Source organism: Brucella grignonensis (assembly GCF_002252505.1).
Lineage (GTDB): Bacteria > Pseudomonadota > Alphaproteobacteria > Rhizobiales > Rhizobiaceae > Brucella > Brucella grignonensis.
This window is the reverse complement of the sequence record NZ_NNRL01000158.1, coordinates 1-111,321: the sequence shown is the minus strand read 5'-3', so window position 1 is coordinate 111,321 and position 111,321 is coordinate 1. Positions and strand designations below refer to the sequence as shown.

The following is a 111,321-nucleotide window of genomic DNA, read 5'->3' as shown; positions in this document are numbered from 1 at the left end:
CCAGCAGTGCGTTTGCCAATGGTGGCGCGCAACGTGCCACCAGCTGCATCCTCTTCTCCCCAGTCGATGATCCGCAATGCGATGTCTGCACCTTATCTGGAGCGGGAGGAAGAACGCGCGCTGGCTATTCGCTGGAAAGAGAACAAGGATCAGGAGGCTCTTCATCGCATTACTGCATCACATATGCGATTGGTGATCTCCATGGCTGGGCGCTTCCGCAAATTCAAGCTGCCGATGAGCGATCTCATTCAGGAAGGCTATGTCGGCCTGCTTGAAGCGGCTGCGCGCTTTGATCCTGAACGCGATGTGCGCTTTTCGACCTATGCGTCGTGGTGGATACGCGCTTCAATGCAGGATTACATTCTGCGCAACTGGTCAATTGTCCGTGGCGGTACAAGTTCTGCGCAAAAATCGCTGTTCTTCAACCTTCGTCGTCTGCGTTCCAAGCTTGCTCAGGAAGATGAGACGATGAGCAAGGCGGAAATCTACAACCAGATCTCCACTCAGTTGGGTGTTTCTGCTAGTGATGTCGAGTTCATGGATAGCAGGCTCTCAGGCTCCGACAGTTCGCTCTCGGCTTCAATGAATAATGACGAATCCAGCGCATCGAGCCGTATGGATTTTCTCGTTGATGATCATCCATTGCAGGATGAAGTCGTGGAAAGCACCATCGACATGGAACGTCGGGTTAGCTGGCTTCATACAGCCCTTCATGCGCTTAACGAGCGTGAGTTGCACATTATTCGCGAGCGTCGGCTCGATGATGACGGAGTGACATTGGAAGCGCTGGGCGAAAAACTCGGCATTTCAAAAGAGCGCGTCAGGCAAATCGAGAGCCGTGCGATGGAAAAGCTCAAGCTCGCCTTGCTGGATCAACATGAAATGGCTGCCTATCAGGCCTGAACCTTATTCTTTATGCCCTGTAAGCCGGGGCGACCAGTCTTCAACCTTGCGATTTTCGAGACGGCGGATAGCATAACGCTTCCAGCCGTCCGCAAGGTGCGGGATCTGAGCCATCTCGGCAAGCTGATCATAGTTGAGCATATCGACATAGAGCAGATGCCAGACCCGGTGCAGAGTCCATTCCGGTGAAAGTCGCTCGACAAGTTGCATCGTATCGTTCTCAGCAACGACACCTTCTTCCAGAACACGATAATACCAGCCGGTGCGTCCGGTTTTTTGCACCCGCACCGCCATATCCGGTACATCAAAGCGTGCATTCAACTTCCAGCAAGGCTGTCGCCCTTGCGACACTTCCACCAGCGCTGTGCCAATGCGGAAGCGATCACCGACTGCAACATTATGCTCGGTCAGTCCGGTTGTTGAAATATTCTCGCCAAAAGCGCCAGATGCATCAAGACGAGGATTGTCACCTACGTCCTCACGCCAATCAGCGTAATGATCATGCGGATAGTGATGGATGGCCTTTTCCGGGCCGCCATGTACTTTTCGGTCACCTTGCTCATCGCATTCGAGACCGTCACGAAGAAGCCTTACAGGACCTGAAACGGGCTTCTTATCAATGCCGCTCGGTGCCTGCCGTTCTCCTAATGGAGCAATCTTTCCGGCAAGCAGTGCACTGATACGGATTTCCATTTCCACTTCCGGGGCAATCCTTATTCGCTAATGAGTTTTACCCGATCACCAACCGACACCGTCGCGCCAGCGGGCATCGCATTGAGCAGACGGAACAAGTCAAGCTTGCGCGTCGTGCCTTGCATGCGTGCGGAAAGGCTTGCCATCGTATCGCCAGGCTTCACAGTAACGACGCGAATGCGCAATGGCTTGATCGCATTCTGCTCGGCAGGAGACAGCAAACGGAACGACTGGGTTACGGTCTGCGAAGCAGGTAACAAGGCATTGCTACCCTTAGGCGCTGCAGTCAGGAAGCGATAAACCTTATTGTTTGCACCGATTACCACAATGTCGAACTGCCAGCGGTCAGCACCTGCGCGCGCGGTGGCGGCAGGCAGGCCATTGATTGTGATCGGACGGATCGTGCTTTCATCAAGACCCGTTACCCAACCTGATTTGATGTAATCGGTGAGGCTTGAACCTGAAGGCAAGGATGCACCGTCAAAACGGATCGCCACTTCACCCGGACCGCTCGCCATGACGGCATTGGCCGAATTGTCGATGGTGAAGCCTTCTGGGGCTGTGAAGGTTACACCCAGTTTTGGATGAATGAAGGTTTGCTCGCGAACATAGCCTTCGTTGGGCGAGTCGCCATAAAGAAGCCCATCGATCCCGTTGAGGAAGGAATCGCGATCTGTGGTGCCAACCCCCGGTGCGCCAATGCGGCGTGCATGACCAAGTGCCAGCTGAATGCGCTGCGGGGTGGCAGGGTGGCTTGCAAGGAAGTCGAGGCTTGCATCGGTTGCACCAGAAACCGATCGGAAATCCGTATAGGTTTCCATCGATTGCAGGAAGCGTGCGGAAGCAAACGGATCGTAGCCCGCTTCACCGATCATCTTGATTCCAATGGCGTCGGCCTGCAGTTCCTGATTGCGAGAGAACTGCGCGAGGCGTAGTTTGCCGCGAATGGTCGCTTCCCGGCTTGCGCTCTCGTTATGCAGGACTTCGGTCGCGACACGTCCGGCAATCGCCGTCTCGGCTTCCTTCTCCTGCCGAAGGATACCGTGGTTGGCGACGACATGGCCCATTTCGTGAGCGATGACGGCTGCAACCTCCGAGGAATCGTTGGCAAGTGCCAGCAAGCCGCGCGTCACATAAAGAAAACCACCGGGCAGCGCGAAGGCATTGATATTGGGACTGTCGAGAATTGTGATGCGATAGGTCTGATCCGGCTTGTCGGAAACGGTCGTCAGATTGCCAACGATCTTGGCAACCATGCGCTCGAGCTTCTGATCCTTGTACTCGCCGCCATAGGTGGCAAGGATACGTGGGTGCTGTTGCGCGCCGATCTGTGCCAAACGGTCGTTGCGGGTGACATTTTCGACCGTTACCGGATTTGAGGATGGCTGAAGGCCAAGATCCTTGCTCGAATTGATCGACTGGCAACCTGAAATCAAGGCAACAGCAAGCAAGCCAAGACCGATGGCTGGTTTCCGCCAATTGCGCTGCATCCGTTCTGGCAGAGAGACTGGAAGACACAGGGAGGCCCGGACACGGGTCTGTTGACGGATCAGTATTTTACCCTCGCAATTGAATCAGCGTCGATATTCTGGCGCAAATCTAGCTACAGACTGAATGGCCCACAAGAAGTAGATCAGTGTTCTAAGCCGTTCTTCAAGCTGATTGCGAACAAAATATGTCCACAACCGTAACATTCAGAGCTCGTTCTGATCTGATTGAACCAGATCGGCGCTCTATTTTCTCGTTTCGACGAGTATCTTATCCGAAAACCGTTTCACTCTTTTCGAGATACTCTCGAAGAGCGCTTCCAATTGTGAACGGAATCACACGAAAATCTATCTAAGGTTTATTGTGGCCCCAGTTAAAGCCGAATCGTTGGAGCCACTGTAATTATTTGTTTTTAAGCATTATCCGGCGCAAAACTGCTTCGTCCTTTTCTGGAAATGCTATAGCGCCTGCTCACCGATATAGTGCTTCAATGCTTCCGGTCCAGATGATGACAGCAACTCACGCGCGGGCCCCTGAGTAGCAATCCTACCATTGTCGAGAAACAGCAACAATGCGTCGAGATAGAGGGCATCTTCGGGTGTATGGGTGACCATCAGCACGGTCATGGTGTTTTCCTGCTGCAGCGCACGCACCAGATCGAGCATCTGGTGACGCAGCGCTGGTCCCAGTGAGGCGAATGCCTCATCAAGCAAAAGGACGGGGCGCTCACGCACCAGCGCACGCGCTATTGCTACACGCTGACGTTCGCCGCCAGAAAGTGCCTCGGGCTTACGCTGTTCTTTCCCCTGAAGCCCGACGCGACCAAGGGCGCTGGCTATGGCCTTGCGGTCTGCTTCACTGAGCTTCAGATTGGGTGAACGACCAAGCCCGACATTCTGCTCAACTGTCAGATGCGCAAACAGATTGTTTTCCTGAAAGACCATCGAGACAGGCCGGGATGCCGGCGGCAGGCGGGTGACATCGGTCGTACCGATTAAAATTTGCCCGGCTTGTGGCGTCTCGAACCCGGCAATGAGGTTGAGAAATGTGGATTTTCCCGAACCGCTTGGGCCGACAATCGCCGCGATAACGCCGCCAGGCACAGTGACATCGAAGTGCATCCTAGTTTCGCCATAGCTGAAACGAACATCTTCAAGGCGGATGTCTGCCAGATTGGTCTTGGGCGGCTGAGCATTCATGAACGGGATGTTTCCTTTCGGGCAGCGGCGCGGTCTGCAATCATCATCAGGCCAAGACACAGCAGACCGAGGATAAGCGCAAGGCCTGCTGCGTCGAATGTGCGATAGCTGCCCATGCGTTGAAACAGAAGATAAGGCAAAGTCAGCAAGGCGTCGCTGCCGAAGAGGGCTATTGTGCCCAGATCGCCGAGAGACAGCGCCATTGCAAAGGCAAAGGCCATTCCGAATGGCCTGCGAACCGACGGCCAATCGATAAGTCGCAGCCGATTAAAACCTTTGATGCCAAGCTGAGCGCAAAGCCTGTTATGGCGCGCGGCTGACGTATCCCATGCGGGCCGTAGCAACCGCACGGCAAATGGCATGGCCATAGCGGCATTCACGGTCACCACCATCAAGGGAGCCATTGCGAATGGGTCAGTGAAATGGCGCAGCAGAATGAACCATCCCGCTCCAAGTACGATAGGTGGCATCACCAGTATGAGACTGGCTCCTGTGTCGAAGAGGTTGGCGAGCCGTATGTTCCGTGTCGCCTCGCGTGCGATAACAAGTGAGAGCGAGAGGATGACGGAAAGCAGGGCAGCGGAAAAGCCAAGCGCGATGCTGGTAGAGATCGCGCGCCACACGGTTCGTTCACTCAACAACCGCACCAGATCTGCGGCAAGGCCCGAAATGACGACACCTGAAACGGGCAGCGCCACATAAAGAAAGCCGATCACAATCGCTGCAACATTAAAAACCCGTTCCCACGTAGATGGTTTGCCATAGTGTCTGGCTGTCGTTGCAAGCGTGAAACCCTCTTCTGACGGACGCCCGGTCAGGCGCAGTGACAGCAGGATCACCAATGTCAGCGCGAGCTGTGCGAGCGTGAGGGCTACAGCACGCGCCGGATCAAAATCGAAATGAAGGCTTTGGTAGATTGCGACTTCAAGCGTTGTTGCGCGAGGGCCTCCGCCAAGTGTCAGCACGGTAGTGAAGCTGGTAACGCAGAGCATGAATATGAGGCCGATCATGCCGGGCAGGTTACGCCGGATGACAGGCCATTCGATGAGGCGGAAGCGTGATGTGCTGCGCATACCAAGCTGCGCTGAAAGTTTCCAGTAGTCGGCGGGGATTGTTTCATAAGCGGCAATAATGAGTCGGACCGCCAGTGGCATATTGAAAAACACATGTGCAATCAGAATGCCGGTGATGCCGTAAATATCGGGTGAAACCGGGTAACTTGTCGATTGTGAAAGCTGAGCAATAAAACCATTGCGCCCATAAATACTGGTGATGCCAAGCACAGTCACAAGGGCGGGCAGCGCCAGTGGCAGAGCAAAAAGACGCAGAATGAGACTGCGTCCCGGAAAACTTGTTTCCGAGTAAAGTGCGCGCGCCACAGGAATTGCGAACAGCACCGATAGAAGGCTCGATGCTGCCGCTTGCAGGATCGTGAAACGGGTTACCCGCAGTAGGTAGCTGTCGAAATAGACGTCACTGTTGAAGCCACTGGCTTCCATTGCCAGAGCCAGCAGAGAGCCGCCGACCAGAGCCGCCAGAAAGCCAAGCGCCAGTATGCCTGCGAGCGGCTTTATCGCAGGCGTTTGTCTTGGGCGGCACATGGTCAGCGGTTTACTCATTTGCTGGAGGCTGCAAGCCATTCATCAACCCAAGCCTTGCGGTTTTTCGCAACTTCATCGGCTGGAATCAGAAGTGTTTTTTCAGGCTTTGGCAGCTTGTCGAAAGCCGGAGCGAGTGGCTGTGAAGTTTTGCCTGCCGGATACATCCAGTTGGTTTCTGGAATTACATCCTGAAAACCGGGACCGGTCATGAAGGCAAGAAACTTCTGAGCCAGCGGGTTTTTCGCACCGGTCGTGGTCTGCGCAGCAAGTTCGATCTGCAGGTAATTGCCTTCCGGATAGGCCAGTGCCTTGTAGCGCTCGGTGTTCTCCGCAACCATGTGATAGGCAGGCGATGTCGTATAGGAAAGCACCATTGGTGCCTCTCCCTTGGTGAAGAGACCATAGGCTTCCGACCAGCCCGGCGTAACCGTCAGAATGCGCTTTTGCAGCTTTTCCCAGGCTTCACCCGCCTGATCGCCATAGACCGATTTGATCCATAGCAGAATGCCAAGGCCGGGTGTTGATGTGCGTGGGTCCTGAATGACAATTTTCTGTGACGGATCACCTTCGACCAGTTCTTTCAGGCTTTGCGGCGGGTTGGACAGCTTTTCGGAATCATAAACGATAGCGAAATAGCCGTAGTCATAAGGCACGAAAATATCGTCCTTGAAGTCTCCCGGCACTTTGACATTGGACAGATCGATGCCGCTTGGTGTGAAATAGCCTGTGGCGCGTGCCTCTGTTGTCAGGTTCGTGTCGAGACCCAGCACGATGTCGGCTTTTGTATTGCCGCCTTCAAGCTTGAGGCGATTGAGAAGAGCGACACCATCAGCCGATGCGATCCATTCCAGTTCGCAATCGCATTCCTTCTCAAAGTTTTCCTTCACCTTGGGACCTGGGCCCCATTCGGAAACGAAACTGTCATAGGTATAAATGGTGAGCTTGTCTTTTGCCTGCGCTTGAGGCGCAAAGGCAAAAGCCGCAGAGAGCGATAAGGTGAGCAGAGATAAAAGCCGCATAACGGCAGGTCCTTTCTTTCAGTAAAAGGATTGAGCGCCGTTATCGATAAATCGGGCAGCGTCTAATCCCTCCGCCGGTACAAGCCGGATCAGGTTCAGCGGGTTAGCCGGAGTGCGGCTTCTCAGCCATTCATGATTGAATGGCACCCCGTTAGAGCGATGGTGACAATAGTGCCTCGCAAACAGAAGGGCAAGGGATGGTGATGATCAAGACGCGGGCTTTCGAGGATAATTAACGCGTGTTATGAGCGACTTATGAGCACATTTGTTATTCTTCTCGGCGGCGATCTCGTCGTCACAGAACGTCTGAAGCGGCAGATAGCTGGCGCGCGGGTTCTTGCCGCTGACGGCGGTATGCGCCATGCAGCCGCCCTCGGTGTTGAGCCTGAGCTTTGGTTGGGAGATTTCGATTCGACTTCCGACGCATTGAAAGAGAAATATGCGCATGTGCCGCAAAGAACCTTTCCCGCTGCCAAGGATATGACAGATGGTGAACTTGCACTTGAGGAAGCCTTTGAGCGTGGAGCGAAGAAGGTCATTCTCTGTGGTGCATTTGGCGGCTCGCGCACGGATCACACCCTGCTGCATCTGACGATGGCGACGGCGCAGGTGGCAAAAGGCAGGGACATTCTTCTGTCGAGCGGGGGCGAGGAGGCGTGGCCATTGGTTGCGGGGGACCATGTTTATGATTTCCCGGACGGCACTTCATTTAGCGTTGTGAATTTCTGCACCGTTGAAGGGCTTTCAATCACAAATGCAGAGTGGCCGTTAGACAATGTGACCTTGCCGTTTGGGTCGTCATGGACCGTATCCAATATTGTTCGGGGAACTCTTTGTATTTCCGCGCGTTCAGGTCTTGGGATACTTGTAGCGAACTTGAGCGAGGAAGCTCATTTTCTGGGTAGCGGCTAACCTTAAAAATTGAAACAGCTTGACGCTGACAGACGAAACGTATTGTAAATGGGCCAAGCGGGTAAGATCTGCTTTACGCCGAAATTGGGGACGCAAAGTCGGTGTTGGTGTAACTCTAGTAGGAGATTGTTTCATGAAATCACGTCTTTCCATGATTGCAATCGTCGGTGCGCTTGCGTTCTCAACGGCAGCATGCACGACGGCTGAACAGCGTACCGCTGGTTATGGTGTTGGTGGTGCTGCTCTTGGTGCGCTCGCTGGTGGCGCAATTGGTGGCAACGGCCGCGGGGCTCTGACCGGCGCTGCCATTGGTGCTGTCGGCGGTACGCTTCTCGGCGCTGCGACAACCCGTAACAATGTTCAGTATTGCCGTTACCGCGATAATTACGGCCGCGTTTACGAAGCGCCTTGTAACTAAGACGCTATCAACCGGTTAGCGGTATCAAAGTTTAAAGAACAGGCCGGGGAAACCCGGCCTGTTTGTTTTTTGACGGTTCCATTTGACAGAATGACTTTTGTCCTCGACAAGCAGGGCGGAATTTTCAACCGCTTTTTTCAAAGAGAACCATGGCACCTCCGCTTCTTCGCCTCGACCAGATCAAGCTTACCTTTGGCGGGACACCGCTCTTGGAGGAAGCTGCCCTTTCTGTGAGTGAGGGCGACCGCATTGCGCTGGTCGGCCGAAACGGTTCGGGCAAGTCTACTTTGCTGAAAATCGCGGCCAGCATGGTCGAGCCGACCTCGGGTGAAGTCTTCAAGCATCCAGGCGCGACGGTTCGTTATCTGCCGCAGGTGCCGGACCTTGATGGGTTTGCCAATGTGCGCGCTTATGTTGAAGCTGGTCTTGGACCGGCGGACGATCCGCATCGTGTAACCTACCTTCTTGAGCATCTGGGGCTGACCGGCGAAGAAAAGCCGGATCATCTGTCTGGTGGTGAAGCGCGCCGTGCGGCCCTTGCACGCGTGATCGCGCCACAGCCTGACGTACTATTGCTTGATGAACCGACGAACCATCTCGATCTTAATACCATCGAATGGCTCGAAGAGGAGCTGCGTCAGATTCGTTCGGCCATCGTGCTGATCTCGCATGACCGCCGTTTTCTCGAAAATGTCAGCCGTTCGACGGTGTGGCTTGATCGCGGTATTACGCGTCGTATCGATCAGGGTTTTGCGCATTTTGAGGAATGGCGCGACAAGGTTCTGGAAGAGGAAGAACGTGATCTGCACAAGCTCGGTCGCCAGATCGCACGGGAAGAACACTGGCTGCGCTATGGCGTGACGGCTCGCCGCAAGCGCAATGTGCGTCGTCTTGGCGAACTGCATTCGATGCGCGCCGAGTTTCGAAATCATCGCAAGGCGCAAGGCACTGCTGTTCTTGCAGCAAGCGATTCCAAGGAATCCGGCAAGCTTGTCATTGAAGCGAAAAAGCTCAACAAAGCTTATGATGAGCGCGTACTGGTCCGAGATTTTTCGACTCGTGTTCAACGCGGTGACCGGATCGGGCTTGTCGGTCCTAACGGGGCAGGCAAGACCACACTTTTGTCAATGCTTACTGGCAAGCTTCAACCGGACTCAGGCACTTTGCGCCTTGGTGTCAATCTTGAAATGGCCGAGCTTGATCAGAAGCGTGAAAGCCTCAATCTGGACGATACACTGGCGCATTATCTGACCGATGGACGTGGCGAAAGCCTCATCGTCAATGGTGAGCAGCGCCATGTCGTTTCTTACATGAAGGACTTTCTTTTCCAGCCTGAACAGATACGCACGCCGATCCGCGAACTGTCAGGTGGTGAAAGAGCGCGTCTCATGCTTGCGCGTGTTCTGGCAAGACCGGCCAATCTGCTGATCCTCGACGAGCCGACCAACGATCTTGATATGGAAACGCTCGATCTTTTGCAGGAACTGGTTGCAGGCTTTCCGGGCACAGTCATTCTCGTCAGCCATGATCGTGATTTTCTTGATCGTACCGTGACCTCTGTGATTGCGCCAGAAGGTGATGGTAACTGGCTCGAATATGCCGGCGGCTATGCCGATATGATGGCGCAGCGCAAAGAGCAGGCCTTGGCACGACGCAATGTGAAGGCAGCTGCCGCACGCGCCGACGACAAGGCTGACGACAAGGGCAATGAGGCTGTGCAGCCCAAGCGCGAGGAAAAGCGCAAGCTTTCCTACAAGCAGAAATTTGCACTTGAAAGTCTGCCCGGCAAAATGGATGTGCTGGCTAAGGAAATCACTGTGCTGGAAGGGAAGCTGGCCGATCCGCAGCTTTACGCCAAAGACCCGACGCTTTTTGCCAAGACCGCCGATCTTCTTGAAAAGAAGCGTTCTGAACATTCCGCCATGGAAGAAGAATGGCTGGAACTCGAAATGTTGAGGGAAGAGATCGAGGGATAGTTTATTATCCCTCGACGACAGATTCTAGGCACTTGCCTTGTTGAGCAGCGCGATAGCTTCGGCATCAAGTTTGATCTGCATTGCATCGATCAGTTCACCAAGCTGAGCAGAACGCGTCGCGCTGGCGATCGGTGCTGTGATTGCCGGATGAGCGATCAGCCAGGCAATCGCAATCTGTGCAGGCGTGGCATCATTTGCGCGGGCAACCTGGTCGAGCGCCGCAATGATGCGCGACCCACGATCGGTCAGGTATTTTTCGACGGCCGAACCGCGCGCACTCTGTCCAAGATCATCCTTTGAACGGTATTTACCTGTCAGAAAGCCGGATGCGAGCGAGTAATAGGGAATGACGCCCAGCTCATTTTCACGGCAAATGGCTTCCAGTCCGCTTTCAAAATCCGAACGATCATAGAGATTGTAAAGCGGCTGCAGCGTTTCATAGCGTGGCAGATTGTGTTTGCTCGACGTATCAAGCGCCTCAGTAAGGCGTTGCGGCGTGAGGTTGGATGCGCCGATTGCGCGCATCTTGCCCGCTGCGATGAGCTCTTTATAGGTTCCCAATACATCCTCGAAGGGTGTTTCCGGATCATCCCAGTGGGACTGATAAAGATCGATATAGTCGGTCTGCAGCCGCTTGAGGGAGGCATCGACGGCTTTGCGGATATAGCTGGGAGAAAGGCCTTTTTCGTCCGGCCCCATTTCTGAGCCGACCTTGGTAGCGATAATGACTTTATGGCGCAGGCCGCGGGATTTCAGCCAGTTTCCGATGATAGTTTCGGATTCTCCGCCAATATTGCCGGGCGCCCATGCGGAATAGGCGTCCGCCGTGTCGATGAAATTAAGCCCTGCGTCGACAAAACGGTCGAGAAGCGAAAATGACGTTGCTTCGTCGACCGTCCATCCAAATACGTTGCCGCCAAAGCAAAGCGGCGAAACCTCGAGTTCAGTACGTCCGAGCTTTCTAAACTCCATGGACCCTATCCCCTTCCTGAGCATACGGTTCCTCACGGACCCGCAGGGTTACGATTTCAGGAAGAGAGTTGGGCCCTTAAAGTCAGCCCATGCCCAATGCATCCATATAAAGCTGGAGCATGGCTTCTTCTTCCTGACGTTCATGGTCTTCTTTTTTACGCAGACGAATAATGGTCCTTACGACCTTGCTGTCAAACCCCGAACCCTTCAATTCCGCGTAAACTTCCTTGATATCGTCGCCGATGGTCTTTTTTTCTTCTTCGAGACGCTCAATGCGCTCGATGAAAGCACGCAACTGGCCAACAGCAATTGTCTGGGCTTCGCTGGTAATGTCGTCGCTCACGGGTTTCTCCAATTCAAAGTCGATTATGAATGCAAGCAATAGCGGTTTGTTTCGACACGCGTATCGTCACCGGAAAGCCGGTTCCAAATGTTCTGCGACATGCTGTAGAGGAACAGCGCGGTTGTCGAAAGTCTGAAACGTTTTTCCTGCGAGTCGCAGGCAAAATTAAGAGGCTTTGCGGCCATTTATCGTCTTTTGGCTGTGGATAGCGGGCAAAGGCGGTTAATCGATAGGCCCAGTTCGCGAACCAAAATGCCGGATTTCATGGATTTCCGGCAGTGTGTTGATGGCGCTGAGCATCGGTGCCAGTCGCTCGGCCCACTCGGTCGCGCCAGCTTTTTCTGCAATCAGATCCTGTCGTACTTCAATGAGCACATGTGCATAGCCGCGGCTGGTTGCATGACGATACATGGCATCGTTCTTCAAAGCGCCATTATATGGCTCGTTGTCACCGACGATGAGGCCGGGTTCGTCGCGCAGCATTGTAAGGAGTGGAGTAATCGCGCGCGGATCGGAATCCCATAGAAGACCGATATGCCATGGCCGATCCTTGCCACGCCAGTTTGGGGTGAAGGAATGGATGGAAACAACAAACGGCGCTTTGCCGCTCGCAAGTGCAACTTGGGTGCTCAGGGATGCGACTGCGTCATGATAGGGACGGTAGAAGTTATCGAGGCGTTTTTCACGCTCGTCCGCTGTCATCGGATAATTGCCGGGAATAACCGCGCCGTCCGACAATTGCATGATGAGGGTCGGGTCATCTTCACCGCGATTGGGGTCAATCAGCAGGCGTGAGAAGCCGCCCATGACTGCAGGCGCATCAAGCTTTGCCGCCAATTGTCGTGTCAGTTCCTCGACGCCAATATCATACGCGATATGTCGTTCAAACTCGCTCTTAGCCAGACCCAAACTGCCATATTCAGCTGGCAAATCACGGCGCGCATGATCAGCAGTGAGAAGCAGGCCGAGGCTGAGATCGCCATCGACCTGATGGACTGGGCAAAAGGATGGATCAGATGACATTGGAACAGCTTCTTGAGTAGGATTTTTGTCATAAATCATAAGTAGTTTCAGGTCTGTCACGAGAAAGTCGAGATTGCAACGCTCATTCTCAAAAGAAAAAAGAAGCAGTTTCCGGCTCGATCCGAGGGTGAGAATCTAATCGTTTAAATGGTGCTGAAATCGCTATGCAGTTTGATTGGAAATGCTGTAACTGATTTGTTCTCTCCGGGATTGCGTTGACATCAAAGGTGAAACTGCCGAAAAGAGAGCGACCGAAAGAGGATTTCCTTGCGTGAGACAAAAGCGATTGCGGGCTGAAGGAGTTCGGCGAATGCGACTTCCACTTTTCTTAGGTTTGTTCTCCAGCGTGCTTATCGGTACACTGGGTGTAACATCTTTGGAAGCGCGTGCTGATTTTCGAGTATGTAACTCAACCCAGAACCTGGTTGGTGTCGCCATTGGCTATAGAGCCAAGACTGGCTGGGTAACCGAGGGCTGGTGGCATATTGACGGGTCGACCTGCAAGACGCTGCTCGAAGGACCGCTCTCGTCACGCTACTATTATCTCTATGCTGAAGATTCCCAGAGTGGTGGCCGCTGGGAGGGTAAGGTGAACATGTGCGTGGCGGAAAAGGAATTCCGCATCACGGGTGTTCAAGATTGCTTCGCGCGGGGTTTCCAGCGCAATGGCTTCCAGGAATACGATACCGGGGAACAATCGAGCTGGATGGTACAGCTTACCGACGAAACGCCGTTAGAAAACTCCACAGTTACAGGAACTAATAATCAATGAAGCGCAACCGCAAGGTCAAGATTCTCGCCACACTCGGCCCGGCGTCCGGCGAGGAATCTGTCATCCGTCAGCTTTTTGAAGCCGGAGCAGACGTCTTCCGTATCAACATGAGTCATGCCGATCATGACACGATGCGCACGCTTGTTAAGCGCATCCGTAATGTCGAAAAAGAACTTGGCCGTCCTATTGGAATTCTGGCCGACCTTCAGGGACCCAAGCTGCGCGTTGGTAAGTTCAAGAATACCAAGGTTACGCTCGTCGCAGGTCAGACCTTCACGCTCGACAACAATGAAGAGCTCGGCGACGAAACCCGCGTTTATCTTCCGCATCCAGAAATTCTGGAAGCTGTTGAGCCTGGCCATCGCCTTCTCATCGACGACGGTAAGCTGGAACTGATCGCCGAAGCCAGTGATGGCAAGTCGATTCGTTGTAAGGTTATCGCTGGAACCAGCATTTCTGATCGTAAGGGCGTCAGCCTTCCAGACACGACGCTGGGTGTCGGCGCGCTGACCGAGAAGGATTACAAGGATTTCGAGGCCGTTCTGAAAGAAGAAATCGACTGGGTTGCCCTGTCGTTCATTCAGCGTCCTGAAGATCTGATCGAGGCCCGCAAGTTCTCTGGCGGCAAGGTCGGTCTGATGTCGAAGATCGAAAAGCCGCAGGCTGTAACGCGTCTCGATGAGATCATTGAACTCTCAGACGCGATCATGGTTGCGCGTGGTGATCTCGGCGTTGAAATGCCGCTGGAAAGCGTTCCGGGCATTCAGAAGCAGATGATCCGCAGAGCACGCCGCGCTGGTAAGCCGGTTGTGGTTGCGACGCAGATGCTTGAATCGATGATCACCGCACCGGTTCCGACCCGCGCTGAAGTGTCGGACGTTGCGACTGCCGTGTTTGAAGGCGCTGATGCCGTCATGCTTTCAGCAGAATCCGCTTCCGGTCAGTATCCGGTTGAAGCTGTCGCAACGATGAACCGTATTGCCGAAAAGGTCGAGCGCGAGCCGACCTATCCGGGCATTCTCGATGCACAGCGTGCAATCCCCGAGCCGACTGGCGCTGACGCGATTTCGCTCGCGGCTCGTCAGATTGCAGAAACGTTGAACCTTTCGGCAATCGTCACTTATACAGCTTCTGGTACGACGGGTCTTCGTGCGGCGCGTGAGCGTCCGCGTACGCCAATCATCGCGCTTTCGCCGGTTGTTGACACCGCACGTCGTCTTTCGGTTGTCTGGGGCCTGCACTGCGTCGTTACCGAAGATGCACATGATCTGGAAGATATGGTCGATCACGCTTGTCAGGTTGCCTTCAAGGAAGAATTCGGCAAGGCTGGCGATCGTCTGATCATCACAGCAGGCGTACCATTCGGAACGCCGGGTGCGACTAACCTCCTGCGCATCGCCTATATCGGTGCTGACGGTCAGTCTACAGACTAAACTGGCGGTATTCGGTTTCTGTTGGCCTGCAAATGGCGTGATTTTTCGCTTCCGGTGCTCACATACGTTAAGTACGCTGCGCGCCGGTTCTCAAATCCCACCGTTTTCGGCTCACCATAGTCCCGAATCCCATCCAGTTGGGTGTCTTATGAAAGCAAAAAAACGCGCTCTGAAAAGAGCGCGTTTTTGTTTGACCTAGAGCATGTCTCCCAAAAGTGGGAACCGGTTTCGGGATAAAGACATGCTTAAAAACAAACAGATAGAGCATTTCCAACGATTCAATCAAAACAGGAAATGCTCTATTGAGGAAAAATCAGGTGCGGGTGTCGCTTAATTCTTCTGTGAGATCGAAGAAGCTCTTCTGAGCGTCGCGCATCATCGGATTGATCTGCAATGCCTGTTCATAGGCTCGCATTGCCTGTTCTTTCAGTCCGCGTGCGCGCAGAATATCTGCCATGCCGGTGAGCGCCCCATAATGGCGGGGCTCAAGCTCCAGCGTACGATTGATGTCATACATGGCATGAGCATAGTCGTTACGCAGGTAATAGACCGTTGCACGACGGTTCCATGCCTCAGCATAGTCCGGATCGATTGCTATGGCTTCATTCAGGAAATCGAGTGCTGAAGTGTAGCGTTTTTCAAGCATGGCGCTACTTGCCCATTGCACGAGCAGGTCTACCGTAGCGCTGCCTGACTGCGACCAGATCTGATTGATCTGAACGGTGATGCGGCGCGCCTTCGTCTCGTCGGATGTGCGCTTGAGATCAGCAAAAAGCTTGTCGAGGCGCTCTTCAGGCGTTTGCGCTGCAGCCGGGGCAGAATTTGTTTGCGGTGGCTTTTGTTCGCTGTCAGCGCCAACCTGAACAGGCAGGATAGGGGCTGTGAGCGATGGCTTTGTTGTATCAGCAAGGGCAGGGCTTGTAACAAGCAAAGCTGCGCCAAAGGCTGATAAAAGCGAGAGGTAACCCCGATGTGCAAAAACGTTCCGCATGCGCATAATCTTTATCATGCGCAGCGAAACGTCAAATGCAAAATCAAAAATAAGATTAGCCCTGACGTGCCTTGAAGCGCGGAGCAGTCTTATTGATGATGTAAACGCGGCCCTTGCGGCGAACGAGCTGGCAGTCACGATGACGAGCCTTGAGCGCCTTGAGCGAATTCTTGATCTTCATGTCAATCACCGGTCTTGGTTGGCCCATCGACAGGACATGCCGCCGGGCTGCATAAAAACAGGCGCCCAAGGCGCCAATTGGTTACAGGCAGTATTCCTGCCCGAAGGGTTGGCCGAAATACACAATATTCCAGCCAAATGTCAACTCCTGCGCGGCAGATTCACGAAGCTCTGTTCTGAAAATCTTGCCGCAGAGGCCTGATAGCAGGGGAATCGGATGGATTCCCCCGTATTACTCAATTTGCGCGGGGCTTTATACGGGTTACGTGACCCATCTTGCGGCCCGGGCGGGCTTCCTTCTTGCCATAGAGATGCAGCACTGCATTCGATTCTGCGAGAATCGCTGGCACCTGCTCAACATCGTCACCGATCAGATTTTCCATCACGCAATCGGAATGGCGAACCGTGTCGCCTAACGGAAGGCCCGCGACAGCACGAATATGCTGTTCGAACTGCGAAATGGCGCAAGCGGCCTCTGTCCAATGGCCGGAATTGTGCACGCGTGGCGCAAACTCATTGGCAAGCAGGGTGCCGTCCGCAAGAACGAAGAATTCGAGGCCGAGCACGCCGACATAATCAAGCGCATGCAAAAGCTTTTCAGCAGCCTTGCTGGCAGCATCTGCTGTCTGAGCCGAGATGGAGGCAGGAACCGTCGAGGTTGCTAGAATGCCGTCCTTATGAACGTTTTCCGCAATATCAAAGATTGCTACATTGCCGTCGCGATCACGGGCTGCGATGACCGAAACCTCACGCTCAAACGAAATAAAACCTTCCAGGATAGCAGGCGCGTGCTTGATCGTTTCCAGTGCCTTGCGGGCTTCGTCTTCGTTGAGTGAGGTCAGGCGAACCTGTCCCTTGCCATCATAACCCAGTCGACGGGTTTTCAGAATTCCGCGTTCACCAAGCGCACCGAGCGCTGCAATGAGTGTTTCCTCATCATCGACAAGACGCCAGGGTGCAGTCTCGATACCGCTTTCATTGAGGAACTGCTTTTCGGTGAAGCGATCCTGCGAGATTTCGAGCGCTGCCGGTGGCGGGAAAACGAGAGCTGATTCAGCCAGCTTGTCTGCGGCTGATACAGGTACGTTCTCGAATTCATAGGTGATGACGTCAGATACCACTGCGAGCGCTGCAAGTGCTGCCGGATCATCATAAGCTGCAACGATCTGACGGTTTGCCACCTGTGCGGCAGGGCAATCGGCCTGCGGTTCCAGAATGATGGTCTCATATCCGAGGCGTGCAGCCGCCATTGCCAGCATGCGGCCAAGCTGACCGCCGCCGATGATACCGATTGTCGACCCTGCTTTCAGTGCTGAATCTACCATATCAGACCTCATCGGATGGGCGTTCTGCAACGCTTTCGGTCTGCGCTGTGCGCCATTCGTCCAAACGTACTGCGAGTGCATCGTCATAAAGTGCGAGAACGGCTGCGGAGAGAAGCGCTGCATTCACAGCACCTGCACGGCCGATAGCCAGAGTGCCGACGGGAATACCCGCAGGCATCTGGACGATGGATAGAAGGGAGTCCTGTCCCGAAAGAGCTTTGGATTGTACGGGCACGCCAAATACCGGAAGAGACGTCATGGCTGCGGCCATGCCGGGAAGATGAGCTGCTCCACCAGCACCGGCGATCACGACCTTGAAGCCCTCGGCTTTTGCACCTTTGGCGAAAGCGACGAGGCGATCTGGTGTGCGATGCGCAGAGACGATGCGGGCGTCAAAGGAAATGCCGAGAGCCTCCAGTGTGTCTGCTGCATGGCGCATGGTTTCCCAATCGGACTGGCTGCCCATGATGATGGCGACGTCTGCACTCACGCTCATTGATCTTTCTTGCTCCGCTTCCATAGTTCGGTTTTTGACATAATAAAAACAAAGCCGGGCGAACCCCGGCTGTAAACTCTTTGTTATATGAAGCTCACGCGATGATGTCAGGAATGACGTGATCTTCCATTTCCTGCAGCTTGTCTTTGATGGCGAGCTTTTTCTTTTTCATACGCTGAATGCGCAGCTGATCGCAGCCCACCTGCATCATGGCGTTGATGGCTGCATCGAAATCCGCGTGTTCCTGTTTCAGACGTGCGACGGCCAATCTGATTTCGGCCTGTTCCTGATCGGACATGCGGTTTGCCCCGTATTGTTCAGAATGATATTACGGGCCGTACCAGCGCGGCACAGACCCGTTTCGAGAGCAGCCCTTATCACATTTTTCGTGATTGGAAAATGCTACCACGACAAATTCGACTTTCGACCTTACTCATGCCAAAGTGTCATGGTTCTGTCATGAGTGGCTGTCAATGGGCTGCGGCTCATGACAATCGGGACTGCGTAATTGGCCCGAAAACAGGAGTATTTTGGGTATTTGCGCAGTGTGAGCGGGTGAAGCTTTGCGGTTGGCAGGTACTTCGCGCACGGTTTCATCCTTTGAGAAGCCAACCAAAGGAGAATTGATGATGGCTATCGAGTCCCATCTTGCCACGCTCGAAAAGAAGCACGGCGCTCTGGAGCAGGAAATTTCCGATGCCATGGCGTCACCGGCAATGGACAATCTTCACGTTGCATCTCTCAAGCGCAAAAAGCTCGTGCTCAAGGAACAGATCGAAAAACTGAGAACTCAAGTCACTCGACATTAAAATAGTCCGTCAATAGAGCGTCGTGTTCCTTATTGGGCGCATAAAGGTCGCTCTCACAGTTTAACTATTAAGTAGAGCGTGTTTTGATCGAGTAAGGTCTGAACGTAAGGTTTAAAATCCGGAAGCTCTACAAGCAGTACGCAATCGCCATTGATGACGGCCAATAGGACGGTACTGTTGAAGATGTTGGCGGCTGTGCATCAGCCGCCGAGCATCCTCCCCTATCCAATATTAGACGAATTTAACAGCACTATGAAAAGCAGCGATTATTCGCTGCTTTTTTTGTTGGCTATTCCCCACAGACTCTAGCTGTCTGTCTCGGCCCTCGGGTCGAGATTCATCGCTTCAGGTGTTGCGCTTTTGACTGATGGCATGCTTTTGAACTGTTCTTTTTCTGCTTTTGGTACTGAGGCGCGCCTGCGTGACCGGAACAGCGCATAGGCTGTGATCGAGATGTGGGCGAGGGCAGTTATGGCGAAAAGACCAGACGGCCAGAAGATGTCCATTGCAGCTGCGGCCAGCAATGGACCAAGCATGGTACCAAAACCGTAAAGCAGCAACAGGCCACTCGATACTTTCACGAAGCTTTCAGAGGAAGCGTGATCGTTTGCATGGGCAACAGCGACAGGATAGAGTGCATAGGCGAGCGCGCCGTAGCAGCCTGTCATGATGATGATGATCTTGCCGTTTGATGGGCCGATTATAAAGGCCATAAGTCCGACGAGAGCTGCAAGTGAAGCAACCCCTGCCAGAACATAGCGCCGGTCAACGAGATCAGAAATGCGCCCGACCGGAATTTGCATCAAAGCACCAGCGGCGATGGTAACACTGACCATCAAGGCGATTTCTGTGGTCGAAATACCGGATTTCGCGCCAAATACGGCACCCAGCGTGCCCCATGCACCGTTGGCAATGCCGATCAGAATACAGCCCACAAAGGCTGCGGGCGAATTGCGGTAAAGTGCTTTGAGATCAAGTTGGACTTCCGTGAGCGGTTTTGGACTGACAGCCGTAGACATTGCCGTTGGGATCAACGCCAGACAGAAGAGAATGCCTGTGATCATAAACAGATGATCGCTGCGGATATCGCCGTTCGCTACCATCATCTGACCGCTCATTGTGGCACCGTAGTTGACCATCATATAGAGGCCAAAAATCTTGCCGCGTGATTCATTGGTGGCGCGCTCGTTGAGCCAGCTTTCAATCACCATGAACGCACCAGCCATGGAGAAGCCGGTGAAGGTGCGCAGAATAATCCAAGATATCACATCGATATAGATGCCTGACAGAAGCGCGATGACGGCTGCAGAAGCTGCAAAACAGCCAAAGGCACGAACGTGCCCGACGCGCCGTACAAGGCGCGGGGCGAAGAGACAGCCTGCGACAAAGCCTCCCGCCCATGTGGTGCCCAGCATACCAAGAGACGCAACGGAGAAGCCTTCGAGGCCACCACGCAATGGAAGCAGCAGACCATGGAGACCGGAGGCCATCAGAAGAAAGGCTGTGCCACAGAGTAGTGCCAGAACCTGAATGTAAATACGCAAGATCACGTTCCCGGGATTTTATGAAGTCGCACGAGACGCGACTTCGCTCTATCGTTAATGATCAGGCTGAGACGGCTTTTCAGCGGAAAAGCGCCTCGGCAGCAGCGCGGCTGTCGCCTTTTCTGTGCCTTTCAGCCTTCAGACGCTCAATTTCGGATTGTAGCAAAGTGATGCGCTGCTCGATCTCGAGAACCGAAAGCAGCGATAATTCATCTTCACTCAGAACCACACTGTCGCGCGGTTTGTTTGCATCTTCATCGATACCGCTCATGGCCTTCCTCCGGGGTCTATGACGGAACTATAAGGGCAGAAAAGATTTAACACCTTGAATCTTCGCATATATATTTCAAGAAATCGATGATGATTTCCCTAGAGCATAATTCCTTAAACTTGGATCAGTTTAAGGTAAGATTATGCTCTAATTTTAAAGTGTTAGAGCGACCTTTGCGCGCCCAATAGGGCGCCCGGTGCTCTAATGAAATGCGTTGCACTCGACGTGAGGCATTTCTGCGGCGCATAAAGGGTAATCCCGTTGCAGACCAATCGGCGCTATGGGCAATTTGAACAGGAGTTTAATCATGATGGCCGAACTGCCTTCCCAGATGACAGCAATCGAAATTGCAGGCCCGGGTGGCGCGCATATGCTGCGTCCGATCCAGCGTTCGGTGCCTGAACCAAAAGCAGGGGAAGTTCTGGTTCGGATACGTGCGGCGGGCGTTAATCGCCCTGACGTTCTTCAGCGTGAAGGCCATTATGCGCCACCGGCGGGTGCGTCGGATATTCCGGGACTTGAGATTGCGGGGGATATTGTTGCGCTTGGCGAAGGCGTCGAACGTTACAAGGTCGGCGATCAGATTGTGGCGCTGCTTGCTGGTGGCGGTTATGCCGAATATGCAATCGTACACGAAACCAATGCGCTGCCTCTGCCTTCCGGCTATGGCTATATTGAAGCTGCTGCCATCCCCGAAACATTTTTCACCGTCTGGCACAATGTGTTTGAGCGTGGCGGGCTGAAAGAGGGCGAGACATTGCTGATTCACGGTGGCTCATCGGGCATCGGAACAACAGCTATTCAGCTTGGCAAAGCATTGGGTGCCAATGTGATTGTTACGGCGGGTTCGGCCGACAAGTGCGAGGCCTGTCTGAAGCTCGGCGCAGACAGGGCCGTGAACTATCGCGATGAGGACTTCGTAACGGCTGTCAAAGATGCGACCAAAGGCAAGGGAGCAGATGTCATTCTCGATATGGTGGGCGGCGACTATGTGGATCGTAACTACAAGGCCGCAGCAGAGGATGGACGGATCGTACAGATTGCGTTTCTGAATGGTGCCAAGGCAACCGCAAATTTTGCACTTCTGATGACGAAACGCCTCACCCATACTGGCTCGACATTACGTCCGCGGTCTGTGGACTTCAAAGCGGGCATCGCGCGGGAACTGGAGGCAAAAGTCTGGCCGCTTCTGGCAGCACGCAGCGTCTCTCCGGTCATGGATATGATTTTTCCGCTCAAAGACGCTTGGCGGGCACACGACCGGATGGAAGGTGGTCAGCATATAGGCAAAATTGTCCTCGACGTAGCATGATGCCGGAGACGTCTTTCTCGCACCCGATAGAGAATAGGGGATGTGGTGGAAGCCCTTTCTTGCTCTATGGTCAAAAAAAATATATATAAGCCGTGATTTCCCGGAATTTGTGGTTTTCCCCACGTCCCGCACCACCGGAGCGGACGAACAGAAGGATTATATCTAATGGCCACCCAGCTTCTTATGCCGAAGGCAACGGCCGTCTGGCTCGTCGATAATACGGCTTTGTCTTTTGATCAGATTGCTGCTTTCTGCAAGCTGCATCCGCTTGAGGTGAAGGCAATTGCTGACGGTGAAGCTTCGCAGGGCATCAAGGGGCTTGATCCAGTTATCACTGGACAGATTTCGCGCGAAGAAATTGCCAAGGGTGAAAAGGATCCTTATCACCGCTTGAAGCTTTCCGACCCGAAGGTGCGTGTACCAGAAGCCAAGCGCAAGGGACCACGTTACACGCCGCTTTCCAAGCGTCAGGACCGTCCAAATGCGATTCTCTGGCTGGTGCGTAACCATCCTGAACTGAAAGATGCGCAGGTCTCCCGTCTGATCGGCACGACCAAGTCGACCATCGAACAGATTCGTAACCGCAGTCACTGGAATTCAGCCAATCTGACGGCGATGGATCCTGTGACGCTCGGTCTTTGCACGCAGATCGATCTTGATCTTGAAGTCGAACGTGCAGCACGCAATCGCCCGGCACAGGAATCCGACAGCACATTGCTGCCAGCATCTGCGACCGAAAACTTCGATTATCGTGATGCGGCGCCTGAAGAAGAAGAGCTCGATGCGGACAAGGTATTCGCAAAGCTCTCTTCGCTGAAGAGCTCAAACACCGACGAAGACGAAGAATAAGCTTTCTTCGTCGAAACAAAAAACCCGCCGCTCTGGCGGGTTTTTTTGAGCATAATTCCTTAAACTTGGATCAGTTAAGGTGAAATTATGCTCTAATTTTAAAGTGTTAGAGCGACCTTTGCGCGCCCAATAGGGCGCCCGGCGCTCTAATCCTTGAACGCGTTGTATTCACTCATTTCCATGAGACGGTAGAAATCGGCAAGTGTCTTGCCGCGTTCGGAACGGAAAGTGCGTCCTGCATTGCCTGCCGTAAGAATACGGTCTGTGCGGAAAGTGCGAAAAGCATTGCGCAGCTCGCACCAGCCAATCACTGTCCAGACCTTGCCCCAGAACCAAAGGCCCAGTGGACGAATATCGCGCTCGCTCTCTTTCGCTTCGAGGTCACGATAGCGGATATTGAGAACTGTGCCTTCATCGACAGCACGTTCGACCGCATCAATGATGCGGCGTTCGCTTACGCTGATGCTGGCCGAGGGCGCGTGAATCTGAGTGCCGGTAATACGGGCGCGCTCCTCCTTGGGCAGAACGGCCTCGATTTTTACCAGCGCTTCTTCAGCACCTCGCGCCATGGAAACACCGCCCCAGGCGCGGATCAGGCGCGCACCTGCCACAAGCGCCACGATTTCATCGCGCGTGAACATGAGCGGCGGCAGTTCAAATCCTTGCCGCAAAATATAGCCGACGCCTGCCTCGCCATCGATGGGTACCCCGGTCGATTGCAGGTCGGCTATGTCGCGATAAATGGTACGTTCGGAGACTTCAAGCCGTTCGGCAAGTTGGCGCGCGGTGACAAGCCTGCCACCGCGCAGGTGCTGAACAATCTGGAAAAGGCGGTCTGCGCGGCGCATTCCGGGTTCATTCTCCGTTGCATTGTTTGGCTTCGCGCTGTTCCAGATAGCGATCCGGCCAGCCCATATCCTTACGCAGGTCAAGCGGCAGATTGTCGAGCGCACGTTGTGTGAGGATGAAACGTCGACGTTCGTTCTGCCTGCGGATGTATTCTTTCAGGACTGCGAGCAGTGGTGCGATTGCGAGTGCCATAGTGAATCCCTCTTTTCTGGTGTGGCAAACCCGAAATTCGTCTCGTTATAATGTAAGCGTTGGAACGAATTTCGGGTTTGAAGCCACACCAGCGGCCTATCAAATCTAGTGTGATTTTGGATTTGAAGTTCCTAAACGCGGATGCATCACGAATGATAGGAACTTCAAATCCATCACACTAGAAATGCACTATGACACAGGACTCCTGACAGCTATCTGTCAGGAGGGATCGCATTATTATCATCCTAATATTCGTGCGTCGCAATGACCTGATCAGGCTTTAAACCGTGGCGTGGCGGTATAGCTGAGTGGCAGGCGGCCACCATCAGCATAGATTGTCTGGCCGGTGACATAGCTCGAATCATTGGATGCCAGAAACGACGCAATTGCTGCGATTTCAGAGGCTTGACCGATTCGCCCGAGCGGTGTGCGCTCGACAATCTTCTTGCGCGCCTCAGCATTGGTGTTTACTGCCGAGAGCATATCGGTTTCGATGGATCCCGGACCAATTGCGTTGACCCGAATCCCCCATTTGGCAAGTGCCACCGCCATCGTGCGTGTCAGCTGGTTCATGCCACCTTTGGAGACAGAATAGGCAAGTTGCTCAGGCAAGCCGAATATCGCATTGATCGATGACATGTTGATGATGCTGCCAGCGTCTCCCCCTGTTTCGACGCGGGCGACCATGCGTTTGGCGACAGCTTGGCCGCAGAGAAAAGCCCCCTTGAGATTGACGCGCATCACGCGGTCGAAGTCTTCTTCCTTGAGATCAAGGAAATCAGCCTGATGCACAATGCCTGCATTGTTGACGAGGATATCAATCTCACCAAGATTGGTGGCGGTATAAGTCAGGAGATTATGGATATCGAGTTTGTCGCCAACATCACAGGCGATGGCGAGAATCTTGCCATACTGTTCCAGATCCCTGGCCGCCTTCGATGCTCCTGCGCCGTCGACATCCGATACAACGACGCTTGCACCATCCATGAGGAAACGCTTGGCAATGGCATAGCCAATACCGCGGGCAGCACCCGTGACGATTGCCACCTTGCCTTCTAACTGCATCAATCAATCTCCGAATTTTGCGGGAGAGTGGACCGGCGATTTTCGCCGGTCAAGAGTGTGAAGCGCGATAAGAAGGTTCAGGCAAAAGCCAGACCGATATGCCGCTCCCGCAGAACCAAGCTGATTTCATCCAGAATTGCCGGGTCATCAATGGTGGCTGGCATTTTCCAATCTTCACCATCGGCAATTTTCTGGATCGTTGATCGCAATATTTTTCCTGAGCGGGTTTTTGGTAGGCGTTTTACGGTCAAAGCCAGCCGGAAAGCAGCAACCGGCCCGATAGCATCACGAATCATGCTGATGCATTCTTTTTCGACCTCGTGCATATCGCGGTCGATATTGGATTTCAGCACGAGGAAGCCGCAGGGCACCTGTCCCTTGACGGAATCAGAAATGCCGAGCACCGCACATTCGGCAACATCGGGATGGCTGGAAAGCACTTCCTCCATGGCACCGGTCGAAAGACGGTGACCTGCGACATTGATGATGTCGTCGGTGCGGCTCATGATGTAGAGATAGCCATCTTCATCCATGTAGCCGGCGTCGGCCGTTTTGTAATAGCCGGGAAACTCGTCGAGATAGGCTTTGCGGAAACGTTCATCGGCATTCCAAAGCGTTGGCAGACAACCGGGCGGCAATGGCAGCTTGATCAGGATATTGCCGAGTTGACCACGTTCGACCTCGTGGCCTGCATCATCGAGCACCCGAATATCATAACCGGGCAGGCAGACCGCAGGCGAGCCGTATTTGGTTTCGAGCAGTCCAAGACCAAGCGGGTTGGCAACCATCGGCCAGCCGCTTTCCGTCTGCCACCAGTGATCAATTACCGGACAGCCGAGCAGATTTTCCGCCCAGTGGATCGTGTCAGGATCAGCGCGTTCGCCAGCAAGATACAGGGCGCGGAATTTGGAAAGATCGTAGCGGCGCACGAAATTGCCGTCCGCATCTTCCTTCTTGATTGCGCGCAAGGCGGTGGGTGCCGTGAACATGACTTCAACGCCGTGCTCAGCGATAATGCGCCAATAGGTGCCGGCATCCGGCGTTCCGATGGGTTTGCCTTCGAAAAGGATACTGGTCGCGCCTGCAATCAGTGGCGCATAGACGATATAGGAATGGCCGACCACCCAACCGACATCGGATGCTGCCCAGAACACTTGCCCCGACTCAATACCGAAGACATGTTTCAACGACCATGCGAGCGCCACCATATGTCCGCCATTGTCGCGCACCACGCCTTTGGGTTCGCCGGTGGTGCCCGATGTGTAAAGCACATAGAGCGGATCAGTGGCTGCCACAGATGTGCATGGCACATGACGACCGCGTGCCGCATCCACAGCCGTACGGTAATCGATATCGCGGCCTTCAACGGGTGTGTGGGGATGCTGCTCGCGTTGCAGGATAATGCAATGTTCGACCTTGTGACGGGCAGTTGCAACTGCCTTGTCGAGCATCGCCTGATAGGGCACGACACGCGTCGGTTCGATGCCGCATGAAGCGGCAATGATCATCACTGGCTTTGCATCATCGATACGGGTCGCAAGTTCGTTGGCGGCGAATCCACCAAACACCACTGAATGCACGGCTCCGATTCGGGCACAGGCCAGCATGGCGATGGCTGCTTCCGGCACCATCGGCATATAAATGAGAACGCGGTCGCCTTTCGTCACACCATTATCAAGCATGACTGCCGAGAGGGCTTCCACCTCTTCAAGCAATTCGGAATAGGTGAATTTGCGCGCCGAGTTTGTAACAGGGCTATCATAGATGAGCGCTACCTGATCGCCGCGCCCATTGGCGACATGGCGGTCGAGTGCGTTGTAACAAGTGTTGCATTCCGCGCCTTTGAACCAGCGGCCATACACACCGTCATCGCTTGCGAGAACCTGATCCCATGGCTTGAACCAGTCGATGGCTCTGGCTGCTTCAGCCCAGAAGCCTTCAGGGTCATTCTGCCATGCGGCGTAGGTTTCGGCATATTTCGATGTCATGCTGTTCCTCCCAGAAGCAGCGCTTTATCGGATAAGGTGATCCGCCAAAGCGTCGCGATAACATGCAGGATGAAAGCGCAAGACAGGCCAATTTGCCCTGTCTCCTCCATGCGCTTTTCATCTCCTCCGGTGGCTAGTGTATGCTGATGATCAGAGCCTCGTCCATGAAACTTAAGATGAATAAGTGTATCAGCGGTACGGCATGAATTGATGGGGCTTGCAGGATGTTGATCGCTGGGTCACAAGGAACCATGAGAGGTGTTTTGTGACCAAAATCCTGCCTGTGCTGCTTCTGGCCCTCATGGGCTTGCACATCATCAAGCCACTTGGCTGGCCGGGTTTGAAGAAGCGTGGCGATTTCTGGAAGATCGCAGCGTTTGCAATATTTGCCATGGCGATGGCGGTCGGGTTTCATTTCACTGAAAACTAAAAAGCCCGGTCGGATCATGCTTTAAACCGGGCCTTTATCATGCAGCATAGTTCAGGCTGCTTTTTCGAGGTCTTTCTTCCAGCCGCCAGTTGCAGCCAAACCATTCATCTTGGCACGATGCGAAAAGGCGCGCTGGCCAGCGGCAACATTCTCATCCTTACCGCCCCAGGCTTCCAGTGAAGCTGCTTGCAGCGCGCGGCCATAGGAGAAGGTCATCTTCCATGGCATATCGAAGCTTGCATTCATTGCCGACAAATGCGCGGTTGCTTCTTCGCCGGTCTGACCGCCGGAAAGAAAGGCAATGCCCGGCACGGCAGCAGGGACCGTGTTGCGGAAGCAGCGAACAGTCTTTTCCGCCACTTCTTCGACAGAGGCTTTGCGCGCCTTCTTGCCGTCTATAACCATGTTCGGTTTCAGGATCATGCCTTCGAACCTGACGCGTGCGTCGTAGAGTTCGGTGAAGACGGTCTTGAGCACCCATTCGGTTACTTCGTAGCAGCGGTCGATGGAATGATCGCCCGGCTTGCCATCCATCAGCACTTCCGGCTCAACGATCGGCACGATGCCTGCTTCCTGACAGAGCGCTGCGTATCGAGCGAGAGCCTGCGCGTTTTGCTTGACCGCTCCCCATGTCGGAAGCCCATCAGAAATTGAGATTACGGCCCGCCATTTCGCAAAGCGAGCACCAATACCATAATATTCGTTGAGGCGTTCACGTAGGCCGTCTAGACCTTCGGTGATGGTTTCACCCTCAAAACCGGCAAGTGGCTTGGCCCCGGCATCGACCTTGATGCCCGGCACAGCACCTGCCTTGCGAATGAGATCGACAAGCGGCGTGCCATCCTTGGCTTTCTGGCGGATGGTTTCATCGTAAAGAATGACGCCGGAAATGTAATTTTTCATCGCGTCGTCCGAGCGGAACAGCATCTCGCGATAATCGCGGCGTGAATCATCAGTTGAGGCGAGGCCGATGCTTTCAAAGCGTTTTGCAATGGTGCCGGAGCTTTCGTCCGCCGCCAGAATTCCCTTGCCGTTTGCGACGAGTGCAATTGCAATATCTTCAAGACGTTCAGTCATGTGTAAGCTCCTCTAAGACCCGCAAGGGCGATACTCGGAAGCTGGGCGAAGAGCCTCAGCCGCTCTCAAGGCACATAATCATTGTCGATAGCAGAAGAGTTAGGTCAACAAAATGGCAGTGCAAGCTGTTGAAACGATTGAAATTTTTTCAAACGATTTAGCCAGAGCAAGTTTTCTTAACGGTTGTCAGAACTCTGCTTTAATTCGCATGCAGAGTGGATCTTCGAGTTTCGATTCACCTAATCGCGATTAGGTTTTGACATGATGCGTGAGAATCCCATCTAAAGGATATCAATTAAAAGGAGGAGAGATGCGAAGTGCCCTACTAAGCCTGCCGTTCATTCTGGTTGCATCGATAATCGCCCTTCCGGCTCAGACCGCGTTTGCGGAGAGTATCAATGCAGGAAACAGGGAAGCCACCACTGAATTGCCCTTCAATGTCGCAGCAGTGGCGGAATTTGACACACCATGGGCGATTGCATTTCTGCCGGGCGGCAAACTGATCCTTACCGAGAAGGGCGGCAAGATCTTTGTCGTAACCGAGAAGGGTGAAAAGACAGAAGTTTCAGGCGTTCCGACGGTGCTGTTCAGTGGACAGAATGGTCTGCTGGATATCATTCCTGCACCCGATTTCGCCAAGAGCAAGGCGATCTATTTTACCTATGTCATGCCTGAAAATGGCGGCGGCGCACTCGTATTGGCACGTGGTACTCTCTCCGAAGGCAAGGGCAAGGCTGAGCTTAAGGATCTCAAGGCAATCTGGCAGCAGGCTACGCCTGCCAAGGGCGGGCAGCCCGGCGGCAAGATCGCGTTTGCGCCTGATAAAAAGCATCTGTTCCTGTCGGTTGGTGATCGCATGTCGCCCGCAACCGCACAGGATGACAATGCGCCGATGGGCAAGATCCTGCGTATGAACCTAGATGGTTCAACCCCAAAGGACAATCCGAAGGCTGAGGAAGATGGCATCAAAGCGCTGACATGGTCAACGGGCCATCGCAATCCTTATGGTCTTGCATTCGCGCCGGACGGCAAGCTGTGGGAGCATGAAATGGGACCGCGCGGCGGCGATGAGTTCAATCTCATCAAGCCGGGTCTCAATTACGGCTGGCCGGTTGTCTCCAATGGCGACAATTATAGTGGCCGTCCGATCCCGCGTCACAGCACGCGGCCTGAGTTTGAAGCACCGATGCTGTTCTGGACGCCGGTAATTTCACCGGGCGGGCTGACATTCTACAAGGGCAAGATGTTTGCCGACTGGAATGGCTCTGCGCTGATCGCCGGCCTTTCGTCGATGGCGCTGATCCGTGTGACGATTAACAGCGATGGTCAGCCCAATGAAGCCGAACGTTTTGCGATGGAAAATCGTATCCGCGACGTGTCCGTCGGGCCAGATGGTGCGATCTGGGTGATCGAGGATGACAATCCGGGCAGGCTGTTAAAACTGACGCCTAAGCCATAAAGAAAAAGGCCGCTGGTTTCAGCGGCCTTTCTTTTTTACTTCTTCAGCACATCAACGCCGGGAAGTGGCTTGCCTTCCATCCATTCAAGGAAAGCGCCGCCAGCGGTCGAGATATAGGTGAAGTCGTCGGCAACGCCTGCATGATTGAGTGCCGCAACGGTGTCGCCGCCGCCGCCGACCGAAACCAGCTTGCCAGCCTTAGTGCGAGCGGCAACATGCTTGGCAGTCTTGACGGTTGCTGTATCGAACGGACGCAGTTCAAATGCGCCGAGCGGACCGTTCCAGACGAGCGTTGCCGCGTCGTCAATGGCCGAGGCGATCAGGTCAGTCGAAAGCGCGCCTGCATCAAGAATCATGCCGTCGCTTGGCACGGCATCGACACCATAGGTCTGGTTTGGCGTGTCGGCGGCAAAGTGCCAGCCTACAACCGCATCAACTGGCAGGATGATGGCGCATTTGGTCTTTTCGGCCTTGGCCATAATTTCGCGCGCGGTATGGGCAAGGTCATGCTCGCAAAGCGACTTGCCGACACCGTGGCCTTGGGCTGCGAGGAAAGTATTGGCCATGCCGCCACCGATCACCAGTGCATCAACCTTTTCAATCAGGTTCGACAGAAGGTCGAGCTTGGTGGAAACCTTGGCGCCGCCGACGATTGCCACAACGGGACGGGCTGGCTGGCCGAGGCCTTTTTCAAGCGCTTCAAGTTCTGCCTGCATGGCGCGGCCTGCATAGGCTGGCAGCACATGCGCCAGACCTTCGGTCGAAGCGTGGGCGCGGTGCGCCGCCGAGAAGGCGTCGTTGACATAGATGTCGCCATTGGCTGCGAGTGCTGCGACAAACTCCGGATCGTTCTTTTCTTCGCCCTTGTGGAAGCGGGTGTTTTCGAGAAGCAGAACGTCGCCGTCTTTCAGCGCATCGACTGCCGCCTTCGCCTTGTCGCCAATGCTGTCTTCTGCAAAGTGAACACCATGACCGAGAACTTTTGCGAGCGGCTTTGCGACATGCTTTAGCGAGTTTTCATCGGAAGCAACGCCTTTTGGACGACCGAAATGGGCGAGCAGAATAACCTTGGCACCCTTTTTCGACAGTTCCGCAATGGTTGGAACGATGCGTTCGATACGGGTGAGGTCGGTTACTTCGCCATTTGCCATCGGCACGTTGAGATCAACGCGAACCAGAACGCGTTTTGATTTGACGTCGGCATCATCGAGGGTACGGAAACTCATGATATTTCTCCCGGGGCTTTTTCCGGCCGCCTGCAGGTCTTCGTCTTTCAGACAGGCAGGCGCTGGAACAGGGTTGGGTAATCAGTGACAAGCCCGTCTTCATCGACAGGCAATTCAGCGGTGAACGTGCGATCAGCGGCAGCGTAACGGTAGAGCTTGTCTTCCTTAAGACAGGTATATCGTTGGCGGTCGCGCAACGGGCGGAAACTATTGAACGGTACGTAAAGCATGTCGAGCTGCACTGTTCCGCTTTCGGGCGTCAGGCCCAGACGGCGGATAGGCAAGCTATTGGTGAAGGGTGTCCCTGCCAGATCAATGTCCATGCAACCATCGAACTCGGGTAATGCGTCTCCGGCCATCGTGGTCCAGTGCCCATTTCCATCGGATTTGAGTTCGAGCCTTAAGCCGGATGTCGTTTCGATGAGGAAATGGAATACGCGCCAGTCGCTCGCGCAATCGATGCTATAACGTACACCGTAGGGAACATCGCCACGCTCGCCGATAATAACGCCAGTGGCGTTGAAAGTGTTACCGGCGGGCGCGATACTGAGATGTTCGAGCCCTTCTCCTTCCAGCGAACGCCAGCGCGCAACGGTGGGGAGAAGGGAGCGAAACATTGAAGCTGCTTAGATCAGCTTGCCGAAAGCGACTGCAGTGTCGCTCATGCGGCTCGAGAAGCCCCATTCATTGTCGTACCACGACAGGATACGCACCATGGTGCCGTCCATGACCTTGGTCTGGTCGGTGTGGAAGATCGACGAATGCGAATCGTGGTTGAAGTCGTGCGAAACCAGTGGCTCATCGGTGTAACCAAGGATGCCCTTGAGGCGGCCATTGGCTGCTTCGCGGATCGCATTGTTGATTTCTTCAACGGTGGTCGTGCGCTTGGCAACGAAGGTCAGGTCAACAACCGAGACATTCGGGGTTGGAACGCGGATTGCAACGCCGTCGAGCTTGCCTTTAAGTTCTGGCAGAACCAGACCAACAGCCTTTGCAGCACCCGTCGAGGTCGGGATCATGGAAAGAGCTGCTGCGCGTGCGCGGTAGAGATCCTTGTGCATGGTGTCCAGCGTCGGCTGGTCGCCCGTGTAGGAGTGGATCGTGGTCATGAAGCCCTTTTCGATGCCGATTGCATCGTCGAGAACCTGTGCCACTGGCGCAAGGCAGTTGGTGGTGCAAGAAGCATTGGAAATGACCAGATGGTCCTTCGTCAGCTTGTCGTGGTTTACACCATAAACGACCGTGAGGTCAGCACCGTCGGCAGGAGCCGAAACGATAACGCGCTTTGCGCCTGCTTCAAGATGAAGAGCTGCCTTGTCGCGTGCTGTGAAAATGCCGGTGCATTCCAAGGCGATATCGACGCCTTCTTCCTTCCACGGCAGTTCAGCCGGGTTGCGGACAGCGTGAACCTTGATCGGGCCGTAACCGACGTCGATGGTGTCGCCAACGACTTTTACTTCCTTTGGAAAACGACCATGAACGCTGTCATAGCGCAGAAGATGCGCGTTTGTTTCCACTGGGCCCAGATCGTTGATCGCAACGACCTGAATGTCGGTGCGGCCCGACTCGACGATAGCGCGGAGGACATTACGGCCGATGCGGCCAAAACCGTTAATTGCGACGCGAACTGCCATTTTCTCTAAATCTCCCGAAAGGGTTCTGCATATGCAGTGGCTTGATAAAACAGTTGAACGCGTTTGGGAACGCCTCAACTGGAAATGTAAACGCCGACGTGTTTAACGTCGGCGTTTGATAATTATGCGGCGGCGTTGAGTTTCTTTTCCGCGGCTTCGGCAGCAGCTTCTGCTGTGATGCCGAAATGCTTGTAAAGATCGTTGATTTCGCCCGAAGCGCCGAAGCCCTTCATGCCGATGAAGACGCCGTTTTCGCCGATGAAGCGTTCCCAGCCGAGGCCGAGTGCTGCTTCGATAGCGATCTTGACCGGTGCGTTGCCGAGCGTCGCCTTCTTGTATGCATCGCTCTGTTCTTCGAACAGTTCGAAGCAAGGAACGGAAACAACGCGGGTTGCAATGCCCTTGCCTTCGAGAAGGTCACGAGCCTTGAGCGCGATTTCCACTTCAGAACCGGTTGCGAAGATCGTGACCTTGGCGTCATTGCTTGCGGCTGCAAGTTCGTATGCGCCGAATGCGGAGAGGTTTTCTTCGCGATGTTCAGTGCGCACGACTGGCAGGTTCTGACGGGTCAGAGCCAGCGTTGAAGGTGTCTTTGTCGACTTCAGCGCCAGCTGCCAGCATTCTGCTGCTTCCACTGCGTCTGCCGGGCGGAAGACGTTGTGATTTGGAATTGCGCGCAGAACAGCCAGATGTTCGACTGGCTGGTGGGTAGGACCATCTTCGCCAAGACCAATGGAATCATGGGTCATGACGTAGATGACGCGGATGCCCATCAGCGACGACAGACGCATTGCCGGACGGCAATAATCCGAGAAGGTCAGGAAGGTGCCGGAGTAAGGAATGACGCCGCCATGCAGTGTCATGCCGTTCATCGCAGCAGCCATGCCGTGTTCGCGGATACCGTAGTGGATGTAACGTCCACCGTAGTTTTCCGGCGTAACAGCTTTGGTCTGGCTGGTCTTGGTGTTGTTGGAACCGGTCAGGTCGGCCGAGCCGCCGATGGTTTCAGGAACAACACCATTGATGACTTCCAGGGCCATTTCCGACGATTTACGCGTCGCGACTTTCGGCTTTTCAGCGGAAAGCTTCTTCTTGTATTCGTTGATGGCTTCATCGAAGTTTGCAGGCAGGTCGCCACGCATGCGGCGTTCAAATTCTGCACGGGTTTCAGCATCGACATTTGCCAGACGCTTTTCCCATTCCTGACGCTTCTTGGCAGCGTTCAGGCCAGCAACGCGCCATGCGTCGAGAACCTCGGCAGGAACGACAAATGGTTCTGCCGACCAGCCGAGTGCCTTGCGCGTTGCAGCAATTTCTTCTGCACCGAGCGGCGAGCCGTGGACCTTGTTCGTGCCAGCCTTGTTTGGTGAACCGAAACCAATGGTGGTCTTGCAGGCGATGAGCGTTGGCTTGTCGGAAACTTTAGCCAGCTCGATAGCCTTGGCGATCGCATCCTGGTCATGGCCGTCAACAGCAAGCGTGTTCCAGCCGGAAGCGGCGAAACGTGCAGGCTGGTCGGTATTGTCAGAAAGCGAAATCGGGCCGTCAATGGAGATGTTGTTGTCATCCCAGAAGACGATGAGCTTGTTAAGCTTGAGGTGGCCGGCAAGCGCGATGGCTTCCTGGCTGATGCCTTCCATGAGGCAGCCGTCACCGGCAATCACATAGGTGTAATGGTCAACAAGGCTATCACCGAACTGCGCGTTCAGTATGCGCTCGGACAGTGCCATGCCGACAGCATTGGCAATGCCCTGACCAAGTGGACCGGTCGTGGTCTCGATGCCGGCAGCATGACCATATTCCGGATGGCCTGCGGTGCGTGCGCCAAGCTGACGGAAATTCTTGATTTCGTCGATGGTGATATCTTCGTAGCCCGAGAGGAAGAGCAGCGAATAAAGAAGCATTGAGCCGTGACCTGCTGACAGCACGAAACGGTCGCGATCTGGCCAATGTGGATTCTTTGGGTCGTGCGACAGGAAACGCGTATAAAGCGTTGTCGCGATGTCGGCTGCGCCCATCGGCAGGCCAGGATGGCCGGAGTTGGCTTTCTCAACCGCATCAATCGAGAGAAAGCGGATAGCGTTGGCCAACTGGTTTTGTTTATCGGAATTCGTCATGGTCTCGGCCGTCTTTCCATAGAGGTTTAAACGGGGTTGCGGCGATGCCTCGGGACTGAAGCACGAGCTCTTTATACTAAACGATTTAATCAATTTAAACCGATTAAATTCTGTAGATGCTCGCGCGACAGAAGGCTTTGGGACACATAGCACCTGTTACTGAGGAGTCAACAAAACGATGGCTTTTGAACGATAAACAGTCCGCGACCATGCCTCTGATGCGGGCAATTTATGGGTTGTTCATCACCGAAAAGCCTTTTTTTCGCTGATAACGGTGCATGAACGGCCAGTCTGGCTCGTCATTTGTTGCTTATCGGGCGGCCGATTATTACAGTCTTTTCAAAGATGCCCGTCCGGCAGGCGCGATTCGAAGTCTGTAATCTGGGTCTGTGATCTGGCATTGGAAAGGATATGGATGGCACCCGATACGACCCTCAGGCAGGTCCTGGAACGGCTGGAAAAGGCACTCAATACGCTTGAACAAGCGGTGGACCTGCGGCTGGACAAGGAAGGCGATTTCGCCGAAGCCGAGGAAGAGGTGCAGCGGATGAACGCTGACCGCAGCCGTCTTGCTCAGGAACTCGATCAGTCTGAGGCGCGCGCGGAACGGCTGGAAGCCGCAAATCGCGAAGTATCGCGTCGTCTCGTGACGGCTATGGAGACAATACGCGCCGTTCTGGATCGATAGGGGAATAAGCATGGCGACTGTTACCGTTACAATCGACGGCAAAGCTTATCGCATGGCCTGTGATGAAGGGCAGGAGGAGCATCTCTCCGGTCTTGCCGATCGTTTCGACCAGTATGTCACCCATCTGAAGTCTTCTTTCGGGGAAATCGGGGATCTGCGTCTGACGGTGATGGCTGGCATCATGGTGATGGACGAGCTTGCTGAAACGCAAAAGCGCATCAAAGGCCTTGAAACCGAGATTGAAACTTTGCGCCGATCCCGCGATGAGGCACTGACCAGTGCTGACAAGAACGATGCTGCGATTACCGGCATGCTTTCGGATGTGGCCGCTCGTCTGGAACAGGTTGCCTCGCGCATTGCGCCGCGCCCAAGCTCTTCGTGAAGAAAATATAACAACTCATATCAACGAAGCTACTGGCGCTCACCTCTGACAGGGCCTATATAGGTTGTCGGCGTACTGCGCTTCCCGACAGGTGTTACAGCATCCCCGGGGCCTTATTGATCTCTAAGGGAGCTGTCCCTGTGAAGGCCTGTGGGCTTTCGCATATGGCGCCCACCTACGTTGTAGGTTCCCGGGATCAATCACTACCATCGGTCGTCGTGGTCGCCACTTTTCTCTGATTTATGCACTTTCCTAACTTATGCGTTGTTCAGTCCAAAGCTGCCTCGCGCTTTTGGCGCGAATGCTCTAAAACGCCTTATCCTTCAAAGATATGTGCGTTTTTCCATGAATTCTTCTCCCCCAAATTCACCCGGCTTTTTTGAACGTTTGCGCGTTGCTGTTCCAGTGGCGGTGGCTTACGGGCTGATGCTCTATATCCTGATCTGGGTAAACACGGCGCGGGAATGGATGCCGTTTATCGGCGGGCTTATGCTTTTGCCGATGGCGATATCGAGCCTTGCTTCCAGTCTCAGTGATCCACGTGCAGAAAAGGGCCTGTGGCGCCATGTAAGAATGGGCTGGATGATCATCGGCGGCCTGGTGGTCGTCAGCATGGTTGGGTTCAGAGAAGGTGGCATCTGCGTGGTGATGGCCTCGCCATTTTTCTGCGTTTTCTCTGCACTGGGGTCCTGGGTGACGCTTTCGCTTATTCGTCGTTTCCGCACGCCGCGCTCCACCATGCTTGTGATCGTGCTGCCGTTGCTGTTTTACCCGCTCGAGCCATTGCTGAAATATGAGCCGCATGATGGGGCTGTGACGACGGTTATCGATATTGCGGCGTCGCCAGAAGTGGTGTGGCAACAGACTGCTGAAATCCGTGATGTTCGTCAGGATGAGCTGTCATGGACATTCAGCCATGGCGTTGTCGGTGTTCCACAGCCTGTGGATGCTCGCCTTGAGGGCAAGGGAATCGGTGCCGTACGTCAGTTGGAATGGACACGGGGTGTCAAATTTCAGGAAATCGTGACGCACTGGGAAGAGAACAGGCTTTTGGCGTGGGATTTTCGATTTTTACCTGATTCGATACCGGCAGCTGTTGAGGCCCACATCGATGTGAACAGCGACTATCTCAAGCTTGCTAATGGCGACTATCGCCTTGAACCTCTGCCCAACGGTCACACGCGTCTCACACTCACCACCCGCTATCAGATTGCAACGCCGATCAATTTCTATTGTGACCTGTGGGGCAAGGTTTTTCTGAATGATTTTCATGGTGTTGTGTTGAAAGTTATTCGGGATCGCTCAGAACGGATTGCAGCTGCTTCTTGACGGATGCCGTCATTCCGGTTCCACTAGCAAAGTAACTGGAGGGCGCTGTAATGAACGATGACGGACAGCAGCAGGGTGACAACAAGCAAGTGCTGAGGCGTATGGTGCTGTCGCGCCGCGACTCACTTGACCCCCGGTTTCGCTACGAGGCTTCCTTGTCGGCTGCGAAAAAGGCCGAAACGGCCATCATAGCTCTCAAAGGCATGATGATCGCAGGTTATTGGCCTATCCGTTCCGAGATCGATCCGCGTCCGTTGTTGTCTTTCATGCGTGAAAAGGGTGTAAGGCTCTGCCTGCCTGTTGTGCTCGACAAAGAGACCATCGCCTTCCGTGAATTTCTACCCGATGCGGAACTGGTTCAAACCGGGTTTGGGACCATGGGGCCGGACAAAAATGCTCCGCTGGTCGATCCTGCGATCATGCTTATGCCGTTGGCCGGTTTTGACAGCCGCGGTCATCGGTTGGGCTATGGTGCCGGACATTATGACCGGGCGCTGGCGCGCTTTGCCAAACGAGGTCTGGAGCCGCTATTGGTCGGAATGGCGTTTGATTGTCAGGAAGTGCCGCATGTGCCCAATGAGCCGCACGATATTGCTCTTCACCATATACTGACCGAGACCGGCTTGCGCTCATTCAATCAGGGCTGATAAAGACGCATTTATGAGATTACTTTTTCTTGGTGACATGGTGGGCCGGTCGGGGCGCACGGCGGTCTATGAAAAGCTGCCGGGGCTGATTTCTGATCTCAAGCTGGATTTTGTGATCGTCAACGGTGAGAATGCCGCTGGCGGCTTTGGCATAACCGAAGAAATTTTCCACGACACGATCCGCGCGGGTGCGGATGTAGTGACGACGGGAAATCATGTATGGGATCAGCGTGAGGCGCTGGACTTCTCCAAGCGTGAAGACCGTTTCTTACGTCCCGCGAACTTTCCGAAAGGAACGGCTGGTAAGGGCGAGGGGCTTTACATCGCCAAAAACGGTGCGCGCGTGCTGGTTTCCAATGTGATGGGCCGCGTGTTCATGCATCCGGACCTCGATGATCCTTTCATCGCTGCCGAGAAGATTCTTGAAGCCTGCCCGCTCGGTGAACAGGCGGATGCGGTATTTTTCGATTTTCATGCGGAAGCAACCAGCGAAAAGCAATGCTTCGGCCATTTTGTCGATGGTCGTGCCAGCGCCGTTGTTGGAACGCATACCCATGTACCGACCGCGGATTGCCAGATCCTGCGCAACGGTACGGCCTATATGTCTGATGCAGGCATGTGCGGCGATTATGACTCATCGCTTGGTATGGACAAGGAAGAGCCGCTCAACCGCTTTCTGTCGAAAGTACCAAAAGGCCGTTTTGAAGCGGCCAGCGGGCCGGCCACGATTTGCGGTGTCGGGATAGAGATATCGGATCGTACAGGACTTGCAGAAAAAGCGGCCCCTTTGCGTATCGGCGCAAGGCTTGAAGAGACCATTCCATCGTTCTGGAAATAAAGCATTTGAGCCAAAAGCGGGAACGGCTGTAACGCTTCATTTTGTGCTGATTTAGGAAGTTATCGTCAATCGGGCGGCTGATTGCAGATAGGTGATCGCCGCCGGTTGAACGTTTTTGCGGAGTTCCTATTTCCTGGCGATGAGCTTTCGTAAGGGGACACGACTCAATGGAATTCTTTGCCGAGCATCTGGCATTTCTTTCAAGTCCAGGCGGATGGGCCGCACTGATTACGCTGGTGACGATGGAAGTCGTCCTTGGCATCGACAATCTTATTTTCATATCGATTCTGACCAATAAGCTGCCCGCCGAGTTGCAATCCAAAGCACGGCGCATTGGCATTGGTGCAGCGCTCATTTTGCGTCTGGCATTGCTGTTCACGATCTCCATCATTGTGCAGCTGAAAGAACCAGTCTTCCACGCCTTCGATCATGGCTTCTCCTGGCGCGATATTATTCTGATCGCCGGTGGTCTTTTCCTCGTGTGGAAAGCGACCAAGGAAATCCATCACACTGTCGATCCGGAAGACGGTAAGGAAAACATCGGTGGCAAAGTCGTTCAGCTGACGATGGGTGCTGCCATTGTGCAGATATTGATCCTCGATCTGGTGTTCTCGGTCGATTCGATCATTACTGCTGTCGGTATGACCGACGAGATTGCAATCATGGTCATTGCAGTGCTTTCTGCCGTTACAGTCATGCTGCTCGCGGCCGACCCGCTGTCGCGGTTCATTGCCAACAATCCGACCATTGTGATGCTGGCACTGGGCTTCCTGTTGATGATCGGCATGACGCTGATTGCCGATGGCTTCGGCTTCCACGTGCCAAAGGGCTATATATATGCGGCTATGGGCTTCTCGGCGCTGGTCGAGGCTCTCAATATGCTGGCCCGGCGTAAACGAAAACAGGGATAGTTGTTTGAAACGAAAAGCCGCCCTTTGATGAAAAGGGCGGCTTTGCTTTATCTCATGATCTTATGGCAATTTTGACATTCGCATAGTTGTCGGTGACAGAGATGCGCGTGCAAAGATCAGACCATTCGCAGGAGCAGCAGGCTTTGCGTAGGCTGCCTTCGGCAAAGGCTGAGCGCATCTGAGCGAGCTTCTCTGTGTTGAGGTTAAACAATGTGCCTGCAGAGAGCGTTGTGTCCAACAGATCGGATACTGCCTCAAGCGCCAGTTTGTCACGAACGGTGACGCTTCTATTGAAGCAGTGGCAATCGCCTTCGCAAAGCAGGGGTTGGCAAATATCGTCAGGCCCGGCGACGAGCTCGATATCTTCTCCTTGCATGAGCCGTCCGGCAATCGTGTCGTAGTTTTCCACGAAAGCCGGACTGTAGCCTTTGCCAATATAGGTCAGCATGCAAAGAAGATGGTGGCCGCGCAGGCGAACGGTCATCGTTTCGTATCAGGCCTTCGCCGATGCTTTGAGAATTGCAGCGCCGAGCGCAGATTTGATGAGCGCACCAATGAGGAATGGCGTTACGCCAAAAGCGACGGCCTTTTCAATGCCGATAGCGCCTGCAAGCCAAGCGGCACCCAGTGCGAGGCAGAGAAGGTTCGCAGCGAGAAACGATACAAAAGCAAGACCAAAGCGTTTGCCGTTCCAGCCACGTTCTGCCAGATAGCCTGTCATGGCTGCGATGATCGGAAACGAGACGAGATAGCCCGCCGTTGGACCAGCAAAATGCTGAATACCGCCTGCTCCACCAGCCAGAACTGGCAGGCCGATCATGGCTTCGCCGAGCCAGGCCAGAACGGTAACGAAGCCAAGACGCCAGCCATATAGCGCACCAATCAGCGGGACGATCAGTGTCTGCAGTGTGATCGGAACCGGAATCATCGGTACTGCGACCTGTGATGAAATCGCCAGAACCAATGTGCCGAATGCAACGGCTGCGAGACGCATTGCCGGTGAACGGGATTCCAGATTGAGTGGGCTGAACGTTGCGCGGGATTGCGTGATGCTTACCATAGCGTCCTCAAATTATAGATAAAAACTAGATTCGATCTATTTAAGTTCCTGCGAAATGGTGGGTTTGGCAAGTGCGAAATTCATAAAATATATAAATCGCCATTCCCGAGGCTTAAGCATCGGGAATACAAGGAACAATTGATGTGTTCTTGAATTGGTCAGCCGACGATTGCGAAGGAATCGCGTGTTTTGCCGGAAGCAGTCTTGACCGGACGATGGCCAATCCACTGCACATGACGGGCAAGAATCGTGGCAGCAACGTCGACATCATTCTGCCGGAGCGCCGTCAGAATTGCGCGATGATCGTGATCTGTCCGGGTTTCCCATTCCGAGCGCCAGGTGGCAAACAGAAAACGCGCACTGGCCGCGTGAAGATCATCTATGGCTGCTAACAGGCGGGGCATTTTGCAGGGTTCGAGAATCAATCGGTGAAATCGGCGATTGGCATCTTCCCAGCTTTTCACATCGCGCGATTTATCACCCTCAAGGGTTGCCTGTTCTGCAGCATCGAGTGTGGCGCGGGTGATATGAGGGGCCGCATGACGCAGCGCCAGGACTTCCAGTGCTGCCCGCATTTCGGCTACTTCATGGAGTTCGCTGATATCAAATGACGCAACACGCACACCCCGGCGTGGTTCCGAAACGGCAAGTCCTTGCGCCTCAAGCCGCCGAAAAGCCTCGCGCACAGGCACATGGCTGGTCTCAAATTCTTCGGCAATATGATCCTGCCGCAGTTTGCTGCCCGGCTCGATCTCGCCCGCAATAATACGGTCCGCGAGGATGCGGCTGATGCGGACGGCTATGGTTTCGCCGGGAATGTCACTGGAGCGCTGATTCATGATTTTATAGATAATTTGTTTGCAACATCACGTCGAGGCTTAAGTGCATTATCGACATAGGAAACAGCAAATTAGCGCTTTTGCTGGACGAATGAAGCTCAATTCCTTATAACGCGCGCATTCTGCACGGAAAGCACGGTGGCCCGAGCTGTGGCCTGCCCTATTCTCATGTGACGCTTTCTCCGTGCGCTTCATTAGAACAGAACAGGGGTGCCATGGCTGGCCATTCACAGTTTAAGAATATCATGCACCGCAAAGGGCGCCAGGATGCCGTGCGGTCGAAAATGTTTTCCAAGCTCGGACGCGAAATTACTGTCGCGGCCAAGCAGGGTCTGCCTGACCCATTGATGAACCCGCGCCTGCGTCTGGCAATTCAGAACGCCAAGGCGCAGTCGATGCCGAAAGACAATATCGAACGCGCCATTAAGAAGGCCGCTGGCAACGACGGTGAAAACTATGATGAAGTGCGCTACGAGGGCCGCGGCCCGGGCGGCGTGATGGTCATCGTTGAAGCGCTGACCGACAACCGCAACCGTACCGCATCCAATGTTCGTGCGGCTTTCACCAAGTCGGGTGGCGCGCTGGGCGAAACCGGCTCTGCAGCTTTCATGTTCGATCGCGTTGGCGAGATCGTTTACAAGATTGCTGTTGGCGATGCCGACAAGGTCATGGAAGCGGCTATTGAAGCGGGTGCCGATGACGTTCAGTCCGGCGAAGAAGAGCATGTGATCCTCTGCGCCTTTGAAGACATCGGTGAAGTGTCCAAGGCTCTCGAAGCCTCGTTGGGTGAAGCCGAATCGATCAAGACGATCTGGAAGCCGCAGACCAATACTGAACTCGATGAGGAAAAAGCACGTTCCGTCCTCAAGCTTCTCAATGTTCTCGAAGATGATGATGACGTTCAGAATGTCTACAGCAACTTTGAAGTCAGCGACGAAGTCATGGAAAAGCTGAGCGCCTGATTTTAAGCTACAGTACATCAGATGAAAACTCCCGGCTTGTCCGGGAGTTTTTTATTGGGCGCGTTTCTTGAAATTCGGACAACAAAAAACCTCGCTAGAGCGAGGTTTTTCATAAGTTCATCAATGACGGTATTAGATACCGAGATTGCCGAAACGGTTCTTGAACTTGGTTACGCGGCCACCGCGATCAAGCAGGGTCTGCGAACCGCCGGTCCAAGCTGGGTGCGTGGTCGGGTCGATATCGAGGTTCATCGTATCGCCTTCTTTGCCCCAGGTCGAGCGGGTCGAGTATTCGGTGCCATCGGTCATCACGACCTTGATGGTGTGGTAGTCGGGATGGATATCAGCTTTCATCTTCTCAATCCTGAAAGTCTGGGAAGAAAAGCCCAGCTCTAATGTTTAAAACTGCGGCACTTTCGCCCAATGGCAGATATGAAGACCCGTTACTTGCAGGCAACGGCTTCCAAAAGGGTTGGCGAGCCTATACATCAGGCGCACAGCAATAACAAGGGCGCAATCTCAAGAATGGCCAGCAGAGACAGTCAAATTCGCATGAATCCCGATTTCGATGCACAGGAAGGCCGTAAACGCCGCTCGCTGAAGCCTCTGAAGCGTATGATCCCCTTCCTTTCACGCTATAAGATTCTGGTTGTGGGCGCTCTTTTCTCGCTGGTTCTTGCTGCCGTGACGACGCTTGCCGTTCCAGTCGCCGTACGCCGGATGATCGATCACGGTTTCACGGGCGCTAATGCGATCTTCGTCAATAATTACTTCGGCATGCTTGTTGCACTCGCGCTCATTTTGGCCGTAGCCTCGGGGCTTCGCTATTTCTTCGTTATCTCGCTCGGTGAACGTGTGGTGGCTGACTTGCGCAATGCGGTGTTCTCGCATGTCACCAGTCTTTCGCCGGAATTCTTTGACCGCTCGCAATCGGGCGAAATCGTTTCGCGTCTGTCGGTCGATACCACGCAGATCAAGTCAGTTGTTGGCGCGACCGCTTCTGTTGCACTACGGAACCTCATTCTCGGCATTGGCGCGCTTATCATGATGGTGATCACAAGTCCGAAGCTCTCGGCACTGGTGATAGGGGCCATTCCGCTGATCGTTATTCCGCTGATTGCTTTTGGTCGTTCAGTACGTCGTCGCTCGCGCATGACGCAGGATATGCTTGCCCATGCCAATGCCTATGCGAGCGAACAAATCGGTGCCATGCGTACGTTGCAGGCCTTTACCAATGAAAACATGGTGGTGAGTCGCTTTGCGGGCGCGGTTGAGAAAGCCTATCAGGCTGCACGTTCCTCGATCAAGGCACGCGCAATCCTGACCGGGTTCGCGATTTTCCTGATCTTTTCCAGCGTTGTCGCTGTACTTTGGTTTGGCTCGCGGGATGTGCTATCCGGCACCATGACCGCTGGCACATTGGGTCAGTTCGTTCTCTATGCCGTCTTTGCGGCCAGCGCCTTTGGCGCTCTTTCGGAAGTGGGCGGTGAACTCGCGCAGGCGGCTGGAGCCACAGAGCGTCTTGCAGAGATACTCGATGAGAATCCCGATATTGCAGCGCCTTTGAAGCCAGTCGCATTGCCAGAACCGCCGCGTGGGGAAATCAGCTTCGATAAGGTACACTTCTCTTATCCGACCCGTCCTGATGCTCCTTCACTCAATGGTGTGAGCTTTACTGTAAAGCCTGGTGAGACGGTTGCTATCGTTGGGCCATCAGGTGCAGGTAAAAGCACGATCTTCTCGCTGGTGATGCGCTATTACGATCCACAGGCTGGCTCTGTGCTGATGGACGGTGTGGTGCTGCCTGAAGCGGATCCTGTCGCTGTGCGTGCGCGTATTGCTGTGGTGCCACAGGATGTAGCAATCTTTGCAACCAGCATTCGTGAGAATATTGGTTTTGGCAGACCGGGTGCGAGCGACGCTGACATTGAAGCGGCCGCGAAGGCCGCTTTGGCGCATGATTTCATTCTGGCGCTGGACAAGGGCTATGACACAGAGGTTGGTGAGCGCGGTGTGACGCTTTCTGGTGGTCAACGTCAGCGCATTGCTATAGCGCGCGCTATCTTGCGTGCTGCACCGATCTTGCTGCTTGATGAAGCGACATCAGCGCTGGATGCAGAAAGCGAAATGCTGGTGCAAAAGGCGCTTGATAGTCTGATGGATAATCGCACGACGCTTGTCGTCGCTCATCGCTTGGCGACCGTGCTTAAAGCGGATCGTATTCTGGTGCTCGATAAGGGCCAGATTGTCGAAGAAGGCACGCATCAGACCCTTGTTGCACAGGGCGGCATTTATGCGCGCCTTGCCAAGCTGCAATTTGAGGCAGGTGCAGGCGTTTTCGGCAAATGAAAAGGGGGCCATTGAGCCCCTTTACTTATTTTGCGCGCATCTTATCCGAAAACCGCTTCACACTTTTCGGGATGCGCTCTTTTATCTCTCAGTCAGCTTCAGCTCGATACGGCGGTTTCTGGCGCGGGCATCGGGTGCGTCGGAACTATCGAGTGGCTGATATTCGCCAAAGCCGGCTGCGACAAGTCTGTTGGCGGGAACGCCATTTGCTATCAGATATTTGACCACTGCCGTTGCGCGCGCCGAAGAAAGTTCCCAGTTGTCCCGGAAGCGACCCGTGCCCGTAAGCGGCACGTTATCGGTATGTCCATCCACACGCAGTACCCAGTTGATGTCGTCCGGGATCTCCTGATTGAGCGTAATGACGGCATCCGCAAGTTTCTTCATTTCCTCCTGACCGGCAGGATTGAGGTCAGATGAGCCTGTAGGGAAAAGCACTTCCGACTGGAACACGAAGCGGTCGCCGACAATGCGGATGTTTTCCTTGTCCGACAGGATCGCGCGCAGGCGGCCAAAGAAGTCGGAGCGGTAGCGGTTGAGTTCCTGCACCCGCTGTGCGAGCGCCACATTAAGACGGCGGCCAAGGTCGGCGATCTTGGCATTCGATTCGCGATCGCGCGATTCGGAAGCGTTGAGCGCATCTTCGAGCGCCGCGATCTGGCGCCGAAGGGCAGAAATCTGCTGATTGAGCAGTTCCACCTGCGAAAGCGCCTGTGCACTGACCTGCTTTTCCGCATCAAGACTCTGGCTCAGTTCACCTGCGCGCTTTTCTGCAGCAGCACCTGCGCCGGTTCCTTCATTGAGCAGAGCCTGCAGGCGGGAACGCTCGCTTTCAGCGCCCGATAGCGAGGCTTGCAGGTTGGCAATCGTGTCCTGCATATCCTGCGAATTGCTTTTTTCAAGCGATAGAAGCTGTGTCAGCTCCTGTATCTGGCTGTTGAGACGTGCAAGGGCGCTGTCCTTGCTGTCGACATCGCGGCTTAACAAAAACTGTCCCAACACGAAGACCGTCAGTAGGAACATAATGGCCAGAAGCAGGGTCGTCAGTGCGTCGACAAAGCCAGGCCAGTAATCGACATGACGCTGAGGGCGGCGGTTGCGAGCAAGAGCCATGATGATTACTCCGGTCGCTTGCCGTCGGTCGGACGCTCATTTACGGCTTTCGTGCCGATGGCTTTGTTGAGACGGTCGAGCGTCTCGCGGATGGCTTTTTGTTCTTCCGCCTGTTTTTCGACCCAGTCGCGCATCATCTGCTGTTCGCTACGCATGCTTTTGACCAGTCCCTGAATGCCTTCAGCCAGATTGGCGAGCGCCGCCGATGTGCGCTGGCTGGAGGCCTCGCCACCCTGCAGATTTTGAACATGTTCGGCGAGATTGCGCATGCCACCGATATTATCTTCCGGTGTCAGATCGGAGTTAAGATCCGTGACCGACGAAAGCCAGTTTTCAAGTTCGGTGTAGAAGCGGTTTTGCGCGCGTCCTGCTTGCAGATCGAGAAAGCCCAAGATGAGCGATCCGGAAAGGCCGAAGAGTGAGGAGGAGAATGCGGTGCCCATCCCGGAAAGCGGTGCTTGCAAGCCGGCTTTGAGCGAATCGAGCACATCGGTTGTACTGCCCGAACCTGGATCGAGTGATTGAATGGTCTTGCCGATGGAGCCGACGGTCTCCAGCAGCCCCCAGAACGTGCCGAGCAAGCCGAGGAACACCAGAAGGCCGATCAGATAGCGCGATATATCGCGGCTTTCATCAAGTCGTGTGGCAATCGAATCAAGGATGGAGCGCATAGACGCTGTCGTGAGCGCCATGGATTGTCTACGTCCGATCAAAGCACGCATCGGAGCAAGCAGCACAGGCGGGCGCGTGGCTCCGTCGCGTTCGCCGTCGCGGAATGAATTGACCCAGCGGATTTCCGGAAGCAATCGCAGTACCTGCCCGAATGCCAGTAGAACGCCAACGAGTAGCACAAAGAGGATCAGGCCATTGAGGCCGGGATTGGTGACGAAGAATGTGTGGATCTGTCGCATGAGCACCGCTGCCAGGAATGCAACGATGATGAGAAAGATCACCATGGAGAGAATGACAATTCTCGGGCTGCTCAGGCGGTAGGGGTCATAGTCCCGTGCATCGTCCAGTCGTTCCCGTGAAAGTCTCAAATCGCTCATGCGTCCTGCTCCATGGTCGGGTGCTCAAACAGAATCCTACTTCATTAGTTCATGAAGCGGAATCATCTCAAACAAGAAAATTGCACAGCTTTATGACGTTGGCTGTCAGCTTTGTGATGAGGTCAAAAACAAATCTCAAAATGCAGATTCTATATCAAAATTGGTAGCAATTCTAACTTTAGAGGGTTATTATATAAATATAATAAAGTATCATAGCAATTTAAATAATATATTGGTATTTTTAATTATATGATTTTGTTATTTATTCTTATTTGCACTCAAATAAAAAATGGGAGAATAACATGCATTGGTGGAATGTTGTTTGGCAAGTACTAGAAGTTATCGGTAAGTTTCTTTCTAGCTTCTAATATTCTTAATTAGTTTGTAATTAACTAAAGACAAAGCCGAGTGATTTATCGCTCGGCTTTGTTTGTGGACTTTGCCTAGTTGATCCAAAAGAAAAAGAAGGCGGGATCAATAAAGCAGTGGGATTGGCTTTTAGATAGGTTTCTTGATCGTCTTCAACAGTGCGCCGTGAATGACTTCATTGCCAGCAATAATGGTCTTGGTGCCGAAGATATCCTGCCCGCCATTCTTATCGGAGATAAAGCCGCCTGCTTCGCGGATCATCAACATGCCGGCGCCGAGATCCCACGGATGCATGCCATCTTCCCAGAAGCCGTCAAGTCGGCCTGCAGCAACATAGGCCAGATCAAGGGCAACAGCACCCATGCGGCGAATGCCAGCTGTTTCGGCCATGACATTGCGCAGTTCCACGAGGTAATGGCCGTGATGGCCGCGACCCAGATGTGGAATGCCGGTGCCGATCACGCAATCGACCAACTTGGAACGAGCCGCAACACGCAGACGACGATCATTGAGGAACACGCCACCGCCGCGTTCAGCGGTGTAGAGTTCGTCCATCGCTGGATTGTAAATGACGCCAGCAACAATCTGTCCCTGACGCTCGAGAGCGATAGAGACTGCAAAAACTGGAATACCGTGCAGGAAGTTGGTAGTGCCATCGAGTGGATCAACCAGCCAGCGATGCTGACCATCCTTGGATTCAACCTCACCCGATTCTTCCATCAGGAAGCCGAAATCAGGGCGGGCGCGACTCAATTCCGTGTAAATGATCTTTTCCGCTTTGCGGTCCGCCTGGCTGACGTAGTCGCCGGGGCCTTTAAGGGAAACCTGAAGGTTCTGGACTTCGCCGAAGTCGCGCGCAAGGCTGCGGCCGGCCTTCATTGCGGCCTGTACCATGACATTGAGAAGGGCTGAGCGGGCCATTTCTTTTATCCTTTTTGGCGTGATCCCGAAACGTGGCTTCCAGCTGGATCACACAGTTATAGTAGACATCTTGATGCTTCGGACGCGGAGACGTCTGAAAACAATCGGGGAATTGAGTAATCTGAGAAAGAACAGTCACAGTTTAGAGCGCATCTTGTCCGAAAACCGATATACACTTTTCGGGATGCGCTCTAGCTGTGACAAAACATGCGGCGCCTGAAACAAGCGCCGCATGTTGATAAACGTGTTTATGCGCGGCTGATGTAGGTCAGCTCGTTGGTGTCAACGATGACGCGTTCGCCGGATGCGATGAACGGTGGAACCAGAATGCGGATACCGTTTTCAAGTACAGCTGGCTTGTAGGAAGAAGCAGCGGTCTGGCCCTTGACGACCGGATCGGCTTCGGTGATCGCAAGTGTCACCTGTTCTGGAAGACGAATGCCGATTGGCTTTTCTTCGTAGAGTTCAACTGTGACCATCATGCCGTCCTGAAGGAAGGCGGCGCGGTCGCCAACGAAATCTTTCAGAAGTTCGAGCTGTTCATAGGATTCGGTATCCATGAAAATCAGCGCTTCGCCCTGTTCGTAAAGGAACGAGAAGTCCTTCTGTTCCAGGCGGACGCGCTCAACGGTTTCAGCTGCGCGGAAACGTTCATTGAGCTTGGTGCCCGTGATGAGGTTCTTCAGTTCAACCTGATTGTAGGCGCCGCCCTTGCCGGGCTTGACAGCATTGGTCTTGACCGCAGCCCACAGGCCACCGTCATGCTCGATGACATTGCCGGGGCGGATTTCGTTACCATTGATCTTCATGAGCTTAATCCGGGAATAAATGTGAAAACTGTTGCGGCCCGGCGCATCACGACAGAAAGGCAATCTCCCGCTTTTTTTCGGGGATTGCGTCCATCTTTAACTCGAACCACGATAATAGGGTCTCCAAGACCATAAAACGAGGCTTTGTGCAAGCCTGAGCAAGCATTCAGCTTATTTTGAATCCCGAAATCAGCGTCAAATTGATCAAATAGGTCGTGATTTTTCAGGTCTTTTTGATCGCATAGCTCTGGGTTTCATCGCAATTTCGTGTAGCTCGGTGCCAAAATCTGCCCTATGTCCGAACACAAGTTCCTCTGTGAGGCCGCAGGAGATTTGATTTTCCGTGGTCGGTTTTGTCCTCTCAAGCGGGCAAGGTACGGTACCTGTGTCGATGATGCTGGCAAAAAGGCTTATGAAAGCCAGTAAGGCCAGCTCCTGGGGAATGGGTCAAAAGGCAAAGAATGAAAAAGCGCGTCCCTTTTGGTGACGCGCTTTTTGCATTTCTTAATATGGACGATGCTCGATATTACCGGAGTCGCAGAGTGTTTGCGGTCTGGATGGCTTCTTTGAGTTGCTCGTCGGACAAGCCGTCCATCATGTCATTGAGATCCGGCGAATGGAAACCGGCGCGCTGCGCAATGACATACCAGGCGGCGGATTTTACCAGGTCGCCGTCTGTGCCGATGCCATCACGATAAAGGCGGGCGAGCCATGCCTGAGCCAATACCATACCGCGCTGGGCGGCAATCTGCATCCAGCCAAAGCCCTGTTCGTAATTGCGGTCGCCGCCACGGCCTTCGATCAGCCAGCGTCCTAGATCATATTGCGCAGTATCGTAGCCCTTGCGCGCTGCAAGAAGCAGATATTCCCGCGCCTTTTTGTCATCCTTCGCAATTTTGTCCGTGCCATTGGCGTAAACTTGGCTGATTGCATATTCCGCATCGGGCAGTTTTGCCGCCGCAGCCTTTTCAAACCATGGGAAGGCCTGATCAACTCCTGCTTTGCCGGATGCCTTCATCATGACAAGCTGGCCGTAATTGAACTGTGCCATCGCATTGCCGCCTTCGGCTGCCTTTTGCATCAGTTGAGTAGCTTTGGCGGTGTCTTTTTGAATGTATCGGCCCTGAAGCAAGAGGGCAGCGTAGCGAAATTGCGCTTCGTTGACGCCATTTTCTGCGGCCTTGGCATACCATTCGGCAGCTTTCTTCTGATCGGCAGGCACACCCAGCCCACGGGCGTAGATTTCAGCGATAAGAGTTTGTGATGCCGGGTCACCTTTTTCGGCCTGTGGTTTGGCAAGATTAAAAGCCGTCAAATAGAGCCCGCGCTGATAAGCACCAAAAGCCTCATCGGCAGGTTTGTCGCCAAACCGGCTGAGGTCGATGTGGGGTAAGGTGTTCGTGGACGCGGGCTGCGGGAGCATCTTTGGCTTCTCCACAGGCTTGTCGCTTTTACCGTCATGTTTTTTTTGTGCGCCCGCCGGTTCGCTTGCAGCCATTGCAGCAGGAACAGACGCAACAAAGATCAAAACTGTGGCGAGAAGAATTCTGCTCTTCATGGGGGCGTACAAAACCTTGGCGGATTTAGTTTTCGAAGCGAGGGGCATTTTCATCAAGAAGCCGGTTGGCTTCCGCTACGGCCTTCGCAGGGTCTTCTGCTTCAAAGACTGCGCGGCCAAGGGCTACAAAGTCAGCACCGGTCTGCGATGCTTCAATGACGCTTTCTACGGTGTTGCCAGCCTGTGCAACGCTTGGAATCTCAACCAGTTCAGCCCACCATCCGGCCAATGCCAGATTGCGTGGATGAGCATCTGGCTTGTTATCCGCGCCAATCTTGCCGAAGAAAACGTAATCGGGCTGCAATTCACCGATTTCCATGGCGCTGTGACGATCACGAAGATTGCCTGTTCCAACGATGAGTTTCGGTGTGTGCTTTTCGATGGCTTCAGCAAGATCGGCTACCTTGCCTTCGATGTGAATGCCATCCGCGCCGACACGGCCAGCGATACGGGTATCGTTGAGAATGATTGCAGCCGCGCCTTTTTCCTGGATAACGGCAACGGCTTTTTGAGCGGATGCCTGAAAAGTTGCTTCATCCAGATCGCTACCGTCGAGAATCACGCTTGCAACATCTCCACCTGACAGCGCTGCGGACAGGAGTTTTGCCAATGCATCACCATTTGCGAGCGGTGGTGCAACCAGCAAAAGGCGGCAGCGTTCGTTATCTTTTGTAGCAGTTGGCGCGTTCATAAACCAAACCTAGCGAAAAATGTTGATGGAATTCGGGCATAAAGTAAGAGGGGTTCGTTGAACAGCCCCTTTGCATTTATGGGACATTTGCGGGCCATTGTTCGGGGGTGATGACAGCCTCATGTTGGCATTATGTTATCCACTGGAACGAAAGTTGATTGGAACCAACCGGGTTCTGCCGGAATTACCAGCTATATAGGCGGCAATGAGTGCTGCGCTTTTGCAGACGAAAAACAAACGGCAGGCAGGCGAAATGACGAATGAAACCGCGAAAATAGTGCCAAAGCTTCGCGATACACGCATCGACGTGTTTCGTGCTTTGGCCCTGCTTACGATTTTCATCAATCATGTACCCGGTACGATTTATGAGCACTTCACGCACAAGAATCTCGGCTTTTCTGATTCTGCCGAAGCTTTTGTTCTGATTTCCGGCATGGCTGTCGCCTTGGCCTATGGCGGCAAGTTTGCGCCGGGCAATCGTCTCGTGCTGACATTGAAAATGTGGCGCCGTGCATGCGTACTTTATACGGCGCACATCATGACGACGCTTGCGACGATCGGTATTTTTGCCGCCGCCGCCGTTTTCCTCAAGCATCGTGAGCTTCTGACCCAGATCAATATCGGGCCACTGGTCAAGCAGCCGGTCGAGGCTTTGCTTGGCCTTGTCACGCTTGGGCATCAGCTTGGTTACAACAATATTCTCTCGATGTATGCCGTCATGCTTCTGATGACGCCGCTTCTGCTTCTGCTTGCACGCATCAGCGTTTCGCTGATGGTCGCTGTGTCGGGCACAGTCTGGCTGCTGTCGGGTTTATATGGTGTTGCGCCGATCAACTATCCGACCGGAGGCGTCTGGTTCCTTAACCCGCTGTCGTGGCAGTTCCTGTTTGCCATTGGTATTGCCGGTACAATTCATGTGCGTCGTGGCGGCAAGCTGCCCGCAAACCCTGCATTGATCGCAGCAGCTGTTGGCTATCTTGTTCTTTCGCTTGCATGGGTTCGTATTCCGCTTTGGGGAATTGATACGTCGATGGGCATGCCTGCAGTTCTGACCGGCTTCGACAAGACCTTCCTTTCGGCTCCGCGTCTTCTGCATGTGCTGGCGATGGCTTATCTGATAGCGGTTGTTCCGACGCTGAACAGCATTGCGCGCACGTCGCCGGATAATCCGCTCGCTATTCTCGGCAAGCATTCGCTGCCGGTCTTCATTGCCGGTACGCTGCTGGCTATGGTTGCACAGGTAATGAAGCTCGTTAATCCGGGTGGCCTGCCATATGACACATTGCTGATCGCAACCGGTGTCGTGATGCAGTTCGCGCTGGCTTATTATCTCGAGTGGCTGCCGACCATCGGTTGGGGCAAGAAGCCAGCTGCAAAGCCTGCGGCAGTCGAAGGCGTCATGGTTCCGGTCGCTTCAAACCCAAAACCTGCTCTGCAGCGGGTTTGATTGTGTGAGTTTGAAAAGCCGCTTGCTGAGGGGGCGCGGAATCGTCCACAGCCGAAACGTAAAATTAACGCTTCATTAATCTTAATAGCGTTAAATGGTTTACATCCAGTTCGGCTGGATTCTTACCGAGTGGTTTAGCCACTCTGTTTGACGCCTCCCTGTTAAACTCCTGAGAGCCGCCTTTGCGGCTCTTTTTTTATGCTTTTCTGAAGAATCGCAGTGCATTTACGCGACTTCTCTGTTCGGCGCTTTTCAAGCTTCATTTAAAACCTCCTAAAAATATTAACCGAACGTTAAACATAAACTTGCGCGGCGGTGCATGAAGGTGCAGTTTGTGGTGGACTTGTCCAATGCAGCTGTTCCGTCCCAGCTCTCTCCATGGTCGAACAGCGGTTCAGTAATTTTCATTCGCATTCATCTGACGAGGATGCGAGCAACAGAATGTCCGCCCGTTGTGCGGTCATGTAAGGTGGCAGAGCAGTGATTAGCGAACAGGGACAGATGCCGGGTAACATGATCAGCCTTGCTGAACGTATGGTGTTCTCGGATTCCTTCAAGCCGATTTACAGTGAAGGCATGGATATGGTCGAGGAAGCGGCGAGCTATCTCGACGGTGAGGGCCGTGAAGAAGCGCGTAATCTCTCTCGCGTTGCCGCAACGCTTTATGCTGCCGAATCGATGCGCATGACCACCCGTCTGATGCAGGTTGCTTCCTGGCTCCTGTTGCAGCGCGCTGCCCGCAATGGTGAAATGTCCCGCCAGCAGGTAGCGGCTGAGAAGGCGAAAGTGCGTCTTGATACACCTTCAGCCGGGGATGTCGCTCCGGGCTGGAATGAACTTCCATTCGCATTCATTGAGCTCATCGAACGTTCGATCCGCCTTCAGGCACGTGTCCGCCGCATGGATCGCAATGTTTATGGTGAGGTCGTTTCCTTACAGAGCGTACCACGCGGCAATCCGGTTTCGGACCAGATCGTACTGCTCAAGACGGCTTTTGGCGCTTCCTGAGATTTCGCTTTTGATGGCCTGCAAATGGCGTTCTTTTGCGCTTCCGGTGCTCATGTACCTTTAAGTACACTGTGCTTCGGTTCTCAAAGAGCACTATTTTCGACTCATCAAAGCCAAAATCTGCGCAGGCTACCTGCGCCATCTGATGCGTATGTTTCTCTTTTGTTCACTTTTGTGCTGTCAAGTGAACCTGTCTGAGGATAGGGTTCACTTATGAAAGAAACGATTCGCATCATTGGTATTGATCCGGGGCTCCGCCGTACCGGTTGGGGCATTGTCGAATCGCTTGGAAATTCCCTGCATTTTATCGGCTCTGGCACAGTAACGTCGAATGCCGAAATGGATCTCGCTTCACGGCTTTGCCAGCTGCATGAAGGGCTCGCAAAAGTCCTGCATGACTTCATGCCGCATGAAGCGGCTGTTGAGCATACCTTCGTCAACAAGGATGCAACTGCCACGCTGAAGCTTGGGCAGGCGCGTGGGATTGCGCTTCTGGCACCGGCTCAGGCCGGGCTTCCAGTTGCGGAATATGCGCCGAACGCCGTCAAGAAGGCGGTCATCGGTGTCGGCCATGGTGAAAAGCAGCAAATCCATATGATGGTGAAGGTCCTGATGCCGCGCGCAACGTTCGATACGAGCGATGCTGCCGATGCGCTCGCCATTGCCATTTGCCATGCACACCACCGTCAGAGCATTGTCAGTGCACGCAGAATGCAGGCGCTTCTAAGTTAACGCACATCTTGTTCCGAAAACCGTTACACACTTTTCGGGATGCGCTTTTAGCAGGATAGGTATCAAATGATCGGCAAGCTCAAGGGCGTGATCGATGAAATCGCTGAGGATCATGCCGTCATCGACGTGCATGGCGTTGGCTATGTTGCTTTTTGTTCGGCCCGTACACTTGGTAATCTTGGCGGGGCAGGGGAAGCGGCTGTTCTGTTTATCGAAACCTATGTGCGCGAGGACATGATCCGCCTTTATGGTTTCGGATCGCAGCTTGAACGCGAATGGTTCCGCCTGTTGCAGAATGTGCAGGGCGTGGGTGCGAAAGTGGCACTTGCCGTGCTTGGAACATTGACGCCGCCTGAGCTTGCCAATGCCATTGCGCTGCGTGATCTCGCAATGGTTTCACGTGCGCCGGGTGTCGGCAAAAAGGTGGCTGAACGCATTGTTACTGAATTGAAGAACAAGGCACCTGCTTTTGCGGGGGAAGCCAGCGGCACCATCGGGCTTAAGCAGGAAATCGGCGCGGGTGCTGCTTCAGCGCCTGTAAGCGATGCGGTTTCAGCGCTATCCAATCTTGGCTATTCGCGCGATCAGGCGGCCAATGCGGTTGCTGCGGCGCTCAGAGAGGCCGGAGAAGATGCCGATTCGGCCAAACTTATTCGCCTGGGTCTCAAGGAGCTGTCTCGGTGAGCTACTTGTTTCGACTTAGCGTTCATGCGAGAGGGATGGCATGAGCGACCGCAATCCTCTTATTGATACTGATCTGCGTGGTGAAGACGCCGATACCACCCTGCGCCCGCAAACGCTGGACGATTTTGTGGGGCAGGCCCAAGCACGCGCTAATCTCAAAGTCTTTATCGAAGCAGCCAAAGTGCGTGGTGAAGCGCTGGATCATGTGCTGTTCGTTGGTCCTCCAGGACTGGGCAAGACCACGCTTGCGCAAATCATGGCCAAGGAACTTGGCGTCAATTTCCGCTCGACGTCTGGTCCGGTGATTGCGAAGGCTGGTGATCTCGCAGCACTTCTGACCAATCTCGAAGATCGCGATGTACTGTTTATCGACGAAATTCATCGTCTAAGCCCGGCTGTCGAAGAAATTCTCTATCCGGCGATGGAAGATTTTCAGCTCGATCTCATCATCGGTGAAGGTCCGGCGGCGCGTTCGGTGAAGATCGATCTGGCGAAATTCACGCTGGTTGCAGCAACGACGCGCCTTGGGCTTCTCACCACGCCTTTGCGGGATCGTTTCGGTATTCCGACGCGTCTCAATTTCTATACGGTCGAAGAGCTCGAATATATTGTGCGTCGTGGTGCGCGCATCATGCAGATGGGTATTTCACCTGACGGCGCGCTGGAAGTGGCACGCCGTTCGCGTGGTACACCGCGTATTGCAGGGCGTCTGTTGCGCCGGGTGCGCGATTTCGCGCTGGTCGCTGGTGTCGATGTCATTGATCGCAAGATTGCCGATGAAGCGCTTTCGCGGCTTGAAGTGGATAATCGCGGGCTTGATCAGCTTGACCGGCGCTATCTCAATATAATTGCGCGTAATTTTGGTGGCGGTCCGGTGGGTATCGAAACCATTGCGGCCGGCTTGTCCGAGCCGCGCGATGCGATTGAAGATATTATTGAACCCTATCTCATTCAGCAGGGCTTCCTGCAGCGCACGCCGCGAGGACGTGTTCTGACGGCGGTTGCCTGGCAACATCTGGGTCTTGCTGCCCCTGCCGAAGTGGCGCAGCAGTCGCAGTTTGGCCTTTTCATGGAAGATGAATAGTTATGGACCATGCGCAGGTTGCGGGTGAACTGAAAGACGGCACCCATCATCTCTATGCTCGTATCTATTATGCCGATACGGATTTTTCGGGCTTCGTCTATCATGGTCGCTATCTCGAATTTTACGAGCGCGGTCGCACCGATTTCCTGCGTCTTCAGGATGTTCACCACATCGAGCTTGCAGAAGGCTCGCTTGGCGAGGAAATGGTCTGGGTCGTTCGCCGCATGGAGATCGACTACAAATCGCCTGCAAAAATGGACGATCTGATCCTGATTGAAACCCGCGTCAGCGAAATCCGTGGTGCGCGTGTGATCATGGCGCAGAAGATCACCTGTGACGGTCGACTTCTTTCAGAAGCCAAGGTCGAGGCCGTGATGATTACCAAAGAAGGTCATCCTCGCCGCATTCCAGATGAATGGCGCGAAGCTTTCACGAAGGCTGACTGATATTTTCAGCTGTCCGGCAATAATTAACGGGCAAACTCGTCTTCTCAGCAAATGCTAACGCATCTTTAACCATAATATTCCATTAATCACGCTGACGGAATCGGTTGAAGGGGCAGGTTGAGGCGTAGCGCCTTCCTTTCACCAAAATTAACCGTAACAAGCGCTACGAGGATTTAAAGTTGAAATCCGGAATGGCGGTTGTGGCGTAGAGCGTCAGCATATCCGTCAGGGTGTGCAAAAAGCTCCCGCATAATTCCCTGAATTGAAATCAATTCAAAGAATTATGCGTAAACTTAAGTTGTTAGAGCGTCCTTTGTGCGTCCTGTAGGACGCACGGCGCTCTAAGAATAAAGCTGCGCAGGTTGAGACGTTCGGAAAGCGGACGTTTCTTGAATAATTTGCGATGCCGCCCGGTCAAGAGGCCGGGCGTTTGGATTCGAGGACGGTAGATCGATGGAAAATGTTGCGCTCGCGGCCCCTGCCGCCGATATTACCCTCTGGGGCCTGTTCATGCAGGCCGGCTGGGTCGTCAAGCTGGTTATGCTTGGTCTCGTGGTCGCCTCGGTCTGGACTTGGGCTATCATTGTGGACAAAATTGTTGCTTATGGACGCGCACGTCGCGCGATTGATCGCTTTGAACAGGCGTTCTGGTCCGGGCAGTCGCTGGAAGAATTATACCGCAATCTCAATGATCGCCGAACCACTGGCATGGCGTCGATTTTCATGGCTGCCATGCGCGAGTGGAAAAAGTCGTTTGAGAAGGGTGCGCGCTCTCCGATTGCACTTCAGATGCGTATCGACAAGGCCATGGATGTGGCGCTGGCGCGAGAAAGCGACAAGCTGGAGTCGCGCTTAGGCTTCCTTGCGACAATCGGTTCTGCTGCTCCCTTTATCGGCCTGTTTGGTACAGTTGTCGGTATTATGACGTCGTTCCAGGCAATTGCTGCATCGAAGAACACCAATCTCGCGGTCGTGGCACCGGGTATCGCAGAAGCACTGCTTGCAACAGCTATTGGTCTGCTTGCCGCTATCCCTGCTGTTATCGCCTACAACAAGCTTTCGAGCGATGCGGGTAAGGTCAATGGTCGGCTTGAAGGCTTTGCGGACGAGTTCTCTGCCATACTGTCGCGCCAAATTGATGAGAAGCTGACGCCGCGCAGCTAAAGCATGTCGCGGAAAAGTGGGAACCGGTTTTCCGATAACGACATGCGTGAAAACAAAAAATAGAGCGTTCCAGCATCAAAGTTAAATCGAGCCTTCGGGAATATTGAAATGGGCATGTCGGTTGGAAATCAGGGAATGCAGTCAGGCGGACGCCGCAGGCGTGGTCGCAAGAAGGCATTGATGAGTGAAATCAACGTTACGCCCTTCGTGGACGTGATGCTGGTGCTGCTTATCATCTTCATGGTCTCTGCTCCGCTTTTGACCGTCGGCGTGCCTATCGATCTGCCGGATACGCAGGCGAAAGCCATGAATGCTGACACGCAGCCGATCACTGTATCGGTGAACAGCGAAGGCCAGATCTATCTGCAGGAAACAGAAATTCCGCTTGATGAAGTTGTTGCCAAACTTCAGGCGATTGCCAAGACCGGTTATGAAGAGCGCATTTTCGTGCGCGGTGACAAGGCTGCCGATTATGGCACTGTCATGAAGGTCATGGCTCGCATTTCCGCCGCCGGTTTCAAGAATATCGGCCTTGTGACACTCCAGGAGCAGGATAGCTGACGCCATCATGAAGGCTGGCCTGACATCTTCTGTAGCGCTCCATACCATCGTTATCGCGTTGGGGCTCTTCTCCTTTTCCTCGCCGAAGGCATTCGACGTGCAGGATTCGGAGTCGTTTCCGGTCGACATCGTGCCGATCGAATCGATTACCCAGATCCAGCAGGGCGATAAGACCGCGCCGATGAAGGAAAAGTCGGCGCCTGTTCCGACGAAAAAGCCGCAGACCGTGCCTGATGCCCAGAATGTGGGCGATCAGGAAGTCGATACCCAAACACCGCCACGGCCTGAAAACAAGGCCAAGCCGATTGAAGCGGCTGAGGAACCCAAAGCACAGCCAGAGCCGGTTAAAAAGCCGGAACCGAAGCCTGATCCAAAGCCTGAACCTAAGCCACAGGACAAGCCAACGCCGGTGCCTGCGACTGAAGTGCAGACAAAGCCTGAAGAAAAGCAGGACGTGAAGCCTGATCCGGTAGCGGAAGCAATCCAGAAGCAGGCCGAAACGCCAGACCAGACTGCGCCGAAACTACCGGATAATGTTCCAGCACCACAGGCAAAGCCAAAGCCGCCACAGGCGCAGACCGCCAAGACGCCGGATCGCAAGCCAACGGAAGATCAGAAGAAGTCTCAAACCGCTTCTCAGACGTCGCAGTCAAAGAATGATGCGATTGCCGACGAGGTGGCAGCTCTTCTGAACAAGCAGAAGGCGTCCGGCGGCGGCGCAAAGCGTTCGACCGATCAGGCATCGCTGGGTGGCAAGAAGAATACTGGCGGTTCCAAGCTGAGCCAGAGCGAAATGGATGCTCTTCGTGGCGCAATTTCCAAGTGCTGGAACGTACCTGCGGGCGTTGCGGATGCGCCTGGGCTTGTCGTGACGGTGAAGATGCATCTTAATCAGGATGGCTCAATTCAGGGTATTCCTGAAGTGACATCTGGCGGAGGTGGTGACGGTGTGGGTCGTGCCGCGGCTGAAAGCGCCAAGCGCGCTGTGGCGCGTTGTGCACCATACAATCTGCCCGCAGACAAATATGATTCATGGTCGGAAGTGATCGTCAACTTCGACCCGAGCGAAATGTTCTGATCAGCTTGACTGGTCACTCCTAACGAATGCCTGAATGAGGCTCCTCAAGAAGGCCTCTGCATAAGTCCTTAGGAATTATGCAGCAAATCTAAACTGTTAGCGCGACCTTTGTGCGCCCAATAGGGCGCACGGCGCTCTAAGGACAAAAGAGGTCCCTGAAGACATGAAAATCGGCATCATGAAAACAAAGATCCGGACAGTTTTTTCGGCTTTCGCCTGTATGATTGCTGCAAGCCTTGTGGCGACCATGCCTGCTCGCGCGGTGGTGGAAATCAACATCAACAAGGGTGTGGTAGAGCCATTACCGATAGCGATCACCGACTTCCTTTCGGGCGATCAGCTCGGTGCAAATATCACATCGGTCATTGCAGCAGATCTTGAGCGTTCGGGCCTTTTCGCACCGATCAACAAGAATGCATTTATCGAGAAAATTTCCAACCCGGACGCAACGCCGCGTTTTGAAGATTGGAAAGTCATCAATGCACAGGCACTGGTGACGGGCCGTATCACCAAGCAGCCGGATGGCAGGCTCAAGGCTGAGTTCCGTCTCTGGGATACGTTTGGTGGTCAGCAGCTGATTGGTCAGCAGTTCTTCACAACGCCTGATAACTGGCGTCGTGTCGCTCACATCATCGCGGACGCCATCTATGAACGCCTGACCGGTGAAAAGGGCTACTTCGATACACGTATTGTTTTCGTTGATGAATCCGGTCCAGCGCAGAAGCGCGTAAAGCGTTTGGCCATCATGGATCAGGACGGTGCCAATGTGCGCTTTTTGTCCGATGGTCGCGATATGGCGCTGACGCCACGCTTCTCGCCCAATCGTCAGGAAGTGACTTACATGTCGTTTGCTGGTGGTCAGCCACGTGTTTATCTGCTGCAGCTTGAAACAGGTCAGCGTGAACTTGTCGGTAACTTCCCAGGCATGTCGATTGCACCGCGCTTTTCGCCTGACGGTCAGAAGGTTGTTATGAGCCTTCTGCAGGATGACGGCAGTGCGAACATCTACACAATGGATTTGCGTAACCGTACCACAACGCGTCTCACCAGCAGCCAGGCGATTGACACCAGCGCATCCTATTCGCCTGACGGTTCACAGATCGTCTTCTCATCTGACCGTGGCGGACGTCCACAGCTCTATGTCATGGGGGCTGACGGCTCCAATCCGCGCCGTATCTCGGCAGGTGACGGCAGCTACTCGACCCCGGTCTGGTCGCCGCGCGGTGATTTGATCGCCTTCACCAAGCAGTCACAGGGACAGTTTTCCATCGGCGTTATGAAGACCGACGGTTCGGGCGAACGTCTGTTGACTTCGGGCTTCCATAATGAAGGTCCAACCTGGGCTCCCAACGGCCGCGTCCTGATGTTCTTCCGCAAAGCGGCGGGTGCTGGTGGTCCAAAGCTCTTTACGATTGATTTGACTGGTCGCAATGAACGCCAGATCCAGACCCCGAATTTCGGTTCCGATCCGGCCTGGTCGCCGCTGCTCGAGTAGTCTGTCGATCGGAGTTAAGAAGTTTGAAGGCGCGAAACACAGGTTTCGCGCCTTTTTTTATGGAAAATTGCCACAATCCGGGTCTGCGGGCCGTGTTTCTGCCGCATTTAGCCATCACTGGCTAAAAACAGAATTGCTGCCGGGAAAAACCGGTTTGCATTTGGCCGAAAGAAATTGTTAACCATACTTCTTGAGCCTGCCTTAACCTAAATATGATTATTGGTTGGTTACGCAGGAACATCAAATCTTAAGGAGCTCCGGCCCATGCGCCGTTTCCAGTCGATTGCACGTAGCCCTATCGCTATTGCCCTTTTCATGACGCTTGCCGTTGCCGGTTGTGCGTCCAAGAAGAACCTTCCGAACAATGCCGGTGATCTTGGCTTGGCTGGTGGCGCTGCAACGCCCGGCTCTTCGCAGGATTTCACCGTGAATGTCGGCGACCGTATTCTGTTCGATCTCGATTCTTCGCTGATCCGCGCTGATGCGCAGCAGACCTTGTCGAAGCAGGCCCAGTGGCTGCAGCGTTATCCGCAGTACTCGATTACCGTCGAAGGCCATGCTGATGAACGCGGTACGCGTGAGTACAACCTTGCACTCGGTCAGCGCCGTGCAGCTGCAACCCGCGACTTCCTTGCAGCTCGCGGTGTTCCAACCAGCCGTATGCGTACCGTTTCCTACGGTAACGAACGTCCAATCGCCGTTTGCGACAGCGACTCTTGCTGGTCTCAGAACCGCCGCGCTGTTACCGTTCTCAACGGTGCTGGCAGCTAAGTTTCAGCAAATAGTCTGAACCTAATCCGGAAAAAGCGGCCTTTGGGCCGCTTTTTTTGCTTCAGATCCCGACTATTGGTGGTTTCGACAAATTTTGGCCGAAGTCACCAGTGTCATAGGGAAAGCATCTTTGCTTTTTATGGATTTTCTCTAAAAGCTGAGAAGAGCCGTGAGAAATTGGGTGTTCAGATAATATTCAGGCACGGTGCCTGATCATCCTGCACATATCCATGATTATCGCGGTCCAAGATTTTAGGGTTCATGAGCGATAGGGGCAAAAAGGAATGAGGAAACCAATGAGAAAAGTGACGCTGGCAATTGCCATGCTGCCGCTTTTGGCAAGTGCTCCGGTTCTGGCAGCATCTGTTTCTTCGCAGCAGGGGCAAATCCAGCTGGCGCAGGCGGGTGATCCCGGCGGCGGGCAGTTTTCGCAGCAGATTTGCAATCTCGCGCATCAGAATGCGCAGTCCTATGCTCGCATCCTGCAACTCCGCGATAAGATGCTAAAGATCCAGCGCGATAACGAAACCCGCTTCCAGGCACTGGAAAAGGGTCGGGGCGGCGCACAGAACCATGTCAGCATCGGCTCGACCGCGATACTTGATGATGCCATGCGCGATAGCGGCGGCACGGGCGGGCAGGGCGGATATCAGAGCCCGGGCTTGCAGCAGGAGTTGATCCGCAACCTCACCGGTAAGGTCGAGGATGTCGATGCGCAAATTGCGTTCACGAACGAGCAGTTGCAGAAGACGCAGGACGATAATGAATTCCGCTTTGAGGAGCTGGAAAAGAAGAAAGGTGGCGGAGCTGCAGCGCAGGCAAGTGCGGGCCAGAACGCGCCTGTCACACCGCCACCGGGAAGCGATCTTTGTACACAAGGCATTGCAAACCCTGCTGCAATTGCAGACACACTCGGTGCCCGCGCTGAAGCCATGAACTTCCAGGTCCTCGAACTGCAGGACCAGATGCAGAAAATGCAGGAAGAAAACGAACGCCGTTTCCAGGCATTGGAAAATGGCGATCGTGCAGATGCTGGCAGCACACCAAATGATGGCAACAACACATCGCTGGCAAGTGCTGCTCCCGCTGGAAACCCCGATAACGGGGTTTCTGGAAGCACTGCGCAAGACGGTAATTTCGGTTCCTCTTCTCAAACGGCGGCCAGTGATTCATCGGGCGCCGATTCCATTGCTATTGGTTCGGGCTCCGCTCAACAGGGCGGCCCTCAGCGTGGGGAGCCGCCGAGAACGCTTGGCTCCATCCGGTTTGACAACAATGGCAATGTAATCGGCGAAACGATGAATGTTGAGCCACACCCGGTAGAACAAGGTGGCGCACTTCCCGCTGGTGAATCGGTTGCGTCTCTTCCGACCGACGACAATCCAAACTCGCTGTATCAGGCTGCTTATCAGTATCTGATGTCCGGTGACTATAAGGCTGCGGAGACTGGTTTCCGTGAGCATATCAAGCGCTATCCAGCCGATCCCACAACGGCGGAAGCACGTTACTGGCTGGGTGAATCGCTTTATGGTCAGTCGCGCTACCCTGAGGCCGCAACTGTTTTCATCGACACGCAGCGCGATTACCCGGATTCAAAGCGTGCGCCGGAGAATATGTTCAAGCTCGGCATGACGCTTGAAAAAATGGACAACCATGACGTTGCTTGCGCGACTTTCAAGCAGATTCCTGACCGCTATCCCAATGCGGCGCCTGCCGTTTTGAAGCGGGTAACGGATGAGCGCGCGCGTATTAAATGCTGACCGCGGAGATCATTTGTGGGGCTTTCCCCGACCGAAATTTTTAAACCTTTCGGACTTGAGAATGCCAAAGGAATTGTGGCTGCCGTTTCAGGCGGGAGCGATTCACTGGCGCTTTTGTTCCTTTTGAAAGAGTATCTCACGACGCTGGATAGTCCGCCGTCGCTGACCGCAGTTACTATCGATCATCGTTTGCGCGACGAATCGGCCAACGAGGCCGAATATGTGGGGCGTATTTGCAATGCGCATGGCATTGCTCATCGTGTCCTGGCTTGGGATGATCCGAAGCCCAAAAGCGGTGTCGCTGCTGCTGCCCGCTCTGCGCGCTACCGACTTTTGGTGCAGGCCGCGCAAGAGGCAGGCGCAGATTTTATTGCCACCGGACATACACGCGACGATCAGATCGAAACATTTCTGATGCGGAGAGAACGCAGTTCCAATTCAGAAGCGCGTGGACTTGCGGCAATGGCTTCGCGCTCATGGCTGGAAAATTCTGTCGAGCTGATCAGACCGTTGCTCAACGAGCAGCGAGGGGCGTTGCGTCAGGAGTTGATAAGGCGAAATGTCGTGTGGATCGATGATCCGAGCAACATAAACACGAATTACGAACGCCCGCGTGTGCGGCTGACATCTGCTGCTGAGGCTGATCCTGATGTGGTGCTCGCACAGATCGCGCTCGCAAGCGCTGCGCGCAAACGCGATAATGCAGCTCTGATTGCGGTACTGGCTAGTCCTGATTGCGTGACTATGAGCCCGCTTGGCACGATCACTGTTGATGCCAGCATCTATGCGGCCTTGCCGGAAAATGTGCGGCGGCTGTTGTCAGGTCTGCTTGCCTCCATTGCCGGGGGACGGCGCTTTCTACCCGGTGATGCTGAACGATCCCGCATCGAGAGAGTTTTATCCGGGCAGGAAAAAAACGATCGGATGACGGTTTTCGGAGCGCTGGTTGAAATGGGCAAGAAGGGGCAACCACATCGCTTCAGGCGTGAGCGGCGCAACCTTCCCGTCATGCGGCTTGATCCCGGTCCGCAGATCATTTGGGACGGACGTTATCGGTTCACCAATGAAGGGGGCCATTCATTTGATGTCGGCGCTCCTGAACGGCAGGAACTCATCGATTTTATAACGAGCACTGGGCGGGAGATTGATTCGATCCAAAGGGAAGCCTTGCTGGTACTCCCGGCCTTATATGAAGACGGCACACTCTCGCAGCTTCCTGCAATGGATGGGCAGAAACTGCCCGCAGGAATCAGTGTCGAACGGCATTTCGCGATCTTCGATCATGTGTTGCCGGGTTACGATTTTGGGCTGGCAAATGCCGTTGAAAAGCGGTTTGGCCGTGAATGTCCTAATTTTTATAAACCAGAATGACAAGAATCGAAGACGAGGCGGCTCTCGCGCCTTGGCAAGGCCTTCCTTCGATCCTATGTTAAGTCGAAACATCGTCCCGTTCTCGCGGGATGGCCGTGGTATCGATTGGACCCGTTATGAATCCGAACTATCGCAACTTCGCCCTTTGGGCGATCATTGCTCTGCTCTTGATCGCGCTGTTCAACCTGTTCCAGAGTCCTGGCCAGCGCACCAATTCCCGTGAAGTTTCCTATTCCCAGTTTATCGACGACGTTTCCAACGGGCGCGTAAAGTCGGTAACAATTACTGGTGAGCGGATCAGCGGTACGTTTGCCGATAACGGCTCGACATTCCAGACCTATTCACCGGGTGATACCGGACTGGTTTCCCGTCTTGAGGAAAAGGGCGTGGCCATCACTGCCCGTCCTGAAAGCGACGGTTCCAGCTCGCTCTTGGGTATCCTTCTGTCCTGGCTGCCGATGATCCTTATTCTGGGCGTGTGGATTTTCTTCATGCGCCAGATGCAAGGCGGTTCGCGCGGTGCGATGGGCTTTGGCAAGTCCAAGGCCAAGCTTCTGACGGAAGCGCATGGCCGTGTGACCTTTCAGGACGTAGCAGGTGTTGAAGAAGCCAAGCAGGATCTGGAAGAAATCGTAGAATTCCTGCGTGATCCGCAGAAGTTCCAGCGTCTGGGCGGTAAGATTCCACGCGGCGTTCTGCTCGTTGGACCTCCCGGAACCGGTAAGACGCTTCTTGCGCGTTCCGTTGCAGGCGAAGCCAATGTGCCGTTCTTCACGATTTCCGGTTCTGACTTTGTTGAAATGTTTGTCGGTGTTGGTGCAAGCCGCGTCCGTGACATGTTCGAACAGGCCAAGAAGAATGCACCTTGCATCATCTTCATCGACGAAATCGATGCTGTCGGTCGCCACCGTGGTGCCGGTCTTGGCGGCGGCAACGACGAACGCGAACAGACGCTGAACCAGCTTCTGGTCGAAATGGATGGTTTTGAAGCAAACGAATCAATCATTCTGATTGCTGCTACCAACCGTCCCGACGTTCTTGACCCAGCGCTTCTTCGTCCGGGCCGTTTCGACCGTCAGGTCGTGGTTCCGAACCCGGATATCGTTGGTCGTGAGCAGATCCTGAAAGTGCATGTGCGCAATGTTCCGCTTGCACCCAATGTCGATCTTAAGGTGATTGCACGCGGTACGCCGGGCTTCTCCGGTGCTGATCTTGCCAATCTCGTGAACGAATCTGCTTTGATGGCCGCACGTCGTAACAAACGTCTCGTCACCATGCAGGAATTCGAAGACGCCAAGGACAAGATCATGATGGGTGCGGAACGCCGCTCCGCCATGACGCCGGAAGAAAAGGCCAATACGGCTTATCACGAAGCGGGTCATGCGGTTGTTGCGATCCATGTTCCAAAGGCTGATCCAGTCCATAAGGCAACCATTATTCCGCGTGGTCGTGCGCTTGGCATGGTGATGCAGTTGCCAGAGGGCGATCGTTATTCCGCGACTTATACGTGGATGGTGTCTCGTCTGGCGATCATGATGGGTGGTCGTGTGGCTGAAGAGCTGAAATTCGGCAAAGAAAACATCACCTCTGGTGCTTCCTCCGATATTCAGCAGGCTACCAAGCTCGCTCGTTCGATGGTTACCCAGTGGGGTTATTCCGACAAGCTCGGCCGCGTGGCTTATGGCGACAACCAGGAAGAAGTCTTCCTTGGTCATTCGGTTTCGCGCACGCAGAATGTTTCGGAAGAAACTGCACAGATCATTGACGCTGAAGTGCGTCGCCTGATCGACGAAGCCTATGCTGATGCGACCCGTATCTTGACGGAAAAGCGCGAAGACTGGATTGCCATCGCTGAAGGCCTTCTGGAATATGAAACGCTGAGCGGTGATGAAATCAAGGAACTGATCGCAGGCAACAAGCCATCGCGCGATCAGGGCAGTGATACGCCGTCTCGTGGTTCGGGTGTGCCGAAAGCTGGCAGCGCGCGCAAGCGCAAGGGTGATGAGCCGGGCAACGAGCCTGGCATAGAGCCTAACCCGCAGCCGCAATAAGCATCATCTGTTGCAGATTTTGAAAGCCGGGCAATTTGCCCGGCTTTTCTCTTCTGTGGGTATAAATCCATAACAAGGCTCGGTTAAGGATTTCGGCGCATCATACGCACAATGTGGGCATGAGGCTTTGATGCGATCTGGCTCCCCGAAAGGTGAAATTGCAATGACGGGTGGTTTTGCGCTAATAACGCAGACGATCTATTGCCGGACTAAAAGGTTCGGCTGCCATTGCTGTCTCACTGGTTTAACAGCGACTGATATTTGATTGCTTCGAGACGGCTCTAAGGCGCAACGCAAGGCTAAAAATATGACGCGTAAATATTTTGGAACAGACGGCATTCGCGGCAAGGCAAACAGCTTTCCGATGACGCCTGATATTGCCATGAAAGTTGGTATGGCAGTTGGGCATATTTTCCGCCGCAAAGGCCAGGCCTCGCGGGTTGTGATCGGCAAGGATACGCGCCGTTCTGGCTACATGCTGGAAAACGCACTGGTGGCAGGCTTTACTGCAGCTGGCATGGACGTCTTTCTGCTCGGGCCAATTCCGACACCGGCTGTTGCCATGTTGTGCCGTTCATTGCGTGCCGATATCGGCGTGATGATTTCCGCCTCGCACAATCCGTTCTTTGACAATGGCATCAAGCTTTTTGGCCCTGACGGCTTCAAGCTTTCTGACGAGATTGAATTGCAGATCGAAAGTTTGATCGATAGCGATCTCTCGGCCCATCTCGCGACGCATGGTGAAGTGGGCAAGGCAAAGCGCGTAGATGGCGATATTTATCGCTATATCGAGTTTGCGAAGCGCACACTTCCGCGCAATATCGATCTGAACGGTCTGCGCGTCGTTGTCGATTGCGCCAATGGCGCGGGCTACAAGGTAGCGCCTGCGGCCCTATGGGAACTTGGTGCGGAAGTCATCACCATCAATGATGAGCCGAACGGCATCAATATCAATGAGGATTGTGGTTCAACTCATCCCATTGGCCTGATGAAGAAGGTGCATGAAGTGCGGGCCGATGTCGGCATAGCGCTTGATGGTGATGCGGATCGCGTTCTGCTCGTTGATGAAAATGGAACCGTGATCGATGGCGACCAGCTTCTGGCAGTGATTGCCGAATCATGGGCTCGGTCTGACCGCCTGCAAGGCGGCGGTATTGTCGCGACGATCATGTCCAATCTCGGTCTCGAACGCTTCCTGCATGATCACAATATGACGCTTGCCCGCACCAAAGTCGGCGATCGTTATGTGGTTGAGCATATGCGTGAGCATGGCTTCAATGTGGGCGGCGAACAATCGGGGCATATTGTTCTGTCGGATTTTGCGACGACTGGTGACGGACTGGTTTCCGCTTTGCAGATACTTGCGGTTGCGCAGGAAGAAAACAAGTCGTTGAGCGAGTTGTGTCGCAAGTTCGAACCCGTGCCGCAGCTTCTCAAGAATGTCCGCACGTCTGGTGGCAAGCCGCTTGAGAACAAGAAGGTCAAGAGTGCGATTGACGAAGCCACTGAACGTCTTGGCGCTAAAGGTCGTCTTGTCATTCGTCCATCGGGAACCGAGCCGCTTATCCGCGTGATGGCGGAAGGGGATGATCGCATTCTCGTCGAAAAGGTCGTGAACGATATTATCAGTGTGATTTCTTCGGAAAGTGCAGCGGCCTGATTAAAGCATTTCCAGCAAAAAGTGCGAAGCGGTTTTGCGTAGGATAATGCGAAAAAACAAATAGTTACAGCGGCTTCAACGATTCAGTCTTAACTGGAACCACTGTAAGCCGAAAGCATATGAAACCCAAAAAGCGCGGTGTTTTCCGCGCTTTTTTTATTGCTGATATGCGACATTTCATAATTTAGAGAAGCTTAATAAACGTAGTTAAAAAAAATGGTTAAGTTGTATTTAACTTTTCCTGAATAGTCTGCCTCTGAATACTCGGTTCCGACGCGGTTGCGGCGTGACAAATCGATGGGGCAGATAAATGAACAGTCTTATTAGAAATTTGTGTGCTGGTTTGGTCGCATCGGCAGCTTTGATGGCTTCAGGTTCTCTTGGCTTGGCGGCAGACTATATTGAACCCGTACCGGAAGTGGTTGTCGCGCCTCCAGCCGTCGGAGGCTGGTATCTGCGTGGTGACGTGGGCTACTCAGCGGCGAAATTCCGTGGCGCCAGCTATACGCTGCCAGGCGGCGGCGGATGTGGTGATCCCTGCGGTGACGGTGATCCGCAGATCCATGGTGGAAAGCTGAAGGGTTCGTTTCTGATTGGCGGTGGTGTTGGTTATCAGGTGACCGATTACTTCCGCACGGATTTGACGCTCGACTACATGACTCGTGCGAAATTCACCAGCGACCGCGATGAAAGCCAGATGTCTGCGCTATCGCTTCTGGCCAATGCTTATGTTGATCTTGGCAATTTTGGTGGCGTGACACCTTATGTCGGTGCCGGTATCGGTGGTACCCGCGTGAAGTGGGATGATCTTGTTGATACGACAAATGGCGGTGTATTGCCCGGCGACGCGAACTGGCGTTTCACCTATGCTCTCATGGCCGGTGCTTCGGTTGATCTGACCCAAAACCTCAAGCTTGATGCCGGTTATCGTTACCGCCATATCAATGGTGGCAAGATGTTTGACGGTGCCTATGGGCTTGGCGACGGCTACGACAAAGGCATGAATGTCCACGATGTACGCGTTGGCCTGCGTTATATGTTCGGCGGCTGATCGTGACGCATTGATTGAAACGAAGGCTCGGGTGACCGAGCCTTTTTGTTTTTGTTTCTAAAAATCCTGTCCAAACTGCACATAAGTTAGTTTTTCGTCGATTTTTCGTTTTTAAAATTTCAGTTTGCGCATACAAGGCCGCAAGAAATTAGTGTTGCCTGAAAAATAAAAACTGGACTGTGCGCAGTTTGAAGGGAGAGAAATGAAAGCCCTCGTAGCTTTGTCAGATTTCGTCGGACGCTCTTTTGCCGTCTGGATTATCGTTTTTGCCGTACTTGGTTTCCTGCTGCCATCGACGTTCAGCGTGTTTGCGCCGTGGATCGTTGTGCTCCTCGGCATCATCATGTTTGGCATGGGACTGACGATTTCGACCAAGGATTTCGCGGAAGTTGCCAAACGGCCGTTTGAAGTACTGATCGGTGTTTTTGCCCAGTTCCTGATTATGCCGCTCCTTGCTGTTTTGCTGACGCGCATTATCCCGATGTCACCGGAAGTCGCTGCGGGTGTCATTCTAGTTGGCTGTTGTCCGGGCGGCACGGCAAGCAATGTGATGGCTTATCTCAGCAAAGGGGATGTTGCACTCAGTGTTGCCTGCACCAGCGTGACAACCTTGCTCGCACCGCTTGTCACGCCGTTTCTTGTCTGGTTCTTTGCCAGCCAGTATCTTCCGGTCGATGCAATGAGCATGTTCATCAGCATTCTCAAGGTGATTCTCGTGCCGCTTGCACTTGGCTTTATTCTGCAAAAGCTGATGCCAGGTCTTGTGAAGGCAGCAGTTCCAATGCTGCCGCTGGTGTCAGTCATCGGTATCGTTCTGATTGTCGCCGCTGTTGTTGCAGTCAACAAGGTTGCAATTGCCCAGTCTGGGGCACTCATTTTCGCGGTTGTCGTGCTGCATAACGGCTTTGGTTTGCTGTTGGGTTATTTCGCGGCCCGCGCCGCTGGTCTGTCGCTTGCCAAACGCAAGGCAATCAGCATTGAGGTCGGCATGCAGAACAGTGGTCTGGGCGCAGCCCTTGCGAATGCGCATTTCTCGCCATTGGCGGCTGTTCCGAGTGCTGTTTTCAGTGTGTGGCACAATGTTTCCGGCGCACTCATCGCAAGCTTTTATGCCCGCATGCAGGATAAGCCATCCGGAAAATAAATCTTGAGTCATCCGAGCCCGCCGGGGCAACCTCGGCGGGTTCTGTAAAAATAACTTTCATACCATATTGTGAAAATTTTGCTTTCCGGTATTTTCGTCAGCGGGCCACGCCTCCCCAACGAGGCGCGTGCTATCTGTGAGGATAGGAAACAAAATGACGACGATTGCGAAGCCGGCAGTTCGCCCGGCTAACCCTAATTTTTCATCTGGTCCCTGTGCAAAACGCCCCGGTTGGTCGCTTCAAGCGCTTGCCGATGCGCCGCTTGGCCGTTCGCACCGCGCGAAAATCGGCAAGAACAAGCTGAAAGAAGCCATAGACCTTACCCGCGAAATTCTCGGCGTACCGGCTGATTACCGCATCGGTATTGTGCCCGCATCTGACACAGGTGCGGTCGAAATGGCTTTGTGGTCGCTGCTCGGTGAGCGCGGCGTGGATATGGTTGCGTGGGAGAGCTTTGGTTCCGGCTGGGTTACAGATGTGATCAAGCAGCTCAAGCTCGAAGATACTCGCACCTTTGTTGCGCCTTATGGCGAGATTGTCGATTTCGCAGACGTTGATTTCGACCGCGACGTTGTTTTCACCTGGAACGGCACGACATCCGGCGTGCGCGTGCCAAATGCCGACTTCATCCCGGCAACGCGCAAAGGCCTGACGATCTGCGACGCAACATCGGCCGCTTTCGCGCAGCGCCTTGATTTCGCAAAGCTCGATGTTGTTACCTTCTCCTGGCAGAAAGTGCTGGGCGGGGAGGGTGCACACGGCATCCTCATTCTCTCCCCACGCGCTGTTGAGCGTCTGGAAAGCTACAAGCCTGCATGGCCATTGCCGAAGATCTTCCGCCTCACTTCAGGTGGCAAGCTCATCGAAGGCATTTTTGTCGGTGAAACGATCAATACGCCGTCCATGCTTTGCGTTGAAGATTATCTTGATGCGTTGAACTGGGCGCGTTCGGTTGGCGGTCTTGACGGTCTAGTCGGACGTGCGGATGCGAATTTTGCAGTTCTCGATGATTTCGTTGAGAAGACACCATGGATTGCCAATCTGGCGGTGAAGCCTGAAACGCGCTCCAATACCTCTATCTGTCTGACCATTGTTGATCCGGAAGTGACAGCACTTTCGGCCGACGCGCAGGCAGCTTTTGCCAAGGGTATCGTCTCTGCGCTTGAAAAAGAGGGCGTTGCCTTCGATATCGGCGCTTATCGCGATGCACCATCGGGCTTGCGCATCTGGGCTGGCGCTACGGTTGAGGCTTCTGATCTCAAAGCGCTGACAGCATGGCTTGATTGGGCTTTTGGCTCACAGAAAGCCGCGCTGAAAGCTGCTGCTTAATCCGGGGAAATGCATGAAATCGTGGTCGCGTTGGGGCGATCACGATCAGCATTCCATTTGTCGCGATGCATGGTTCAGGCGTAAAGCCGCTTCAGAGTTTTTGCTTGGTTTTTCTGGACATGCTCGATTAAAGATTACTTGAAGGAGGCCTTTCATGGCACCTCGCGTTCTCGTATCTGATAAATTGTCACCGACCGCCGTCCAGATTTTCAAGGATCGCGGCGTTGACGTTGATTATCTGCCCGATCTTGGCAAGGACAAGGAAAAGCTCCTTGAAGTCATTGGTCAATATGATGGCTTGGCGATCCGTTCGGCCACCAAGGTTACAGAAAAGCTGATTGCTGCCGCCACCAACCTCAAGGTTGTCGGGCGCGCTGGTATCGGTGTGGACAATGTTGATATTCCGGCCGCATCGCGCCGCGGTATCATTGTGATGAATACGCCTTTCGGCAATTCGATCACCACTGCAGAACATGCAATTGCGCTCATGTTTTCGGTTGCGCGCCAGCTTCCAGAAGCCGACGTCTCCACTCGCGCTGGCAAGTGGGAAAAGAACCGCTTCATGGGCGTGGAAATCACCGGCAAGACGCTTGGTGTTGTCGGTTGCGGCAATATTGGTGCTGTGGTTGCAGCGCGCGGTATTGGCCTCAAGATGCATGTTGTGGCGTTCGATCCGTTTCTTTCAGAAGCGCGCGCGCAGGAACTGGGCGTGGAAAAGGTCGAGCTGGATGAACTTCTGGCGCGCGCCGATTTCATCACGCTGCATACGCCACTGACCGACAAGACGCGCGGCATCATCAATGCAGAAGCATTGGCAAAGACCAAGCCCGGTGTTCGCATTATCAACTGTGCACGGGGCGGTCTGATCGTTGAAAAAGATCTGGTGGAAGCGCTGAAATCGGGTCACGTGGCAGGCGCTGGTATTGACGTATTCGAGACCGAACCTGCAACTGAAAATGAGCTGTTCAATCTGCCCAATGTGGTCTGCACCCCACATCTTGGTGCTTCGACTTCGGAAGCACAGGAAAATGTGGCTTTGCAGGTAGCCGAGCAGATGTCGGATTACCTCGTCAAAGGCGCGGTATCCAATGCCATCAACATGCCCTCGATCACGGCAGAAGAAGCGCCGCGTCTCAAGCCATTTGTCAAGCTTGCAGAAGTTCTGGGTGCCTTCGTCGGTCAGGTAACGGACGAGCCTATTCAAGAAGTGGAAGTGCTCTTTGATGGTTCTACTGCCGGCATGAACACCCGCGCTCTGGTGAGTGCCGCTCTTGCAGGTCTGATCCGTCCGCAGGTTGCTGATGTGAACATGGTTTCGGCACCAATCATGGTGAAGGAACGCGGGATCATCGTTTCCGAGATCAAGCGTGACAAGTCGGGTATCTTCGACGGCTATATCAAGCTGACAGTGAAGACGACTGAACGCGAGCGCTCGATTGCCGGTACATGCTTCTCTGATGGCAAAGTACGCTTCATTCAGATCAAGGGAATCAACCTTGATGCCGAAGTTGGTCCGCACATGCTTTATGTCACCAATGTTGATATTCCAGGCATGATCGGTCTGCTCGGAACGATCTGTGGCAAGCACAATGTAAACATCGCGAACTTCTCTCTCGGACGTAACCATCCGGGCGGCGATGCCATTGCGATGCTCTATGTCGATGACAGGATTCCACAGGTGGTACTTGACGAACTCATTGCTCAAGAGGCAATCAAGGCGGCAAGACCTTTGGAATTCAATATCGAGGAAGCTTGAGCAACATGACAGACGGGATTGAACAGGCAGAATGGCGACGCATGCAAGCGCCAGATATGGCGGGTGTAACGGCTGTGGCCAATGTTGTTCATCCTGATTTCTTCGAGGATGAGGCGGTCTTCCGGGACCGCTTCAGCATTTATCCGGCGGGTTGTTTTGTACTGGCACGCGGCAGTGAAATTCTCGGTTATGGCGTAAGCCACCCATGGAAACTTGATTCGGTTCCGGCACTTAATTCGGTGTTGAGTGAACTGCCCAATGACACCAGTACTTATTATATTCACGATATCGCGCTTCTGCCTGAAGTCCGTTCTGGCGGGCAGGCATCGCGTGTTGTCGAGCTGATGGCAGCGCAGGCCGAACGTGACGGCTTTGTCACCATGGCACTCGTCGCCGTTAATGGTTCGCAGGGCTTCTGGGAAAAGAAGGGCTTTGTCATCCGCGACGTGCCCGCGCTCGAAGAAAAGCTCAAAGGCTATTCGGATGAGGCGCTGTATATGGTCCGCGCTGGTTAGAGATCGCGGATATTCCGGTTCTCGCGGTCTGCAAATGGCACTTTTCTTTGCTTCCGGCACCCGATGATCATGGCTTAGGCCTCGCTGACCCCAAAATCTCAAACCATCAAGTCTGCTTTTCCACGTTTTCGTGAAAATATTCGCATTTATCGCATGAAAGAGTCGCGTAAGCGGGATTCAGTCTGTATAGAGACGAGGGATCAGCGCCCCGCGTTAAATAGTCGGGGCTGCGCGCGATCCTTGGGTTTTTATTGAACGGCTAAAGCCGGACCGAGGAGTTTTCTCAATGGCTAATGTGGTTGTCGTCGGGTCGCAATGGGGCGACGAGGGCAAGGGAAAGATCGTGGACTGGCTGTCCGAGCGCGCCGATGTGATCGTGCGCTATCAGGGCGGTCATAACGCGGGTCATACGCTTGTCATCGATGGCGTCAGCTACAAGCTTTCGCTTCTGCCATCCGGTCTTGTGCGTGGCAAGTTGAGTGTGATTGGCAATGGTGTTGTTGTTGATCCGCATCATTTCGTCATGGAAGTCGAAAAGCTGCGCGGTCAGGGCATCGAAATCACGCCTGAAGTTTTGCGCATCGCAGAAAATGCACCGCTTATCCTCTCGATCCATCGTGATCTCGACGCGATGCGCGAAGGCTCGAACTCGGGACTGAAGATCGGGACGACCAAGCGCGGTATCGGCCCTGCATATGAAGACAAGGTCGGCCGTCGCGCGATCCGCGTCATCGATCTAACCGAGCCGGATACGCTTGAGCCAAAGGTTGAGCGTCTGCTCGCCCATCACAACCTGCTGCGTCGGGGCATGGGTCTTGAAGAAATCTCAGTCAAGTCGATTCTTGAAGAGCTGACCTCGGTTGCAGACAAGATTCTCCCTTATATTGATCAGGTCTGGCGCGTTCTCGACGAACGCCGCAAGGCTGGCGACCGCATCTTGTTCGAAGGTGCGCAGGGCGCATTGCTCGATAACGACCACGGCACCTATCCGTTCGTAACGTCTTCAAACACTGTTGCCGGTCAGGCAGCTGCCGGTTCGGGTCTTGGTCCGACAGCAATCGGTTATGTCCTCGGTATTACCAAGGCTTACACCACCCGCGTCGGTGAAGGTCCGTTCCCAACCGAACTCGATGATGAAATCGGCGAATTCCTCGGCACCAAGGGTCATGAATTTGGCGTGGTGACGGGTCGTAAGCGTCGCTGCGGCTGGTTTGACGCCGTTATCGTGCGCCAGACAGTTCGCACGTCGGGCATTACCGGTATCGCACTGACCAAGCTTGATGTTCTCGATGGTCTCGAAGAAATCAAGATCTGCGTAGCCTACGAGCTTGACGGCAAGCGCATTGATTATCTGCCGTCGTCGATGGGTGCGCAGGCTCGCGTTAAGCCGATTTATGAAACGCTGCCAGGCTGGTCAGAAACGACAGCCGGTGCACGTTCGTGGAACGATCTTCCGGCGCAGGCTGTCAAATATGTCCGGCACATCGAAGAACTGATCGGCGCGCCGGTTGCCATGCTCTCGACCAGCCCGGAACGTGAGGACACGATCCTCGTAACCGATCCATTCCAGGATTAGAGCGCATCCCGAAAAGTGTGAAACGGTCTTCGGACAAAGATGCGCGTTGAGACAAATGTTTAGAGCGCCGATCTGATCCAATCAGATGGAAATGCGTTCTAATCGGCCTGAGGCTTGTTCCTCTTTCAAAGAAAACACCCGGTTTGCTGTTATGGCTGACCGGGTATTTTTTTAAGGTTTTTTCGCGATCATTTTGAAAGGGCTCACTTAATCGTTGTTCTGGGCTTTGCTTTCCATTGATTATTGTGATTATTGAGACATTTATTGCATCTCGTACTCGCGGAAACTGGGTAAGACGGCATGGCAGATTTTGTAGCGGTTCTGAAAAAGACAATCGATGCGCAGGCAGACAAATCGCCTGAACTGCGCCAGCGTGTCTATGCAAAGGCACGCGCGACGATTGAACAGAAGCTTGTGACGGCAAATGCCTCGCAAGTTGTGGCTGTTCGCCAACGCAAAATCCTCGAAGATGCTATTGAAGAAGTCGAGGCGTTTTACGCTCCGCCAGCATCGAAACCTGTGGTCGAAGAACCGCAGACCGATCCGCTGGAAGATTTTCTGCACGAATCAACGCGTTCGACGCGAATGTCGTCCTATGATGATGAAGGTCCGGTTTCGACTGAGCCTCGTTATTCCGACAGCGATGTCGATAGTGGCGATGATACTGCGCCAGTCCATTCCCGTAACAATGATGACTGGGCAGTTGAGCGTGATCGGGATGGTTCTGACGACACGGCATATGCCCGCCGCGGGGAATATGCAGATCGAGATGTACGCAAAGAAAAGCGCTCCTATACCGGCTTGGTCGTTGGTCTTGTTGCTCTTCTGGCCGTTGGCGCTGGAGGTTATGTCGTTTGGACCAACAAGGACAAGTTGCAGGAACTCGCATCTAGTCTTGGTCGCAGCGATGCTCCTGTAAGCGGAGATACCGGAGCCGCACAGCAACCTGCAGAACAGACACCGCCCGCCGGACAGACCGCAGGCAATGAGCAGCCGTCAAGCGAACAGACACCGCCGACATCACCTGAAGAGCAGAAGATGACGCAGCGTCTCATGCCGGATGGCAGTGAGACGGATGAAGGCCCATCGGGTGGTCAGGCGAGTGTTGGTGAAGGCAAGTCTACTGCCGCTTCAACACCAACACCTGAGCAGACCAACACGCAGACTCAGCCGCAATCTCAGCAGGCTGTCGCTGTTGGCCAGCAGGCGCTTCTCTATGAAGAACGCGGTGGCACGGAAACCGGTTCGGTCGAGCGTGGAAATGTTGTCTGGTCGGAGATCCAGGAAAGCCCGAGTGAAGGCGAACCAGCAGCACCTGCCATTCGCGCAAGTGTCACGATGCCTGACAGCAAGGTTGAGCTGAAGATGACGATCCGCAAAAATACGGATCAGTCGATACCTGCCAGCCATCTGATTGAAATGGTCTTCACTGTGCCCGATAATTTTGTTGGCGGTGTCGTCGATAATGTTCAGCGTATTACCTTCAAGGATACTGAACAGGCAGCGGGCAACCCATTGATCGCTGTGCCGTCGAAGATCGCGGATAATTTCTTCATTATCTGGCTCAATGACGCAAAGACTGCGCAAGATACCAATCTTTCGCTGATGCGTCGTCTGCAGTGGATCGACATTCCGGTTTCCTACCGCAATGGTCGCCGTGCTCTGATCAGTCTTGAAAAAGGCGTTCCCGGCGAGAAAGTTTTCAACGACGTTCTGGGCGCCAGCTAAAAGTCAGAGCCGAGAATCAAAAAAAGGCCGCTTAAAGCGGCCTTTTTCTTTCAGTGCGGTTGATTATTTCTTTTCAGAGAATGCCTTGATTGCCTTGGCGACTTCGTTTGCAGCAGTCTCAGCAGTGTCAAAGCCACCGAGTTCTACGACCTTACGGCCTTCTGGAAGTTGCTTGTAGACACGGAAGAAGGCTTCCAGGCGCTGCTGCTCGATCTTTGGTAGGTCAGTGATTTCCTTGATGTTGTCATAGGTAGGGTCGATTTTCGACGTTGGTACAGCCACGATCTTGTCGTCGGTTTCACCGCCGTCGATCATCTTCAGAACGCCAATAGGGCGGACCTTGATGATAGCGCCCGGAACGATAGGCTCACGCGTATAGACAAGTGCATCGAGCGGATCACCGTCGCCAGCGAGCGTGCTGGTGATCGAACCGTAATTGGCCGGATAGATGACTGGCATGGACTGGTAGCGATCAACAACGATGTGGCCGGTCTTGTCGTTGATTTCGTATTTGGTGAAGCTGCCCTGAGGAATTTCAATGGCTGTGAAGAACTCTTTCCCATCCTGTTCTTTCTGAGGATAGTCGAGATAAGAAACATATTCAGATGCAGAGACGGCGGTCGCAGCGGTGAGAGCGAAAGCTGCAGCGAGCAGGAGCTTTTTCATGAGATGACCTTCAGGCTTGGGTGAAATACACCTGTTGCCTAAAGCCATTGCATCACAGTTATTTGGCGTTTTTTTATCGGTTTCGTGACAGTCGTATGAGATATGCTCGCTAATTTTGTCATGCTTTAAAAGCAAACTGCCGCAAAATGGAACGATCCACTTGCGGCAGGGATTGGTTTCAAAGAGTGCAGAATTTTAAGCGTGAGCTTCCTCGACATGGTTCAACGCCTTCTGCTGTTTGATGGCCGCAGCCTTGACCGCAGCCTGTACTTTTTCAAAAGCGCGCACTTCAATCTGACGCACGCGTTCACGGCTGATGCCAAATTCACCGGAAAGGTCTTCCAGCGTCATTGGGTCTTCCGACAGGCGGCGAGCCTCAAAAATGCGGCGTTCGCGTTCGTTGAGCGTGTCCATGGCCTGTTCGAGCAGCGAGCGGCGGCTTTCCAGCTCGTCCTGTTCGATCAGCACCTGTTCCTGGCTGCTGCTGTCATCGACCAGCCAATCCTGCCATTCGCCCGATTCACCTTCACTGGCGCGCAGAGGCGCATTGAGCGAAGCGTCACCCGAGAGACGGCGGTTCATGGAAACCACTTCTTCTTCGCTGACCTGTAGCTTGGTCGCAATCTGCTTGACCTGATCGGGGTTGAGATCGCCATCGTCGAGCGCCTGAATTTTGCTCTTCATCTTGCGCAGATTGAAGAACAGGCGCTTCTGATTGGCAGTCGTGCCCATCTTCACAAGGCTCCACGAACGCAGGATATATTCCTGGATCGAGGCCTTGATCCACCACATGGCATAAGTTGCCAGACGGAAGCCGCGTTCTGGTTCAAAGCGCTTGACGGCCTGCATCAGACCGACATTGCCTTCCGAAATCACTTCGCCGATCGGCAGTCCATAGCCACGATAGCCCATTGCAATCTTCGCAACGAGGCGAAGATGGCTTGTCACCAGCTTGTGGGCAGCCTTCGGATCGGTATGTTCATGATAACGCTTCGCCAGCATGTATTCTTCCTGCGGCTGAAGCATTGGGAAACGACGAATTTCTTCAAGATAACGGGTAAGGCCACCGTCACCGGACGTAATGCTGGGGAGATTAACCTGGGCCATAGAGCACCCTCCTTTATAATTTCAGGCTCCCATCTGGCGAACCTGTCGCGGGGGCTGCCTCCTGCACTTCCCTCACGCGAGCCTCCATATATAGGCACGATTTTGGCAAAAACACGATCTTTAAACTCATGAAACAATCTGTCACTAGAATGTGAACAGCAAGGGAGCACATGCGTCAACGATGCTCCGATATGCGCCCCTGCTTAAACCATTTCATGCATGGCCTCATACATGGCCCAAAACGAGCCGATATTCTTTGTAAGCTTATATAGAGTAGCTGCGGAAACTTTCCAGAAGGTGCTCCATATCTTCCGGCATTGCTGCTTCAAAGCGCATAAGCTCTTCGGTTGCAGGATGTGTGAAAGCGAGCAGCCATGCATGCAGTGCCTGACGGTGGAAGCCGTGTACCGCGTTCTTTAGCGGCTCTGGCAGTTTGTTGGCTTTGGTTTTGTATGCACTGCCATAATCCATATCGCCAACGAGCGGATGGCCGATATGGGCCATGTGAACGCGTATCTGGTGTGTGCGGCCTGTTTCAAGGCGGCATTCAACGAGTGAGGCGAGGGCGGTTGCATCTTCCTGCGGCGCGAATTTTTCAATCGTCACATAGTGGGTGACTGCGTGTCGCGCGTCTTCGCGTTCTTCACTGACGACGGCCTGCTTGGTGCGATCACGATGTGAGCGGCCAAGATGGGCATCAATCACGCCTTGAGGACGTTCCGTCATGCCCCATACCAGTGCTAGATAGGCGCGTTCGAGATCGCCGGTGCGGCCATGGTCGGCGAACTGTTCGCTCAGGTGGCGATGCGAATGGTCGTTTTTCGCAACAACCATAACGCCGCTTGTGTCTTTATCGAGGCGATGAACGATACCCGGACGGCGTACACCACCGATGCCCGACAAGCTATCGCCACAATGATATATGAGGGCATTAACAAGCGTTCCTGTCCAGTTACCGTTGCCCGGATGGACAACAAGGCCAGAGGGCTTGTTGATAACGATGAGATCATCGTCTTCATAGAGAATATCCAGCGGGATGTTCTCGCCTTGCGGGTCGGCAGGTTCAGGCTCTGGCAGCACGATGGCAATCTTCATGCCTTCGCGCAGCTTTTGCTTTGCGCCGCTGGCGGGAACACCATCGAGGGTCACATGACCCTCAGCAATCAGGGACTGGACGCGACTGCGGGAGAGTTCCGGCCCCAATGCTGCGGCCAGCCACTGGTCTAATCTTTTGCCCGCAGCGTCTAGGTCGGCAATTAGTTCTTTCAATTGTCTCTTCCCTTCGTTATCACGCGCCCACGCGGGTGCATGAACCGGAGTCATTTAATGCAGGATCCACACTATCCCCGATATCAGAATCAGCAGGATTCAGGATATCAGGACTATCAGCAGGGCTATTATCCGGAACAACAACAGCCGGAACCCCCGCTTGATCCAGCGATGGAGAAAGTCCGTCGCAAGATGATCCGTCTGCTTGCAGTTTCAATCGGTGTTATGTTGATTGGTCTTATGGCTGTGCTTGTCGCAGTTGTCTACAAGATCAATCGCGCGCCGGACGCAAGCGAAACCGAAGCTGCGCGTTCTGACATTCCGGGACAAGCCGCAATTGCACCAACGCAGCCTGAACCAGTCAAGCTGATTGAATCGCAGATTGAGCTTGCGCCGGGCACGCGCCTGTTGTCGCAGAGCCTTTCCGGTCAGCAGCTTTCGCTGGAAACTTTGCTGCCAGATGGCGGTACTGAGATTATCGTTTACGATTATCGCGAGTCTCGTATCGTTGGCCGCATCAAGCTTGGCAATGTCGAGTAATTATGCGTTTGAGGGCGGCAGTTCTGTCGCCCTTCTCAATTTCAGCCGGCATTGCGCTTTTGCCCCGTCAGGTCTATATCAGCGAAAGCTACTTGGCTCTGCGCCCATCGTCTAGCGGTCAGGACGGCGCCCTCTCACGGCGCAAACAGGGGTTCGATTCCCCTTGGGCGTACCAATGATTTCGACACCTTCAATTAAATCGGCCTGTGTTCGCAAATTAACGTCTGATCCACTTGGTGAGACGTTCGCATACTTGCTGACTGTGGCGACCCGGCCCTCCTGCATTCGACGCAAACGTTGCTTAAAGAGTTGGATAAATGGCATTAAGCCATTACAAGTCTACTCCTGATCACAGACATATCGACGACAGTTGAAGAGATAAATACTGAGGGTGAAAATGCGTCATACGAAATACTCTGCTGTCTTGTGTGCTGCTTTAGGAGTTTACGTATTCCCCCAGGTTCCAGCACTGGCTCAGGCTGGGTTTGACTGTGGTAAAGCTTCGACCACAACGGAAAAGGCAATTTGTTCTAAGCCAGACATTGCCGAAGCAGATCGCGCTATGTCGATTGCTTATTCTGCACTGATTGAAAGAGCCGATCCTGTATTGAAGGAAGCACTTCGCACCGATCAGAGCGCCTTTATCAAGATTCGGGCTGAAGCTTTTGAAAGCAATTTATCTAATCTGGAAAATAGACTGACCGGTTTGCTTGATCGGACAGACATGCGTGCAGAATTCCTCAACTGGATTTCAGTCACAGATAACTCATCTCTTGAAGGCAAATGGAACAATGCATGGGGTGCCATTGAGGTAGAAAAGAAGCCATCAGGCCAACTTGCTGTGAATGTCAATGTTGCAGATCAGGCCAATGGGACATGGGTGTGCAGTTTCGAGGGTGTGCTTGAGCAGAAATCGGCTGGTGAAGCCGAATTTAAGGGGGAGGGCGGTCCTCTGGTGTTACGCCTGCAAGGAGCAACGCTGAATATTCCGACCCCGTTTTGCGATGAAACTACGTCAGGTGGCTTTGGCACCGCGGCCGGTACCTATTTTCGGGTGGGTGCACCATGACCAAGGGTGACTGCTCACGATGATGCCTCGGCTAGAAAGTCTTATCCAGTTGAAACTCCACGGTATGAATAATGGCTGGAATGGGGTTGCTGGTTCGGTTTGAGAACATATTCGGGAAATTGGCAGGGCATGGATCAGGCAAAACCTATCAGGAAGCAAAATTGGTGCTTCTCGGCGATTATATCCCTGATCTTTGGTGCAATAACCGCTTTCATTTTCTTTTATCTTGTTTTCTTCGGCGTCGGTAACGACGGCTATATCGTCTTTTTCTGTGTTTACACGGCGCCGGTAGGAATTGCTTTTGGTCTTTGGGGCCTGTTTTACTGGCACAGCTTTGTCGCATTCATCGGCATTGTACTGAGCCTCTCGCCGCTCGCCTATTTTTGAATTTCAGTTGTGAGAGATATGCATTGTGCTGAAAGGAAATGAGGCGGCTTAGGCGCAGGATAAAAATGGCCTGGGGAGATGTTCTCCATTCCAGTTGCAAAAATTTGCAACTGGAGCCTTGCCGGTGCATAATCCTGGAATGAGTGAATCGTACAAGAAGCCCGATTATGAGCAGGAGTTGAGGCAGGCTGGTGTTCGCATTACGCGACCGCGCCGTATCATCCTGAACATATTGACCGAAACGGAAGATCACCCGGATGCGCTGGAGATTTTCCGGCGCGCGGTTGAGATCGACAACAGCATTTCGCTATCGACTGTTTATCGAACAATGAAACTGCTGGAAGAGCTCGGTGCTATTCACCGCCATGCCTTTGCTGGCGGGCCGTCTCGGTTTGAGCAGGCGAGCGGTGCCCATCATGACCATATCATCGATATGGATAGCGGTGATGTGGTTGAATTTCGCTCCGATAAGATTGAAAAATTGCAGGAAGAAATCGCCCGTTCGTTGGGGTATGAGATCGTTCATCACCGTCTCGAACTTTATTGCAAAAAAATTAAATCCTGAGGGAACCAAATCTTTCAGCTGGCGTTCTGGGGATATGAAGCCTGCCACCCGCCCCGCACGCAGTCTTCATTGTCCCCTTCAATCTCCCCGTATGAAGTGGACAGCGAGAATGCCGCGCAGACGCCCCCCGTTTATGCAGCTGGCATTCCGCATATTCAGAGTAAAGCCGTTGTGGTAAAGACCATAACGGCTTTTCTTTTGTCGCACGGAATGGATTGATGTGCCGGATCGGCCTGAATACTTAAGCTTGCATTTTAAGAATCGAATTGTTCTGCGGGAACCGTAAGAGAATAGACCGCCCCCGTGCCATCCACGCGGTACTCAGCATGGCCACCCACTGCAGAGGGAACAATGCGCTGCAGAACGGCGCTGCCAAAGCGTGGATCGTGCTGATAGACTTCGGGCATGGACGGATTGGTTTCTTCCCAATGAAAAACCAGCTCCTCGTCGCCCTTTTGCGTGCGTTGGATTTTTGCAGAGATGACGACGCGGCCATAAGGGATCGAAAGCCCACCAAAAGACGTCGCATTGATGATCAGTTCATGCAGAGCAAGCCCAACATGCAATGCAGCTCCGGGAAACAGATAAGGATTGTCACTTTCGATGATCAGGCGCTCGTCGTTAATGTCGATATATTTCTCGATCTGCGAGCGAACAAGATCCAGAAACAATGCGCCATGCCAATTGGAATCAGTCACCAGATCTTGGGAATAGGAGAGTGACTGGATACGGCCGCGGAATTTTAAAAGGAAGTCATCGACAGAATCAGTGAAACGAGCCGTTTGGCTGGCGATGCTCTGCACAATGGCGAGCAGATTTTTGGAGCGGTGACTGACCTCACGCAACAATGTTTTCAGCACTTGTTCGCGGCGTTTCAACTCGCTGATTTCAAGAGCCGTGGTGACCAGCCCAAGTACATTACCATCAGAATCGCGATCACAATCAATGTGAAATTCTATCCAGCGAAGCTTGTCGCCATCATTGATAGCCAGTTCGACATTCTGTGCAGTTCCGGTCTCAAGTGCTGTGCGCTTGGCGTGATCAAGCCGTGACATGGATGTCGAAAAGATAAAATCGCAGTCCTGCCCACCGGCTTTCCATCTCTCCTGCCAGTAGGAAGGGATGTTCTCACCCCACGCATAAATTAGATCAGGTGTTTGATAGAGAACGCAAACATTGCTGTTTCGCACGGCCCTTAGCAATGCGCGTAAACGTGAAGCATCCGACTCTGTTTCATTGAGAGATGGGTTTGCTGCTGTCATGAATGCCTCAACTGCCGCCCGCTGTAGAATGAAAACAGTTTGGTGATCGATAAAATCGTGTTCTGAAATGATGAATTCAATAATATCTGATTGTTGTGAAGACGGATGATCGCGCCCTTGTCCAAGACCGTATAACGATAGGATATGTCTGGGGGCTGGATGAGGGCTAAAATCAGCCCTCCACCCACAGCCTTCTTTCTATGCGTTATGCTTTGCGGATAGCCGACGCGATCAGCGATACGACGAGCAGTGCAAGGAATACGAAGAACAGAATCTGTGCAATGCCAGCTGACGCACCAGCGATGCCGCCAAAGCCCAAGGCACCCGCCACCAGAGCTATTACGAGAAAAACGACAGCGTAATAAAGCATTTTGGGTCTCCTCTTCATTGATTGAAAAGGAAACGTCCAGTGTATGCTTTTGGTTCCTTGGAATAGACAATTTGCAGGTCCAGACCCAAAAAATCACGTGTTTTCAAGCGAGTGATTGTTTACTGAAAGCCAATGCCCCTGAAAAGCTTCTTTCTTTAAGGGGGCACTGACTAAACAACTCTATCTTGTGGTTTTAGGCTGCGACCTGAGCGGCTTCCTCAAAAAACAAAGCCTGGCTGATAAGTGCTTTGACCATGTCGGGATTGAACGGCTTCGTCACAAGGAAGGTCGGCTCAGGCCGCTCACCTGTGAGCAGGCGTTCCGGGAATGCTGTAATGAAGATCACAGGAACGGTATCGTCCTGAAGGATTTCATTGACTGCATCGATACCCGAGCTTCCGTCGGCCAGCTGGATATCTGCAAGCACCATGCGTGGCTTTTCTCGCTTATAGAGCGCGAGTGCTTCGTCCTTGGTGCGCGCGATGCCAACCACTTCATGGCCCAAGCTTTCGACCATCTGCTCGATGTCCATGGCGATCAGCGGTTCATCTTCGATGATCATGATGCGGGTCGCGACTTGTTTGGAGATTTCCGTAGAAGCCGCTGCCAGAATCCGGCCAAACTCACCTTCTTCCAATTCGAGAATCTCGGCCGCCTCACGATCATTGAAGCCTTCGACTGCAATGAGCAAAAAGGCTTGGCGGGGCAGAGGCGCGATATGGGACAAATTCTGTGTTGCCTGCTTTTCCCATGCGAATTCAGAAGCAGGTTCGGGTATCTGGATAGATGCCGTTTTATAGAGATTGCAGAACAGCCGATAAAGAGCAATCCGGTCGGCGGATGCAGGCGGGAAGATGCTGATATCGGCGATCAACGCTTCCAATGTAGCTGCTACATAGGCATCACCTGATGCCTGCGAACCCGTCAGGGCGCGCGAAAAACGGCGAAGATAGGGAAGGTGCGGCGCAATACGCGTCGATAACGTCATGGTTCTTGGACTCCTCAGTGCCGCAATTCTTGTTTTTTAACATTTACTGTCAGGCCCGAGCGCCTTTGGAGAATGTTATAGAGCGCGGCATTATGGTACGAAAACGTCACCGCCTGAAAATAGTTCCACGAGAGAGTAACAATTCGGGGAACTTTTTGCGAGTGGGCGCATTTAACCTGCGAATGCTGGGGCTTGGTATTATTGAAACAGGGCTTAATGCCTAGAATGTACAAGAGATGACGAACAAGAAAAACCTTCAAGCGAACGGGGCTCGGATACGGCTCAACGGGCGCGTCCGGAAGGACATTTTGGGGCCGAACTGTGAAGTCGGCTTAAAACTCAAGGCGCTTTATACCTCGATACAGGACGAAACAATTCCAGATCGTTTTCTCGATCTTTTGGAAAAACTTGATCGGGCTGAACAGGAGAGTACGCGTGAGCAGAGCACTGGTTCCGTCGGCTGAGGAGATGGCGCAATTCAAGCGTGAACTCCTGGCATCGTTGCCGAGTCTGCGTGCGTTTGCAATTTCGTTGATCGGTCAGCATGACCGCGCTGACGATCTCGTTCAGGATACAATAATGAAGGCGTGGGCCAAGCAGGAATCCTTTGAGTTGGGAACCAACATGAAGGCCTGGCTATTTACGATCCTTCGTAATGAATTTTACACCCAGATGCGCAAACGTGGTCGTGAAGTGCAGGACACCGATGGTGTGTTTAGTGAGCAGCTCGCGGTGCATCCCTCACAATATGGCACGCTGGATTTGCAGGATTTCAAGGCAGCTCTCGAGCAGTTACCCGATGATCAGCGTGAAGCAATCATTCTGATTGGTGCGTCTGGCTTTGCCTACGAAGAAGCTGCCGAAATCTGTGGATGTGCAGTTGGCACGATCAAAAGCCGCGTCAGCCGGGCCCGCGCACGTCTGCAGGAGATATTGCAGATCGAAGGCGATGCAGACTACGGACCTGATGCCAATTCCTCCCGCGTGACTTTGAGAAACTTTGCTTAGAGTGTTCCGACGCATAACTGTTTGACACTTTTGCTGGAAATGCGTCGAGGCCTTTTTAAGCATTAGCTACTTGAAGATTTCTCTCTACTAATATTTGCTTGCGAGACCAGCGTCGGTGATCCGCAATGTTTGTCAGCGCCGGTTTGCGGCTTCAAAATGTTGCGGCGCCAACCGTTTTCGGCGCCTTGGCATGCGAGGCTTAAGCGTAATAGTTTTATCATGGATTGACCTTTGGCATCAGCCTTTTCAAATCGTCTTTTAAAGCCTTCCTTTCGGCCGATAGCATTCATCGTGTCGCTTAGCCTGGTCCTGCTCTCGGCGTTGATAACCCTGTTCCTTTCCTACGGCGTTAACAATCAGGTCGTTGATATTTCGAAGAATTTTGAACTGCGTGAGCAAGTAGGCCGGGTCACGCGCATCGCCTATAATATTGAGATGAGTCGCCGCGGCTATCTTCTGACACTGGATGATGCCTATCTCGAGCTTTACCAACGCTCTATCGTCAATATCGATCAGACGCTCTCTGATCTTGCTTTGTTGACGGAGGGTAATCCGCAACAGGATGCGCGCGTTAAAAAGATCAAGGCGCTGGTCGAGCGTGCACATGATGATGTGCGAACCACAGTCAATCTCGCCAAGGCAGGTAAGGTTCAGGATGCGATTGAAAAAGTGCGCGGTGATGAGGGCAGGGTTCTCATGGACCAACTTTCCGAAACCGTATCGCAGTTTATCGCCATTGAAGAACAGGAGTTGGCCGAGCGCAATGCTCATATTGACCAGATGCGTTACTGGCTGACTGCAACTTCGATTGTCGCACTTGCCTCTGCCGTTATGCTGAGTTTTTTACTTTTTTCCCGGGCCCAGCGGGCGGCGCGTGTTCTTTTTGAAGGTCAGTCGGTCTTGCTATCGGAAAAAGAACTTCTTGAACAGCGTGTGCGCGAGCGGACAGCCGAGCTGGAGAAAGAACGAGCCATTGCCGAAAGAGAACGGCGGCGTGTCGAAGTGCTTTTGCAGGACTCCAACCATCGTATTGGAAATTCCCTGGCGACTGTTTCGTCGTTGCTTGGATTGCAATTGCGGCAGACACGTAGTGAGGAAGCGCGTGCCGCCCTTTCTGCGGCCCGTGATCGTGTGCAGACGGTTTCCACTGCCCACCGCAGGCTTCGGCTTGGAGAAGATATGGAATCGACACGTATCGACGAATTCCTTGAAACGGTCATTGCGGATATTCGCAACGCTATCGGTGTAGACCGCAAGATCAGCTTTCAGACTGATTTCGCACCGATCGACCTTAAAGCACGGGATGTCACCACCGTCGGTATCATTTTAGGCGAACTCATTACCAATGCCGTCAAGCATGCCTTCAAGGGCCGGGATGAGGGACAGATTGCAGTGAGCTTCAAATATGACGATAAGACAGGAATACCGGCGCTGATTGTTGAAGACAATGGCGTTGGCTGGCAGAGAGACGACGCGGAGAACGCCAAAGAGCGGAGCGGGCTCGGAACGCTGGTCGTTGAGCAGCTTTGCATGCAGTTCGGCGAAAAGCCTGTCTATGAAATCTCGGAAAGCGGCTCCGGCACACGTGTCATTGTTCGGCTTTCCTCACTTGCCAAAGCAAAAGAAGATCAGGAAACCGAACTAGCCGGATAAAAGACAGCTCCCGATGACCGGAGCGGTTTCAGTTATGATTCAATCGTTGGAACCGCTCTAATTAACTTGTTTTCACCATGCCCCCCAAGGGACGCGGCGGATTTCCCCTCTGGCTTTGTCGAAGTTCGCTCAAGGAGGAATAACTCCTCATCGCTCACTTCTCCTCGCCAGCGTCAAAATCCCGCTCGCGCCGCTGATAAGTTAAATCATCACCACGGCCTAATCACGCGAGTTGTTCTTTTGTGAGTGGCGTTTCTTCTTGTCAGAAAGCAGGCTGATGAGGGCAATGCCTGCGAGTGGCAATGCTACTGCCAGTATCGGACGTTTCAAAATGGATGGGACCGTGGCCATTGCAGCGGTTGCCATTAGAGCTGATTTGTCTGCTTCAATGCGCTGCTTGCGTTTCTTCTCTTCTGACGCAGCCTGAATTTTCAGAACTGCAAGAATGAGCATAGCGAGGATCAATGACAGGCCTGCAAGAATAAGCGCCGCAATCGGCCCGCCGTAATTTTCCGCAAGAGCCAGAAAAGCTGCGACGCAGAGAAACACAACAGCGATAAGGCCGAAGACGGCGATCACCGCTCCCAAAATGGCGGCACGCTTGGCTCGTCCGGTGAGGAGCTCGAGTTCTTCACCGACAAGGGATGTCACGACTGGCGCCAAATGTTTCAGCATGGCGCGGATCAGCGACGCGAAAGGAGGGCGAGCAGATAACCAACGCCCAGAGCGGTAGCGAGCGATGCAATCGGTCGGGCGCGTATCGTCTCTGTCAATTGAGCTTCGACGTCCTGCGCCTTGTTTTTGAGGTCACCTACCACGTCTTCGCTCTGCACATATGCGCTTTTGTAGGTTTCCTTGGCAGTGCGCTTCGCATCGCGGACGGTTTGTGAACCGAGATTGGCCAAGGTGGCAGCAATGGCTGCAATATCTTCCTTGAGTTGCTCGACCTGCGCCTGAAGGTTTTCGGTTGTCGAATCCGTCAGCGCTTCTTCGAGTTTTTCGTCGATCTTCCGCGTATTTGTTGTTCCGCGCGCCATATCAGGCCTCCTGTTCGATCTCTGGTTTGCAGCATATGTTGCTCAACCGGGATAACGTTATTCAGGCCCAATGGTTGCATGTAAGCCGCAGGTCAGCAACTCAATGCAAGACCTACTGCTCGTCATGGTAAATATCCCAGAATGTCCGCGCCGACCTTAAGCAAGCAGGAGGTAGGCAGCACCGAGCAAGGTGATGAAAGCCAGACCGTAATGAGATGGCTTCAACAGCCGCTGCTGCACAGGCAATGGGTCATCATTGCCTGCCATGGCCGTGCGCGCTGCATTTTCGAGGGTCTGAATGTCCTTGAACATCATTGGCATGTCCTCCCGCAGACCCGTGCAAACCATAAGGCGTGCCGGGTTTGTCCATCTTGTTTGTATCACGTCTGATTTGGAGTTTTTATGCAACAGGTATTTCTTCTGTGGTTCCGATCATTTTTGGACCCTCTAACGTGGGGAAATATAACAAAATTAAAAACATGACTTGCATCATCATGTTAATGGGAGTTAAGAAAAATCCCGATAAGCGGCGCGACGGTCTGCATGAACGATCTGTCATGAGCACTCGGACCTGAATAATCAAAAGGCGAACAAGATGACTGGTTTCTGGCGAAAAGGCTTCACGGCTGCGGCGATGGGCGTGGGGCTGCTGGCATTTGCGGGTTCTGCACTTGCGCAAAGCGCGTCCGAGCCAGCTGTCAATAATTCGGCTGTTACAAATCCTACACCGACGACGCCGACACCAAACAATGCCGCGCCAACTGTTCTGGCACCAGCTGCGCCGACTGCTCAACAGCCAGCTGCTGCACCTTCCTCGACCCCATCAAACGAACCTGCCGCAGCTCAACAGGTAACGCCCGAAGCGGCGCAGCCAGTAACACCTGCGGAAGCTGCGCCTGCATTCGTCTTGCCACATGATCTTTCGCCTTGGGGCATGTTCATGGCCGCTGATTGGGTGGTTAAGTCGGTCATGATAGGTCTTGCTCTGGCATCGCTTGCGACCTGGACGGTTTGGGTTGCAAAATCCCTTGAGCTTGCTGGTGCGCGCAGCCGCGCCAAGCGGGCCATGAAGGTGATCGGCCATTCGGCGACGCTTTCTGAGGCTGTCCGGTCTCTGGATGGTGCGAAAGGCCCTGCCGCAATTCTGGTGCGTGCTGCCGAAGATGAAGTTCGTCTCTCCGGTCCGGCATTGGCGCGTGCAGGCGGTGAAGGTCTTAAAGAACGCGTCTCTTCGCGCCTGTCGCGTATAGAAGCAAAGGCTGGTCGTCGTCTTTCCAAAGGCACAGGCATTCTGGCAACCATCGGGTCGGTTGCACCTTTCGTCGGTTTGTTCGGTACTGTCTGGGGCATCATGAACTCGTTCATCGGTATCAGCCAGGCACAGACGACTAACCTCGCCGTCGTCGCTCCCGGTATTGCGGAAGCGTTGCTTGCAACGGCTATCGGCCTTGTGGCTGCTATCCCTGCTGTTGTGATCTACAACGTGTTTGCTCGTGCGATCACAGGCTATCGTCAGCTTCTGGCGGATGCGTCTGCCGGTGTTGAGCGCCTTGTGAGCCGCGATCTCGACTTCAAGACTGCAGGTGTGCCGGAAGGCAAGCTGCACGCTGCGGAGTAAGCAAGATGGCTGGAAAAATTCGCGAAGGCGGTGGCGACGATCTTGAGTTGAACCACGAGATCAACGTGACGCCGTTCATCGATGTCATGCTGGTTCTCCTGATCATCTTCATGGTTGCAGCACCTTTGGCAACGGTCGACATCAATGTCGATCTTCCGGCATCAAGCGCAACACCTGCGCCACGCCCGGACAAGCCGATTTATGTGACGCTCAAGGAAGACCTGACCGTCAGTGTTGGCAATGACACGGTGGTCCGTGAAGGTCTCGGACCCAAGCTCGACATCGTGTCGGAAAAAAACAAGGAAGCCCGCGTCTTCCTGCGTGCCGACAAGAATGTTGGTTATGGTGAGCTGATGCGCGTGATGAACCTGCTGCGTGAAGCGGGTTATCTCAAAATCGCGCTTGTCGGCCTTGAAACACTGGGAGCTGCCACGCCCGATGGTTCTGCACCTGCGTCAGCTCCAGCTCCGGCCATCCAGGGAGCGCAATGATGGATCGACTCCCGCCCGAACATCCCCCTATAAAGAATGTGGCGTCGACCGACAGCCATCATCATTCCTTCTGGCATGATGCAGGGCGTTGGCTCGGTGCGGGTATTATCGTTCTTAGCGTTCATGCCGCTGGCGCCTATGCCGTGCATTTGACGAAAGAGGAAGATCAGCCGGATGGCGCGCAGGTCGCGGCCATGGTGATCGAACTTGCGCCAGAACCTGAAGCTCCGATGGAAGAGGTGGCTTCTGAGGCTCCACAGCAGGAAACAGCTGCAGAGCCTGAAGAACAGGTTGAACCAGAACCCGTACCGGAAGAAATCAAGGAACCGGAGCCTGAGCCGGAACCCGTGCCCGAAGAAATCAAGGAGCCGGAAGAAGTGATTCCGGATGTGGTTGAAGCTCCGAAGCCGGAAGTGGCTGTGCCGCTGCCGGTAGAAAAGCCTGAGCCAAAGCCAGAAAAGAAGGTTGAAAAGCCCAAGCCTGAGAAGCCGAAGCCGGTGCAGAAGGTTGAAAAACCTAAGCCCAAGAAGGCGGAGCCTGCCAAGGAAACCCGTCAGGCAAGTGCGCCACGTATGGATGCCGATAATGGTGCGAAGGCAGCAGCCAATCGCCGTGGTGAAAATAATGCTTCTGCAGGCGTTAGTTCGGCCAAATGGACGTCCAAATTGCGAGCCCATATGGCACGTAATGTTCGCTTCCTGCAGCGCAAAGCGAGCAGGAACTCCAGAGGGCTTGTCCAGGTGACGTTCGTCATCGATCCATCCGGCAATGTGCTTTCCGCACGTCTTGCCGGTTCGTCGGGAGATCCGACAGTGGATCAGCTGGCGTTGGAAGCAGCGCGGCGGGCTTCTCCCGTTCCTGCGCCGCCGGCAGCAATGGCCAAAGCCCGGATGCCGATTACCTTGCCACTACTCTTCAAGTAAGCCAGCATCATCTCTCAAAAAGCCGGTCTGTTTTCAGACCGGCTTTTTAAATTTTTGCTCTGTGGTTCGGTAATTTATTCAGATGACAGTGCCACTGCTGGAAGGAGCCGGGAAGCTTTGCGTGCTGGAAGAAAGCCAAATACCAGCCCTGTTGCAAATGCACAGGCAAAGGCAAGAAGTACGGGACCTGCACTGAACCCGACAGGCGCACCTGCCCAAGATATGATTGCAGCCGTGCTGACGCCCAGAATCACCCCGACAGCACCACCAATCGCCGAGACGGTCAGTGCTTCGGTGATGAACTGAAGAAGAATGTCGCGGCGGCGCGCGCCTGTTGCCATGCGGACGCCGATCTCTCGCGTGCGCTCTGTCACGCTCACAAGCATGATATTCATCACCCCAATCCCGCCGACCAGCAGCGATATTGCTGCCACCGACCCCAGAAACAGGGTCATGGTCGATCCCATGGCTGCTGCATCATCACGAATCGACGACATGTTGGTGATCATGGTATCGCGCTGCTTGTGGCGCCGGTCGAGGAGCTCCTGGATTTGATCCTGTGTTGTGTCGATCAGATCCGCATCTTTCACCTGGACGGTAATTGTGCGGACATATTTCTGGCCAAACAGCCGGAGATTTCCGGTCGAAAGCGGGACGATCACCACATCGTCCTGATCAGAGCCTCCAAAGCCTGCGCCTTTCGATTCCAGTGTGCCGATCACCTGAAAGGGTATTTTCTGGATCAGAATATATTGCCCGATCGGATTCGAGCCATCAGAGAATAAGGTTTTGACGACAGTCGAACCAAGCACCGCGACCGGTGCATAGGTTTCCATGTCATGCTCGGTGATGAAGTCGCCGGTCGCGACTTTCCAGGATTTTGCCTCAGAGAAGGCTGCGACTGTGCCATTGGCTTGTGATTGATAGTCAACATTACCGCGTCGCAAAGTGACACTGCCTGTAACTTCTGGCACTGCCGTTTTTACATTTGGCAATTGCAGGATAGCATCGGCATCTGCCGGGACAAGTGTCGCGACGGAGCCAGAGCCCCGAAAGCCGGGCATGGATGGCCGGATGAGTACCAGATCGGTGCCCATCGCATTGATGCGATCGAGGATAGAGTTTTGCGCGCCCGTACCAATTGCAAGCATGGTGACGACGGAACTCACGCCGATGATGATACCGAGCAAGGTCAGGATCGTGCGGAAAATATTGGCACGCAGGGCGCGCATCGCCATTTTGACCGCTTCAGAAATATCGGCGATCTGCGCGCTGCCGCTTTCAGTTATTCTTTGCAGCGTTTTGGGCGCATCGCCTTCTGGCATTTCGCGCTTGGTCGTGTCGGACAGGATCTGTCCATCACGGATTTCGATCAGTCGGTCTGCCCGTTCAGCAACTTCGCGGGCGTGGGTGATGACGATGATCGTGTGGCCCTGTTCATGCATGGAGCGCAGCAGCGCCATGACATCTTCACCGCTCTGGCTGTCGAGCGCACCAGTCGGCTCGTCCGCAAGAATGATGCGTCCACCATTCATCAGGGCACGGGCAATGGAGACACGCTGCTGTTGGCCACCGGAAAGCTGGTTGGGGCGATGGTCCAAACGGTCGCCAAGCTTCAGCGAACTGAGAAGTTCGGCCGCACGCTCGTGGCGTTCAGCGGCGGGCATGCCAGCATAGATCGCCGGAACCTCGACATTCTCCTGCGCGGTCGATGTTGCAATCAGATTGTAGCTCTGGAAGACGAAGCCGAAAGTACGACGGCGCAACGCGGCCAGCTCGTCTGCATCTAGAGTTGATACATCTTCGCCGTCCAGCAGATATTCGCCGCCGCTGGGACTGTCGAGACAGCCCAGAATATTCATGAGCGTCGATTTGCCCGATCCGGACGCACCCTTGATAGCGACAAACTCACCGGCGCGTATATCAAGCGTGATGCCGTGCAGAACCTCAACCGCGAGATCGCCATTGTGATACGTCTTGCGGATATTCTGCAATCTGATGAGGGGAGTGTCGTGCATGGCTTCGTTCATAGCTGATCCCATCAGAAGAACATGCCGCCGGGCCTGCGATTGCGCTGGGTCGAGCCTGCCGTCGCCGATGCAGAGGTAACAACAACCTTGTCGCCTTCTTCAAGCCCACTCTTGATCTCGGCCTGTACGCGGTTGCGAACACCGACTTCTACGGTGCGCTCTTCAGTGGAGCCACTTTTATCGACAACCTGAACAGTGGTCTGTGGTTTGCCCGAGCCCTCACGCTTGGAATTAAGCGCTGCGGTCGGAACAATCAGCACATTGTCGGCGTGATCGAGAACGAAATAGACCTGTGCGCTCATATTGATCATGAGTTCGCCCGTTGGATTGGGGACGTCGAACAGCGCATAATAGAGAACAACATTGTTGTCGGTCTGCGGCGTTGGCTTGATCTGACGCAACGTGCCGGTAAAGCGCTTGTCAGGCTGGCCCAGCAACGTAAAATAAACCGGCATATTGGGTTTCAGCTTGCTGATATCGGCTTCAGAGACTTGTGCCTCGACCGTCATCACCTTGAGATCCGCAACCGTGACCACCGTAGGTGCACTTTGCACCGCGTTCAGCGTTTCGCCTTCCTTGGCGCTCTGGTCAACGACTGTGCCGACCATGGGGCTGTAAATCTTGGTGTAACCGAGATCTACCTTGTCACTGGCAAGCTGTGCTTCCTGCTGGCGGATTTGCGCACTCAGAGCTTTCACATCGGCTTCCGCCACTGCAAGATCGGCATCAGCCTGATCAATGGTCGATTGCGATGCGTTGCGGGTGGCAAGCAGCGAGCGCTGGCGGGCCGCATTGGACTTCTTCAATGTCAGCTGCGCCTGTTTGCTTAGGAGCTGGGCTTTAAGGTTATCAAGCTGTGCGCTCGCAATCTCGACCTTCTTTTCAAACGGCGAGGGGTCGATTTCAGCAATCAGATCACCTTGCTTCACTTCGTCGCCGATCTCCACCTTGACGCTTTTCAGCTGACCGGAGACCTGCGCGCCGACATTGATGCTGCGCAGCGCGCTCAGCGTACCAACTGCTGTGATCGAGTTTTCGATGTTTCCGCGTTCTACTGTTTCAGCCAGATAGGTGCTTTTCTGGCTGCTGGCTTCTCGACCGCTTAGGAAGTACCAGCCCGCACCCAGGGCAACGGCTGCTATTGGCAGCCAGATCCACAAGTGGCTCCGACCACGCGGTGCGCGTTTGGCTGATGCGGTCTTTTTTTGACCTGCCGGAAGTGAATCGGTGGATTTAAGCACCCTGTAACCTCTGAGAATTCTATGTCAAATAACTGTCTAGGAGCGATTCTATCTGAGACTGAATCGTCGGAACCATTCCAGTTTATTTTCTCTACGCATTATCCTTACGCAAAACCGCTTCGCACTTTTGCGGGAAATATTCCAAGCGGATATCTATGCCTACAGACTCAAGAATTCATCTTAATTATTTGTCATGCGCCCAATGGTCGTAGTCTTCGGGCTTGCGCTGAACGGACCCTGGTGAGTGCAAATAAAAAAGCCGGAACGAGGTTCCGGCTTTTTATCAGGATTGTTGGATCGCTTGATCAGGCTGTTCCGGTTGAACCAAAACCTCCGGCACCACGTGCTGTTTCGCTGATTTGTGAGCGCTCCTCAATTTTTGGCTGAACGACAGGTGAGAAGACGGCCTGTGCAATGCGCATACCGCGTTCAATGCGAAAATCGTCGTCACCGAGATTAACCAGAAGCACTTTTACTTCACCACGATAATCTGAATCGATGGTGCCGGGCGTGTTGAGGCAGGTGATGCCGTTCTTGAATGCGAGGCCCGAACGAGGCCGGATCTGCACTTCATAGCCTTCCGGAATTTCGAAGATCAGCCCGGTTGGCACCAGGGTACGCCGCCCCGGCAGCAATACGATCTGGCGGTCTTCGGCGACAGCGGCACGAAGATCCATACCAGCGGAACCGGACGTTTCGTAAGCGGGGAGTTCAAGGCCTTCCGCATGTTCGAGGCGGATGATGCCGAGCGTAGGCGTGGAAGAGGATGCTGCGGTCATGAGGGAGCCTTTCATACGGGAATTCAAATTGGCGACGCTCATACGTTAAATTGCACCAAAGGTGTACCGCCTATTTGACGTTTTGCAATGATAGTGCGGCACTGGATCATGCTTATACACGATGAGCTGCTGTTTTCAGGCGTTTCAATCCCGTTCCAACGGTACGGCGGTGGTTTCTTTGATCTCTTCCATAACGAAAGAAGCCGACACATCTGACAGCGGAACGCTGGCAATAAGGCGCTGATAGAGCCGATCATAGGCTTTGACGTCAGCGACACGCGCTTTAAGGACATAATCCAGATCGCCGGTCATGCGATAAACTCCAACGATTTCCGGGAAACGCCCCATGGCACCGCGAAATTTCGTCAACCAGTCAGGATCGTGGCTTGATGTGCGAACCAGAATAAAGACGGACAGACCGCAACCGGCCATCTCGGCATCGACAAGAGCGACGCGCGCCTTGATGATCCCTTCATCCTCCATGCGCTTGACACGTCGCCAGCAGGCATTGCGCGATAAGTGTACCCGTTCAGAGAGAGAATCAACGGAAAGAGTGCCGTCAATTTGCAGGTGATCCAGGATTTTCCGATCAATTTCATCGAGAAATGGTTTCATGTTGGGATAATTGTCCCAATAAACCGTATTTATCAAGGACAAATTGAGATTTCATCTCGTCTTCTTTTGCTAAAATGATTTTCCAGAAAGGCGCAGTCTGCGCCGCTTAACGGGAACAAATTACTCATTGACGGGAGTATTTCCAATGACGACACGTATTACACGCCTCTTTACCGAGCATCCGGAATCTGTCGATGAGACCTATTTTCAGCATATGGCCTTTGCCGGACGTTTTTCGTTCAAGCTTTTTTGTGCGGCCTTTGCAGCACTGATCCATGCAATTTTGCCATTTTTGTTCGAGAAGACGGCGAGCACAATCGTTCGCCAGCTTTACGAGCGGACGCATAACCGGGGCCGGTAAACACCGGATCAAAAATGTGTCGTTGGGCCGCCTATCTCGGACCTGAAACCTATCTGGAAGACATTATATCGTCTCCCTGCCATTCACTCGTGGCGCAAAGCCATGATGCGCATGAAGCCAAAACACGTACCAATGGCGACGGATTCGGTGTCGCCTGGTATGGCAATCGTGATGAGCCGGGTCTTTATCGGGATATCTTGCCCGCATGGTCCGACCAGAACCTCCGCAGTCTGGCGCGACAGATCCGGTCGCGCCTTTTTCTCGCGCATGTGCGAGCGTCGACTGGTGGACTAACCAGCCGTTCCAACTGCCATCCCTTCGTTTCCGGTCGCTGGAGCTTCATGCATAACGGCCAGATCGGCAATTTCGACCGGCTGCGTCGCAGGCTGGAAAGCCATTTGAGCGACGACGTCTATGGCCAGAAGCATGGCGCGACAGATTCAGAGCTGATCTTCCTGCTGATGCTGGAGTTTGGCTTGGATAGTGACCCTGCATTGGCCATGAAGCGGATGGTGGCAACGATTGTTGAAGAGGCGGTGCGTGCCGGTGTGCCGCCATTTCTGCGGCTGACCGCGGCGTTTTCCGATGGGAATCAGCTTTACGCGATCCGCTATGCGACGGATGCTTTTGCACCTACGCTTTATACCGCAACACTGGGCAGTGTATCCGGCATCTGTGTCGTGTCTGAACCACTTGACGGCGAAGCAGGAAATTGGATGGCAGTGCCGGCAAACAGCTTTGTCACTGTTTCCCGGCAGGGCCGGATCGCAATCGATGTCTTCGATGGACCGGTTTCCCTGCCGCACGATAGAATGACAGTTTAGGCGTTACCGATCAGTATGCCTGCTGCCAGAACGAGTGCGCCGCCGAACACGACCTGAAGGGCTGCGCGGAAGAATGGCGTTTCCATATAACGGTTCTGGATGAAGGCGATGGCCCAGAGCTCGAAGAAAACCAGAATTGTAGCGATGCTGGTTGCCGTCCAGAAATCCTTGATGAGATAGGGCAGGGTATGACCGAGGCCACCCAATGTCGTCATCACGCCGCAGGAAATCCCGCGCTTGATCGGGGAGCCTCGGCCTGAAAGCTTGCCATCGTCATGCACGGCTTCCGTGAAGCCCATCGAAATACCGGCGCCGACCGAGGCGGACAGGCCGACCAGAAAGGTCTGCCATGTATCCTGGGTCGCAAAGGCGGCGGCGAAGATCGGGGCGAGCGTTGAAACCGATCCGTCCATCAGGCCCGCAAGTCCGGGCTGGACATAGGTGAGGATGAACTGCTTGCGCTCGGCGGCGCGCTCCTCATCCTGCACATCGTTCGGTGTAAGTGTGTGCTCCAGCGACTCAGCCTTGGCTTCATGCTGCTTTTCCTGTTGGGCAAGGTCGCCCAGCAGTTTGCGGGTGTCTGCATCGCTGATGCGCTTGGCGGCCTCAACATAGAATCGATAAGCTTGTTCCTCCATTTCCGATGCAGCTTCGCGCACCTTGTCGATACCAAGCGGACGCACCAGCCAGTCTGGCTTGCGATCATAATAGCCGCTGACATGCTCGCGGCGGATCAGCGGAATCCGGTCGCCAAAGCGGGCCTTGTGCCGCTCGATCAGCGCATCGCGGTGGCCATGTTCTTCCGCCGCCATCTGTTCGAAGATTTTCGCCGATTGCGGAAACTCGTCACGCAAGCCGTCGGCATAAGCGAGATAGATGCGCGCATCGTCTTCTTCAGAGGATATGGCAAGTGCCAGAATTTCCTGTTCGGAAAGTGAATCGAAAGGACGTCGGTCGTTGCGGAAGAATCGGTTGAGCATTATGGGAATCCAAAGTTTAGAATGATTCTAAAATAGGCTTCAACAGATGGAAGTCAAGTCTTGCAGTGCGGAGACAATTGGCGCATTAAAACCCACCCGAAAAGATCGGACTCAAGTACTTAAACCACCAGAAAAGAATCGAATCGATGGCTTCGACGAATCTCCATGCAAGCACCGACCCCCGACCGTTAAATCGGCAGGATTTCCGTACCCTTGGCCTTTCGGCACTCGGTGGCGCGCTGGAGTTTTATGACTTTATCATCTTCGTCTTCTTTGCGAGCGTCATCGGCCATCTGTTTTTTCCGCCCGATATGCCGGACTGGCTGGTGCTGATCCAGACGTTCGGTATTTTCGCAGCCGGCTATCTGGTGCGGCCCATCGGTGGCATTGTACTGGCGCATTTCGGCGACAAGTTTGGCCGCAAGCGTGTTTTCGCTTTCTCGGTGTTTCTGATGTCGATTTCGACATTGGCGATGGCCTGCCTGCCGACCTATGCAACGCTGGGCGTCGGCGCTCCGATCCTGCTGATCGTCTTCCGTATGTTGCAGGGGGCAGCCATTGGCGGTGAAGTTCCTGGCGCATGGACATTCGTGGCCGAGCATGTGCCTGCCAATCGGGTTGGCATGGCCTGTGGTTTTCTATGCTCTGGCCTCACGCTTGGCATCATGATCGGATCGCTTATTGCGACAGCTATCAACTGGATTTTCACGCCGGAAGAACTGGCTGCTTATGCATGGCGCATTCCGTTTTTCATCGGCGGTATCTTCGGCCTGCTTGCCGTTTATCTGCGCCGCTGGCTGGCTGAAACGCCGATCTTCACCGAGATGAAGAACAGCCATCTGCTGAAGGACAAGCTGCCGCTTGGCACTGTGCTGCGTAACCACATGCATGGTGTTATCATTTCGATGCTGCTGACATGGATCTTGTCGGCCGGCATTGTTGTCACCACGCTGATGACGGCAACCTTCCTGCAGAAGCTCTATGGCTATACGCCTTTGCAGTCACTGGCTGCCACTAGCTTCGGCACACTGTTCCTGATGTTCGGAACTGTAAGTGCAGGTGCCATTGTCGACCGCATTGGCAGCGGGCGCTTCTTCGCTGTTGCAGGCATTTTCTTCGGTCTCGCGACCTTCGCCTTCTACACCTATGCGGCGGTTTCGCTGCCGGTTCTGTTTGCGCTTTACGCGGTGATGGGGCTTTCGGTCGGCATGGTTGGTGCGGTGCCTTATGTGATGGTGCGCGCATTCCCGGCACCGGTTCGCTTTTCGGGCCTGTCGTTTTCCTACAATGTTTCCTATGCGGTCTTTGGCGGTCTGACGCCGGTGATCGTGACGTCGCTTCTGGTGGTCAATCCGATGGCACATGCCTGGTATCTGGTGTTCATCGCCGTTCTGACATCTGTGCTCGGCCTTTATTTGATGGCTCGCAGCGATCAGGTTGAAGGTGAGATCGGTCTGACGGAGCTTTCGACCGAGACTGCTGTTCCACAGCTGAACTAATAAAAAGGGCCGCGAAAGCGGCCCTTTTTCAATCAGAGAATTTTCTGCATGAAGGTAAGATCGAGCCAGCGCCCGAATTTCTGGCCGACCTGTTTCAGTGTGCCGCAATCCTCAAAGCCCTGCGATTTATGCAGCGCGATGGAAGCGGCATTGCCTGCTTCGATACCGGCAATCAGTACATGCACCTTTCGCTCGCGCGCTTCCTCCACAAGCTCGGTCAGGAGAGCGCGTCCGATGCCGCCACCGCGTGCGTCGCTCGCCACATAGATCGAAAGTTCGGAGGAATGGCGGAAACCCTCGAACGGGCGAAACGGGCCATAGCTCGCATAGCCGACGACCTGCCCCTCACGCTCGGCCACCAGAACTGGAAACCCGTCACGACTGCGGGCCTTGAGCCATTCACGACGGTTTTCCAGATCGACAAGCGTTTCATTCCAGATGGCGAGCGTGTTCTCGACCGCATCATTATAGATCGCAAGCAGAGTGGGTAGGTCAGCTTCGTTGGCAAAGCGGATGGTGAGGGTCATGTCAGAGGCCTTTATAGAAAAATGTGGTCGCGCAGGGGTTTCCGTCAGGATAAAGCGCATAATTCGGGATAACGCCGACGCGTTCCCAGCCAAGATGCGTGTAGATTGACTCTGCCGGACTTCCCGTAGCGGTGTCCAAGCAGATCAGTGTCTTGTGATGGTTGCGTGCTTCTCTCTCAGAGGCCTCCATCAGTTTGCGTGCAAGACCAAGGCCGCGCGCCTTGCGATGGATCAGCAGCTTTTTGAGATCGGCGCGATGCGGCTGATTGGGCATTTGAGCAAGACCAAGCTGAACCGTACCGACGATTTCGCCGTCATGTTCGGCAACCAGAAGGGCCGTGTCGCCGCTTTCGACTTCGTTGGCGATACGGTTCCAGTAGGGGATGAAACCCTGCCATTCACATGGTGCCATGAAGCCAACCGATGCGCCGCCCTTGACGCAATCTGTCAGGATTTCGGCAAGTGCCGGGATCGCGGCTTTGGCTTCTTGGAAATTGAGAACGCGAACCATGCTTGTTGCTTTCAAAGACTGCTGCGGCGTTCGAGCACGATTGTATAACGGGCGGTCGAGTTGCCAGGATTATGAAAGGTAATGCCTTCAACGAGCGGCATGTAAAGGCAGTCTCCGGTCTGGAGCTGATAAGCAGTTTCTCCGACGGTGATTTCCATCTGTCCATTCAGGAGCCACAAATGCTGCGTGATGCCTGCATTGGCCGCCTGTGGTGCGAAGGTGACCTTTGCGCCTGCAGGAAATTCGACTTCGATCATGTCGATATTCGACCCCGTTGCCGGTGGCGAAACAGACCGCCGGATATAGCCCGTATCCGGGTCACGCCAGACTGGCTGGCGATCATGCGTGAGCAAGGGAGAGGCAGGGGCTTCCGCATCGGCAAAAAAGGCTGAGAGCGACGTGCCGAGTGCTGCACAAATGCGCGCCAGAAGCTGTGCGGTCGGGCTGGTTTCGCCACGCTCGATCCGCGAGATCATGGCGCGGCTGACACCTGACGCATCACCAAGCGCATCCAGCGTCATGCCTTGCGCAAGGCGCAGGCGGCGCAGATTTTCGCCAATGGCGCTGTCGAGCTGCTCGATTATATTTTCCATTATGTTAGAATTAATATCTATTATAATGGAGTCAAGGGATATTCCGGATAGAAGGCAAAAGAAAACGGCGGGATTTCTCCCGCCGCATTCTTTTTGTCCGAATAATTCGGATTAACCCTTTGCCTTTAATTCCAGGCGGCGGCGATGCAGGACTGGCTCGGTATAGCCGTTCGGCTGTTCGCGGCCCTTGAAGACCAGATCACAGGCGGCCTGGAAAGCAATCGACTTGTCGAAGTTTGCGGCCATCGGGCGATAAAGCGGATCACCTTCATTCTGTTTGTCCACGACAGCTGCCATGCGTTTCATGGTTTCCATTACCTGCGCTTCCGAAACCACGCCATGATAGAGCCAGTTGGCGATGTGCTGGGCAGAGATACGCAGCGTTGCACGATCTTCCATCAGGCCGACATTGTTGATGTCCGGCACTTTCGAGCAGCCAACGCCCTGATCAACCCAGCGCACGACATAGCCGAGGATGCCCTGTGCGTTGTTGTCGATTTCGTGCTGGATGTCTTCCGGCGTCCAGTTTGGACGCGGGGCGACCGGCACCGACAGAATATCGTCGAGCTTGGCGCGCGGGCGGCTCTTCAGCTTTTCCTGAACGCTTGCAACATCAATCTGATGATAATGAGTTGCGTGCAGGGTTGCAGCGGTCGGCGATGGCACCCAGGCGGTGTTCGCACCAGCCTTCGGATGGGCGATTTTCTGTTCCAGCATCGCAGCCATCAGGTCCGGCATAGCCCACATGCCCTTACCGATCTGCGCATGGCCGGAAAGGCCGCATTCAAGACCGATATCCACATTCCACTGTTCGTAAGCGCCGATCCATGCGGCCTGCTTCATGTCACCCTTGCGGATCATCGGGCCTGCTTCCATCGAGGTATGGATCTCGTCGCCGGTGCGGTCGAGGAAGCCGGTATTGATGAAGACGACGCGGTCTTTGGCAGCGCGGATCGCTTCCTTGAGGTTAACCGTGGTGCGGCGTTCTTCATCCATGATGCCGATTTTCAGCGTGTTCGGCTTCATACCAAGCAGCTCTTCGGTGCGGGTGAAGATTTCATTGGCAAATGCCACTTCTTCCGGCCCGTGCATCTTTGGCTTGACGATATAGACCGAGCCTTCGCGCGAATTCATGTGGCGACCGTTCGCGCCAATATCATGCAGTGCGATCAGGCTGGTGAAGGCGGCATCCATGATGCCTTCCGGCACTTCGTGGCCGTCGGCATCAATGATCGCCGGATTGGTCATCAGGTGGCCGACATTGCGCACCAGCATCAGCGAACGGCCCTTGAGGCTGAGTTCAGAGCCATCGGCAGCCTTATAGCTGCGGTCGCCATTAAGGCGGCGCGTCATCTGCTTGCCGCCCTTCTCGAACGTGTCTTCAAGCTTACCATTCATCAGGCCGAGCCAGTTGCGATAAACTGCAACTTTGTCCTCGGCATCGACTGCTGCAATTGAATCTTCGCAATCCTGGATCGTGCTGACGGCCGATTCCAGAACCATGTCGGCAATATGCGCCGGGTCGGTCTTGCCGATCGGGCTGTCCGCATTGATCACGATATCAACATGCATGTTGTTCTTGGTCAGCAGAACATTGGTAGGTGCGGCCGCATCGCCATTATAGCCCTTGAACTGGCTGCCGTCCTTCAAGGCGGTGGCAGAGCCGTCGTTCAGTGTGATGGCCAGCTTGCCGTCCTTGACGGAAAGGCCGGAAACATCGGCCCACTTGCCCGCATTGAGCGGTGCGCTTTCGTCCAGAAAATTCTTGGCCCATGCGATGACCTTTTCGCCGCGCTTCGGGTTGTAGCCTTTGCCTTTTTCCGCGCCATCATCTTCGGAGATAGCATCGGTGCCGTAAAGCGCGTCATAGAGCGAACCCCAGCGTGCATTGGCGGCATTGAGCGCATAGCGGGCATTCATGACCGGAACGACAAGCTGTGGTCCTGCAATATGCATGATTTCTGGATCGACATTGGCGGTCGAGACCTTGAATTCTCCGCCTTCGGGCAGGAGATAGCCGATATCTTTCAGGAATTGCTGGTAATCAGCCTGCGAATAGCCTTTGTCGCGATTATCCTTGTACCAGGCATCGATCTTGGCCTGCAGGTCGTCGCGCTTTTTGAGGAGGGCGCGGTTTTTCGGTGCAAGATCGCGGATGATGGCGGCGAAGCCCTTCCAGAAGGCTTCTGGTTCAACGCCAGTGCCGGGTGCGGCTTCCTTGGCCAGAAATTCCACCAGTTCAGGGGCAACGCGCAAGCCTTCTATCTCAACGTAATTCTTCATGGCTTCGCCTCCTTTAAAAATAAAATACCGCTGACGCTTTTCAACGCCGGCTATCATGCTGTCTTTGAACCGCTTTATCGCGCTTTCGTCAATCAGCGTGCGGGCACATCATCTGTGACGCTGCGGCGAAAATAGCTTTTACAGGGATAGTCTTGCGCGGATATCATCAGGCGTAAAGCCCTGTTCGCGCAAGCTGCTGAGTGCCGTATCCTTGCGGCTTTTGGATAGTTTCAGACCATCATCACCCAGCACCAAATCGTGATGATGATAATGTGGTCGTGGCAAGCCGAGGAGCTTCTGCAAAAGCCGGTGCACGGATGTTGCATGAAACAGATCGCGTCCGCGGACAATATGCGTGATGCCTTGCAGTGCATCATCCACCACGACAGAAAGATGATAGCTGGTGGGGGTATCTTTACGGGCAATCACCACGTCGCCCCATTGCGCAGGATCGGCGTTCACGCGACCGGTCTCACCATTTGGACCTTGGCCGCTTTCGTCCCAGAAGAGCGCTTCACCAGCCATTTCGAGCGCCTTCTCCATATTAAGCCGCCACGCATAGGGCGCACCGGAGACGATGCTTTCCATCTGCTCTTTTTCGCTCAAGTTTCGTTCGCCCTGCGGATAAAGCGGTGTGCCGTCAGGATCGGCAGGCCATTCTTGGCCTTTGGCATGCGCTTCGCCGATGATCTCGCGCACCTCGGTGCGGCTTAGAAAGGCGGGATAGACGAGGCCCTTGTCGGCAAGCTTGGTCAGTGCATTGCGATATTCGCCAAAATGCTCTGACTGGCGGCGTACCGGCTGTTCCCATTCAAGCCCGAGCCAGTGGAGATCATCATAGATACCCTGTTCGAGTTGCGGTGTGCAGCGGGCGGTATCGATGTCTTCCATGCGCAGTAGAAAGCGCCCACCGTTGGCGTGCGCCATTTGTGCATTGAGAAGTGCTGAATAGGCGTGGCCAAGGTGCAATTGACCATTGGGGCTTGGAGCGAAGCGATATACTGGCTGGGTCATTATCATGTCAGTTGATTGTCATCTGATTACATTGGTACTTTGCGCGTGCATGAAATGAAAGGCCAGACGATGCGGCGGATCGATAGTTTGAGCGATATTGAAGCAGGCCTTGAAGCGCTGATGCTTGCTGATGAGCGGCTGGTTGATATACGCAGCCGTTCTCATGCCGTGCCGCTTCGCCGTTCGGAGCCGGGCTTTGAAAGTCTTGCCTCGATTATCGTTGCGCAACAGGTTTCAACGGCCAGTGCGGCTGCAATATGGACGCGGTTCAGACAGGTGATCGATCCGATGACACCGGAGGCTTATATTGCGGGCGGGGAAGAGGCATGGCGTTTTGCCGGGCTTTCGCGGCCAAAACAAAAAACGCTGTTTGCTTTGAGCGAAGCTTTGGCAGAAGGGGCAATTGATCTGCATGGGCTGTGTGATCTGCCCGCCGAAGAAGCGATCAAGGCGCTGACCGCTATCAAGGGCATTGGTCCGTGGACCGCTGAAGTCTATCTGCTGTTTTCCGCTGGTCATCCTGATGTGTTTCCGGCGGGCGATGTGGCGCTGCAAACGGCTGTCGGTCATGCTTTTGCGCATGAAACGAGGCCCGATGCAGCCGCTCTTCGTCTGCTGGCTGAAGACTGGGCGCCGTGGCGCGGCGTGGCAGCGCGTTTGTTCTGGGCGTATTACGCTGCGATCAAGGGACGCGAAGCTGCACCACTTCTGTAAAAGTTGCGTGTTTCCGGGGACATAAATGCGTTTCTGCTTCACAATCCTGTCACGTCGGGATTACATTATTCGCATCAGGTGAATGACGGCATTTCGATTCGCAGAAACTTGGTACCCTGCCTATCGCACTGCTGCCTTACAGCGGTGAGTCCGCTGTAACCATCTGTTTCTACGCATTATCCTACGCAAAACCGCTTCGCACTTTTGCTGGAAATGCTATTACAAGGTTGGAGCGTCTTAGGTTGCGCCCAGAATGGACGCGCGGCGCTTCGATGAAGAGCGCAATTCCGCATGGAAAGCCATTCGCACTTTTCCTTTCGGAGTTGCTCTGAAGGAGGTGCGCCCTTGAATGTAGCCGTCTCTCCCCGAACCGTTTCGAGCAGCGGATTGCCTGCTCTGGTTCTCAATGCGGATTATCGGCCGCTCAGCTATTATCCTTTATCGCTCTGGTCCTGGCAGGATGCGATCAAGGCAGTCTTTCTCGAACGCGTGCATATCGTGGCGGAATACGATCAGGTCGTATCCTCGCCATCGTTTTCCATGCGTTTGCCGAGTGTGATTTGTCTTAAGGATTATGTGAAGCCGCCGCGCTATCCGGCATTTACGCGCTTCAATCTGTTTCTGCGTGATCGTTTTGAATGTCAGTATTGCGGCTCACCGCATGATCTGACCTTTGATCACGTCACCCCGCGTTGCCATGGCGGCGAGACGACGTGGGAAAATGTGGTCGCCGCCTGTTCGCCTTGCAATCTGCGCAAGGGCGGCATGATGCCCGCCGTCGCGCATATGTGGCCGCGCCACAAGCCGGTTACGCCCACGGTGCAGGATTTGCACAATAATGGGCGTCTTTTCCCACCCAACCATCTCCACGACAGCTGGCTCGACTTCCTTTATTGGGATGTCGAATTGGAGCCTTAACTCCTCAGAATTCGCTCTTACTTCCCACCTTTTGCAAAAGCGCCGTAGTAGCCAATCGTTGCAAAGAGCAGGCTTGCGACGACGTTCCATCCGGCAAAGGACAGGCCGAGGAAGTGGCCCGGCGCGCTGTCACATGCTGGTGGGCGGGTCGCGTTGAGATCGCCGAGCAGATTGCCTGCATCAAGCGTAACCTTCATGGTGGCTGCACTGCAATCGGCAGGGCCCGGCCAGTATTTAAGCTCGACGCCTGTGTGATAGATGGCAAGCGCAAGGCCAAAGGTCATCAGCAACGCGCCGATCAGGATAAGACCGCGCGTCAGGATCGGGGGCCATTTCAGGCCGTAAGATACCCATGCTGCCGCCAGAACCGGCACGCCGATATAATAAGGCGTGCGTTGTTCGAGGCAGAGCTTGCAGGGCATGAAGCCAGCCAGATGCTCGAAACCCAGTGCCGTGCCGACGGTTGCGGCAAGGCCGACCGTCATGATGCCTGCGGTCCATGCCTGTACTTTGCCAACCGGATTAGTGAGTGCAAACGCCATATGGGATTCCCTGAAAAGGCCTTCTTATTCTTAAAGCAAATAACTAGCTTGTCTCCAAGCAACTTATTTTGACCGAGTTTGGGCGAACTGCTCAGGCGTGAAGATATTTCACAGCAAAGAAGAGCGCGATCAAGACGACCGCAACGAGACTTGCGATCAGGCCAAGGCGCTTTTCAATGAAGCCACGGATTGGTTCACCGTAGCGCTTCAACAGCCAGGCTAGGAAGAAGAAGCGGGCGCCGCGTGCAACGATTGCCGATGCAATGAACAGCCAGATGTTGATGCCCGCAGCACCGGACAGGATCGTTACAACCTTGATCGGGGGCAAATGGGCAAGACCTGATGTGATGAGCATCAGAAGAATCATGTCGGCGCTGGTTGTGCCGCGCATTTGCTCGAACGTGTCCAGCTTGCCATACATTTCCAGTACAGGTTTCGCGATCTGTTCATAGGCATGATAGCCGAGATACCAGCCTGCTATGCCGCCAAGAACGGAAAAAATGGTTGCAACCAAAGCATAACGATAAGCCCGTTCCGGGCGCGCGAGCGCCATCGGTAGAAAGAGCACATCGGCAGGCACCAGAAACACTGAACTTTCTACAAAAGCGATGAAAGCAAGCCAATATTCGGCGGACTTTCGGGCGGCAAGCGAGATCGTCCAGTCATAAAGTCGGCGCAGCATGAAGTTTTCCGGATTTTTTGCGGGCAAACACCCAAGGATTGTTCGCATCGTCTATAAATAAAAAAGGTGGCACGAACAATGCGTACCACCTTTTTAAAGTCGTCCGGGTTAATTTCAGCGCTTGTAGGCGCTGCAGATGTATTTGGTTTCGAGATATTCCTCGATACCATATTTCGAACCTTCGCGACCGAGGCCCGACTGCTTCACGCCGCCGAATGGTGCAACTTCGTTGGAGATCAGGCCGGTGTTGTGTCCAACCATGCCATATTCCAAGCCTTCGCTGACGCGGATCGCGCGGCTGAAGTTCTCCGTATAAAAGTAAGCAGCCAGACCAAAGATCGTGTCGTTGGCGGCCGCGATCACTTCTTCTTCGGTGTCGAAGGCAAAGAGTGGTGCGAGCGGGCCGAAGGTTTCTTCCTTGGCGACCAGCATGTCCGAAGTGACGCCGGTCAGAATGCCCGGTTCAAAGAACAGGCCACCCAGTTCCTTACCGCCTGAGATGAGTTTTGCACCCTTTGAAACCGCATCTTCAATATGCGCCTTGACCTTGGTGATGGCTTTTTCTTCGATCATCGGGCCGATGACGACACCCGGCTCGGTGCCGTTGCCGACTTTCAGTTCTTTCACTTTCGCTGCCAGCTTTTCAGCGAACTTGTCGTAAACGCCGCGCTGAACATAGATGCGGTTGGCGCAAACACAGGTCTGACCGGCATTGCGATATTTGGAGAGCATCGCGCCGTCCACAGCGGCATCGATGTCTGCATCATCGAACACGATGAAAGGTGCATTGCCGCCAAGCTCAAGCGAGATGCGCTTGATGGTTGGGGCGCACTGCGCCATCAGCAGGCGACCAACCTCGGTCGAACCGGTGAAGGAAAGCTTGCGGACAATGTCATTGCTGGTGAGTTCTGCGCCAATTTCGCGAGCCTTGCCGGTCACGATCTGCAGAACGCCTGCAGGAATGCCAGCCTTTTCAGCCAGAACACCAAGCGCAAGCGCGGTTAGTGGGGTGAGATCGGCAGGACGGACGATCATCGTGCAGCCAGCAGCCAGTGCGGGCGCCGCTTTACGGGTGATCATTGCCGCTGGGAAGTTCCATGGCGTGATTGCAGCCGTCACACCGACTGGCTGACGGATGACGGTCAAACGCTGGCCGGGCTGTGTTGCAGGGATCGTGTCGCCATAGACGCGTTTAGCTTCCTCAGCAAACCATTCGATGAACGAGGCGGCATAAATAACTTCGCCGCGGGCCTCTGTGAGCGGCTTGCCCTGTTCCGATGTCATGATCAGTGCAATGTCATCTGCATTGGCAACAATCAGCTCGAACCATTTGCGCAGGATTCCAGCGCGTTCTTTGGCGGTCTTCGCAGCCCATGCTGGAAGAGCCTTGTTCGAAGCGTTGATTGCCTCTTTAATAGTATCGATGGAGAGAGAAGGAACGGTTCCAATGACAGAGCCGTCTGCCGGGTTGGTCACGTCAATGGTCTTGCCATCGGCGGCATCAATCCAGCGGCCGTCCACAAGGCATTGCGATTTCAGCAGCGATTTATCTTTCAAGGCAATCATATCTGATGTTCCATCTCGGTGTTGCGTCAGAGGGCGGTTCAATATATTGAACTCTATACGATATACTGAATAAACCAGTAGGCAGAGCCAAAGTCAATTGATCTGTCGGTTGGGTAAAGAGGGCATATGGACAAACCCGTAGGTGATGAAGAAAGTTCCCTGAAGCTGGTTCCAGCCGTGGTGAGAGCGACGCAGATTCTCGACTGTATTGCGAAGAGCCGCGATGGGCTCAAACTTTCGGATCTGGTTCGTCAGACCAGATTGCCAAAAAGCAGCGTCCATGGCCTTTGTCAGACGCTCACTCATTTGAATTTGTTGAAGCTCAATAACGACGGAAGCTTTACAATGGGACCGCAATCGGTCCGATGGGCGAATGTCTTTCTTGCTGACAGTGATATTGTCGATGCTTTCCATGAAGCGGTCGCGGACGCCGAAGGGCTGGGCGCTTATACATTGACACTCTCACATCTTGAGGGCCCAGAAGTCATCTATCTGTCCTGCCGTAACTCGACCTCACCGCTTGGCATTACATTTCGCATCGGTATGCGCGTGCCAGCTGTTTTTACGGCGACTGGCAAGGCAATGCTGGCGGCAATGTCTCCGCAGGAACTGGAGCGTCATCTTCCATCTGAGTGGCCGCAGCCGATTACATCCTCCAGTGTGCAATCGTTGAAGAAGCTTGAAGCTGAAATGGCCGAAGTGAAAGCGAAGGGCTATTCGCTCGATAACGGACAGTTGCGTGAAGGCATGTTCTGTATTGGTGCCGCCATTTGCGACCGTCCGTTCCATCCGGCCGCAGGTATCGCTCTTTCTATGATGGCCGCAGAAGCACGGCCTGACATGGTGGAAGCTATGGGCAAACGAATGCGTGCGCTGGCGGATAGTCTCGGTGAGCGTATGGGCTGGTGCGCTTAACCGCGGCACCGAGCGCTTAATATATAGCGACTTCATAAGAGGGCTGCGTTTTGCGGCCCTTTTCATTGCCTGGCATCGAATCGCTCTGGCTTGGTTGATTAATGTTTGGTAAAATTGACTGGATATGCCCTGTGGAAAGAAAGTTTGATATTTTTGTTATTTTAGCGTTGACAGTTTTGATTAGTGGGACGTATATAGCGCCACAACGAGGGCGGCGGCGTCGCAAGCGACAGGCTGATGCGTCCTTGGGGTTGACATAGATTGATTGACAGTGATGTTTG

General features: G+C 53.9%; 115 protein-coding genes, 1 tRNA gene, 1 other RNA gene and 1 riboswitch (1 of these 118 only partly in view). Of the genes, 59 read left to right on the top strand and 58 right to left on the bottom strand.

The window, feature by feature from the left end; all coding sequences use genetic code 11:
- On the top strand, positions 1-903 hold the 3' portion of the coding sequence (locus CEV33_RS10185) for an RNA polymerase factor sigma-32 (protein ID WP_094540381.1). Its footprint begins 36 nt before the window's first position; the window shows 903 of its 939 coding nt (coding positions 37-939); its start codon lies beyond the left edge, outside the window; it ends in the stop codon at positions 901-903.
- A gap of 3 nt (positions 904-906) precedes the next feature.
- On the opposite strand, the gene CEV33_RS10180 is transcribed toward CEV33_RS10185, so the two are convergent.
- The 5 genes from CEV33_RS10180 to thiB form a co-directional block, all read right to left on the bottom strand.
- Positions 907-1,596, bottom strand: coding sequence for an MOSC domain-containing protein (locus CEV33_RS10180; protein ID WP_094540380.1), 690 nt, complete (start codon positions 1,594-1,596; stop codon positions 907-909).
- A gap of 20 nt (positions 1,597-1,616) precedes the next feature.
- Positions 1,617-3,086, bottom strand: a complete 1,470-nt coding sequence (gene cdlP / locus CEV33_RS10175) for a cell division protease CdlP (protein ID WP_094540379.1) — start codon at positions 3,084-3,086, stop codon at positions 1,617-1,619.
- 456 nt (positions 3,087-3,542) lie between these two features.
- Entirely contained in the window at positions 3,543-4,283 is a 741-nt protein-coding gene (gene thiQ, locus CEV33_RS10170) for a thiamine ABC transporter ATP-binding protein (RefSeq protein WP_094540378.1), read from the bottom strand.
- Positions 4,280-5,923: a thiamine/thiamine pyrophosphate ABC transporter permease ThiP gene (thiP, locus tag CEV33_RS10165; RefSeq protein ID WP_374817760.1), complete on the bottom strand. Its 1,644-nt coding sequence runs from the start codon at positions 5,921-5,923 to the stop codon at positions 4,280-4,282. The genes thiQ and thiP overlap by 4 nt, the downstream gene beginning before the upstream one ends.
- Positions 5,899-6,903 carry a thiamine ABC transporter substrate binding subunit gene (gene thiB, locus CEV33_RS10160; protein ID WP_094540376.1) on the bottom strand — a complete coding sequence of 335 codons (1,005 nt, stop codon included), beginning with the start codon at positions 6,901-6,903 and terminating at the stop codon, positions 5,899-5,901. The genes thiP and thiB overlap by 25 nt, the downstream gene beginning before the upstream one ends.
- A gap of 49 nt (positions 6,904-6,952) precedes the next feature.
- Positions 6,953-7,064: riboswitch (TPP riboswitch) on the bottom strand.
- Positions 7,065-7,158: 94 nt separating this feature from the next.
- On the opposite strand from thiB, the gene CEV33_RS10155 reads away from it, so the two are divergent.
- The 3 genes from CEV33_RS10155 (at position 7,159) to CEV33_RS10145 (ending at position 10,209) form a co-directional block, all read left to right on the top strand.
- On the top strand, positions 7,159-7,815 hold the full coding sequence (locus CEV33_RS10155; protein ID WP_094540375.1) for a thiamine diphosphokinase: 657 nt from the start codon (positions 7,159-7,161) through the stop codon (positions 7,813-7,815).
- 133 nt (positions 7,816-7,948) lie between these two features.
- Entirely contained in the window at positions 7,949-8,233 is a 285-nt protein-coding gene (locus tag CEV33_RS10150; protein WP_024895763.1) for a glycine zipper domain-containing protein, read from the top strand.
- 149 nt (positions 8,234-8,382) lie between these two features.
- Positions 8,383-10,209, top strand: a complete 1,827-nt coding sequence (locus CEV33_RS10145) for an ABC-F family ATP-binding cassette domain-containing protein (RefSeq protein ID WP_094540374.1) — start codon at positions 8,383-8,385, stop codon at positions 10,207-10,209.
- Between the two features lie 24 nt (positions 10,210-10,233).
- On the opposite strand, the gene CEV33_RS10140 is transcribed toward CEV33_RS10145, so the two are convergent.
- The 3 genes from CEV33_RS10140 to CEV33_RS10130 form a co-directional block, all read right to left on the bottom strand.
- Positions 10,234-11,181, bottom strand: coding sequence for an aldo/keto reductase (locus tag CEV33_RS10140; protein WP_094540373.1), 948 nt, complete (start codon positions 11,179-11,181; stop codon positions 10,234-10,236).
- Between the two features lie 82 nt (positions 11,182-11,263).
- Positions 11,264-11,524 (bottom strand): DUF2312 domain-containing protein, encoded by a 261-nt coding sequence (locus tag CEV33_RS10135; RefSeq protein ID WP_007876730.1) that lies wholly within the window; start codon positions 11,522-11,524, stop codon positions 11,264-11,266.
- Positions 11,525-11,746: 222 nt separating this feature from the next.
- Positions 11,747-12,547 carry an N-formylglutamate amidohydrolase gene (locus CEV33_RS10130; protein WP_094540485.1) on the bottom strand — a complete coding sequence of 267 codons (801 nt, stop codon included), beginning with the start codon at positions 12,545-12,547 and terminating at the stop codon, positions 11,747-11,749.
- Positions 12,548-12,857: 310 nt separating this feature from the next.
- On the opposite strand from CEV33_RS10130, the gene CEV33_RS10125 reads away from it, so the two are divergent.
- The gene (locus CEV33_RS10125; protein ID WP_094540372.1) at positions 12,858-13,319 is read left to right on the top strand and encodes a DUF1036 domain-containing protein; all 462 of its coding nucleotides are present in this window, start codon (positions 12,858-12,860) and stop codon (positions 13,317-13,319) included.
- On the top strand, positions 13,316-14,752 hold the full coding sequence (pyk, locus tag CEV33_RS10120) for a pyruvate kinase (RefSeq protein ID WP_094540371.1): 1,437 nt from the start codon (positions 13,316-13,318) through the stop codon (positions 14,750-14,752). Before CEV33_RS10125 ends, pyk begins: the two co-directional genes overlap by 4 nt.
- A 313-nt stretch (positions 14,753-15,065) precedes the next feature.
- Here the strand turns inward: pyk and CEV33_RS10115 are convergent, their stop codons facing one another.
- The 5 genes from CEV33_RS10115 to CEV33_RS10095 all read right to left on the bottom strand — a co-directional run bounded on the left by CEV33_RS10115 (position 15,066) and on the right by CEV33_RS10095 (position 18,042).
- Positions 15,066-15,749: a tetratricopeptide repeat protein gene (locus CEV33_RS10115; protein WP_374817751.1), complete on the bottom strand. Its 684-nt coding sequence runs from the start codon at positions 15,747-15,749 to the stop codon at positions 15,066-15,068.
- A 49-nt stretch (positions 15,750-15,798) separates the two neighbouring features.
- Positions 15,799-15,924 (bottom strand): type B 50S ribosomal protein L36, encoded by a 126-nt coding sequence (gene ykgO, locus CEV33_RS10110; RefSeq protein WP_002967908.1) that lies wholly within the window; start codon positions 15,922-15,924, stop codon positions 15,799-15,801.
- A 235-nt stretch (positions 15,925-16,159) separates the two neighbouring features.
- On the bottom strand, positions 16,160-17,248 hold the full coding sequence (locus tag CEV33_RS10105; protein WP_094540369.1) for a 5-(carboxyamino)imidazole ribonucleotide synthase: 1,089 nt from the start codon (positions 17,246-17,248) through the stop codon (positions 16,160-16,162).
- A gap of 1 nt (position 17,249) precedes the next feature.
- The gene (gene purE / locus CEV33_RS10100) at positions 17,250-17,738 is read right to left on the bottom strand and encodes a 5-(carboxyamino)imidazole ribonucleotide mutase (protein WP_024895755.1); all 489 of its coding nucleotides are present in this window, start codon (positions 17,736-17,738) and stop codon (positions 17,250-17,252) included.
- Between the two features lie 100 nt (positions 17,739-17,838).
- On the bottom strand, positions 17,839-18,042 hold the full coding sequence (locus CEV33_RS10095; RefSeq protein ID WP_024895754.1) for a YdcH family protein: 204 nt from the start codon (positions 18,040-18,042) through the stop codon (positions 17,839-17,841).
- 328 nt (positions 18,043-18,370) lie between these two features.
- Here CEV33_RS10095 and CEV33_RS10090 point away from each other — a divergent pair, with 328 nt between their 5' ends.
- Complete coding sequence (locus tag CEV33_RS10090; RefSeq protein WP_024895753.1) at positions 18,371-18,553, top strand: YdcH family protein; 183 nt, start codon at positions 18,371-18,373, stop codon at positions 18,551-18,553.
- A 305-nt stretch (positions 18,554-18,858) separates the two neighbouring features.
- On the opposite strand, the gene CEV33_RS10085 is transcribed toward CEV33_RS10090, so the two are convergent.
- Positions 18,859-20,097, bottom strand: coding sequence for an MFS transporter (locus CEV33_RS10085; protein ID WP_094540368.1), 1,239 nt, complete (start codon positions 20,095-20,097; stop codon positions 18,859-18,861).
- Between the two features lie 79 nt (positions 20,098-20,176).
- A complete protein-coding gene (locus CEV33_RS10080; protein ID WP_094540367.1) occupies positions 20,177-20,368 on the bottom strand; it encodes a DUF1192 domain-containing protein in 192 nt (63 codons plus the stop codon).
- 307 nt (positions 20,369-20,675) lie between these two features.
- On the opposite strand from CEV33_RS10080, the gene CEV33_RS10075 reads away from it, so the two are divergent.
- Positions 20,676-21,680: an NAD(P)H-quinone oxidoreductase gene (locus tag CEV33_RS10075; protein WP_094540366.1), complete on the top strand. Its 1,005-nt coding sequence runs from the start codon at positions 20,676-20,678 to the stop codon at positions 21,678-21,680.
- Between the two features lie 165 nt (positions 21,681-21,845).
- Positions 21,846-22,529 (top strand): DUF1013 domain-containing protein, encoded by a 684-nt coding sequence (locus CEV33_RS10070; RefSeq protein WP_094540365.1) that lies wholly within the window; start codon positions 21,846-21,848, stop codon positions 22,527-22,529.
- A gap of 146 nt (positions 22,530-22,675) precedes the next feature.
- On the opposite strand, the gene CEV33_RS10065 is transcribed toward CEV33_RS10070, so the two are convergent.
- The 4 genes from CEV33_RS10065 to CEV33_RS10050 all read right to left on the bottom strand — a co-directional run bounded on the left by CEV33_RS10065 (position 22,676) and on the right by CEV33_RS10050 (position 26,623).
- Positions 22,676-23,377 (bottom strand): helix-turn-helix transcriptional regulator, encoded by a 702-nt coding sequence (locus CEV33_RS10065; RefSeq protein ID WP_094540364.1) that lies wholly within the window; start codon positions 23,375-23,377, stop codon positions 22,676-22,678.
- Between the two features lie 7 nt (positions 23,378-23,384).
- Positions 23,385-23,570, bottom strand: a complete 186-nt coding sequence (locus tag CEV33_RS10060) for a hypothetical protein (RefSeq protein ID WP_094540363.1) — start codon at positions 23,568-23,570, stop codon at positions 23,385-23,387.
- Between the two features lie 273 nt (positions 23,571-23,843).
- Positions 23,844-24,635, bottom strand: coding sequence for an SDR family NAD(P)-dependent oxidoreductase (locus CEV33_RS10055; protein WP_094540362.1), 792 nt, complete (start codon positions 24,633-24,635; stop codon positions 23,844-23,846).
- Between the two features lie 77 nt (positions 24,636-24,712).
- Positions 24,713-26,623, bottom strand: a complete 1,911-nt coding sequence (locus tag CEV33_RS10050; RefSeq protein WP_094540361.1) for a propionyl-CoA synthetase — start codon at positions 26,621-26,623, stop codon at positions 24,713-24,715.
- A 265-nt stretch (positions 26,624-26,888) separates the two neighbouring features.
- On the opposite strand from CEV33_RS10050, the gene CEV33_RS23995 reads away from it, so the two are divergent.
- The gene (locus tag CEV33_RS23995) at positions 26,889-27,053 is read left to right on the top strand and encodes a hypothetical protein (RefSeq protein WP_167388143.1); all 165 of its coding nucleotides are present in this window, start codon (positions 26,889-26,891) and stop codon (positions 27,051-27,053) included.
- Between the two features lie 51 nt (positions 27,054-27,104).
- Here CEV33_RS23995 and CEV33_RS10045 read toward each other — a convergent pair whose 3' ends face one another.
- Positions 27,105-28,130, bottom strand: a complete 1,026-nt coding sequence (locus tag CEV33_RS10045; protein ID WP_094540360.1) for a class I fructose-bisphosphate aldolase — start codon at positions 28,128-28,130, stop codon at positions 27,105-27,107.
- Positions 28,131-28,440: 310 nt separating this feature from the next.
- Between CEV33_RS10045 and CEV33_RS10040 the strand changes: the two genes are divergently transcribed.
- A complete protein-coding gene (locus CEV33_RS10040) occupies positions 28,441-29,589 on the top strand; it encodes a PQQ-dependent sugar dehydrogenase (RefSeq protein ID WP_094540359.1) in 1,149 nt (382 codons plus the stop codon).
- 35 nt (positions 29,590-29,624) lie between these two features.
- Here the strand turns inward: CEV33_RS10040 and CEV33_RS10035 are convergent, their stop codons facing one another.
- The 4 genes from CEV33_RS10035 to tkt form a co-directional block, all read right to left on the bottom strand.
- On the bottom strand, positions 29,625-30,815 hold the full coding sequence (locus CEV33_RS10035; protein WP_094540358.1) for a phosphoglycerate kinase: 1,191 nt from the start codon (positions 30,813-30,815) through the stop codon (positions 29,625-29,627).
- 47 nt (positions 30,816-30,862) lie between these two features.
- Positions 30,863-31,432, bottom strand: a complete 570-nt coding sequence (locus CEV33_RS10030; protein WP_094540357.1) for a putative glycolipid-binding domain-containing protein — start codon at positions 31,430-31,432, stop codon at positions 30,863-30,865.
- Positions 31,433-31,441: 9 nt separating this feature from the next.
- Positions 31,442-32,449, bottom strand: a complete 1,008-nt coding sequence (gene gap / locus CEV33_RS10025) for a type I glyceraldehyde-3-phosphate dehydrogenase (RefSeq protein WP_094540356.1) — start codon at positions 32,447-32,449, stop codon at positions 31,442-31,444.
- A gap of 122 nt (positions 32,450-32,571) precedes the next feature.
- On the bottom strand, positions 32,572-34,566 hold the full coding sequence (gene tkt, locus CEV33_RS10020; RefSeq protein WP_094540355.1) for a transketolase: 1,995 nt from the start codon (positions 34,564-34,566) through the stop codon (positions 32,572-32,574).
- Between the two features lie 415 nt (positions 34,567-34,981).
- On the opposite strand from tkt, the gene CEV33_RS10015 reads away from it, so the two are divergent.
- From CEV33_RS10015 to CEV33_RS09985, 7 genes are all read left to right on the top strand, one after another.
- Positions 34,982-35,254, top strand: a complete 273-nt coding sequence (locus CEV33_RS10015) for a DUF4164 domain-containing protein (protein ID WP_094540354.1) — start codon at positions 34,982-34,984, stop codon at positions 35,252-35,254.
- 10 nt (positions 35,255-35,264) lie between these two features.
- Positions 35,265-35,636 (top strand): cell division protein ZapA, encoded by a 372-nt coding sequence (locus CEV33_RS10010; protein ID WP_024895737.1) that lies wholly within the window; start codon positions 35,265-35,267, stop codon positions 35,634-35,636.
- 69 nt (positions 35,637-35,705) lie between these two features.
- Positions 35,706-35,864, top strand: a non-coding RNA gene (gene ssrS / locus CEV33_RS10005) — 6S RNA.
- A 117-nt stretch (positions 35,865-35,981) separates the two neighbouring features.
- The gene (locus CEV33_RS10000; RefSeq protein WP_094540353.1) at positions 35,982-36,965 is read left to right on the top strand and encodes an SRPBCC family protein; all 984 of its coding nucleotides are present in this window, start codon (positions 35,982-35,984) and stop codon (positions 36,963-36,965) included.
- A 50-nt stretch (positions 36,966-37,015) separates the two neighbouring features.
- Positions 37,016-37,612, top strand: coding sequence for a 5-formyltetrahydrofolate cyclo-ligase (locus CEV33_RS09995; protein ID WP_094540352.1), 597 nt, complete (start codon positions 37,016-37,018; stop codon positions 37,610-37,612).
- A gap of 13 nt (positions 37,613-37,625) precedes the next feature.
- Entirely contained in the window at positions 37,626-38,450 is an 825-nt protein-coding gene (locus tag CEV33_RS09990; RefSeq protein WP_024895734.1) for a TIGR00282 family metallophosphoesterase, read from the top strand.
- A gap of 167 nt (positions 38,451-38,617) precedes the next feature.
- The gene (locus tag CEV33_RS09985) at positions 38,618-39,361 is read left to right on the top strand and encodes a TerC family protein (RefSeq protein ID WP_094540351.1); all 744 of its coding nucleotides are present in this window, start codon (positions 38,618-38,620) and stop codon (positions 39,359-39,361) included.
- Between the two features lie 52 nt (positions 39,362-39,413).
- On the opposite strand, the gene CEV33_RS09980 is transcribed toward CEV33_RS09985, so the two are convergent.
- From CEV33_RS09980 to CEV33_RS09970, 3 genes are all read right to left on the bottom strand, one after another.
- Entirely contained in the window at positions 39,414-39,845 is a 432-nt protein-coding gene (locus CEV33_RS09980) for a DUF1284 domain-containing protein (protein WP_094540350.1), read from the bottom strand.
- A 9-nt stretch (positions 39,846-39,854) separates the two neighbouring features.
- Positions 39,855-40,421, bottom strand: coding sequence for a biotin transporter BioY (locus CEV33_RS09975; RefSeq protein ID WP_094540349.1), 567 nt, complete (start codon positions 40,419-40,421; stop codon positions 39,855-39,857).
- Between the two features lie 158 nt (positions 40,422-40,579).
- Complete coding sequence (locus tag CEV33_RS09970) at positions 40,580-41,260, bottom strand: GntR family transcriptional regulator (protein ID WP_094540348.1); 681 nt, start codon at positions 41,258-41,260, stop codon at positions 40,580-40,582.
- A gap of 215 nt (positions 41,261-41,475) precedes the next feature.
- Here CEV33_RS09970 and CEV33_RS09965 point away from each other — a divergent pair, with 215 nt between their 5' ends.
- Positions 41,476-42,222: a YebC/PmpR family DNA-binding transcriptional regulator gene (locus CEV33_RS09965; protein ID WP_024895729.1), complete on the top strand. Its 747-nt coding sequence runs from the start codon at positions 41,476-41,478 to the stop codon at positions 42,220-42,222.
- A gap of 132 nt (positions 42,223-42,354) precedes the next feature.
- Here CEV33_RS09965 and rpmE read toward each other — a convergent pair whose 3' ends face one another.
- Positions 42,355-42,576, bottom strand: coding sequence for a 50S ribosomal protein L31 (gene rpmE / locus CEV33_RS09960; protein ID WP_024895728.1), 222 nt, complete (start codon positions 42,574-42,576; stop codon positions 42,355-42,357).
- Positions 42,577-42,645: 69 nt separating this feature from the next.
- On the opposite strand from rpmE, the gene CEV33_RS09955 reads away from it, so the two are divergent.
- Positions 42,646-44,571 carry an ABC transporter transmembrane domain-containing protein gene (locus tag CEV33_RS09955; RefSeq protein ID WP_094540347.1) on the top strand — a complete coding sequence of 642 codons (1,926 nt, stop codon included), beginning with the start codon at positions 42,646-42,648 and terminating at the stop codon, positions 44,569-44,571.
- 81 nt (positions 44,572-44,652) lie between these two features.
- On the opposite strand, the gene CEV33_RS09950 is transcribed toward CEV33_RS09955, so the two are convergent.
- The 6 genes from CEV33_RS09950 to CEV33_RS09925 all read right to left on the bottom strand — a co-directional run bounded on the left by CEV33_RS09950 (position 44,653) and on the right by CEV33_RS09925 (position 51,081).
- The gene (locus tag CEV33_RS09950) at positions 44,653-45,684 is read right to left on the bottom strand and encodes a peptidoglycan -binding protein (protein ID WP_094540346.1); all 1,032 of its coding nucleotides are present in this window, start codon (positions 45,682-45,684) and stop codon (positions 44,653-44,655) included.
- Positions 45,685-45,689: 5 nt separating this feature from the next.
- A complete protein-coding gene (locus CEV33_RS09945) occupies positions 45,690-46,733 on the bottom strand; it encodes a MotA/TolQ/ExbB proton channel family protein (protein WP_094540345.1) in 1,044 nt (347 codons plus the stop codon).
- Between the two features lie 498 nt (positions 46,734-47,231).
- The gene (locus CEV33_RS09940; RefSeq protein ID WP_094540344.1) at positions 47,232-48,023 is read right to left on the bottom strand and encodes an inositol monophosphatase family protein; all 792 of its coding nucleotides are present in this window, start codon (positions 48,021-48,023) and stop codon (positions 47,232-47,234) included.
- A gap of 248 nt (positions 48,024-48,271) precedes the next feature.
- Entirely contained in the window at positions 48,272-48,832 is a 561-nt protein-coding gene (gene efp, locus CEV33_RS09935) for an elongation factor P (protein WP_094540343.1), read from the bottom strand.
- A gap of 526 nt (positions 48,833-49,358) precedes the next feature.
- A complete protein-coding gene (locus CEV33_RS09930; RefSeq protein ID WP_374817812.1) occupies positions 49,359-50,330 on the bottom strand; it encodes a tetratricopeptide repeat protein in 972 nt (323 codons plus the stop codon).
- 85 nt (positions 50,331-50,415) lie between these two features.
- A complete protein-coding gene (locus tag CEV33_RS09925; RefSeq protein WP_094540341.1) occupies positions 50,416-51,081 on the bottom strand; it encodes a thiamine phosphate synthase in 666 nt (221 codons plus the stop codon).
- A gap of 253 nt (positions 51,082-51,334) precedes the next feature.
- Between CEV33_RS09925 and CEV33_RS09920 the strand changes: the two genes are divergently transcribed.
- From CEV33_RS09920 to CEV33_RS09815, 22 genes are all read left to right on the top strand, one after another.
- On the top strand, positions 51,335-52,528 hold the full coding sequence (locus CEV33_RS09920) for an OpgC family protein (RefSeq protein WP_094540484.1): 1,194 nt from the start codon (positions 51,335-51,337) through the stop codon (positions 52,526-52,528).
- 501 nt (positions 52,529-53,029) lie between these two features.
- Entirely contained in the window at positions 53,030-53,536 is a 507-nt protein-coding gene (gene rcdA / locus CEV33_RS09915) for a protease adaptor protein RcdA (RefSeq protein WP_094540340.1), read from the top strand.
- Between the two features lie 213 nt (positions 53,537-53,749).
- Complete coding sequence (ruvC, locus tag CEV33_RS09910; protein WP_094540339.1) at positions 53,750-54,268, top strand: crossover junction endodeoxyribonuclease RuvC; 519 nt, start codon at positions 53,750-53,752, stop codon at positions 54,266-54,268.
- A 66-nt stretch (positions 54,269-54,334) separates the two neighbouring features.
- Positions 54,335-54,952, top strand: coding sequence for a Holliday junction branch migration protein RuvA (gene ruvA / locus CEV33_RS09905; protein WP_094540338.1), 618 nt, complete (start codon positions 54,335-54,337; stop codon positions 54,950-54,952).
- Positions 54,953-54,992: 40 nt separating this feature from the next.
- Entirely contained in the window at positions 54,993-56,036 is a 1,044-nt protein-coding gene (ruvB, locus tag CEV33_RS09900) for a Holliday junction branch migration DNA helicase RuvB (RefSeq protein ID WP_094540337.1), read from the top strand.
- A gap of 2 nt (positions 56,037-56,038) precedes the next feature.
- On the top strand, positions 56,039-56,482 hold the full coding sequence (locus CEV33_RS09895; protein ID WP_094540336.1) for a YbgC/FadM family acyl-CoA thioesterase: 444 nt from the start codon (positions 56,039-56,041) through the stop codon (positions 56,480-56,482).
- Positions 56,483-56,935: 453 nt separating this feature from the next.
- Positions 56,936-57,646 carry a protein TolQ gene (gene tolQ / locus CEV33_RS09890; protein WP_024895714.1) on the top strand — a complete coding sequence of 237 codons (711 nt, stop codon included), beginning with the start codon at positions 56,936-56,938 and terminating at the stop codon, positions 57,644-57,646.
- Positions 57,647-57,754: 108 nt separating this feature from the next.
- On the top strand, positions 57,755-58,207 hold the full coding sequence (gene tolR, locus CEV33_RS09885; RefSeq protein ID WP_094540335.1) for a protein TolR: 453 nt from the start codon (positions 57,755-57,757) through the stop codon (positions 58,205-58,207).
- A gap of 7 nt (positions 58,208-58,214) precedes the next feature.
- Complete coding sequence (locus CEV33_RS09880; RefSeq protein WP_094540334.1) at positions 58,215-59,285, top strand: cell envelope integrity protein TolA; 1,071 nt, start codon at positions 58,215-58,217, stop codon at positions 59,283-59,285.
- 163 nt (positions 59,286-59,448) lie between these two features.
- A complete protein-coding gene (gene tolB / locus CEV33_RS09875; RefSeq protein WP_094540333.1) occupies positions 59,449-60,780 on the top strand; it encodes a Tol-Pal system beta propeller repeat protein TolB in 1,332 nt (443 codons plus the stop codon).
- Between the two features lie 264 nt (positions 60,781-61,044).
- Positions 61,045-61,551: a peptidoglycan-associated lipoprotein Pal gene (gene pal, locus CEV33_RS09870; protein ID WP_007876572.1), complete on the top strand. Its 507-nt coding sequence runs from the start codon at positions 61,045-61,047 to the stop codon at positions 61,549-61,551.
- A 284-nt stretch (positions 61,552-61,835) separates the two neighbouring features.
- Complete coding sequence (gene ybgF / locus CEV33_RS09865) at positions 61,836-63,311, top strand: tol-pal system protein YbgF (protein WP_094540332.1); 1,476 nt, start codon at positions 61,836-61,838, stop codon at positions 63,309-63,311.
- A 15-nt stretch (positions 63,312-63,326) separates the two neighbouring features.
- Positions 63,327-64,682 (top strand): tRNA lysidine(34) synthetase TilS, encoded by a 1,356-nt coding sequence (gene tilS, locus CEV33_RS09860; RefSeq protein ID WP_094540331.1) that lies wholly within the window; start codon positions 63,327-63,329, stop codon positions 64,680-64,682.
- 116 nt (positions 64,683-64,798) lie between these two features.
- The gene (gene ftsH, locus CEV33_RS09855; RefSeq protein WP_094540483.1) at positions 64,799-66,733 is read left to right on the top strand and encodes an ATP-dependent zinc metalloprotease FtsH; all 1,935 of its coding nucleotides are present in this window, start codon (positions 64,799-64,801) and stop codon (positions 66,731-66,733) included.
- Positions 66,734-67,040: 307 nt separating this feature from the next.
- Positions 67,041-68,393, top strand: coding sequence for a phosphoglucosamine mutase (gene glmM, locus CEV33_RS09850; protein WP_094540330.1), 1,353 nt, complete (start codon positions 67,041-67,043; stop codon positions 68,391-68,393).
- A 310-nt stretch (positions 68,394-68,703) separates the two neighbouring features.
- Positions 68,704-69,444, top strand: a complete 741-nt coding sequence (locus tag CEV33_RS09845) for an outer membrane protein (RefSeq protein ID WP_094540329.1) — start codon at positions 68,704-68,706, stop codon at positions 69,442-69,444.
- Between the two features lie 202 nt (positions 69,445-69,646).
- Positions 69,647-70,588, top strand: coding sequence for a bile acid:sodium symporter family protein (locus CEV33_RS09840; protein ID WP_094540328.1), 942 nt, complete (start codon positions 69,647-69,649; stop codon positions 70,586-70,588).
- A 154-nt stretch (positions 70,589-70,742) separates the two neighbouring features.
- Positions 70,743-71,918, top strand: a complete 1,176-nt coding sequence (locus CEV33_RS09835) for a phosphoserine transaminase (protein WP_094540327.1) — start codon at positions 70,743-70,745, stop codon at positions 71,916-71,918.
- A 154-nt stretch (positions 71,919-72,072) separates the two neighbouring features.
- A complete protein-coding gene (serA, locus tag CEV33_RS09830) occupies positions 72,073-73,674 on the top strand; it encodes a phosphoglycerate dehydrogenase (protein WP_094540326.1) in 1,602 nt (533 codons plus the stop codon).
- Positions 73,675-73,679: 5 nt separating this feature from the next.
- Positions 73,680-74,189 carry a GNAT family N-acetyltransferase gene (locus tag CEV33_RS09825; RefSeq protein ID WP_094540325.1) on the top strand — a complete coding sequence of 170 codons (510 nt, stop codon included), beginning with the start codon at positions 73,680-73,682 and terminating at the stop codon, positions 74,187-74,189.
- A 286-nt stretch (positions 74,190-74,475) separates the two neighbouring features.
- Positions 74,476-75,765, top strand: coding sequence for an adenylosuccinate synthase (locus tag CEV33_RS09820; protein WP_094540324.1), 1,290 nt, complete (start codon positions 74,476-74,478; stop codon positions 75,763-75,765).
- Between the two features lie 300 nt (positions 75,766-76,065).
- The gene (locus CEV33_RS09815) at positions 76,066-77,493 is read left to right on the top strand and encodes a transcriptional regulator (protein WP_094540323.1); all 1,428 of its coding nucleotides are present in this window, start codon (positions 76,066-76,068) and stop codon (positions 77,491-77,493) included.
- A gap of 63 nt (positions 77,494-77,556) precedes the next feature.
- On the opposite strand, the gene CEV33_RS09810 is transcribed toward CEV33_RS09815, so the two are convergent.
- The 3 genes from CEV33_RS09810 to CEV33_RS09800 all read right to left on the bottom strand — a co-directional run bounded on the left by CEV33_RS09810 (position 77,557) and on the right by CEV33_RS09800 (position 80,589).
- Positions 77,557-78,159, bottom strand: coding sequence for an inorganic diphosphatase (locus tag CEV33_RS09810; RefSeq protein ID WP_094540322.1), 603 nt, complete (start codon positions 78,157-78,159; stop codon positions 77,557-77,559).
- 195 nt (positions 78,160-78,354) lie between these two features.
- Positions 78,355-79,266, bottom strand: coding sequence for an RNA polymerase sigma factor RpoH (gene rpoH, locus CEV33_RS09805; protein WP_094540321.1), 912 nt, complete (start codon positions 79,264-79,266; stop codon positions 78,355-78,357).
- A gap of 264 nt (positions 79,267-79,530) precedes the next feature.
- Positions 79,531-80,589, bottom strand: a complete 1,059-nt coding sequence (locus tag CEV33_RS09800; RefSeq protein ID WP_208620183.1) for an RluA family pseudouridine synthase — start codon at positions 80,587-80,589, stop codon at positions 79,531-79,533.
- Between the two features lie 3 nt (positions 80,590-80,592).
- Between CEV33_RS09800 and CEV33_RS09795 the strand changes: the two genes are divergently transcribed.
- From CEV33_RS09795 to CEV33_RS09775, 5 genes are all read left to right on the top strand, one after another.
- A complete protein-coding gene (locus CEV33_RS09795; protein WP_094540319.1) occupies positions 80,593-81,075 on the top strand; it encodes a hypothetical protein in 483 nt (160 codons plus the stop codon).
- 100 nt (positions 81,076-81,175) lie between these two features.
- A tRNA-Glu gene (locus tag CEV33_RS09790) sits at positions 81,176-81,250 on the top strand.
- A 222-nt stretch (positions 81,251-81,472) separates the two neighbouring features.
- Entirely contained in the window at positions 81,473-82,144 is a 672-nt protein-coding gene (locus CEV33_RS09785) for a lysozyme inhibitor LprI family protein (RefSeq protein WP_094540318.1), read from the top strand.
- Between the two features lie 129 nt (positions 82,145-82,273).
- On the top strand, positions 82,274-82,531 hold the full coding sequence (locus tag CEV33_RS09780) for a hypothetical protein (RefSeq protein ID WP_235818393.1): 258 nt from the start codon (positions 82,274-82,276) through the stop codon (positions 82,529-82,531).
- Positions 82,532-82,670: 139 nt separating this feature from the next.
- Positions 82,671-83,096 (top strand): Fur family transcriptional regulator, encoded by a 426-nt coding sequence (locus tag CEV33_RS09775; protein ID WP_024895691.1) that lies wholly within the window; start codon positions 82,671-82,673, stop codon positions 83,094-83,096.
- A gap of 254 nt (positions 83,097-83,350) precedes the next feature.
- Here CEV33_RS09775 and CEV33_RS09770 read toward each other — a convergent pair whose 3' ends face one another.
- The 3 genes from CEV33_RS09770 to CEV33_RS09760 form a co-directional block, all read right to left on the bottom strand.
- Positions 83,351-84,358, bottom strand: a complete 1,008-nt coding sequence (locus CEV33_RS09770; RefSeq protein ID WP_094540317.1) for a sensor histidine kinase — start codon at positions 84,356-84,358, stop codon at positions 83,351-83,353.
- 205 nt (positions 84,359-84,563) lie between these two features.
- The gene (locus CEV33_RS09765) at positions 84,564-84,728 is read right to left on the bottom strand and encodes a DUF1328 domain-containing protein (RefSeq protein ID WP_094540316.1); all 165 of its coding nucleotides are present in this window, start codon (positions 84,726-84,728) and stop codon (positions 84,564-84,566) included.
- A gap of 193 nt (positions 84,729-84,921) precedes the next feature.
- The gene (locus CEV33_RS09760) at positions 84,922-85,716 is read right to left on the bottom strand and encodes a response regulator (protein WP_094540315.1); all 795 of its coding nucleotides are present in this window, start codon (positions 85,714-85,716) and stop codon (positions 84,922-84,924) included.
- Between the two features lie 236 nt (positions 85,717-85,952).
- On the opposite strand from CEV33_RS09760, the gene CEV33_RS09755 reads away from it, so the two are divergent.
- Both CEV33_RS09755 and CEV33_RS09750 read left to right on the top strand, forming a co-directional pair.
- Positions 85,953-86,180 carry a NepR family anti-sigma factor gene (locus CEV33_RS09755; RefSeq protein ID WP_094540314.1) on the top strand — a complete coding sequence of 76 codons (228 nt, stop codon included), beginning with the start codon at positions 85,953-85,955 and terminating at the stop codon, positions 86,178-86,180.
- 4 nt (positions 86,181-86,184) lie between these two features.
- Positions 86,185-86,724 carry an RNA polymerase sigma factor gene (locus CEV33_RS09750; RefSeq protein WP_094540313.1) on the top strand — a complete coding sequence of 180 codons (540 nt, stop codon included), beginning with the start codon at positions 86,185-86,187 and terminating at the stop codon, positions 86,722-86,724.
- 62 nt (positions 86,725-86,786) lie between these two features.
- Here the strand turns inward: CEV33_RS09750 and CEV33_RS23990 are convergent, their stop codons facing one another.
- Positions 86,787-87,014 carry a hypothetical protein gene (locus tag CEV33_RS23990; protein WP_167388142.1) on the bottom strand — a complete coding sequence of 76 codons (228 nt, stop codon included), beginning with the start codon at positions 87,012-87,014 and terminating at the stop codon, positions 86,787-86,789.
- Between CEV33_RS23990 and CEV33_RS09745 the strand changes: the two genes are divergently transcribed.
- Entirely contained in the window at positions 86,956-88,377 is a 1,422-nt protein-coding gene (locus CEV33_RS09745; RefSeq protein ID WP_094540312.1) for a sensor histidine kinase, read from the top strand. The two genes, CEV33_RS23990 and CEV33_RS09745, sit on opposite strands and share 59 nt — an antisense overlap.
- Before the next feature lie 219 nt (positions 88,378-88,596).
- On the opposite strand, the gene CEV33_RS09740 is transcribed toward CEV33_RS09745, so the two are convergent.
- From CEV33_RS09740 to CEV33_RS23985, 3 genes are all read right to left on the bottom strand, one after another.
- Positions 88,597-89,052, bottom strand: a complete 456-nt coding sequence (locus tag CEV33_RS09740; RefSeq protein ID WP_094540311.1) for a phage holin family protein — start codon at positions 89,050-89,052, stop codon at positions 88,597-88,599.
- An 8-nt stretch (positions 89,053-89,060) separates the two neighbouring features.
- A complete protein-coding gene (locus tag CEV33_RS09735; RefSeq protein WP_094540310.1) occupies positions 89,061-89,414 on the bottom strand; it encodes a DUF883 family protein in 354 nt (117 codons plus the stop codon).
- 156 nt (positions 89,415-89,570) lie between these two features.
- Positions 89,571-89,729, bottom strand: a complete 159-nt coding sequence (locus CEV33_RS23985) for a hypothetical protein (RefSeq protein WP_164844641.1) — start codon at positions 89,727-89,729, stop codon at positions 89,571-89,573.
- Positions 89,730-90,009: 280 nt separating this feature from the next.
- Here CEV33_RS23985 and exbB point away from each other — a divergent pair, with 280 nt between their 5' ends.
- The 3 genes from exbB to CEV33_RS09720 are packed head-to-tail and all read left to right on the top strand — an operon-like array spanning position 90,010 to position 92,446.
- On the top strand, positions 90,010-91,032 hold the full coding sequence (gene exbB / locus CEV33_RS09730) for a tonB-system energizer ExbB (RefSeq protein ID WP_094540309.1): 1,023 nt from the start codon (positions 90,010-90,012) through the stop codon (positions 91,030-91,032).
- A gap of 5 nt (positions 91,033-91,037) precedes the next feature.
- The gene (exbD, locus tag CEV33_RS09725; protein WP_094540308.1) at positions 91,038-91,523 is read left to right on the top strand and encodes a TonB system transport protein ExbD; all 486 of its coding nucleotides are present in this window, start codon (positions 91,038-91,040) and stop codon (positions 91,521-91,523) included.
- Positions 91,523-92,446 (top strand): energy transducer TonB family protein, encoded by a 924-nt coding sequence (locus CEV33_RS09720; RefSeq protein WP_094540307.1) that lies wholly within the window; start codon positions 91,523-91,525, stop codon positions 92,444-92,446. Before exbD ends, CEV33_RS09720 begins: the two co-directional genes overlap by 1 nt.
- A gap of 74 nt (positions 92,447-92,520) precedes the next feature.
- On the opposite strand, the gene CEV33_RS09715 is transcribed toward CEV33_RS09720, so the two are convergent.
- The 4 genes from CEV33_RS09715 to CEV33_RS09700 form a co-directional block, all read right to left on the bottom strand.
- On the bottom strand, positions 92,521-94,464 hold the full coding sequence (locus CEV33_RS09715; RefSeq protein WP_094540481.1) for a MacB family efflux pump subunit: 1,944 nt from the start codon (positions 94,462-94,464) through the stop codon (positions 92,521-92,523).
- Positions 94,465-94,487: 23 nt separating this feature from the next.
- A complete protein-coding gene (locus tag CEV33_RS09710) occupies positions 94,488-95,717 on the bottom strand; it encodes an efflux RND transporter periplasmic adaptor subunit (protein WP_094540306.1) in 1,230 nt (409 codons plus the stop codon).
- Between the two features lie 305 nt (positions 95,718-96,022).
- A complete protein-coding gene (gene dut / locus CEV33_RS09705; protein WP_094540480.1) occupies positions 96,023-96,496 on the bottom strand; it encodes a dUTP diphosphatase in 474 nt (157 codons plus the stop codon).
- Positions 96,497-96,640: 144 nt separating this feature from the next.
- Positions 96,641-97,111: an Lrp/AsnC family transcriptional regulator gene (locus CEV33_RS09700; RefSeq protein WP_094540305.1), complete on the bottom strand. Its 471-nt coding sequence runs from the start codon at positions 97,109-97,111 to the stop codon at positions 96,641-96,643.
- A gap of 145 nt (positions 97,112-97,256) precedes the next feature.
- Here CEV33_RS09700 and CEV33_RS09695 point away from each other — a divergent pair, with 145 nt between their 5' ends.
- On the top strand, positions 97,257-97,472 hold the full coding sequence (locus CEV33_RS09695) for a DUF6356 family protein (protein ID WP_064321024.1): 216 nt from the start codon (positions 97,257-97,259) through the stop codon (positions 97,470-97,472).
- 14 nt (positions 97,473-97,486) lie between these two features.
- Entirely contained in the window at positions 97,487-98,296 is an 810-nt protein-coding gene (locus tag CEV33_RS09690; protein WP_094540304.1) for a class II glutamine amidotransferase, read from the top strand.
- Here CEV33_RS09690 and mbfA read toward each other — a convergent pair.
- Complete coding sequence (mbfA, locus tag CEV33_RS09685) at positions 98,293-99,276, bottom strand: iron exporter MbfA (protein WP_094540303.1); 984 nt, start codon at positions 99,274-99,276, stop codon at positions 98,293-98,295. The genes CEV33_RS09690 and mbfA overlap by 4 nt on opposite strands.
- A gap of 146 nt (positions 99,277-99,422) precedes the next feature.
- Between mbfA and CEV33_RS09680 the strand changes: the two genes are divergently transcribed.
- Complete coding sequence (locus tag CEV33_RS09680) at positions 99,423-100,775, top strand: MFS transporter (RefSeq protein ID WP_094540302.1); 1,353 nt, start codon at positions 99,423-99,425, stop codon at positions 100,773-100,775.
- 32 nt (positions 100,776-100,807) lie between these two features.
- On the opposite strand, the gene CEV33_RS09675 is transcribed toward CEV33_RS09680, so the two are convergent.
- The 5 genes from CEV33_RS09675 to gluQRS all read right to left on the bottom strand — a co-directional run bounded on the left by CEV33_RS09675 (position 100,808) and on the right by gluQRS (position 105,703).
- A complete protein-coding gene (locus tag CEV33_RS09675; protein ID WP_094540301.1) occupies positions 100,808-101,302 on the bottom strand; it encodes a GNAT family N-acetyltransferase in 495 nt (164 codons plus the stop codon).
- Between the two features lies 1 nt (position 101,303).
- Complete coding sequence (locus CEV33_RS09670) at positions 101,304-101,813, bottom strand: GNAT family N-acetyltransferase (protein ID WP_094540300.1); 510 nt, start codon at positions 101,811-101,813, stop codon at positions 101,304-101,306.
- Between the two features lie 11 nt (positions 101,814-101,824).
- Positions 101,825-102,406: a helix-turn-helix domain-containing protein gene (locus CEV33_RS09665; protein ID WP_374817687.1), complete on the bottom strand. Its 582-nt coding sequence runs from the start codon at positions 102,404-102,406 to the stop codon at positions 101,825-101,827.
- Between the two features lie 111 nt (positions 102,407-102,517).
- Positions 102,518-104,689, bottom strand: a complete 2,172-nt coding sequence (locus CEV33_RS09660) for a malate synthase G (protein ID WP_094540478.1) — start codon at positions 104,687-104,689, stop codon at positions 102,518-102,520.
- Between the two features lie 138 nt (positions 104,690-104,827).
- A complete protein-coding gene (gene gluQRS, locus CEV33_RS09655) occupies positions 104,828-105,703 on the bottom strand; it encodes a tRNA glutamyl-Q(34) synthetase GluQRS (RefSeq protein WP_094540477.1) in 876 nt (291 codons plus the stop codon).
- Positions 105,704-105,772: 69 nt separating this feature from the next.
- Between gluQRS and CEV33_RS09650 the strand changes: the two genes are divergently transcribed.
- A complete protein-coding gene (locus CEV33_RS09650; protein ID WP_094540299.1) occupies positions 105,773-106,417 on the top strand; it encodes a DNA-3-methyladenine glycosylase family protein in 645 nt (214 codons plus the stop codon).
- 345 nt (positions 106,418-106,762) lie between these two features.
- On the top strand, positions 106,763-107,335 hold the full coding sequence (locus CEV33_RS09645; protein ID WP_094540298.1) for an HNH endonuclease: 573 nt from the start codon (positions 106,763-106,765) through the stop codon (positions 107,333-107,335).
- A 17-nt stretch (positions 107,336-107,352) separates the two neighbouring features.
- On the opposite strand, the gene CEV33_RS09640 is transcribed toward CEV33_RS09645, so the two are convergent.
- From CEV33_RS09640 to CEV33_RS09630, 3 genes are all read right to left on the bottom strand, one after another.
- Positions 107,353-107,877 (bottom strand): disulfide bond formation protein B, encoded by a 525-nt coding sequence (locus CEV33_RS09640; protein WP_094540297.1) that lies wholly within the window; start codon positions 107,875-107,877, stop codon positions 107,353-107,355.
- Between the two features lie 91 nt (positions 107,878-107,968).
- Positions 107,969-108,559: a YqaA family protein gene (locus tag CEV33_RS09635; protein ID WP_094540296.1), complete on the bottom strand. Its 591-nt coding sequence runs from the start codon at positions 108,557-108,559 to the stop codon at positions 107,969-107,971.
- A gap of 114 nt (positions 108,560-108,673) precedes the next feature.
- Complete coding sequence (locus CEV33_RS09630) at positions 108,674-110,125, bottom strand: NAD-dependent succinate-semialdehyde dehydrogenase (protein WP_094540295.1); 1,452 nt, start codon at positions 110,123-110,125, stop codon at positions 108,674-108,676.
- 126 nt (positions 110,126-110,251) lie between these two features.
- Here CEV33_RS09630 and CEV33_RS09625 point away from each other — a divergent pair, with 126 nt between their 5' ends.
- Complete coding sequence (locus tag CEV33_RS09625; RefSeq protein ID WP_094540294.1) at positions 110,252-111,040, top strand: IclR family transcriptional regulator; 789 nt, start codon at positions 110,252-110,254, stop codon at positions 111,038-111,040.
- Positions 111,041-111,056: 16 nt separating this feature from the next.
- On the opposite strand, the gene CEV33_RS24240 is transcribed toward CEV33_RS09625, so the two are convergent.
- Positions 111,057-111,321 (bottom strand): hypothetical protein (locus CEV33_RS24240; protein ID WP_208620182.1); only part of this gene is annotated, 265 nt, incomplete at its 5' end.

Excerpts from the sequence above, each read along its gene's own strand:
- CEV33_RS10180 (WP_094540380.1), bottom strand. The coding sequence starts at position 1,596 with ATGGAAATCCGTATCAGTGCACTGCTTGCCGGAAAGATTGCTCCATTA.
- cdlP (WP_094540379.1), bottom strand. The coding sequence starts at position 3,086 with ATGCAGCGCAATTGGCGGAAACCAGCCATCGGTCTTGGCTTGCTTGCT.
- thiQ (WP_094540378.1), bottom strand. The coding sequence starts at position 4,283 with ATGAATGCTCAGCCGCCCAAGACCAATCTGGCAGACATCCGCCTTGAA.
- thiP (WP_374817760.1), bottom strand. The coding sequence starts at position 5,923 with ATGGCTTGCAGCCTCCAGCAAATGAGTAAACCGCTGACCATGTGCCGC.
- thiB (WP_094540376.1), bottom strand. The coding sequence starts at position 6,903 with ATGCGGCTTTTATCTCTGCTCACCTTATCGCTCTCTGCGGCTTTTGCC.
- CEV33_RS10155 (WP_094540375.1), top strand. The coding sequence starts at position 7,159 with ATGAGCACATTTGTTATTCTTCTCGGCGGCGATCTCGTCGTCACAGAA.
- CEV33_RS10150 (WP_024895763.1), top strand. The coding sequence starts at position 7,949 with ATGAAATCACGTCTTTCCATGATTGCAATCGTCGGTGCGCTTGCGTTC.
- CEV33_RS10145 (WP_094540374.1), top strand. The coding sequence starts at position 8,383 with ATGGCACCTCCGCTTCTTCGCCTCGACCAGATCAAGCTTACCTTTGGC.
- CEV33_RS10140 (WP_094540373.1), bottom strand. The coding sequence starts at position 11,181 with ATGGAGTTTAGAAAGCTCGGACGTACTGAACTCGAGGTTTCGCCGCTT.
- CEV33_RS10130 (WP_094540485.1), bottom strand. The coding sequence starts at position 12,547 with ATGTCATCTGATCCATCCTTTTGCCCAGTCCATCAGGTCGATGGCGAT.
- CEV33_RS10125 (WP_094540372.1), top strand. The coding sequence starts at position 12,858 with ATGCGACTTCCACTTTTCTTAGGTTTGTTCTCCAGCGTGCTTATCGGT.
- pyk (WP_094540371.1), top strand. The coding sequence starts at position 13,316 with ATGAAGCGCAACCGCAAGGTCAAGATTCTCGCCACACTCGGCCCGGCG.
- CEV33_RS10115 (WP_374817751.1), bottom strand. The coding sequence starts at position 15,749 with ATGCGCATGCGGAACGTTTTTGCACATCGGGGTTACCTCTCGCTTTTA.
- ykgO (WP_002967908.1), bottom strand. The coding sequence starts at position 15,924 with ATGAAGATCAAGAATTCGCTCAAGGCGCTCAAGGCTCGTCATCGTGAC.
- CEV33_RS10105 (WP_094540369.1), bottom strand. The coding sequence starts at position 17,248 with ATGGTAGATTCAGCACTGAAAGCAGGGTCGACAATCGGTATCATCGGC.
- CEV33_RS10095 (WP_024895754.1), bottom strand. The coding sequence starts at position 18,042 with ATGTCCGATCAGGAACAGGCCGAAATCAGATTGGCCGTCGCACGTCTG.
- CEV33_RS10090 (WP_024895753.1), top strand. The coding sequence starts at position 18,371 with ATGATGGCTATCGAGTCCCATCTTGCCACGCTCGAAAAGAAGCACGGC.
- CEV33_RS10080 (WP_094540367.1), bottom strand. The coding sequence starts at position 20,368 with ATGAGCGGTATCGATGAAGATGCAAACAAACCGCGCGACAGTGTGGTT.
- CEV33_RS10075 (WP_094540366.1), top strand. The coding sequence starts at position 20,676 with ATGATGGCCGAACTGCCTTCCCAGATGACAGCAATCGAAATTGCAGGC.
- CEV33_RS10070 (WP_094540365.1), top strand. The coding sequence starts at position 21,846 with ATGGCCACCCAGCTTCTTATGCCGAAGGCAACGGCCGTCTGGCTCGTC.
- CEV33_RS10065 (WP_094540364.1), bottom strand. The coding sequence starts at position 23,377 with ATGCGCCGCGCAGACCGCCTTTTCCAGATTGTTCAGCACCTGCGCGGT.
- CEV33_RS10060 (WP_094540363.1), bottom strand. The coding sequence starts at position 23,570 with ATGGCACTCGCAATCGCACCACTGCTCGCAGTCCTGAAAGAATACATC.
- CEV33_RS10055 (WP_094540362.1), bottom strand. The coding sequence starts at position 24,635 with ATGCAGTTAGAAGGCAAGGTGGCAATCGTCACGGGTGCTGCCCGCGGT.
- CEV33_RS10050 (WP_094540361.1), bottom strand. The coding sequence starts at position 26,623 with ATGACATCGAAATATGCCGAAACCTACGCCGCATGGCAGAATGACCCT.
- CEV33_RS10045 (WP_094540360.1), bottom strand. The coding sequence starts at position 28,130 with ATGACTGAACGTCTTGAAGATATTGCAATTGCACTCGTCGCAAACGGC.
- CEV33_RS10040 (WP_094540359.1), top strand. The coding sequence starts at position 28,441 with ATGCGAAGTGCCCTACTAAGCCTGCCGTTCATTCTGGTTGCATCGATA.
- CEV33_RS10035 (WP_094540358.1), bottom strand. The coding sequence starts at position 30,815 with ATGAGTTTCCGTACCCTCGATGATGCCGACGTCAAATCAAAACGCGTT.
- CEV33_RS10030 (WP_094540357.1), bottom strand. The coding sequence starts at position 31,432 with ATGTTTCGCTCCCTTCTCCCCACCGTTGCGCGCTGGCGTTCGCTGGAA.
- gap (WP_094540356.1), bottom strand. The coding sequence starts at position 32,449 with ATGGCAGTTCGCGTCGCAATTAACGGTTTTGGCCGCATCGGCCGTAAT.
- tkt (WP_094540355.1), bottom strand. The coding sequence starts at position 34,566 with ATGACGAATTCCGATAAACAAAACCAGTTGGCCAACGCTATCCGCTTT.
- CEV33_RS10015 (WP_094540354.1), top strand. The coding sequence starts at position 34,982 with ATGGCACCCGATACGACCCTCAGGCAGGTCCTGGAACGGCTGGAAAAG.
- CEV33_RS10010 (WP_024895737.1), top strand. The coding sequence starts at position 35,265 with ATGGCGACTGTTACCGTTACAATCGACGGCAAAGCTTATCGCATGGCC.
- CEV33_RS10000 (WP_094540353.1), top strand. The coding sequence starts at position 35,982 with ATGAATTCTTCTCCCCCAAATTCACCCGGCTTTTTTGAACGTTTGCGC.
- CEV33_RS09995 (WP_094540352.1), top strand. The coding sequence starts at position 37,016 with ATGAACGATGACGGACAGCAGCAGGGTGACAACAAGCAAGTGCTGAGG.
- CEV33_RS09990 (WP_024895734.1), top strand. The coding sequence starts at position 37,626 with ATGAGATTACTTTTTCTTGGTGACATGGTGGGCCGGTCGGGGCGCACG.
- CEV33_RS09985 (WP_094540351.1), top strand. The coding sequence starts at position 38,618 with ATGGAATTCTTTGCCGAGCATCTGGCATTTCTTTCAAGTCCAGGCGGA.
- CEV33_RS09980 (WP_094540350.1), bottom strand. The coding sequence starts at position 39,845 with ATGACCGTTCGCCTGCGCGGCCACCATCTTCTTTGCATGCTGACCTAT.
- CEV33_RS09975 (WP_094540349.1), bottom strand. The coding sequence starts at position 40,421 with ATGGTAAGCATCACGCAATCCCGCGCAACGTTCAGCCCACTCAATCTG.
- CEV33_RS09970 (WP_094540348.1), bottom strand. The coding sequence starts at position 41,260 with ATGAATCAGCGCTCCAGTGACATTCCCGGCGAAACCATAGCCGTCCGC.
- CEV33_RS09965 (WP_024895729.1), top strand. The coding sequence starts at position 41,476 with ATGGCTGGCCATTCACAGTTTAAGAATATCATGCACCGCAAAGGGCGC.
- rpmE (WP_024895728.1), bottom strand. The coding sequence starts at position 42,576 with ATGAAAGCTGATATCCATCCCGACTACCACACCATCAAGGTCGTGATG.
- CEV33_RS09955 (WP_094540347.1), top strand. The coding sequence starts at position 42,646 with ATGGCAGATATGAAGACCCGTTACTTGCAGGCAACGGCTTCCAAAAGG.
- CEV33_RS09950 (WP_094540346.1), bottom strand. The coding sequence starts at position 45,684 with ATGGCTCTTGCTCGCAACCGCCGCCCTCAGCGTCATGTCGATTACTGG.
- CEV33_RS09945 (WP_094540345.1), bottom strand. The coding sequence starts at position 46,733 with ATGAGCGATTTGAGACTTTCACGGGAACGACTGGACGATGCACGGGAC.
- CEV33_RS09940 (WP_094540344.1), bottom strand. The coding sequence starts at position 48,023 with ATGGCCCGCTCAGCCCTTCTCAATGTCATGGTACAGGCCGCAATGAAG.
- efp (WP_094540343.1), bottom strand. The coding sequence starts at position 48,832 with ATGAAGATCAATGGTAACGAAATCCGCCCCGGCAATGTCATCGAGCAT.
- CEV33_RS09930 (WP_374817812.1), bottom strand. The coding sequence starts at position 50,330 with ATGGCTGCAAGCGAACCGGCGGGCGCACAAAAAAAACATGACGGTAAA.
- CEV33_RS09925 (WP_094540341.1), bottom strand. The coding sequence starts at position 51,081 with ATGAACGCGCCAACTGCTACAAAAGATAACGAACGCTGCCGCCTTTTG.
- CEV33_RS09920 (WP_094540484.1), top strand. The coding sequence starts at position 51,335 with ATGACGAATGAAACCGCGAAAATAGTGCCAAAGCTTCGCGATACACGC.
- rcdA (WP_094540340.1), top strand. The coding sequence starts at position 53,030 with ATGCCGGGTAACATGATCAGCCTTGCTGAACGTATGGTGTTCTCGGAT.
- ruvC (WP_094540339.1), top strand. The coding sequence starts at position 53,750 with ATGAAAGAAACGATTCGCATCATTGGTATTGATCCGGGGCTCCGCCGT.
- ruvA (WP_094540338.1), top strand. The coding sequence starts at position 54,335 with ATGATCGGCAAGCTCAAGGGCGTGATCGATGAAATCGCTGAGGATCAT.
- ruvB (WP_094540337.1), top strand. The coding sequence starts at position 54,993 with ATGAGCGACCGCAATCCTCTTATTGATACTGATCTGCGTGGTGAAGAC.
- CEV33_RS09895 (WP_094540336.1), top strand. The coding sequence starts at position 56,039 with ATGGACCATGCGCAGGTTGCGGGTGAACTGAAAGACGGCACCCATCAT.
- tolQ (WP_024895714.1), top strand. The coding sequence starts at position 56,936 with ATGGAAAATGTTGCGCTCGCGGCCCCTGCCGCCGATATTACCCTCTGG.
- tolR (WP_094540335.1), top strand. The coding sequence starts at position 57,755 with ATGGGCATGTCGGTTGGAAATCAGGGAATGCAGTCAGGCGGACGCCGC.
- CEV33_RS09880 (WP_094540334.1), top strand. The coding sequence starts at position 58,215 with ATGAAGGCTGGCCTGACATCTTCTGTAGCGCTCCATACCATCGTTATC.
- tolB (WP_094540333.1), top strand. The coding sequence starts at position 59,449 with ATGAAAATCGGCATCATGAAAACAAAGATCCGGACAGTTTTTTCGGCT.
- pal (WP_007876572.1), top strand. The coding sequence starts at position 61,045 with ATGCGCCGTTTCCAGTCGATTGCACGTAGCCCTATCGCTATTGCCCTT.
- ybgF (WP_094540332.1), top strand. The coding sequence starts at position 61,836 with ATGAGGAAACCAATGAGAAAAGTGACGCTGGCAATTGCCATGCTGCCG.
- ftsH (WP_094540483.1), top strand. The coding sequence starts at position 64,799 with ATGAATCCGAACTATCGCAACTTCGCCCTTTGGGCGATCATTGCTCTG.
- glmM (WP_094540330.1), top strand. The coding sequence starts at position 67,041 with ATGACGCGTAAATATTTTGGAACAGACGGCATTCGCGGCAAGGCAAAC.
- CEV33_RS09845 (WP_094540329.1), top strand. The coding sequence starts at position 68,704 with ATGAACAGTCTTATTAGAAATTTGTGTGCTGGTTTGGTCGCATCGGCA.
- CEV33_RS09840 (WP_094540328.1), top strand. The coding sequence starts at position 69,647 with ATGAAAGCCCTCGTAGCTTTGTCAGATTTCGTCGGACGCTCTTTTGCC.
- CEV33_RS09835 (WP_094540327.1), top strand. The coding sequence starts at position 70,743 with ATGACGACGATTGCGAAGCCGGCAGTTCGCCCGGCTAACCCTAATTTT.
- serA (WP_094540326.1), top strand. The coding sequence starts at position 72,073 with ATGGCACCTCGCGTTCTCGTATCTGATAAATTGTCACCGACCGCCGTC.
- CEV33_RS09825 (WP_094540325.1), top strand. The coding sequence starts at position 73,680 with ATGACAGACGGGATTGAACAGGCAGAATGGCGACGCATGCAAGCGCCA.
- CEV33_RS09820 (WP_094540324.1), top strand. The coding sequence starts at position 74,476 with ATGGCTAATGTGGTTGTCGTCGGGTCGCAATGGGGCGACGAGGGCAAG.
- CEV33_RS09815 (WP_094540323.1), top strand. The coding sequence starts at position 76,066 with ATGGCAGATTTTGTAGCGGTTCTGAAAAAGACAATCGATGCGCAGGCA.
- CEV33_RS09810 (WP_094540322.1), bottom strand. The coding sequence starts at position 78,159 with ATGAAAAAGCTCCTGCTCGCTGCAGCTTTCGCTCTCACCGCTGCGACC.
- rpoH (WP_094540321.1), bottom strand. The coding sequence starts at position 79,266 with ATGGCCCAGGTTAATCTCCCCAGCATTACGTCCGGTGACGGTGGCCTT.
- CEV33_RS09800 (WP_208620183.1), bottom strand. The coding sequence starts at position 80,589 with ATGACTCCGGTTCATGCACCCGCGTGGGCGCGTGATAACGAAGGGAAG.
- CEV33_RS09795 (WP_094540319.1), top strand. The coding sequence starts at position 80,593 with ATGCAGGATCCACACTATCCCCGATATCAGAATCAGCAGGATTCAGGA.
- CEV33_RS09785 (WP_094540318.1), top strand. The coding sequence starts at position 81,473 with ATGCGTCATACGAAATACTCTGCTGTCTTGTGTGCTGCTTTAGGAGTT.
- CEV33_RS09780 (WP_235818393.1), top strand. The coding sequence starts at position 82,274 with ATGGATCAGGCAAAACCTATCAGGAAGCAAAATTGGTGCTTCTCGGCG.
- CEV33_RS09775 (WP_024895691.1), top strand. The coding sequence starts at position 82,671 with ATGAGTGAATCGTACAAGAAGCCCGATTATGAGCAGGAGTTGAGGCAG.
- CEV33_RS09770 (WP_094540317.1), bottom strand. The coding sequence starts at position 84,358 with ATGACAGCAGCAAACCCATCTCTCAATGAAACAGAGTCGGATGCTTCA.
- CEV33_RS09765 (WP_094540316.1), bottom strand. The coding sequence starts at position 84,728 with ATGCTTTATTACGCTGTCGTTTTTCTCGTAATAGCTCTGGTGGCGGGT.
- CEV33_RS09760 (WP_094540315.1), bottom strand. The coding sequence starts at position 85,716 with ATGACGTTATCGACGCGTATTGCGCCGCACCTTCCCTATCTTCGCCGT.
- CEV33_RS09755 (WP_094540314.1), top strand. The coding sequence starts at position 85,953 with ATGACGAACAAGAAAAACCTTCAAGCGAACGGGGCTCGGATACGGCTC.
- CEV33_RS09750 (WP_094540313.1), top strand. The coding sequence starts at position 86,185 with ATGGCGCAATTCAAGCGTGAACTCCTGGCATCGTTGCCGAGTCTGCGT.
- CEV33_RS23990 (WP_167388142.1), bottom strand. The coding sequence starts at position 87,014 with ATGAATGCTATCGGCCGAAAGGAAGGCTTTAAAAGACGATTTGAAAAG.
- CEV33_RS09740 (WP_094540311.1), bottom strand. The coding sequence starts at position 89,052 with ATGCTGAAACATTTGGCGCCAGTCGTGACATCCCTTGTCGGTGAAGAA.
- CEV33_RS09735 (WP_094540310.1), bottom strand. The coding sequence starts at position 89,414 with ATGGCGCGCGGAACAACAAATACGCGGAAGATCGACGAAAAACTCGAA.
- CEV33_RS23985 (WP_164844641.1), bottom strand. The coding sequence starts at position 89,729 with ATGATGTTCAAGGACATTCAGACCCTCGAAAATGCAGCGCGCACGGCC.
- exbB (WP_094540309.1), top strand. The coding sequence starts at position 90,010 with ATGACTGGTTTCTGGCGAAAAGGCTTCACGGCTGCGGCGATGGGCGTG.
- exbD (WP_094540308.1), top strand. The coding sequence starts at position 91,038 with ATGGCTGGAAAAATTCGCGAAGGCGGTGGCGACGATCTTGAGTTGAAC.
- CEV33_RS09720 (WP_094540307.1), top strand. The coding sequence starts at position 91,523 with ATGGATCGACTCCCGCCCGAACATCCCCCTATAAAGAATGTGGCGTCG.
- CEV33_RS09715 (WP_094540481.1), bottom strand. The coding sequence starts at position 94,464 with ATGCACGACACTCCCCTCATCAGATTGCAGAATATCCGCAAGACGTAT.
- dut (WP_094540480.1), bottom strand. The coding sequence starts at position 96,496 with ATGACCGCAGCATCCTCTTCCACGCCTACGCTCGGCATCATCCGCCTC.
- CEV33_RS09700 (WP_094540305.1), bottom strand. The coding sequence starts at position 97,111 with ATGAAACCATTTCTCGATGAAATTGATCGGAAAATCCTGGATCACCTG.
- CEV33_RS09695 (WP_064321024.1), top strand. The coding sequence starts at position 97,257 with ATGACGACACGTATTACACGCCTCTTTACCGAGCATCCGGAATCTGTC.
- CEV33_RS09690 (WP_094540304.1), top strand. The coding sequence starts at position 97,487 with ATGTGTCGTTGGGCCGCCTATCTCGGACCTGAAACCTATCTGGAAGAC.
- mbfA (WP_094540303.1), bottom strand. The coding sequence starts at position 99,276 with ATGCTCAACCGATTCTTCCGCAACGACCGACGTCCTTTCGATTCACTT.
- CEV33_RS09680 (WP_094540302.1), top strand. The coding sequence starts at position 99,423 with ATGGCTTCGACGAATCTCCATGCAAGCACCGACCCCCGACCGTTAAAT.
- CEV33_RS09675 (WP_094540301.1), bottom strand. The coding sequence starts at position 101,302 with ATGACCCTCACCATCCGCTTTGCCAACGAAGCTGACCTACCCACTCTG.
- CEV33_RS09670 (WP_094540300.1), bottom strand. The coding sequence starts at position 101,813 with ATGGTTCGCGTTCTCAATTTCCAAGAAGCCAAAGCCGCGATCCCGGCA.
- CEV33_RS09665 (WP_374817687.1), bottom strand. The coding sequence starts at position 102,406 with ATGGAAAATATAATCGAGCAGCTCGACAGCGCCATTGGCGAAAATCTG.
- CEV33_RS09660 (WP_094540478.1), bottom strand. The coding sequence starts at position 104,689 with ATGAAGAATTACGTTGAGATAGAAGGCTTGCGCGTTGCCCCTGAACTG.
- gluQRS (WP_094540477.1), bottom strand. The coding sequence starts at position 105,703 with ATGACCCAGCCAGTATATCGCTTCGCTCCAAGCCCCAATGGTCAATTG.
- CEV33_RS09650 (WP_094540299.1), top strand. The coding sequence starts at position 105,773 with ATGCGGCGGATCGATAGTTTGAGCGATATTGAAGCAGGCCTTGAAGCG.
- CEV33_RS09640 (WP_094540297.1), bottom strand. The coding sequence starts at position 107,877 with ATGGCGTTTGCACTCACTAATCCGGTTGGCAAAGTACAGGCATGGACC.
- CEV33_RS09635 (WP_094540296.1), bottom strand. The coding sequence starts at position 108,559 with ATGCTGCGCCGACTTTATGACTGGACGATCTCGCTTGCCGCCCGAAAG.
- CEV33_RS09630 (WP_094540295.1), bottom strand. The coding sequence starts at position 110,125 with ATGATTGCCTTGAAAGATAAATCGCTGCTGAAATCGCAATGCCTTGTG.
- CEV33_RS09625 (WP_094540294.1), top strand. The coding sequence starts at position 110,252 with ATGGACAAACCCGTAGGTGATGAAGAAAGTTCCCTGAAGCTGGTTCCA.